Genomic DNA, 102446 nt, shown 5'->3' with positions numbered 1-102446 from the left:
CCTCGTTACTGAATGATATTTTTTGGACCTTTGGGATCAATGCCCCGCTGCATCAGAAAAAATATCATTCAGTAACGAGGCCTGTTAAGTACTTAAGTTTTATTGACACAGTTTATTTTACACACCCCTGTCTACTGTTTATGTAGCATGAACTTTATGCTATTATCTTTAAAGAAGGATAACATTGTTCAATGTTATCCTTCCTTTAGGGATCGCCAAACTACTTATATTAAATCCCATCTCGTGTCTCTTTTTTTTGTGCTACTGTCCTGTTGATCCCTTTTATTGAATAATGCAAATTTACGATGGCTCAGAGGCTTATTTATTACACATAACACAGTAATAGTTGTATAAATCAAACAATTTTGAATAAAAAGAGGCTGCACTAGCTAGCAGCCTCTGAGTTGTGATGGTTGGTTTTTGATTTTTCTTTCATGTCTTTGTGTACGTCCCTGACAAAGCCAAGTGGTACTTCCATAAGTTCTGCAATCATTTCATCACTGTGGTCTGTGGCAGCTAAGAGGTTCCGGACATGCACTATGTCCCTGGCCCTCCTACCTTCTTCTCTACCTTCTTCTCTACCTTCTACCCTACCTTCTTCTCTACCTTCTTCTCTACCTTCTACCCTACCTTCTACCCTACCTTCTACCCTACCTTCTTCTCTGCCTTCTTCTCTGCCTTCTACCCTACCTTCTTCTCTGCCTTCCTTTCGTCCTTCTGCTCTCGCCTCTTTTCTCATCTTTCTTTTTACTCTTATTGCCTCCAGCCTGAAGCTTTCTCTTATAAAGTCATCAACGCCCATAGTTTTACTTTTTTTTATTTCGTTATCAAAAATTTTATTGTTCTCCTCATTTTCAAAAGCAATATAATTTCTCAGGAATGCCATTAGTGCCTTGGTTTTATTTTCAGGAATTGCCCTTCGTCTCAATTCTGTCAGCAACTCCCGCTTAAATGCCAATAACGCTTTGTCTCTCTCTGTCTCATTACTGATATGCCTGCCAAAAAACTTAGATTTCGCTATCAGCACAACCAGTGCAAAAAGATTATCAGACGCCTGTAATTCCTTTTCATCCTGTTCAGCTATCTTATAAACTTTAAACTGATAACGGACGCTTGTGCCCATAAATTCCTGTTCATATGTATCAGGCCTGGCTTTTTGAATAGGTTCTGTAAGAATGGCACATGCGGAGATCCGCCGCTGGTACTTGTCGAGTATCCTGTAATAATAGGTGAACATCCGCAATGCAAAGTCTTTTTCGAATGCGCCCTGCACTTCCACATGGATCAGTACCCATTCTTCTTTACCATCACGTGTATAAATCTTCGCCAGCTTATCAACCAATCTGGATGAATATCTGTTCTTTTCATCAGGATATAGCTGTGATAGCTCCTTATCCAGAAAAGTAATACCTCGTGTAAAGTCAAATATATTATCTGCCTGCGGATGGAGAAAGCGTATAAAATCTTCAAATACTTCCTCCAGTACTCCCTTCCAGAGTGTATCTTCCTGTTGCGCCATAGTCAACAATTCAATGGATTAATAAACTTTGTTAAATAAAAAAGGGAGTTAAATGCCAGAACAAAAAAGGTAGGAATCCTATATAATTACAAGTTTACATCATAAAATAATAATAAACAAAACATCTCCGGATTTTTATTAAAATGATACATTGAATAAAAAGAGGTGCCTCAAAATAATGAGACACCTCTTTTAATTTCAGAAGCGTATACCGTTATACGTTACAATTCAGCTATACCTGTCATTCCTCCAGGGATACGCTGTGTTGGAATAACCGCGTTCCTCCCAGAAGCCTAATTTATTCTCTTTCAGAAATTCTATCCTTCTTATCCATTTAGATCCTTTCCAGGCATACAACTGCCGAGTGATCATTCTCACCGGCCCGCCATGCTCCCGCGGCAGCGGCGCTCCTTCTACGGTATGTACCAGCAATACGTCCGGTTTCAGGGCTTCTTCAAGAGAAACATTGGTGGTGTAATCATCATACCCGTAACAAAGAATATGCGTAGCCTGTTCTTCCGGTTGCACCAAGGCAGCAAGATCCAGCAGTCTCACTCCTTTCCAGTTCATATCCAGTTTGGACCAGGTCGTTACACAATGGAAGTCTGACGTATCTTCTGTTTGCGGTAATGCCATAAAATCTTCCCAGGTCAGTTCAACCGGATGTTCTACAGCACCATCTATTATAAGCCGCCATTCATCCAGGGGTATTTCCGGCTCAATACCGAGGTCCAGTACAGGCCATTTCCTTGTAATGATCTGTCCTGCAGGCAACACAGGCATACCATGCCGGTTAGGTTTGCCTGAGCCCATTGGCTTACTGTCTGCAACAGAAGGTGTGAGCCGCATCTTCTCTTCAAAGCGGGATTTCAGCTTCATACGGGCCTCTACAATTCTCCTGAGTTTTTCTGATTCTTCCATACATTGAAGGTATGAAAAATGCTTTCACCGGCGGTGAAAGCATTTTTCGAAAAGAAGACCAACTAAAAGTTAACCATGGTAATTAAGGTTGTTTGATGACCTTCCTTACTGTCAGCTGTGCCCCGTTACTGATCCTTACCACATACATACCGGGCGTCATCCTGTCCAGCGGTATTACGTACCTGCTGCCAGCTACTCTTGCAGTATGCACTACTTTCCCATTCAGATCGGTTAATGTGACCAGTGCCCCCTGTGAATATGTTTTCCCTAATCCTATCACCACCTGAGTAGTAGCAGGGTTCGGTGTAACTGTTACCACATCCGTACCATCTTCCTCTTCTTCCACAACCGCCATTCTTGCGGCCGACGGCGCACGGTAGGAAGGCACATAGGCCTGGTCCTCATTATATGCCATCGGAGAGACCTTATCACGATATACTTCACCGGCAGGCGTCAGCAATGTGGGCGCTTTATAGAACATATGACGTGTATCTTCCACCCATTCGTACAGAGAATATCTCTCCACAAAACTGGTAGTGTCCAGCATATGCAGGAAAGCGGCAATAGCTTCTGCCTGCTGCGGATAGGTTGGTTTACAACAGGTCCAGTTAGCGCCGTTATTCCACTCTGTGATCCAGATAGGCCTTTTTGTACGGTCATGTACTGCTTTCAGCCGGTTATAGAATTGTTGTGGCGACTGACCTCCCAGGTACCAGTGCATAGCTACAAAGTCAACTCTGTAATTCAGTGAATCACATTTATCAATAAACTGGTACAGCCATGACAGCCCGCCGTCAGAAGGTGCGGGAGAACCCAACCTCAACCCTGACTTCAGCAGCTCCGGCCATTGGGAGATGGCTACATCTACCGTCATATTAGCCTGGTCTGTACGCTCCGGTTCATTAAAGCCCAGCGCATGCGTACTTTTCCTCTTACTGTTGATATTCTCATAAGAGTTCCACCAGCGGTTATGACGCATAGGAATATATTCCACATTCCATCCGGAGGTAGCTACGTTATCCCAGTCATACTGCCAGGAACAATTCAGTGCCTCTGCCGACGGGCGGCCGCTGGTCCATCCCTTCTTGCTTACCCATCTCCATGGGATCACTCTTACAAAAGATACATTGCCGTGTAATCCTGCAGGCAGTGTATCTACTACCAGGTCTTCCCTGTCTGCTACATATACCCTGCTGAAACCTGTTCCCAGTTCATCCCGGGCAAATGTTGCCATATACCCTTTCTTCAGGCGGAATGACCTGATATTATCATTCAGCGTACCCAGTTCTGCAGAACGGTAGTAAGTGTAAAGAGAAGTTTTCAGGGAAAGACCTGTACACTGTTCTCCTGTAAATACTTCCAGCGGCTGGTAAGTGGAAGACTGACTGATCACCATTGTACCCTGAAGGTACTGCTCCACACGGATATTTTCATCTGCCACGGCGGCGTTGCCGTTCACCATGAGCTGTGATAAATAGCTTTCGTAGAAAACAGCCGGTTTTACAGCCGGGAAATACAACCAGACATCATCAGACACCAGGTTCAGCAAACTGCCTTTTAGCGGCTCCGTTGTCCCTGTTATGACGATCTGGCTGCTGCCTCCTACTGTCCATACCTGGTTGTATATTGCAGGCAAGGTGTCGGAATAGTTGTTTTTTGTCTGAACGGGGATGGGAAACGGCAATTTTTTCACTCTGTAAACGCCGGTATCGCCATTCTCTGCCGTCACCACTATCCGCATCTGGTTATTGATAGTATCCAGTGCTCCGGCCAGTGTACTGTCTTCTTTCAGTATCTTAAAAGACGCATGTTCAGAAACCTGCAGTGCTGAAGCCAGCTGCACCACTCTCCCGTTCCGCGGGTAGAGTACCCTTGCTTTCACAGGGTCTACTATCCCTCCTGTTACGGCCAATACTGTTGCCTGCGCACTTATTTCCCTTAATACTACGGGGTATATCGTGGTGCCATTCAATCCTTTTACTTTTACAGCCATAGTATCTGTCAGCAGGGTGGTATCCTGCATCGCAATACTCACACCACCTGTAATGCCTACAATATCCATAGTGGCAGTAGGCGCCACATGCAGTCCGCTGCGGAATGCCTCTACCGTCTGGCCGGGAGATACGTTTGTTACCCGGGTAGTGGCAGTATCTATCACCCCGTCTGTTGTTGATAACAGCACCCAGTCTTTCAGCATTACAGTACTGAGATCGTCTACCAGCACTTCCAGGGGAGCAGGCAGCGGAGACGCGGTAGAGCCGGTTTTAAAGGCAAAGTAGATGGTCACACTATCACCCGCTGTTCCCGGTATGGTATAGATCCGTTTCCCGGAGCAGGCATACTGGAGAAAGGTGCCATCTGTATCAGGGCCGCATCCCACCCAGGTAGAAAATCCCCTGATTACGTCTCCGTTGCCGTTAGGTGAATAATCCCTGCCAGCCACGGGGGCAATGGTACTGAGGTATAGCTCTCCCCAGAAATTAGCCACATTGCCGGTCCTGAAAGCGCCGTTCACGGTATAGGTCTTTCCCGCTATCAGACGCAAAGGCTGCCAGAAAAGGACATTTGTGCCCTGGAAAGCGGTAATACGCAAACAGCCCCCACTACCTGCCACCGGTGTCTGACCGGTATAATTGAACTGGTATGCCGCCTGGGAAGCACCTCCTAACTGGTAAACATTCCATAAGGAACTATCCTCCATATTTCCTCCGGAAACCTGGGCATAGGCTAACCCTTTCATTAACAATAACATTACAACTAAATAAATGTGCTTTTGACACGAAATTGACCGGGTTAAGAAGGGTCTAATTTTTTTCATAGTGGATTTCAATTTGGGTTCTGGAAATAAAATGATGCTCTCAATTGGCCCATCAGGGGTATAAAAGAGATGGGACAACAAATATAGTTATTTAGATATAATGAAATGACAGCGCACTGAATGAGGGTAAATTGATAGCTGGCAGACTGCCATAAATAATATAAATTTGATATTGTATATAACCTATTGCTGATGCTTTTAACGTCGTCCTATGAACTGAAGACAGCATTTGCCTATGCCAGGAATTTCAGCCTGGAGAGGAAACTTTTTTACATAGACAGTCAGATGATCCTTCTGGGTATACTGGACTCTTACGCTAACGACATTGCCATAGAACATACTGACAGGGAAAAACTGATCGCATGGCTTAATGTACTGGACTGGGAAAAGCATCCCGGCATTTCTGTGCCTTCTGGCTCACGGCCTAAAGTGAACATTATGCCTGAGGCAGAACGTATGCTGGAAAATGCAGCTTATTACCAGAAAAAGCTGGGCGATAAACAATTGCATCCACAGCACATCATTCTCTCCCTTCTCAGCATAGAAAACCGATGCCAGTATAAATTCCAGCAGCTCGGTATCGTTTTTGAGACCTATCTTGAACAGGTAAGACAACAAAGGGGTATTACTGCAGATATTCCTTTCCGTAGTCCCCGCATCAGGTCATCCCGTATTCCTTTTCTTCTGCCTCTGCTCAGATTATTCTACACAAAGGAGCAAAAGAAAAAATATGCAGACAGGTATTTCCGGGAGGCCCAGACCTTACTTCAATACAATGAGATAGAAAAATGCAGGGCACTTTGCGGGCAGGTACTGCAAATGCAGCCTGATCATGTGAGCGCACTCTGGCTCACAGGCATTACCTGGAGAGTGGAAAGGAAATTCAAGAAGGCGTTATTATATTATGAGAAAGTGCATAAATATCATCCCGCCCATACCGGGGTTATTGCAGAAATGGCCCATTGCTTCAGTGAGCTGGGCAATCATGCCTGGGCACAGCACCTGTATGCGCATGCCCTTTCCTTAAACCCGGGGTCGGCTGAATTGCTGAACAGTATTGGCTTTGAATGCATTAATATGCGGCAGTATATAGAGGCCATTTCCTATTTTGACCAGGCCATTGCATATGATGAAGAATGCGCTTATGCTTATAACAACAAGGGCTATGTGTTAATGCACCTGGGCTTTCTGCCTGCTGCAAAAGAACTGATCATAAAGTCTCTTGAATTCAACAAGGGGAACGCTTATGCCTACAGGAACCTGGCGCTGCTCAACCTGAAAGAGAAGAATGATGCCGGGGCCAGGGAAATGCTGCTACAGGCAAAACGTTATCGTTTTTCCCGCAATTACGGCGATGAAGTAGATCAGCTGCTGATGCGCCTCAATACCGCATCTTAAGCAATAGCTGCATAAAACCGCTCTATGAACCTTTTATACCAGCCGGTTTTCATCAATACCCTTTTATATAACAGATATCCTATCAGTGCGCAGAGAATACCTGCTGTTACGTCCAGTACATAATGGTGGCTGGTGTATACTGCTGCAAACCAGATACCTGCAGTAATAATACCGAACAGGGTAATGAAGACAGGATGTGTATGTTTCCTGGCATAAAAGAATACTATCAGCGGATAGGCTGAGTGAAGGGAAGGCATAGCTGCAAATACGTTGGAGCCTTTGGCATATAGTGACTGGAACACAGTGACGTTAAAGTAGTTGTCAAATCCTATCAATCCGGCTATATGGCCGGGTGTATTTGCCTGGAAATCAAAACCATGTAGCTGTACATACCATGGTGGTGCTGCAGGATACGTATAGTACCCTATCCATCCTATGAAATTCACGAACAGGAACGTACATATGAAATGGAGGAAACCCAGCCTGTCTTTAAAGAACATGTAACAAGCAAATGCCAGCGGCACAGGTACCCAGCAAAGGTAGAAAGCACCTGTCAGCACGTCCAGAAAGGCATTTTTATGATGCAGCCAGAACTCGTTAGGCGTCAGCTTAACGCCGTCTACCATTACACCAAACAATGACTTCTCGGCATCATAAAGATCTTTGATATGCACCGCGCTTACCATGTAGTTGGGTAGGGCCTTCTGATAGTCAAATAATATCCAGTAAATAACAAACACGGAAAAGCCCAGGATAAATTTCCTGGAAATACGGGAACCATAATAACATCCGTTGAAGATGGCAAGCAGCCATAACTGGTCGGTTTTAAAACCAACCAGTAATGCCGACAGCAGCAGATAGCCTACGCTTATTATTGTTGTAACCAGCAAATTCCGCCTATTAAAGAAAGCAGTTGTAGGCTTAGCCGGGATATGGACACTCATAAAACTCTACTTTGTAAAATCCGATCCAAACACCTTGTCCCACAGAGCAGAGCTGACGCCATAACCCTTAGTTGCATCAGAGTAATGATGCATCATGTGATGTTTTTTTAACTTCTTCCAGAACGCGTTTTTAAAGTTCAGGTGATGAAGTGCATAGTGCGAAATATCGTAAAACAGGTAGCCTGCCACAAAACCGGCAAAGAAACCATAGAGGTAAAATCCGGGTACCAGCGCTCTGAAAAGGAAATAGAACCCTATTGCCAGCGGGATGCTTACAGAAGGCGGCATAACAAGTCGCAATACATCATTGGGATAATCATGATGTACTCCATGGAAAATGAAGTGTATCTTCTTACCCCATTCTGAAGTAGGCTCAAAATGGAATACGAACCTGTGCAATACATACTCTACCAATGACCAGAACAGGATACCGCCTGCTATTGTGAGCAGCAGTGTCAACATGTTATTACCGATCTCAAACATGGCATAGTAACAGGAATAAAGTATAACAGGTATATAGATGATCAATGGTACGCTGAAATGTACCTTTGACAACGCTTCCATGAGCTTGTTATTAAACATAGGCACTGACTCCTTTGCGTTGGAAACATATTGCTTTTTCATTCTTCAGTGATTTGTGTCCTTTTCTTAGGGTTTGAACTGCTCCTTGATCTCTTTACCGGTGGCAGGGTCAATTCCCTTCATTTCAATATAAACTACGTTGGGGAACCAGAACGTTCCACCTTCTATCTGCAGATAAATACGGTTCAGGATGGCCATGGTCTGTCCTATCTGGGTGTAGATATGATAACCACCGCCTTCAGCTGCTTTCATCAGGTACATCTTTTTCTTGTCATAAGCTACCGATCGCAGTTCGTATTTATCTTTTTCCAGCTGTTTTATTTTTAACCCATAGGCGAATTTACGCTGGATGTAATTTAGCCCTTTCTTCTCGTTATTCTCCGTATACCTGATCCAGTAGATATTTACCGGTTCACTTTCATTCAGCGAGCCGTCTTTCTTCAGGTTCAGGTCATAGATAATAGTGTTGGCATTAGGCGTACGCTGCATATAGAACAGCATATTGGGAGTATGTGGCACGGGAAATACCGGTTCATTACTGTTGCCTGCCCATGCAAGGGAGGGTAATACTGCCAGCAGCAACGCAATAACCGGAGTGGTAGTAGCGCTGCGGATCACTCTTGTTACCTGGTCCTGTTTGTCCATAGCCTTCTTTGCATCCCTCAAACGGCCTACAGCCGTGATGTTTGTCATGATAGCCATGATAAACAGGGGAAAGGTGAAGATGGAGATGGTTTCGAATATATGGAACGGTATGCCGGGAACATACAGCTTATAATCACCTCCTATAAAATGGGCGGTGACGCCGCATGCAATGGCAGAAACGGAAATGATCACTATTCTTTCCGGGCGCTGCATGAGGCCTCCTTTACATTCAATGCCCAGACCCTCTGCCCTGGCCCTTGTATAACTTACCATCATAGAGCCTATCAGCGCTATAAAGGCAAATATGGAACTAAGGAAATAATGATGTCCTATCAGGTAATAACAGATACCGAAGAAGAGCACCATTTCGCTGTAACGGTCCAGTACCGAATCAAACAGGGCGCCAAAACGGGAGCCCATATTACCCAGGCGGGCTACTTGTCCGTCCAGCATATCAAATAGTCCGGCAAAGAGGATCAGCGCTCCTGCCCAGCCCACATAAGACAGATCTCCCCTGTTCCCTACTTCTACCCCTTTCACGAAAATTATCACAACGCCTATATTTAGCAGGAAGCCTATCAGGGTTACGGCGTTTGGGGTAAGACCCAGCTTTATCAACCCTTTCACCAATGGATTGATGACCAGGTAAATAGCTTGCTGCAGTTTATCTCTGAATCGCTTGTTCATGGTCAATAGAATTAAAAATCAAATTTGAAACGGGTCCTGATACCCCATTTTGCCACCAGGGGGTTATCAAGATACGTAAAACGCTTCACCATATCCACTCTGATGATCTTAAATATGTTCGCAATACCAATACTACCTTCTATGTAAGGTTCTTTGCTCAGAGTATATGAGAAGGAACGGCCGTCCGCATATTTTGAGAACTGTATGCTTTCCGGGTTCTGGTTCGGGTCATTCTCAGACCTGAGTCCGCCGTAGAGCATTTTCACAGCCACTACCTCTCTCAGTTTTAATTTCTTGAACAAAGGTATCTTATTAAAAATAAAACCGTTAAAGTTATGGTCAATGGCCAGGCTGGCGTAGTGATCGCTCACAAACTCCATGAAGTTCATCATGTTGAAGGAGTTTAACTGGTACGCATAGGTCTGGTTGGCCCTGTGTATTGTAAGCAGCGGATAGGGCGCTTTCCCGAAAATGTAACCGCCTTCCAACACTACCTCGCTATACCCCAGTGAGGAGAGGTATACCATCTTATAGATGTTGAGGGTAATGTTCTGGTAATTATAGCCGCTTTTGAATACATCCTTTACACCAGCAATAGCTCTCAGTGTAAAGACCGGGTATTTGTTCGGGATGGGTATCCTGAAGTTCTTACCCTGGTAGAACTGTTCATGAGGCGCCCATCTTAGCTCCAGTGAGAACTCTGCCGTAGTCAGTTTACGTACACTGTCTGTCAGGGTAGGGCCCTTGTAGTAGCTAAGGCTGCCTGCAGGTGTTTGCTGCCAGTGTTTGAAACCTACCTGGTAAGAGAAGTGGTTCTCAAACTCATGCAGGAAGTTCAGGTTATAGATGTCGTTATACAGCCATTTATCGTTGTTACCACGTTTGAAGGACAGGAGGAAGTTATCTTCCTGTACAAACTGCAGTTCCTGACCCGGTATTTTGGTATCATGCTGGTAATTGGCGCGGATAGCTTTTATTGGCCAGTCATAAATGGATACTTTATTGAACGCATATGCACCGCCAAAATAGTATTTCCATTTCTCATCCTTAAAACCGTATGCTGCATAGCTTTCCAGGTATATGCTCTTGTTGAACTTAGGTGTGGTACGTCCCCCTACCCTCAGACGGAACCCTTCAACATCATTGAAGCTGTAGAAAGTATTTACCGGGCCTACCTCTACCGGACCAAAGCTTTTAAAACCAGCCAGCAGCAAGGTGGCAATATCCATCGTTCTCCTGAAGGATTTCATGCGCTGCAGGCTGTCTATGTTCCCGTATACTTTTGTTTCTGCTGTAGTAAGCGTATCATGACGGTGCTGTACCCAGAAGCTATCTGGTTTAGCTGTTGTCTCTACGTTTTCTACCAGTCTCGGGCCATTATAGAATGCCTCCGGCATAGGCTGGTTGATCTTCATGTCTTTCAGAGACACGGTACGTTCACCGTAGATACCGCTGCTGCCTTTAAAGATCCCGAAGTCTGCCATAAGGGTACTTTTATTCATAAAGTAGCGCCCGTCAGCAGTCTTTTCGAAATCGAGGTACAGATGGAAGTCGCGCACCCAGTTCAGGTTAATTTCCTTATTGGCAGTAAGGTCTGCTTTCTGTACTGCATAGTTGCCATCCAGGGTGATATACAGTTTACCCTGTAACAGCAGATCTGTTTTATTACGGGGATAGAATTCCAGCTCAATCAGCTTCTCATTGGAAGCAGTGGTGATGGTATCCGCTATATAATACTTATAGAAAGTTGGTGCTGTACCGGCTATAGGACTGAGAAACTGGTTGGTGAACAACATCATGTTGTTGTCATAAATCTCCACATCCTGATAAATATGGTTCAGGTAAGCGCTCAGGCCACGGTTATCAATATAATTCTCAAAGCTTACTTTCTTATCTGCCGTGACGATAGTACGTTTCTTTTCAGGATCCCTGCGGTAATATACGTCAGACAGCTTTTCCTCCAGGTAGATAGGCAGCAGGGAGCGGCCTTCCATTTTGGTAGTATCCTGGTTATCGAAAATGAACTTATACTTACGCGTGAGGCGGCCATTACGTATCTTATCTGAGAGATTGCTGAGTGCAAACTCCAGTTTCTCATACTGGTTATAAGAAGAGTAATCGTAATGTTCCATCCTGTTCTTGGATTTATTATCTATCACCAGGCGGATCAGTTCAACTGCCGGATTATCTTTATTACGGTAACGTTCTCTTCTGCGTTTCACCACCACCTCGGAGAGATTTTTGGCAGTGCTCTCCAGGCTGACATTCTTTACTTGTTCTTTTCCCCGTTGTATACGGACATTAACATCTTTATAGCCGAGAAAAGCGAAACGGATACTATCTTTCGGGCTGTCAAACTTTAATTCGTACCTGCCGGCTGCATCAGTAGCAGTACCGGTCTGGGTACCTGGTAAAAATACGTTAACAAAAGGTAAGGGAGCACCGGTTTTACTATCTGTAACCAGCCCTTTCACTGTTGTACTTTGCGCAAGAGCTGAATGAAAGCCTATCGAGAGCAACAATAAAATACCAATACCTATTTTTTTACTACCGTTCATCTATCAAACTCATTTAAAAACAAACCGCTTTTGCATGGCATAGCTGTATGTGAAACCAATCAATAATGCTACTACTACTTTAGCCACTACATAGTGAAGATGAGTATAGTGTAGCACTGTCCATACTCCTGCCGCATTCAACAGCAGGTTCCCCACCCATGTTATACCATATCTGAATGCCTGTCCAACGATCTTTTCTTTTTCCTTTTTAAAAACCCACCATCTGTTGATTGCGAAATTTGTGATCCCACCTGCAAGTGTACCTGCCATATTCGCGCCAACATACCAGCCTCCGGCAGCTTCTGACAGCAGGATCGCTACCAGGAAGTCCATTCCTGTTCCTATCAGGGAGGATGCCTGCGCTTTCAGAAATTTAATCATCCGGGCAACAGGTTACAGTAAAACACAATCTGTAAGAGCAGGTTAGTGTATATTCCTGCCAGTACATCATCCATCATCACACCGGTTCCACCTGGTAATTGTTCAGTACGGCGTATGAACAATGGCTTTACAATATCAAAGAAACGGAACAGCACCAATCCCAGCAGTACATACAGAGGCTTTACAGGGAGGAATAAAAGGCTTACGCACATACCTGCTACTTCATCTATCACCACCTTTTTATCATCTTTACCCCAGTAAGGTTCTACAATGGTGCCGGACCAGCACCCCAGCAAGGTGACCGCTATTGTAAAGAACAGCGGCCATATTGCTGAAACATGGCTACCAGCCAGTACGAGGTACCAGCAGAGCGCTGCAACGGCCGCCGCGACCGTTCCTCCGCCCTTACCGATGTAGCCTATGCCCAGGCTGGTAGCTATTAACTTATGGACTCTTATCATTGTGCCTCCAGGATTCCTTCGTAATAATCCAGTCCCAGATGCGTGATCAGGTCCTCGCCCATCAGGTAACGGAGAGTGTTCTCCAGCTTGATGAGCTGTTTGAATATGTCGTGCTCAGGACGCAGGCCCGGAGCTGTCTGTGGCGATTTGAAGTAGAATGACAGCCATTCCTGGATACCACTCATACCTGCACGTTTCGCAAAGTCAATAAACAGGGCCAGGTCAAGTACGATAGGTGCGGCCAGGATAGAGTCACGGCACAGGAAGTTCACCTTGATCTGCATTTTATAGCCCATCCAGCCCAGGATATCGATGTTATCCCAGCTTTCTTTATTGTCCTTGCGTGGAGGATAGTAGTTGATCCTGATCTTGTGGTAGAGGTCGCCGTACAGTTCCGGATTCTCGTCCGGGTGCAGGATGTCTTCCAGTACGCCCAGTTTGGACACTTCTTTGGTTTTGAAGTTATCCGGATCGTCCAGTACCCATCCGTCGCGGTTACCCAGGATGTTGGTAGAGAACCAGCCTTCCATACCCAGGGCACGTGCATGCAAACCTGGGGCCAGGATGGTTTTCATCAACGTCTGACCGGTTTTAAAGTCCTTACCACCGATAGGGGTCTTGGTCTGTTTAGCCAGTTCTGTCAGGGCCGGGATGTCGCAGGTCAGGTTAGGCGCTCCGTTTGCATAAGGCACACCCAGCTTGATGGCTGCGTAAGCATAGATCATGCTGGGAGCGATGCGGGGATCGTTATCTTTCAGACCTTTTTCAAAAGCGGCCAGTGACATGTGCACCTCGGCTGGTTCATGGTAGATCTCGGTAGAACCGCACCATACCATTACTACACGGTCGCAACCGTTCTTTTCCTTAAAGTTCTTTATATCTTCCATTACGGCCTGTGCCTGCTCATAACGGTTGCCTTCTTTGATATGTGTACCATCCAGGTTCTTCACAAAGTTCTTATCGAACGCTGCTTTCATTGGTACGATAGCTTCCAATTCGGGTCTGATAGCTTCCAGCATGAACCTATCCAGTACTTCCGCCTTAACAGCAGCGGTATATACGTTGTCTTCGTAAACATCCCATCCGCCAAATACCAGGTCATCCAGGCTGGCCAGGGATACGAAGTCTTTTATCTTCGGATTTCTGTTTTCAGTTCTCTTTCCCAAACGAATACTACCCATCTGTGTCACCGAACCAATTGGTTTTGACAACCCCTTCCTGATAGATGCTACACCGGCAATGAACGTGGTGGCCACCGCTCCGAGGCCTGGCATCAGCACACCCAGCTTCCCTTTTGCTTCTTTAATTTGATGTTTCATAAAAATGTGAGACTTTATTTTCGTTTTTAACAAAATCCTATAACCATTTATTTACGGTATACCATTCCAGCGTTTCCTTCATCCCCTTTTCAAGGTCATAAGCGGGCTGGTATCCCAGATCAATTTTTAGTTGGTCAATGTTGCAATTCCAGTTCTCTGCCGTCAGCTCAAAGATCTTGTCTTTGTTCAGCAACGGCGCCCCTTTGCTCATTGCTTCCGAGATGGCAGCAACCAGCTTAATGACTGATAGGGGCATATAGAATCTGAAAGTGCGCAGTTGTAGGATCTGCTTTGTAATGTTAGCCAGGGCATAACGATCGTAAATGTTTCCGTCGGAAATGTTATACCCTGTGCCTTTAACTGGTTTCGTCAGCGCCAGTATGGCTGCTTTCGCCAGGTCCTTTACATATACGAAACTCAGCCACTGAGGGTTTCGTCCCATATATGGTTCAAGGCCCCGTTTGAGGGTCCGGAACAAAACGAAAAGGTCCCGTTCCCTCGGCCCATATACTGCTGTGGGCCTTAAAATTACCCAGGGTAGCCCGGGCAATGCCTGAAGATATTGTTCTGCCAGTAGTTTACTGCGTCCGTATTGGGTGACCGGGGCCGGATTTACACCATCGGGGCAGGCCCCTCCGGCATTATAGGCAATTGGTCCCATTGAGGCCAGACTACTGATAAATACGAATTTCTTCAGGGGGATTCCCGCTTCCAGGGCTGCTGCCGCCAGGTTCTGCGTATAAACTGCATTTACCCGGTTATATTCGTCAGCCGTCCTGGCTTTGGTAATCCCTGCTCCATGAAGGATATAATCATATTGGTGTTGAGCCAGAAGCTCACGCAACTTATCCTTATTTGAAAGATCCGGCGACACAAACTGCACATCAAGATGCTTCAGATGGTCGATGCTGCTGGATGCCCTTACGGCTGCATGTACTTCCATTCCTGCTTCCAGCGCTGCTTCTACAAGATGATACCCAACAAACCCACTTGCGCCTGTTATCAATATTCGGGGTTTCATAATGCTTTTTCGTAAATCCGGTACTTTCTGTACGGATCTGCGTTGATATTGATCAACGCGTTATTCATCATTTCGTTATGATCAAGAATCCAGGATGCCTCTGCGTATTTCAGACCTTTTTCGCGGCCTATACGGATCACTTCTCCATAAAAGCAGGCTTCAATACCCAGTTTACGATAAGGTTCCGTTACACCCAGTGTGAGTATACGGATCCCGTTTACTTTCTTTTTATTGAGCAGCAGCTTGAAAATGCCTGTTGGCAATAAGCGTCCTTTTTTGATCTTGATCAGTATCTGATTAAGGTCAGGAAGCGCCAGTGAAAATCCTACAAGCTTTCCATCCTGCTCTGCCACATGGCACAGATCGGGGTCCATTACCATTTTCAGGTCTTTGGCCAGGTGATTGAACTCGTTGGTGGTCATTGGCACAAATCCCAGGTTCTTGCTCCACGCGGCATTATAAACTTCTCTGATCTTCGCTACTTCCTCATCAAACTTCTTCACATTTATATTGCGGATCACGAAGTTCTTTTTAGCCAGCCTTTCCTTCAGCGCGGTCAGCATCCGGTAAGGCCTGTCTTCCAGGTTTTCCGGTGTGATCTTATAAGCCAGCAGGGTCACTTTCTCAGTCAGCCCGGCATCAGCTACAAGGAGGTTATAATCCGGCCTGTTGTACGGCATCATTATTACCGGCGGACCATCAAACCCCTGTACAAGCATACCGCAGGTTTCATTTGTAGAGAAGTTCACCGGACCGATGATGGTCTTCAGGTTACGTTCTCTCAGCCATTTCTCAGCTGTATCAAACAGCTGCCGGCTTACTACTTTATCATTGATACACTCATAGAACCCGAAAAATCCATCCTGGGTGTTATTGAATGCGTTATGGTTCCTGTTGTTGATAGCAGCTATCCTTCCTACAATCTTTCCATCCCTGAAAGCGAGGAACAATTGCACTTCTGAATGCTCATGGAAAGGGTGCTTTCCAGGCGTCAACATATCCCGCTGAGCTATAAACAGTTCTGGCACATAATTCTTGTCATTTCGGTACAGGTCATGGGGAAAATCAATAAACTGTGCCAGCTGCTTTTTATTTGTAACTGGTTGAATAGTTGCCGGCGCACCGGAAACTAATGGCGCTTGCGCTGATTGCTGGGATGTTTGCAATGTTTCCATTTATATTTTTTGCTTTAAAGGAACGCCTGCACGAGTGAAAGCCTCAGTCAACTTATCCACAGCAGTTTCAATCTGGCTGAAAGTGTGTGTGGCCATCAGGGAGAACCTGATCAACGTAGCATCCGGCTGTACAGCGGGAGGAACTACCGGGTTCACGAAGAGCCCTTCTTCCTGCAGCATGCGTGTAACACGGAACACGTTGTCTTCACTCCTGATATAGATAGGTATGATCGGAGTTTCAGATACAGATCCTGTATCGAAACCGGCTTCTTTTAACAGCGTACGTGCATAGTTGGTATTGTCCCAGAGACGCTGAATATGCTCCGGCTCGGTCTGCATAATGTCCAGAGTGGCAATTACGCTGGCTACGGCGGCAGGCGTCATACTGGCACTGAATACTAACGGGCGTGCATAGTGCTTCAGGTATTCGATGATCTCTTTGTCCCCTGCAATAAATCCTCCCAGAGAGGCGAAAGACTTACTGAAGGTACCCATGATCACATCTACCTTATCGGTCAGACCAAAGTGCGAGGCAGTACCGGCACCATTTACGCCAATTACCCCCAGTCCATGCGCATCGTCTACCATGATATTGGCTCCATAAGCATCTGCCAGTGCCACGATCTCAGGCAGGCGGGCAATATCGCCCTCCATACTGAACACACCGTCTATAGCTATCAGTCGTACAGACGATTGCGGCATAGCCTGCAGTTTTGCCTCCAGGTCTTCCATATTATTATGACGGTACTTTACTACCTTGGAGAAAGACAACCTGCTGCCATCTATGAGAGAAGCATGGTCAAGCTCGTCCAGGATAATATAGTCGTTACGGCCAGTCAGACTGGACAAAGCACCCAGGTTTGACTGGAAACCTGTACTGAATACAAGCGCAGCTTCCTTGCCCACAAATTCTGCAAGGCGCTGTTCCAGTTCAATATGAAGGTCCAATGTACCGTTCAGGAACCTGGAACCGGCACAACCGGTACCATATTTCTCAACGGCGCGTATGGCTGCTTCTTTTACCCGGGGATGATTTGTCAACCCGAGATAAGAGTTAGACCCAAACATTAACACTTTTTTACCGTCAATGTCTACTTCCGTGTCCTGGGAAGATGAAATAGGTCTGAAATAGGGATAGATTCCCTTTTCCTTGATGCTGTTAACTCTCGCTAATGCAGCCATCTTCGCACGTAACATTTTGCTCATCTGTGATATCTTCTTAAGCTGTTGTAATAAGCTGTGCCTACTCCTGGAAGGCATAGCGCTAACCCGATCAAAACATGTTCCATATTCTGATCTTAGTATTTATAGGTTATGAACTACTAAAATTGTTGCAGATAAAGTGTGAGAGGTATATTCAGCCCCTGTATCCCCTTTGAGGAATTTAACCTGCAGACAAGCCATGTTTAAATAATTCAATTGCAATATTAATTGTAATTCAAATAAATACAATGCACATAAAATATACGCGCGTCATTTATTAATAGATTCAATTACTTAAACAGTATGCTAGTTGCGGTTTAAACAGAAAAATCAGGGACATAATCAAACAATGTGACGATATGAAAGGTTGTGGTTTAAGGCGTTAACCAGCTTCAAACACACACAGAATCTAAAATAATGGCACCAAATTAGGAAAAAAATTCAATTAAAATCAAAAAACATTACCCACAGGCATTAAAATATTACATATATGCAACAATTCCATTGCCACACCAAACCAATTTTTCTACCTTATAAGAATATATTCAATTCATTTACAATCACATCAAATTACATTAAACGAATTTGTCAGGTATAATAAACATACCTTGCCTACCTATGTAATTAAACTTTCCGCATTTCCACTTGTCTATCACTCATGTACTCAAAAGAACTACTTAAAGGAACAATTGAGATCATCATCCTGAAGTTACTGCATGAAAATGGCAGCATGTATGGATATGAGATCAGCAGACAGGTAAAAGAACTGACAGATGGGAAAATAATCATCAGCGAAGGAGCTCTGTATCCCGCCCTTCATAAACTGGAAGCAATAGGCATACTGACTACCACCACTACGTTGATAGGAAAACGGCAACGTAAGTACTATAATATTACAGATGATGGCAAAAAAACATCAGTATCTAAAATATATGAACTTCACTCCTTCTTCCAGTCATTAAACCAGATCATGCACTTTAAACCGGCTACACCCGACGCCAGCTTTTTGTAACCACACCTTATCTAATTTTCTATAATAAAAAAGGCAGTCGTTCCTATCAGGATGACTGCCTTTTTATTATCCATAACCTTTAATTTACCCTACCTGTAAAATAAATCCTTTTGAAAATCATGCAGATGCCTTTTGTTCCTCTCATCTCCCAAAAAATGGCATCCTTTTAGCTTTTATGTTTATCAAATAGTATCCCTATTGCTTATTCTTTTACACATATAATTCAATAACTATTTGTACTTTCAGTACGTTATGCTATAACAAAACCAATTGTCATGAATATCCTACAATCCCTGCCTGCACTGTACTTAACTTTGCTATCTGCATTAACAGTCAATGCTCAATCTCAATATGGATCATCTTCCCAATGGCCAGCCGATAACCGCCTCAGCCAGGAATCTGATTCTACCGGTCTTCCGGGAGACAATTTCAGCCTCCAGGGTGCACTTACCTTATTCAAAAAGGCAAACAGTCCTGAAGAATTTGAGAGACTTTTAAATACAAGAGACAACAACGTCAATAACCTTGACCTTAACAATGATGGTAATATTGACTACATCCGTGTTATCAATAAGAAACAGCAACAGGTCCATCTCTTCATCCTGCAAGCCCTGGTATCCAACCAGGAAAGCCAGGACGTTGCCATTATTGAGCTGGAAAAGAATGGAGATAATAGTGCCGTTATCCAGATAGTAGGCAGCGAAGATATTTATGGAGAAGCTGTTATTGCAGAACCGGTAGAATCTGATAATAATTCCAACAATAGCAACTATAATAATAACTACAACGGTAATTATTTTAACAGCAATAACAACTATTATAACGGTAACAACAACACCAATTATAATAATAACTACAACAATAATTATAACAGCAACTATTATAACGGTAATAACAACAGTAACTATTATAATGGTAACTACTACAACAACGATTATTACTACAATCGCTCACACGGACCATCTGCAGGATCAGAAGACTTCTCCGGCAATGCCTTCCACCCATCCGGCGTCATTATCAATGTCTGGTTCTGGCCTTGTGTACGCAGAGTGTATGCACCTTCTTATGTAATATGGACATCCCCATGGACCTGGGTAAATCCTCCGGGCTGGTGGCGCCCATGGCGTCCTATGCCATGGCAGGCTTACCGCCCGGCCTGCTACCATTACCACCAGGGTTATATGTATACATACACCCGCAGAATACCTCCGGCCCCGGTCATGTACCGCTCCTACAGATGTTATTCTCCGATGGTGATGGAACGCAACCGCGTGGTCATGACCAGCTACCGCGGCGCCAGGGCCGATCGTGGCGGAAACTATCCTCCCAACCGTTTCAATAATGGTTATTATGGCGGCCGCAATTATAACGGCTACGATCGCTACAGAAATAACAACGGATATTATAATGGTGGCAGAAATAGTTATAACGGGTATAACAACAATGACAGACCAGGTAATTATAATCCCAGACCGGGTAACTATAATCCCGGTGGAAGATCAGGTAATGACCGCAACCAGGATTATACACCAGGTAACGGGAACAGTGGTAATACCAACCGTGGTAGTCGTGTAGTTCGTGGCTCCTGAGCATGTAAAATATTCTAAATGAACCGGATCTATTGGCTGCATAAACGCCTGTCAAATAGGTCCGGTTCATTTAAACTTCCCCAATAAATACACCCCGGATAAAATTCAGAACTTTTTTTTCTCCACGTTGTTTTTCCTGCTGACATAGGGTTGTCACTTGCCCCCTCTTACTTTGTATCCAGAAATTCACACATAAAACCTCATAGCAATGACAGACACATTAGTACACGCTCCGGTTATTACCCCTGAAGCGCTTCTGGACCACTGGCAAGGCCATCGCCGCTTAACCCGCCGCCTGATAGAAGCATTTCCGGAAGATAAACTCTTCAGTTATTCAGTGGGCGGTATGCGCCCCTTTGCCCACCTGGCAATGGAAATGATCAGGATGGCCGGCCCAGGCTTAAACGGTATTGTGTCAAGAAAATGGGAACACTTTGATGATAAAAAAGGAGCCCCAACCACCAAAGAAGGTCTGCTGAAACTCTGGGATGAAACTACAGAAGAGATCAATACACTCTGGCCACAAATAGAACCCGGCCGTTTCCAGGAAATTGACGTTGCCTTCGGACAATGGGAAGGCCCCATTTACTGGACATTATTCTACTTTATTGATAATGAGATCCATCACAGGGGTCAGGGATATGTATATCTCCGCACACTTGGTATTGAACCACCGCCATTCTGGGACAGGAACTAGGTAAAAGGAGAACGGCCCGCCTGAGGCGGGCCGTCTGTTTATTATGCTTTTTTTGCTTTTCCAAGACCTATCTTATAGTTGTCCGGCGTTCCTGTTACCTTGATGTTCATGAACCGCACTTTCTTATCCTTATCACGGTATTCTATAGCATCTACCTGGTCAGGGTCCACCTCTTCACGCTTTCTGCCAAAGAGAGACTGAAATCCTACCTGTGTTACCATCTTTAACGGTATGCGCATATAGTATTCCATTTTCATATCGAGATACTGCTTACCTGAAATCTCCATAAAACCGAGAGAAGAGTTGATATTCATAGCAGGAATGTCCAACACCCCATTCCTGAATGTCAGCTTGTTCCGTAAAGTATCAAAGCGTACCATGTTCAGGTTCTTATCTTTGAAGTAACTGGCCATAGCCTGCATAGGAGCAAAGTTCACCAGGCTGCCGTTACGGATATCCACTTCCAGCTGGGCTTCAGAGTCATCAATGATTGGCGTCAGATCCGGATGTATCTTCACACGGCTCCTGATCACACCGAACAACCTGCCTTTTATATTCTTATTGATCACATAGTCCTGTCCGAAATAGTCCAGCTTCAACATCATCTTTTCAATATTCACATCTTCTACGCGTATCCTGCTGCGGAAATAGATCTTTTTAGGATCAGTACCATTAAAATGTCCTCTCATTCCTATTTTTCCTTCCGCGACTCCCATACCCAGGGTATCCAGGTACAGATGCTGATCAGCCTGCATCCTGGCATTAGCCGTAATATTCTTCAGCCATAGACGGTGGTACTTCATTTTACCGATGTTGACAGTAGTCCTGAAATCAATGAATTTGATCCTGAAGATGTTAAAGGCGCTGGAATGTGTTGAGTCCTTTATGGTGGTTTTCACGGCAGCATTGGTAACAACCGGTTTAGGCGCTTCATCTTCTGCCGTAAGTTTATAGTTGGTCAGCTCATCCAGGTCCAGGAAACGGGAAGTAAACTGTAAGAAGTTCTCCTGCTTGCGTCTCAGGGTATCATCGCCGGTGTACAGTCTCATACTCAGATCAAAGTCCGTACGTCCAATTCTTCCTGTCAGCGTGTCTACCTTGATAAGCTTATTGGTAGCATAACGAATAGTGCCTTTAACACTATCCACTTTAAACTTATGTTCTGTCAATTCCCCTGATACATTAGCCAGTTTGATCTTGGCAAATCTGAAAACGGAATCATATTTCAGATCTGCTTTTGCTCTCAGCCATATTCCTTTTGCTACTTCATTATGGTAATCTTTCGGAACATATTGTTTGCTGTATTTGCCTAACAGGTCTCTCATAGCCAGGCGCTGCGACTTCAGGTCAAACGCTATCTGTGTCTTTCCCCTCATTACCTTGTCAAACCATAGCTGGTAGTTAATAACGCGGCCGCTGAATTTAAGGTCGCTGCTATCTATCAGGCCGCCAAAATTCCTCAGCAACAAAGCGGTATCATTAATGGTAAGCTCTGCTCCGAAGTCATGGAAGGCATGTGGATATTTCTTAAAGCTGGCATACAGCTTCTCCATTTTAAATTTGCCTTTAGGTAAAGGCTTCGGTTTCAATATCTCATTAACAGATGTTTCCAGTGACAGTCCTACGTTAAAACCGTAGATCTCCTCCTGTATTCTCCGGCTTTTGGCAGTATCAAATGCAAACAGCTCTTTCATGACCATCCTCTTACTATGCGCATTGAAAGTAACCAGTACCGGTTTCTGCTGATGGTGGAAGATGGCAGGCAGGTCGTTTAATGAGCCATTCATGTAAAAATCTGAGTTGCCGAAATTGAATGCCAGGGAATCCAGCTTCACAAAACCGTTCTTCATGTCTGCATGCAGGTCCAGGTTACGTACAATGTGCGGATAACCTGGCACACGGAAGGTCAGATTGCTCACTGTCAGCTCACTCTGCACCCCTTCTTTCAGTTTGGCCATAGATTCTTCCGGCAGGTGCAGGTCTACCAGTTCCTTGAAATCCATTTGCAGGCTGATATGCCCTGTTATACGCTGCAGGTCTTTTATGCCCAGGAAAGCACCGATAAATTCCAGTTCCAGCTCAGAGCTCACCTGCATGACCATTTTCGGATCAGTGAAATCGCGCATCACGAAGTTGCCCCTGAACATTCCTTTGTCCGGCCGGGCACTCATGTTGAGCAGGTGCAGCTCAGATGTTTTCAGAGAGTTTTCTGCTCCATTTGTATAATATCCTTTGAACCCGAGCGAGTCAATCTTTTTGTTAACATCCGGGTTAAGCAGCCAGGCCTTTTCACAGCCGAAGTTCATTTCTATATGCGGCAGGTTGCTCCCTTCAAGCGGGCCCTTAATAATACCATCAAAATAAACACGTCCATCGTACTTAAACTGTCCCAATTGTTTGGCCACATCTTCAGGTACAAAGGCAAATATCTGCTTCAGGTCAGGTTTATCACCTGCAATCTTAAAGTCCACATTGTTATGATGCAGCATATCCATTGTTCCGCTTACATTGAAACTGGCGTCCTCCAGTTTAAGCTTGCCTACCGGTAGTTTCAGGAATTTTGCTGCCTTATTGTATGACAGTTTAATATCTGCACCCAGGTGTTTACGACGGAACAGAACAGTATCTTTAGGAGTTGTGTAATCTGCTATCATGTTTCCTTGCAATTCCGCGCTGATCTCTTCATTGTCAGATTTAAAGGAAGTTTTGATCTTATCGATCTTTGCGCCTATATGCTGTCCGCTTTCCTTATCAAGGAAAGAGATCTCCATATTTTTCAACACTATTTTCCTGATATCCAGGTCAAGCGAAGCCGAAGATGCTTCTGCTGTAACTATGGTGTCAGATTTAATGGTGCTTGCCTCTACTATATTGATATTCCCATGAACATCCCTCACCAGGTCAAGGTGACCGTTCTTCATGAAGATGACCTTAACATTATATTTCTGTTTCAGGATGTCTGGCAGGCTGAAACCAACAAATAAGCGCTCTATCTCGGTCATGGGCTTTCCCGTTTTCTGCTTGGTAGCATAAAACCTGATATTCTCCAGTCCGATCGAAATGTATGGGAAATTCTCAAATGGGGAAATGGTACTGCCTCCAACCTCCAGTTCGCCCGGTAATTGCTTGTTCAGTTCTTTAATAACCAGGCTGATAAGCCGTTCCTGTTGTGAGTAAAGTATACCTATGGCAACGATCGCCAATACTATCAGGGAAATAATAGGAATGAGTAAAATCCGCCAGATCCTCCTTCTTGTCTTACCTGTCATGATGTTGAGACTTAATCTGAATATATAGTAACGGCAAAAATAGATTGCACCCCCATAAAATAAAAATATTTTATATAAGATACTACCTTAAATAGCTACCAGTAAAAAGTACCATACAACCAATGATTTGCACCATAGCAGGCATGTTTTTTCCGGTAATTTTGTACAGTCAATCGTTATTTATGGCACGGGCAACAATACCAGTTTACGATATATGTACCATTGACAAAAATGGGCATGCACAGGACTTAATGGTGGAGAAATTCGATGAATACCTGGAAAAACACTACCAGTCCCGCCATCTTCCCCACCGGCATTCTTTCTACCACCTTGTGATGTTTACCAGGGGGACCGGGTCTCATACGATAGACTTTGTCCGATTCAATGTGCAGCCCTACCAGATCTATTTTATGATTCCAGGGCAGGTACACAGCTGGGATTTTACCAGCGCTACCGATGGATATATTATTCATTTCGCGGCTGATTTTTTTCGTGCGTTCTTACTCAATCCGTCTTACCTGGAGCAATTCAGTTTTTTCAGCGGCAATAGTGCAGACGGGGTGTGTCAACTACCGGTCCCTGTCAGGGCGGAGGTAGAGCGTATTTTCAGAAGCCTGTTGTCTGAAGTGAATAATCTGCAACCGGTAAATATTGACATGGTACGGCTGGGCCTGCTGCAGCTCTTCATTACGATAGAGCGCAGTATGCATCCTGAAACACCTGGACAGCGTCCTGGCAGTCCTTCAACCCTGATGAGGAACTTTCAGCAGCTGATCAATCAGCATTTCCGCACCAGGCGGCTTCCAAAAGATTATGCAGAGATGCTCTATATCACTCCCAACCACCTCAATGCCATGTGCCGGGAAATCCTGGGAAAAACGGCGGGAGATGTGATCAGGGAAAGAGTGATACTGGAAGCTAAACGGCTGCTTACCAACGCCCGTATGAGCATCCTGGAAATAGCATACGATCTTAATTTCAAAGATAACTCCTACTTCACCCGGTTCTTCAGGAATGCAGAAGGCATTACCCCGGAAGAATTCAGGAAAAAATTCATAAATCAATAAATTATGTGTGCAGACAAACTCGGGAAAAGACCTAATTTTTTATGGAGCATACTTCAGAACAGGTGCCCCGCATGCCGCAAAGGAAAGATCTTCAAGGCAGACAGCGCTTATGATCTCAAGCATTTTACAGAAATGAACCATCACTGTCCTGTATGCGGAGAGGATTTTGAACGGGAAATAGGTTTCTACTACGGCACCGGCTATGTCAGCTACGCGCTTACTGTAGCTTTCAGCGTAGCAACATTCATTGCATGGTGGGTATTGATAGGCTTCTCTCTCTACGATAACCGCATCTTCTGGTGGCTGGGTGTGAACGGTGTGCTGCTGGTGCTCCTGCAACCGCCCATTATGCGCCTGTCCAGGACCATATGGTTAACCTTCTTCGTACGGTATAAGCCGGAAACAGTATTGAAATAAGGAGTTTTGATACAGGCAGCGGGTCTATCCCTACCCGCTGCCCTTCATCAGGATATAATAGGTTCTCAATAAAAATATAATCTGGAGTTTGACAACAACGGCATGATTTCCTTTGATACTATGTGTCGCTTAATTAAAATCTATTGCAAAATTAATTTACAGTATCCCGGAAAAAATACCGGAAAACAGGGGTTTTACAAGCATACCCGGAAAGGTACTTTTACTTATATGATCAATATATAAATAAATAATTATATATTTCCGGACTGATTGACAAAGAATGAAGCTAAGAGGTTTACTGATTTTACTATCCCTGACCCTGCAACTGACAGCGCAGACCCGATATACAGACAGTCTGAAAATGGCTCTGAGAAAGGCTCCTGACGATGCAACACGTGCTGAGCTGCTTATTCTGCTGGCTAAAAAGCTCCCCCCTGCCTATAGCGGCCAGGCCCTTGCCTACCTGCAGCAGGCATTACAGCTGGCTGAAAAAAAAGATGACAGGATAGGTATTGCCCGGGCCTATTATTCCATAGGCAACTGGTATGAAAATTCTTATGACCCGGTACAGGCAGAAAAACATCTCCTGCTGGCAAAAGAATATGTATTGAAAGACACCAGCCTCGAAGCCCGGAAAATACTGGCAATGACCAAGATAAGCCTGGCTACCGTGCTGGGAGACCGTGGTAATACCCAACAGCAGGTAGAAGAATACCTACAGGCCATCCCCCTGCTGGAAAAGATGAATGCCCCGGAAATACTGGGAACTACCTATGAGAACCTGGGCGATATCTTCTTCAACAAATCCCGTTACAAAACTGCGGTGGAGTATTACCGTAAGAGCATCAGTGTGTATGACGATGCGCCTGCCTACAGCAAGCTTATTGCCAGCCGGCATCTGAGCCTGGCCAGCTGTATGTATTATATGGATAGCCTGCCGCAAATGGAGAAATACCTGTCTGACGCCAAAAATAAACTGGATCAGACAAGACCTGATTCCATAGACCTCTGGGCTAACTATTACCATTACCGCGGCCAACTCGACGTTAAGCACCAGTTATATCTCCATGCCGCTATCATGTTCAACAGCGGTCTTTCCATTGCCAGGCAGTACCACTATAATCATGCTATCTGCAATAACCTTTATTCACTTGCCAGACTGTACGAACGTTTAGGCAAGTACGATGAAGCAATGAAACTGATGGAGGAGTATAAAGGATTGTCCAATACGCTGAAAGATTTCCCCTTCAGGCTCCATGCACTGGACCTGATGGCAGAACTATCATTCAAGCAGCATTACCCTGATGAAGCCTATAATTATCTCAGGAAATATATCATACTGGCAGACAGCCTGCAGGAACAACAGGTAACCGAGAAGCTGCATGAGCTTGAAGCTCAGTACCAGTCGTCCGCCAAAGAGAACCGCATCCTTCAGTTGCAGCATGAAAATGAGCGCCAGGAATTTGCATTGCAGAAGAACCGGCTGCTTATCTCTCTCATGGTAGTGATCATGCTATCCCTGCTGGTAGTGGCTACACTCAGTTATCTCTTTTACCGTAACGGGCGTAAACTCCTGGAGCAGCAGCAGAAACTGCACCAGTTTGAAGTGGAACGTATCAGGCAGGAACACCAGATCTCCCTGCTCTCCGCCATGCTGGAAGGACAGGAACAGGAGCGTACACGTCTTGCCAGGGACCTGCACGATGGTCTTGGCGGACTACTGTCCGGTATTAAACTGGAGCTTTCTACCATCCCTCCTGCACAGGATACTCACCGTAAACAAACATTGATAGAGAACAGTCTGCAGCGGCTGGATGGCGCTATGGATGAACTGCGCCGTATTGCCCGCAGCATGATGCCGGAAATACTTACCAAGTATGGCCTTGGCGATGCCATGCGTGAATATTGCCGCGGATTGAAAAAAACAGGCACCAACAATATTGTTTGCCAGGTATTCAACTTCCATGCAAAAATGGACCATACCAGGCAGGTAGTACTTTACCGTATTATGCAGGAGCTGGTAAACAATGCTATCAAACATGCAGAGGCATCACAGATACTCGTACTTTTACAGCAAACCGGAGATACCCTCTTCCTCACTGTAGAAGACGACGGTAAAGGATTTGATACCACTACCGGCAATAAGCTGAAAGGTGCAGGTCTTGCCAATATACAGGCAAGAGTAGATTTTCTTAAAGGAGAAATGGATATCCAGTCTGAACCCGGCACTGGCACTACCATTACAATTGAATGTGCAACCCATATTTAATAAGATATGATCAAGGTAATAGTTGTTGAAGACCACCCTATTATGGTGGAAGGATTGAAAAATATACTGCTGAACGATGCAGGTATTGAAATGAAAGGAGATTATGGGAATGGAAAAAGTGTACTCCAGGCGTTGGAAAAAGAACAACCCGATGTAATACTCATGGATGTGAACCTGCCGGATATCAGTGGAGTGACGTTATGTATGGAGATTAAAAAGAAATATGAAGATATCAGGATCATAGGGCTCAGTATACATGATGAACAACCTGTTATTCATAGTATGTTGCAGAACGGTGCAAGCGGCTATGTGCTGAAGAATGCGTTGGGAACAGAGATTATCCGGGCTATTTATGCCATCATGGATGGAGAGGAATACCTTTGCAGTAACACCAAGGAAGCACTTAAAAATGCTGATGCAGAGTTGTTAAAAGCTATTCCCCGTATTACCAGGAGGGAAAAAGAGATCCTTCAGCTGATAGGGAAAGGATTAACTACTATGCAGATAGCAGATCAGCTTTTTATCAGTACGCATACAGTTGAAAGCCATCGGAAAAATCTTATGGAGAAGTTTGGGGTCAATAATACTACTACGGTAGTGAAGCTGGCTACTGAATATAAATTACTTTAAGTTCTGCAGGAGTCGCGTTCTCCGCGAACGCGATTCCTGTAAACAATAAAAATTATCTACCCTACTTCCTGTACCAGCTGCTGTAATTTTTCTACATCTGTAACAGCAATATTCTTTCCGTTAATAGTGATGATCTTATCCTGTGTCAATTCACTCATTACCCTGAAAGCAGTCTCATAAGTAGTACCAGTATAGGAAGCCAGGTCCTGCCTGCTTAAAGTCATGTTGATAGAACCATCTTCATGTATCCCGAATTTTTTCTGCAATGTCAGTAAAGCATTAGCTATACGTCCCTTCACCGGCATATGCACCAGGTTGCGCATATTCTTCTCAGATTCCTGCAGCTCGCTGGCATAGAACATCATTAAGGCATGCAGAAAGTCGTTGTTCACTTTTAAGGTGGCCCGGAAAAAATCCAGGTCTATATAACATAGTTCTACAGCTTCCAGCGCTGTGGCAGATACCGGGTATACCATTTCACTGCCTACCCCTCTGTGCCCTACTATATCCCCCTCTCTGGCAAAGCGCACGATCAGCTCTTTTTCATCGCCCCAGTGCTTATGTACCTTTACTTTACCCGAATTGATAAAATAAATACCCTGTACCGGGTCTCCTTCCTGGAAAAGGAGTTGTCCTTTCTTTAAAGAGAAATTCTGTTTGTTTGCTGCTATCGCAGGTTTCCATGCCGGCAAACATAAATTGCACAGCATACAGGTATGCAGATCGCATCCTAACTTACCTTTCTTCATTCCGGTTAATTAATTGCCGCACCGTACCTGTCATCTCCCTCAATCTCACTACTTCTCCCACTACAATTACCGCCGGGTTAGACATACCGGCATATTGCGCTTTAAATACTATATCCCTTACCGTGCCTGTTACTACTTTCTCCTTTTCCGTCGTAGCATCCTGGATAATAGCTACAGGCGTTTCACTTTTGCCATGCCCCGCAAATATATCCATAATTGCTTCCAGGCGGCTCATGGCCATCAATATTACTATTGTGGCAGTAGAGCGGGCCGCCAGGTCAATATCCGCTGATACTTCCCCCGTAAGGGTAGTACCCGTGGTTACCCAGAAGCTCTCCGTGGTCCCCCTGGATGTCAGTGGTATCATCTGTCCGGCAGGCGCTGCAAGCGAGCTGGAGATACCGGGTATTACCTGTACAGGGATGCCTGCCTCCCTGGCAGCCATAATCTCCTCTGTAGCCCGGCCAAATACAAATGGGTCCCCTCCTTTTAATCGCACCACATGACCATGCGAAATAGCATACTCTGCTATTAGCAGATTGATCTCCTGCTGTGACAGGGAATGACAACCATAACGTTTACCCACAAACCGGATCACAGCCCCCGGTTTGGCATAGGCCAGCAATGACTCATTCACCAGGGCATCATATAATATAACGTCAGCCTCACGGATAACATTAATCGCTTTTAAAGTGATCAGTTCAGGATCACCAGGGCCTGCTCCCACCAAAGATAAAAAAGCCATAAATAAGTATTATAAATAAAATTATATGATATAAATCAGTATAAACATTATAAAATTAGCACACTATTTTATAATTTCATGATGTAGATCATAAAAATATGGGAAATAAATGCTCATATTGCCTTAAAAAGTAAATATTAAAGGAAGTATATATCATATAGATTATATTTTAATACGTCAGACTGTTTTTCAACCAAGTATCAACTCAAATTCTGCCAGATGAAAATTGTTATAATAGGTAATGGCATGGTTAGCTACAAGTTTTGTGAGAAGATCATCTCCCGGCTAACCACAAACAAAGCTGAAATTGTTGTTTTTGGAGAGGAGCCACGGCCCGCATATGACCGCGTTCACCTGAGTGAGTTTTTTGCTGGCAAAACCGCAGAAGATCTGCTGATGGCCCCTGCAAGCTGGTATGTGGAAAATAACATCCGCCTCCACCTGGGCGATCCGGTTCAACAGATAGACCGGACAGCCAAAACAGTACATTCATATAAAGGTATTACCGAATCCTACGATTATCTCGTAATGGCTACGGGCTCTGCCGCATTTGTACCACCCATCCCCGGCGTAGACAAAAAAGGCGTCTTTATATACCGTACCATAGAAGACCTGGAACTGATGCGTGATTACGCCCCCCGCGCTAAAAAAGGCGTGGTGATAGGCGGTGGCCTCCTGGGCCTGGAAGCAGCCAAAGCACTCCTGGACCTGGGTATTGCAAACACCCATGTAATAGAATTTGCCCCCAGGCTCATGCCCCGGCAAATAGATGACAGCGGCTCCCGCGTACTGGAGAATAAACTTAGCCAGCTGGGTCTTCAGATACATACAAATAAAAATACATCTGCCATTCTCGGGGAAGATACCATCACCGGGTTACAATTTGCAGACGACAGCCACCTGGATGCAGATATGCTGGTTATTTCCGCCGGTATCAAACCAAGGGATGAGCTGGCTAAGCTCTGCGGACTGGAAACTGGTCACCGGGGCGGCATCGTTGTCAACGAACAACTGCAAACCACTGATCCCTTTATATATGCTATCGGCGAATGCGCCTTATATAATGGAATGATATACGGCCTGGTAGCTCCTGGCTATGAAATGGCGGAAGTAGTGGCATCCCATATAACCGGCACTCAAAAATCCTTTACCGGCTTTGATATGAGCACCAAACTGAAGCTGATAGGTGTTGATGTGGCCAGCTTCGGCGATCCGTTCGTATCTGCAGAGCACAGCCGCAGCGTAGTATTTGAAGATACCATGAAAGGTGTCTACAAACGTATCAGCATCACACCGGATGGTAAGCATCTGCTGGGCGGTATCCTGATCGGTGATGCAGACGCCTATAATATGCTCCTGCAAACAGCCAGGAACAAAGTGGTACTTCCTCCCAACCCGGAAGACGTGCTTCTCGGCGCCCGTGGCGGTAGCAGCGCTGATGCTGGTCCCGGAGTACTGGGCCTGCCCGACGAAGCTGTTATCTGTAGCTGCGAAAGTATAAGCAAGGGCGCTATCTGCGCTGCCGTAGAAGCAGGTAATGAGACCCTGGACGCAGTAAAGAAATGCACCAAAGCCGGCACCTGCTGCGGTGGCTGTGTACCTATGGTGAAAGACCTGATCACCGGCACCATGAAGGCGCAGGGTAAATATATCCGCAATGTGATCTGTGAGCACTTCGCTTACTCCAGGCAGGAACTGCTGGACCTGATCCATCTCAAACAGATCTATTCTTTTGATGAAGCACTGGACCATTACGGCCACGGCGACGGCTGCGAGGTATGCAAACCTGTAGTAGCTTCTATCCTGGCCAGCCTCTGGAACGATCTTATCCTCGATAAAGGGAACGACACTGTACAGGATTCCAATGACCGCTTTCTGGCCAATATCCAGAAAGGCGGTACCTACTCTGTAGTTCCCCGTATCCCCGGCGGAGAGATCACTCCGGCCAGACTGCTTGTCATTGCACAGGTAGCAATGAAATATAATCTCTACACCAAAATAACCGGCGGTCAGCGTATAGACCTGTTCGGTGCACACCTGAGCGATCTCCCGGATATCTGGGAGGAACTGATCGCTGCAGGCTTTGAAAGCGGTCACGCATACGGTAAAGCCCTCCGCACCGTGAAAAGCTGCGTAGGCTCTACCTGGTGCCGCTTTGGCCTGCATGACAGTGTCAGCTTTGCTATACAGATAGAAGAAAGGTATCGTGGTCTCCGCGCTCCGCACAAACTCAAATCTGCCGTATCCGGTTGTATCCGTGAATGTGCAGAAGCACAGTCTAAAGACTTCGGCATCATCGCTACAGAAAAAGGCTGGAATCTTTATGTATGCGGCAACGGCGGCTCCAAACCACAGCATGCCATACTGCTGGCGTCAGACCTGGACAGCGAAACCTGTATCCGCTACATTGACCGCTTCCTCATGTTCTATATCAAAACTGCTGACCCGCTGACCCGTACAGCCACCTGGCTCAACAAACTGGACGGCGGCATTACCTACCTACGTAATGTGGTAGTAAATGACAGCCTGGGTATAGTAGAAGATCTGGAAAAAGAAATGCAGGCACTTGTCGATAAATATAAATGCGAATGGAAAGAAGTAGTGGAAAGCCCTGAACTGCGTAAACGTTTCAATCACTTCGTAAACGCACCAGGTCACAAAGATCCTTCCATACAGTTTGAAACAATGCGCGAACAGAAGAAAGCAACCGACTGGAAATAATAAATCATCGTTAAAAACATATCCTTATGTCCACTACCATCGCTACAGAAAATGCCATCACCTGGTTCTATGCCTGCAATGTCCAGGACGTACCGGCCAACGGAGGAGTATGTGTCAAATACGGAGAAGAGCAGATCGCGCTTTTCCGCTTTGCCAGGAGGAACGAATGGTACGCCTCCCAGAACGAATGTCCTCACCGCCGTCAGATGGCCCTCAGCAGAGGCATGACCGGCACACAGGAAGGAGAACCTAAAATAGCTTGTCCCTTCCACAAAAAAACCTTTTCACTGAAAGACGGAAGATGTATCTCCGACCCGGCAGAATGTGCCATCACCACCTATCCTGTCAGGATAGAGAACGATCGGGTCTACATCGGTGTTGACGGTGCTTCGGAATGCTGAGCTCACACGTATCTTAACGGGAAAGATACCTACAACAGTGAACAACTTCAGGGAATAGCGGGCATTTCGTATTCACTTTCTTCACAACAACCTGGATTCATGAAACAATTACTTTCCGGAACAGCGTGCGCTATCCTCTTCTGCTGCATTTTTATCGGATCAGCACACGCACAGCTGACCATTGGGGCACAATTAAGAACACGCACAGAACTGCGCGACGGGCAATCTGCCCCGTTGCCAAAGGGATCTTCTCCCGCGCTCTTTACATCCCAGCGTACCCGCCTCTTCGCTGGCTTCAGCGGATACCGCTTTAAACTGGGCTTCACTGTACAGGACGTTCGTGTATGGGGACAGGACGTATCTACGATCAACCGCACCACTACACAAGACAACAATGGATTATTGGTTCATGAAGCATGGGCAGAGATCATGCTGCTTGACACTACTGTAAAGAACAAAAACCTTTCACTTAAAATAGGCAGACAGGAATTACTGTATGATGACAGCCGCCTGCTGGGTAACCTTGACTGGCTTCAGCAAGGCCGCCGGCACGATGCGGCCGTACTGAAGTATGAAAGTGGCCCGTATATGCTGCATCTGGGGGCCGCCTTTAACCAGAATAAAGAAAACGCCGCCGGTACAACCTACAATCCTACTCCTCCCGGCAACTATACCAGCACCACCAACGGCGGCAGCATGTACAAAAGCCTGGAGTACCTTTATGCCGGAAAGAAATTAAACGGCAACAAAGGCAGTATCTCTTTCCTCTTCCTCAGCGATCAGTTCTCCCGCTTTCACCTGGACAGCGCCAGTGTTAAGATATGGGATCAGGGAGTTAACACCCGCATGACCACAGGGCTTTATTTCACAGAACAGTTTAACAGGCTCTCTGTAACAGCCTCCGGTTATTACCAGTTCGGTAAGAATGCAAGCGCACAGAAACTGAGCGCGGGTCTATTATCTGCCTCTTTTCAATACGCACTTACTCAGCAATTCAGCGCAGGACTTGGAGCGGACTTTACTTCCGGCAACTCTGTGAACAGCACAAAAAGCCACGCCTTTGATCCGCTCTACGGCACACCTCATAAATTCTGGGGATATATGGACTACTTCTATGTAGCCAGTGGTTTCGGCAATCGCGGCCTGCAGGACTACTACCTGAAAACAAAATATAAACCCAACCAGAAATTCCAGCTTACAGCAGATGTACATGAATTCTTCAGCGCCTCTACAGTGCCTGACAACAGCACCACACCAGCTGGCTCACTAAGCAAACGGTTTGGTACAGAAGCTGACCTGGTAGCCTCCTATTCCCTTACCAAAGTCATTTCCTTCGAAGCCGGCTACAGCCACTTCTGGAATACTTCATCTCTTACGTCCGCTGCCGTTAAGAACATAGCCAACGCTCAGAGTAATAGTAACTGGGCATATCTCATGATCAGCATAAGACCGGAAATGCTGTTGAAGTAAAAATTATCAATCCAAAATCAAAAAGAAATTTATGAATTCAACACAACCGCTCACTAAACTTCCCCTCTTCACCATCAACACGGTGCAGATGCGTACGTTTCACACCACCTGGCTGATGTTCTTTGTTTGTTTCTTCGGCTGGTTCGGCCTTGCTCCGCTGATGCCAACTATCCGTGAGGACCTGGGACTGACAAAGCCCCAGATCGGTAACATTATTATTGCATCCGTTTCCGGTACCATCATCGCACGTCTTATTATAGGCCGTCTCTGCGATACATGGGGGCCCCGTAAAACAGCCATAAGATTACTGATAGCAGGCTCCCTGCCCGTTTTCCTTGTAGGGCTGGCAAGCAACTATACAACGTTCCTGTTGTTCCGCCTTGCTATCAGCGTTATAGGCGCTTCTTTCGTAATTACACAGTTCCATACTTCCATGATGTTTGCTCCCAATATCAAAGGCACGGCAAATGCCGTTACCGGCGGATGGGGCAACCTGGGTGGAGGTGTTACCAACATGGTAATGCCGCTCATCTTTGCTGCCATTGTAGGCGCAGGCTTCACCAAACATGAAGCATGGCGCTATGCCATGATACTGCCTGGTGTTATGATGCTTATAGTAGCATGGCTGTATTACCGTTTTACAAAAGATACTCCTGCAGGTAACTATGATGAGATTGAACGCAGCAGCAGCAAGAGCAAAACAGACTGGTCTGTCCTGGCTGACTGGCGCATCTGGGCGCTTACCCTGGCTTATGGTATGTGCTTCGGTATGGAGATCACTTTCGACAACGTAGCTGCCCTTCACTTCGTTGATACTTTCCATCTATCCCAGAGCAACGCAGGTTTCTGGGCAGGTGTTTTCGGCTTCATGAACATCTTTGCCAGGGCCATGGGCGGTATCGTATCAGATAAGGTTGGCGGAAAATTCGGTATGAAAGGTAAAGGTATCTTACTGGCTATCGTATTGCTGCTGGAAGGCATAGGATTATTGCTCTTTGCGCAGGCTGGTTCTCTTGCACTGGCTATTGTAAGCATGCTCTCCTTCGCTTTATTCCTGAAAATGGCCAATGGCGCCACTTACGGCATTGTTCCTTTCGTAAATGAAAAGAATGTAGGACTGGTAAGTGGTATAGTTGGTGCAGGCGGTAACCTTGGCGGTATGATGTTCGGCTTCCTCTTCAAATCAGAATCTATTACCTACGTGCAGGCATTCAGCTACATAGGCTGTATCGTTATCGCGGTATCGTGTATAGTACTGATCACAAGATTCAATAAAAAACCGGCTGACGAGCAGGATGCTATATCCGGCGAAGTAGCCTTTGCAGAATAAAGACCATGTCAACTCATCAACATAGTAAACTCCCTGCCGGAAGTTATCGTTCCACCTGCTGTTATTGTGGTGTTGGCTGCGGCATAATAGTGAACAGGGACAGGCAGGGAAACATCAGTGTGGAAGGCGATAAAGACCATCCCGTAAACAGAGGCATGCTCTGCTCTAAAGGCATGAACCTGCACTATACGGTTATGGACACTTCAGACAGGTTGCTCTACCCTGAAATGCGCTATCACCGACATATGCCCAGGCAGCGTGTTTCATGGGACCAGGCGCTTGACCGCGCAGCAGCAGCCTTCCGCCAGATCATTGAAAAGTATGGGCCGGAATCAGTAGCCTTCTATGCTTCCGGTCAATGCCTGACAGAAGAATACTATGTGGTGAATAAACTCATCAAAGGGTTTATTGGCAGCAATAATATAGATACCAACTCCCGCCTCTGTATGAGCAGCGCCGTAGCTGCCTACAAGCTGGCCCTGGGAGAAGACAGCGTGCCCGGCAACTATGATGATATTGAACTGACAGATTGCATCTTCGTTGCCGGCGCCAACCCTGCCTGGTGCCATCCCATTCTCTGGCGCAGGGTGGAAGCTGCTAAAAAAGCAAACCCTTCCCTGAAGATCATTGTCAGCGATCCCCGTGTTACACAAAGCTGCGCGCTGGCAGACCTGCACCTGCAGGTGATGCCGGGAACAGATATTGTGCTGCATCATGCTATTGGCAGACTGCTGATAGAACAGGGACATACTGACCATACATTCATTCAGCAACATACAGAAGGGTTTGAGCGCTACAGGGAAACCGTAATGCAGCGCAGCATTGCCAGTGCCGCCGCTATCTGCGATATACCTGAATCTTCTATCCGTGAAGCTGCCGCTCTCATCGGAAAATCCAGGAGATTCATGACCCTGTGGACCATGGGACTGAACCAGAGTGTGGTAGGTGTTAATAAAAATCTCAGCCTTATTAACCTTCACCTTATCACTGGCCATATAGGTAAACCGGGCAGCGGGCCTTTCTCGCTCACCGGTCAGCCAAACGCAATGGGCGGAAGGGAAGTGGGCGGTTTGGCCAACCTCCTTCCAGCTCACCGCGTACTCGACAATCCTGCACACCGCAAAGAAGTACAGGAGTTCTGGGGCGGTGTTCCCCTCTCAGAAAAACCAGGGCTTACAGCCACAGAAATGTTTGAAGCCCTGGAAGACGGCAGACTGAAAGCCATCTGGATCATGTGCACCAATCCCCTTGTGAGCCTGCCCGATGCCCGCAAAGCTGAAGCTGCACTTGCAAAGGCCAAACTGGTAATAGTACAGGAAATCTCTTCCAAACCTGAAACACTGCGCTATGCAGATATTATCCTGCCTGCGGCCGCATGGACAGAGAAGGAAGGCACTATGACCAATGCAGAAAGACGTATCACTCATCTGCAAAAAGTTAACGACGCTCCCGGAGAAGCACTGCCTGATGCAGAGATCATCTGCCGCTTTGCAAAGAAGATGGGCTTTCACGGGTTTGACTATAACACACCGGCAGAGATCTATGAAGAGCATTGCCGCCTCACCACAGGTACGCGCATAGATATCAGCGGACTGGATTATAACATATTGCAGCAAAAACGTTCCGTGCAATGGCCCTTCCCTGAAGGCACTGAGAATGCCGGCACGCCACGGCTCTTTACAGATCACCGGTTCTATACACCTTCTGCCAAAGCCATCATACATTCATTTGAAGATGGTAATAAATCAGTTCCACCAGATCCTTTACACCCGCTTATTCTCACCACCGGCCGCATACGCGATCAGTGGCATACTATGAGCAAAACAGGTAAGGTCAGTAAACTGAAACAGCATATCCCCGCTCCCCTGCTGGAAATACATCCGCTGGACGCCGCCGCAAGAGGCATCCGCGCTGACGATATCGTAGAGATCTTCAATGGTAACGGACAGGTAAGGGTAAAGGCACAGCTCAGCACCAGCATTAAAAAAGGTGTGGTATTCCTGCCTATGCACTGGGGAAAAATACTCAACAACGATCTGAACAGGGCTAACAACCTGACACATACACTGGTAGATAAGATCTCCAAACAACCTGACCTGAAGTTTGCCGCCGTTGAGGTACAGCCTTACAGGAAACAGGTACAACGGATCATTATCATAGGCGCCGGCGCTGGCGCCTGCGGCTTTGTAAAGTCATACCGCTCACTGAATACAACAGACAGTATCACCGTATTCAGCAAAGAAGACCAGCCATTCTATAACCGTGTGATGCTGCCTGATTATATCAGCGGTGCACAGCAATGGCAACAGCTGGTCAAAATGTCTGATGAAGAAGAAAGATCACTGAACATCGACCTGCACAGGGGTGTCAGTATCGTGGATATAGATAAACAGAACAAAACCGTTACCGACAGTAAAGGACAGGTACACACCTACGATGTGCTCCTGCTGGCAATGGGTAGCCGCGCTGCCACACTGAAAGACACTCCCCCGCTGAAAGGGATCTTCACTATGCGCAGCCGCTTTGACGCAGACTCCTTTGCAAAACATATCCAACCCTCCGAAGGAAAAGTGATGATTGCCGGTGGTGGATTACTGGGTATTGAACTGGCTGCTTCACTAAGAGAAATAGGTATAGACGTTGCCGTTATACAGCGTACGTCAAGACTGATGGACCGGCAGCTGGATGCCCTGGGCAGCCAGCTGCTGTTTGAAGAGCTGACAGACAGGGGTATAGAGGTTATCTTCAACGATGAAATAGAACGCTTTACCGGCCTGAAGAAAGTAGACGGTATCCGCCTTAAGAGCGGCCGCCATGTAAGTTGTCAGGCAGTAGTGCTTTCCATAGGTACTGTTCCCAATATAGAACTTGCGAGGGCTATACAGCTGAACTGTCAGCGTGGCGTAGAGGTCAATGAATACCTGCAGACCAGCGATCCCGATATCTATGCCATTGGTGAAATAGCAGAGTTCAACGGCACGCTTTATGGCATTACCGCAGCCGCAGAACAACAGGCCTCTGTAGTGGCCCGCTACCTGGCAGGAGACCTTACAGGATATTACCAGGGTTCTCTCTTCATGAACATCCTGAAGATGCATGGTACAGATATCTGTTCACTGGGACTTACAGAAACCCCGGCAGATCCTGCTTATGAAGAAGTAGTATTCATTGATAAAGCTAAGCGTTACTATAAGAAATGTATTATTCATAATGACCGCCTCGTGGGAGCTATCCTTATCGGTGATAAATCAGAATTCCTTGAATTCAGGGACCTTATTGCCAACAGGATAGAACTTTCAGATAAGAGATTGCAGCTGCTGCGCTCCGGCAAAAAGGCCACACCTGTTATCGGGAAACTGGTATGCAGCTGTGGCAATGTAGGAGAAGGCAACATCTGCGGAAAGATAAATGAAGGCATTCAGCAATTGGATAGCCTTTGCCAGGCTACAGGCGCGGGATTGGGCTGCGGAAGCTGCAAATCCGAGATCAAAGCTATACTGGAAAGGGAAACAGAAAAAGAGAAAGAAGAAGCGGGGCTTGTATTGCAAGCGGTATAATCATGGTAAAACAAACACAGACAATCAATATCAACTTTACCGGCGGGATCATCTCTCCCGGTTACCTGCTATCCGTACTCGAGATAGCAGCAGCAGCCAGGGTTACCGAAGTACGGTTCAGCCTGCGTCAGCAGTTGCTGCTGGAAGTACCGGTAAAATATCTTGACGAGTTCGAAGAAAGCTGCGCACTGCGTAAGATAGTTTGCCATCCGTACGGAGCCGTGCCTAACATCACAAGCTCTTATCCGGGCGCCGGTATCTTCATTACAGACAGCTGGCTGAGTGAAGGTATTTACAAGGATGTGTTTGACATGTTTGACTACATGCCCGCCCTGAAGATCAATATCTGCGATAGCAGACAAACCTTCACGCCCTTCTTTTCAGGACACATTAACTGGATAGCAGCCGGTCCCGCGCATTACTGGCACCTTTTTATCCGCTTCCCGAAAAGCAGCCGCCTCTTTGCATGGCCATCGCTCGTATACACGAACAATATTGGTCAGCTGAGCTATTGTATTGAATCTATACTGGCGGCAAATGAAAACATCAGCAATGAAAACCTGTATGCACTGGTAAAGGAAAAACTGGACTATGCCGACAGTAACCTGTCGTCAGAACTGGAGCTCCCTCCTTTCCACCTGCCTTACTATGAAGGTTTCAATAAGGACAATAACTCATGGTGGTTGGGAATATACCGAAGGGATGAAGGATTTCCCGTTCCTTTCCTCATCAATCTCTGTACTATCTGCCTGGAAACAAAGACCGGGCAACTGTATGTCACCTCCTGGAAATCGCTGATCATAAGGCATATAGCGCCCGCTCACAGGAAACTGTGGGACTACCTGCTGGGCAAGTACGGTATCAATGTACGCCATGCCGCCAACGAGCTGAACTGGCTGGTGGAAGATAATAATGAAGACGGCCTTGTTATCAAGCGGCATATCATCCGCCACTTTGATAGCGCAGACGTACGTACCTACGGTTTATGCTTTGGGGTCAGGATGAACCCGGGCAGTAATCACTTCGGCTCTATCGTGATCAGCAAACAGGAGAGCAAGAATAAAAGCCGCCTGAAGGGCTTGCAACGGTATGATATACTTTATACGGCCGATTTTAATCCTAACTCAGGTAACCTGGTGCCATACCGTACAGGAGTGGCCAAAGAACACCTGGGGCCTTACATTACTTCCCTTTGCCGCCATTTCTATGAGAGCAATGCTACTACAGATCCGCTGCTGCACTATGTAGCAGGGAAACAGGCAGTTACAGGCGCAGCTCCTACGGGCAGGCAGATACACCAATGCCCGCATTGCTTTACTGTATATGATGAAGCCACCGGCGATCCTGAGCAGGATGTTTCTGCCGGAACACCGTTCTCAGAGCTGCCTTCCGGCTACTCCTGCTCCCTTTGCGGAGCCCCGGGCGCTGATTTCATTATCACCAATACAGCTTCCCTTGGCTGGCTCGCGGACGCACAGGATTAACAATACATTTGCATTTTTCGAATATGCCCTCTGGCGCTATCTTGCACCGGAAAATGCAATTATTTTATCATAAAAAGAGCTTAAACAACTACTAAAACGTTATACAGCTATCGTATTTAGTATTATTTTTGCGGTGCAAATCGCGTAAAAAGAAAAATATGTCTCCTAAATCGGCGCCTGACATCGTTCTTATCGGTGCGGGCATAATGAGTGCAACGCTAGGCGTACTGTTGAAAGAATTACAACCGGAACTGACCATTGAGATATTCGAAAGGCTGGATGTCATAGCAGGTGAAAGTTCGGATGCATGGAACAACGCAGGAACAGGACATTCCGCTTTCTGCGAACTGAACTACACTCCTGAGAAGAATGGAAAGATCGAGACTGGTAAAGCTATCAAGATCGCAGAGTCCTTTGAAGTTTCCAAACAATTCTGGTCTTATCTTGTACAGGAAGGTTGCATTAAATCGCCGGAAGAATTTGTACAAAGCGTTCCTCACATGAGCTTTGTATGGGGAGAAGAAAACGTAGAGTATCTTAAAAAACGTCAGCAGGCGCTGGAAGGTAATAACCTCTTCAAAGGAATGGAATATTCCGAAGATCCCGCAACCATCAGTGAATGGATTCCCCTGGTGATGGAAGGACGCGATCCATCAGAGAAAGTAGCTGCTACCCGTATGGAAGGCGGTACTGATATCAACTTCGGTGCACTCACCCGCTCACTCATCTCCTATCTGCAGGAACAAAACGGTGTTCATCTACATCTTAACCATGAAGTACGCGATATAGAAAAGGAAGAAGACGGCAGATGGTACCTTAAAGTGAAAGACCTCGCTACCGGTAAAAGGAGAAAATTACATACAAAATTTGTTTTCATAGGCGCCGGCGGTGGTTCTCTCCCCTTGCTGGCAAAGTCTGATATCGAAGAAGGTAAAGGTTTTGGCGGTTTCCCTGTAAGCGGGCAATGGCTGATCTGCAAAAATCCTGAGATCATTGAAAGACATGCCGCAAAAGTATATGGTAAAGCTTCAGTAGGCGCTCCGCCCATGTCTGTGCCTCACCTGGATACCCGTGTGATTGACGGTAAGAAGGCCCTTCTCTTTGGTCCATATGCAGGTTTCTCTACCAAGTTCCTGAAAAATGGCTCCTGGCTGGACCTTCCAAGATCTATCAAATTCGATAATATCAAGCCTATGATCAAAGCAGGCCTGGATAATCTTCCACTTACCAAATACCTGATAGACCAGGTAAGACAATCTCCTGAAGAAAGACTGGAAGCATTACAGGCCTTCCTGCCTACTGCAAAAATGGAAGACTGGGAACTGGAGATCGCCGGTCAGCGCGTACAGGTCATCAAGAAAGATCCGGAACATGGCGGTATCCTGGAATTTGGTACTGAAGTGGTAAGTTCTGCAGATGGTTCTATTGCTGCCCTCCTGGGCGCATCTCCCGGTGCTTCCACAGCGGTGTCTATTATGCTGGAATTACTGGAACGGTGTTTTAAATCCAGGTTGCAGACCCAGGAATGGAAAGATAAACTGGAACAGATGATCCCATCTTATGGACAAACGCTTGCTAATAATCCAACGTTGCTGGAACAGGTGAGAGAATGGTCTAATGTAGTGCTGGAGTTAAGGCATAACGAGAAAGTATAGGAACGTTTAAGATATTTTCTTTTAACGCTTTTGCCTTCGGCAAAAGCGTTTTCTTTTTAAATAGAATAGGGGATATGGATATATCCCCTTTTGTTTTAACCTTATCTTATTGTTTCTAAGAGACGAAATTCGTGGGTAAACCATCACAGTTTACCAGGTATCTTCACCATCACCACCACATTCTTCTCAGGCTCAGCCAACACCTCAAATGTGCCATCATGCAGAGAAGCCAGGTACGACATCAGGTAACATATGGGCTGGTGAAGAAGATCATGTTCCCCCTTATTGGAAGAAGGAAAAATATAGTTGGCATAAAACGTTCCCCTTACCAGGAAATGTCCATCTTCAAAACTAAATACTAATTTAGGCTTGGTATGGGTTGTCGAATGCCGGTTCATCCAAAAGTACAGGTTCAGAATCAGCTGCCGGAGCACAGGTTCATCTACATAAGCATCGGCTGCTACTTTGCCTGCCGGTAATTCTGATACAGGCATCAGCAGGCTGGTATAAGGTTCTTCACGTATAAGTTGTCCTAAGAAAAACTGAAGGTTTACTGCCTTCTTTTTTGGCTTGTAAGACTTACTTAATATCTGCTGTATGATCCGTATATTCTGAAGCTGAAAATCCAGCTCTATTACCTGCGATTTTATCGCCTCTGCCTGGCGTGTGATCTTCCCCCCCATTGCCTTTCCATCATATAACACTATAAGTTCTACGCTGGACAGGATACTTGCTATAATAGATTTCAACTCATGAAAAATGTCCTCTATCAGCCGGTTGTCGTCAAGGAAATTATGTGCAGACACAGAAGTTTTCATTAAACGATGTTTACAGGCTCCCCTGAAGTTGACTCCGGTTTCTCCTGACTACCGGAGTGTAAAAATAACACTTAAGCTGCTTTCTTTTCTATCAATATTCTTACTAATATCAGTAAAATATGCTATAAGGAATGTTAAAATGCATTCTTATCTCCCTTAATCGTGTTAAACACAGTAAGAAAAATAATGCGCAGATCAAGAGATACAGACCAGTTTTCCATATACCATATGTCATGCTCTATACGTTTGCGCAGATGCAGTTCGTCCGTGATCTCGCCACGATAGCCATTTACCTGCGCCCAGCCTGTAATGCCAGGTTTCAGGAAGTGACGTATCATATATTTCTGAATAATAGCAGAATATTCTTCCGTGTGTTTCAGCATGTGCGGACGCGGACCAACAATTGACATATCACCCAAAAGCACATTCAGAAACTGCGGCATTTCATCAAGATTCGTCTTACGCAAGATACGTCCTATACGTGTAAAGCGACGGTCATTTCTTGTTGCCTGCTTCGAGTTGGCATCATTGTTCACATACATACTTCTGAACTTAAGACACCTGAATGTTTTATTGTTACGGCCGGTACGGTGTTGCACAAAGAAAATCGGCCCCCTGGATTCCAGCCTTACCAGCAATGCCAGCAAAGGTATCAGCCAGCTCAGTATAAAGATCGTTACACCTGCGCTGAACAGCAGGTCAAACATGCGTTTCCTGATCCTGTTGGCAATATCGTCCAGTGGCTCCGAACGCAGCGAAATGATAGGAATATTATCCAGGTAATCTACATAGATCTGGCGGTTCACAAACATCCTGAAATCCGGTACAAAACGGAAACGGATAAAGTGCTTCTCGGCCTCATGCGCCAGCGTGTACAGGTAAGGAAACTGCTCAGGAGATAATGTTGAATAGATCTCCTTGATGTTGTTTGATTGTGCATAAGGAATACAATCCTGCAGACTACCTATCACAGGATAGTAAGAAAGCTCATGCACATTGCTGGATTCCTCAAAATAACCTTCAAAACGAAGATTGCTTTTACGGCTCTGCAGGTTGTCTACCAGCTGCTTGGAAAGGTCGTTATAGCCTACTATCACAACCTTGCGCTCTATTTCTTTTCTGTGCAGGATGTAATTGGTAAGCATATAGAAGAACAACCTGTCCATCAGCACCACTATCACAAACAATATGCAATAAGAAGCAATAAAAATACGGTTATATGCTTCCTTGGTAAGGAAAACGAAGATCAGCATCAGCAGTATGTAAAGCATAAGGCTCTGCATCAGCTTTTTCACAATCCTTTCTACAGACATCTGCTGGCTCATAAAATAGATACCGGTTGTGTACAGGGCAACTATCCATGACAGGTTGGAAGCCATCAGGAAGGTATCTTTGTTTACGTCAACAGGTATACCGTTCTGCTGTGTCCAGTAGTGAGTCAAAAAGAAAAATGCGTTCAGGCAGACAAAATCCAGTACCAGGATCTGGATGCTGCATATTTTAAGATATCTGTCCAACATAGTTGACAAGGTTGAAATACGTTAACTAACTACCACTGCTTCTTCAAAGCGTGACATGATCTTCCCTACAGCCAGGTGGGTTTCAGCATAAGAGCGGCCATTCATGGCAATATCTGATACATTGTCCTGTACTGCCCTGACAATTCCTTCTGTCAGTGCCTGCTGGTCTTCTGCATTAACCAGTATGCCCATGTTATACCTGCTTACCAGGTCATGCAGACTGGTGCCGTTGTTTGCAGTGATCAGCGCCAGACCGCCAACAGCCAGTATAGTTGTCAGCTTGGAAGGCATCACCAGGTCGCTTGCATTGGCTTTCTGTATCACCAGATGCACATCCGCCATATTCAGGAACTGGTTAAAACGTTCAAATGGCTGCAGAGGAAAGAAGATCACATTTTCCAGGTCCATAGATTCTGCCATTGCTTTCAGCTTTTCCTTATAAGGCCCTGAACCGCAGATCAGGAACTTCAGGTGCTTATCTGCACGCAATGTATCTGCTGTATGCAGGATAGCTTCCAGCCCCTGCTTTTCGCCGATAGCACCGGAATAAAGAATGATCTTATCTGTTGCGGCAAACCCATATCCTGTCTTCAATGCAGCCTTTCCTTCCAGTGGATGGAACAAAGTCACATCAACCCAGTTAGGGAAGAAAAAGATATCCTTTCCGGCTTTCTCTCCTATCTTACGCATCATACCATCAGAAATACTGCTCACTACATCCGCCTGTCTGAAGATGTAACGCTCCAGCTTAAACAGCATTTTTATCAGCCGCGGAGATTTGATCATATTCAGATCTCTTGCTGCTTCTATCTGCATGTCCTGGATATGGTAAAGGAATCTGGCTCCTTTGAATTTCTTGTACAGTACTGCCAGTAATCCCAGGTGGAAAGGCGGCACCACGGCAACTACCACATCAAATTTCTTACGGGGTAATAACTGTATAACTTTGAAGAAAGCAGACGTAAAAAATGAAAAGTCCAGTATGATACGTTTCATCCCCGAAGGCTTGCCTGGCACATACTGCGGGCAACGGTAAACTGTTATCTTCCCTCCCTGTGCATTGCTTTCCGTCACTTCTTTCTTATACCAGTTCTTATGCTTATCATATGGCGGCTGTACCTTCCATTCGGGGTAATAAGGATAGCTGGTAATAACTGTGCAATCATAACCTTGTGCTGCCAGCCATTTGATCATTTCACCGTTGTACTTGCCTATACCTGTTGGTTCCGGAGAAAAATTACCTCCTATCAGTAATACTCGCTTCGACATAAGGGTTGCTATATTTCTATTTCTATTTTTCTGTTAACGCCCACCTCGGCTTTATAAACACCAGCGGATTACCTTTAAACACTCCGTTTGATGTTACAGAAGCAGTTACTACAGAGCCTGCACTGATCACAGTATCTACTCCAACGGTCACTCCCGGCCCTACAAACGTGCAGGCGCCTATCCAACAGCCGTCCATCAGTACAATAGGTCCGTTCCTGTAAGGCATAGATGGCTCCCTGTAGTTATGGTTACCTCCGCAAATAAATGCACGCTGTGAAATACACACATTACTGCCTATCTGTAAAGGCTCGAAATTGAGCAGGAATGCCTCCTCCCCCAGCCACACATCATCACCTATCTCCAGTTTCCATGGAAAATGAATGTTAACCCTCGGCTTGATCACTACACCACGTCCTACCTTTGCACCAAACATGCGCAAAAGCCGGGCTTTAATGCCGGAAGGTACCGGAAAGGCAGTCATGAAGAAGAACATCTTCACCATGTACCAGGTAACTTCCTTTAATTTCCCTGCACCACGGTCAAGCCCCTCTGAAGCATCAAAATCCTTCAGACGTACCTGCGACTGTGATAAGTAAAAATTGTTCATTATTATCAGGAATTTTTATAAGTATCTATAATATTCTTTGCTACAAACCTGTGAAACAGGCAGAGTCCCAGGTAAGCGCCCAGCACGTTCAGCAGGACATCATCAGAATCGTAAACGCCTATCTTTAACGTAAGCTGTAACAGTTCAATACTCAGGCTCAGTAAAAAGGCAATAACAACTATTCTGAATTTATTGGCAGGAAAGCCAGACAAAGCCCCTCCCAAAAAACCAAGAGGCATAAACAGCAGGATATTTCCGAAAAGGTTCAACAGGAAAAGACTCCAGTAATAGCGGGAACTACCTGCCTCAATCATCATTTCATAGGTACCTTTCAGAGGTATCCATCTTGGCGCACTGTAGTGCTCTCCACCGGTCCTCGATGGCTCAAGGAACACGACATAGATCAATGCCAGTAAGTAAACGACCAATGCAAATATTACCTTACGCTTTTCTAATCTCATCCCTGCCTTAATCTGTTATTGCGTTTAAATTCATACATCTTGGCATCTACCAGGAACCTGTACCAGAACCCCTGTAAGAAGTGCCATACCAAACCGGCGCCACCATCCAGGAACCCGAACAGGAAGAAGTAACGATAGATGAAGTAAAAGAAAGGCCGCATGAACAATGGTATCTTGCTGTATACTTTCTCTTTGATCCATCTTTTCCTGGACGCCTGCTCGCCTGTCAGCGAAACGTCTACGTTATTGGAAGATACTGTACGCTGCTCAATGTCCAGCAGGTCCTTCACTTCCCTCGATGCATAGTTGTTCTGCTTATGCGTCCACCAGGTAAGATCATTCAGGTTATGATCTACCATATCATATTCCAGACTTTCCGTTTCTCCCTTTTCCAGTACCACGTGTTCATCCATTGCCCTCTCTTCCAGCTTTGCCGTACCTGTACGCCAGATACGCAGCAGGCGGTGAGGATAGAAGCCTCCGTAGCGCATCCATTTATCCATGAAGATCACCCTGCGTTTAATGATATAACCACCTGTTTCAGGTTTGGCCTTAGGGATCTTTTCATTGATCTCATTTATCAGCTCGTCCAGCAGGTATTCATCACAATCCATGCGCATAGTCCATGTGGTGGTGATGTTACAGTTATCCAACGCCCAGTTGAACTGGTCTGAATGATTGTTGGGCCAGGCCCTTTGAAAAACTTCCACACCCAGCAGCTTCGCAATTTCAACTGTACGGTCTGTCGAGAAACTATCTACAATGATGATCCTCTCTGCTACCTTTTTCAGATTCTGTATACACCGTGTAATGTGTTTTTCCTCATTGAATGTGAGGATAACGACTGTAATAGAGTTGGACACCTTTATTATTTTGACTTGTATAATTCGATATATTTATTCACCAGCACCTTGCTGTCGAAATCCCGCTTCATCAGCACCGGCGCCGCTGCAGACATAGCCGGCAGCCGGCCTCTTTCACTGTACACTTTATTCAGTGTGTCTTTGATGTTTTCCGGGTCAATAGTACATACCCAGCCCAGATCATTGTCTGATATATATCTGCTCAGTCCCACCATATTGCTGATCAGCACAGGTGTTCCCATACCGAGCGATTCTATTACGATGTTGGCGAAATTTTCATTGTAGGATGTCAGCGCCATCAGGTCATGTTCACGCAGCAGTTTGAATTTCGCATCACCGTAAACAGGGCCTGCCCACGTAATACGGCCAGCTATACCCAGTGTATGTGTAAGCTGTTCCAGCTGCTGTTTGTATTCATCCTTGTACGGCCCTGCTATGGTCAGCCTGTAAGGGAAAGCTACTTTGCTCAATCCTTCAAATAAAAGCTCCAGACCTTTCTTAGGGTCCACCCTGCTTAAAAAAAGCAACCTGAGCTCTTCCTGGGAACCTCCGTTCTTTCCTATGTCGGTCAGCTCAGGAACATTCACGAAGTTGAAGATCTCAGCCACCTGAGACGAGGGATAGAGTTTCTTTATCTCGTTCACTTCAGCAAATGACGTAGCATGAAATTTCACCTTCGACAGTAAGGGGTTACCTACCACCCCCTGTATCACCTTCTTCTGAAAATTATGGTTTGTCTGAATAACATAATCGCTCAGCATTCCTCTCGGAGAAACAACAGGTCTTACCCTTCTCACAAAACAAACCAGTAAAGTGAAGATGCTTACAAGGTTCCACCAGGAATGGATATGTACTGCATCGTATTTTTTAATGTTACGGAACAGGAACCATATCAGCCCTGGTGTAAAATGCGTATGGTCCTTTGTGTACCGTTTAAAATAAACTGTATCCACACCATCTACCTGCTGTACCACACCCGTTGGTACGTTCAGTTCATCTTTCCCGTTGGCAGTAGTGGTGATCACCGTTACTTTATGCCCATCTGCCACCAGCTGCTCACACAGGGCTGAACTGGAGTAAATAGGACCTCCGTACACATATGCAGGTTTGTAAGAGGGGATTATATGAAGGATATTCATCTAGTTATCTTTTTCCAGTATTTGCCGGTAAATATTTTCAATCCTGTTCAGTGCAAGCGCAGCATCAAACCTCTCTGCATTGGCAATACCGGCAGCCACTACTGTGGCTCTTTCTTCCGGTTGCATGGTGGTGATACGTTCTACCGTACTTGCCGCGTTCTGTGCCCATGCCGCTATATCGGCCATCTGGCGGGGCATTCTTGGTAACAGGAAAGCAGCGTTACCTGCTACTTCCGTCATTGGCGCTTCTTCCGTAGTGATAACCGGAGCGCCTGAAGCCATCGCTTCTGCAATAGGCCATCCAAATCCTTCAGCCAGGGAAGGGAAGATGAAGACCGTAGCACCGGAATAGACCTTCTTCACAAAAGCATCGTCCTTTCCTGTCAGTGTATGAATGTCCTGTTTATATATGGAAGAAGCTATCCTTTCTTCCAGCTGCCTGTTAGGCCTGGCGCCTATCAGCAGCAAGGGCAATTGCTGTTTTGTCTTTGAGCGCCATGCGTCATAGATCTCTACCACTCCTCTCCTGTTCTTATACCATTGATTACCGCCCACATGCAGCAGGTAGCCTTTTGCCAGGTCTATCCCCGTCTGTCCTGCCAGCTGCGCTCTCAGAACCTCTACATCCTGCTGGGGAGTAAATGATTGTGTAAGACCGTTATATACTACTTCAGACACCTCCGGTGTGAAACCCAGGAACTGGTGCAGGTCCTGCTTTGTATTGCCGGAAATGGAAATAAAGTTCTGTGCCTGCCTGTACCCATTGCGGATATATGCCTGGTAGCGCTGCCCTGTCCAGCTGGTCGGATTTTCTTCAATAGTCCCTGCTGCGCTGCGCTGGGCAAGGAAGTCATGGCAATGTACCACATGTGGCCTGTCTGCTACCAGTGGCACCCATGGCCCTAAAGCATGGTCTGTAAAAACGAAAAGAGTATCTGCCCCACAATCCCTGATACGCTTTTTTACTGCCGCAGGAAAGATGATGTACTGATCAGCATATCCCATCCACTTTTTCAATGGACCTGGTACCGGCATTTTGTATGATACCGGCTCCGGTGACCATAACTCTATTTTATGTCCGCGGCTCTCCATTCCTCCCGACAACCATTTTGCATACCGGGGCATGCTTTGTGAACCGAGAAAGGAAGGATGCGTAAAAAAAACTATGTTCATCTGATTATACCGTTGCTAATTTATTTCGCCCGAAGATCTTCCTAAAGTCTGCTATCGATCCTAAAAAGAGTGCACGGCCTATTTCCATATTGTTTAACAGGTAATAGCCTCCCATAGATACTGTTACTGCAACCAGGAAACGTAATACCGGACTGGTAATGGAAAGATGTTCAAGCATTATGAGCTGTACCGGCTGATGCAGGTACATCACTATCATCGATGCTTTTCCCAGCTCACTCAATGGTTTGCTGACAAAAACGGAATGCTCTGTCAGCTTTGCTATCTCTATCAAACCAAAAATGATCATAAGAGCTGAAAGAAGTGTGACGAATGGAATTCCATAACGGCCACTCTTCATTTCATATATATTTTCCGGATAGTACCAGGTAAGTACAAATGCACCTGCCATCATTAATATCCATACCCATTTAAATTTTGCCATCTCTGACTGGCAACTCTTATAAAGATAGCCGGTATAGAAGATGGGAATTGCTGCAAACACCACATCTGCATTCCATGGTAACCAGAAAGATGGCAACCATCTGTTCAGTGCATAGCTGATAAGCAGGCACACAAACATTAACCAGGCAATGAACGTTCTCTTTACATTATTCACCAGGTAGTTCATTAGCTGCTGCACCAGGAAAAAGCACGTTATATACCAGAACACAGCACACCATCCTACCAGGTAACGGCCTCCCAGCACGGGCCGGGCAAATGCTTCCTTCAGTGATTCCTTGTTATCCAGGTACTCGCTGACCTCGCATGGCACATATATAAGACAGAGAAAAACCACATATGGCACCAGCAGGTGAAATGCCTTTTTTGTGAAGAATTCCCTGCTGTTTTCAGAAGGTTTAAATAAAAAACCACCTATGAAAAAGAACAGTGGCATATGAAATATATAAAGGTATTTTGCAACCGGATGCGGGAATATATGCCCGGCCGCTACTGTTAAAATGCCAATGCCTTTCAGCGCATCGATCCATCCCACTCTGGCAGGTCCGCTTGTTGTATTGGTCATGGTTTTAGGATATGATATGAGATTAATCATTGTCACGTAATGCAGCAAGGATCAGCGCGCCGGTAAAAGCAGAAAAGCCCAGGGCAGTAGGCTGGCTCCAGCCACCCTGCGCTACCAGCAGGAATCCTGCACTTAGCAGCATCCATGGCAGCGCATCCCCTCCACGCAGCTTGCGCAGTGAACGGGTAAGCATGTTAAATGCCAGTCCCACACGTATAAAAATAACGCCCAGACCAAGTATGGGTCCAAGCTCACCTATAGTCCTGGCCCACTCTTCTTCTGCAATCAGAAAGGTCCTGTTCCCTGACAACAGCATCGCCCCCACGTTTGTACCCATCCCCAGGCCATATCCAAAGAAAGGCATTTCAGAAGACGACGTCAGGGCTGTGATCATTCCTCCCAGGAAACGGTCCAGGAAAACCCCTTCAAGACCACCTTCACTTTCATTAGCATCCGTGAAACGTGACATAAATACTTCCGTAGCAGCACTGAACATGCTTGTCTGGCTGAGTATTACCATCACCAGCACCAACCCTACTGCCGCCGCTATCAGCTTCCCTACATACTCCGGGTTACTGGAACCTGCAAATGCCAGGAAAAGCACGGTGATAATTACCTGGAAAAGTAAGGCCCTGCTGATAGCGACCGGTATAGCAAATATCAATGCACATGTAGCTGCTATCAATATCCAGCGTTTGATAATACCCTCGTTCTTCAGCCAGAAATAAAATATAAATGAAGCAGCAAAACTGAAGAACAATGTAGTACCATTAGTAAATGAAAATGTTCCAGGCGGACGGAAATAGCCCATTGCCCCACTGAAACCGGCGCCTTCCATATCGCCGCCTACACCCCTGTTCACCCAGGCAGACTGCGGACTGTTAAACTGCAACGTGATCAATATAGCCATGGGTATAGCTATGATAACCGTTGCCTTTCCTAATTGCAATATGTCTTCCTTTGTAAAAATGCTCGCTATTACAAACATCAGGGGGAAATGTATGAGCAGGATACGGGCGCCATACAGCGCAACAAACAGGTTACCATGTCCTACCGTCACAGCAGCTATCAGGCTTATCACGCCTGTAATAACCATTAATGTCATATAATTGGAAGGACGGATCATTCCCCGGTGCCAGGTTATTATTATCAGCCACAGGGCAACCGGCTCACGTGCCAACAGCAAAGGAGAAGCCAGAAAAGGGAGGAACCATTTTCTCAGGGCGCCTTCAAATACCAGCAACAGAAAATACAGCCATACACCCTGTTTCAGGCGTAACATCAGTTTCTCTGATGCCCTGTCATTCAGTCGCTGATATCGCATGGATGCCGCCGCACTCTTCCTCGCAGCCAGTGATGTATTATCCTGGTATCCCATCTTTACTGATACGTAATAATTAAGCTTTTAAAATTGCTGTTGCCAGTTCCTTCCCATAAACCTCCCATGGCCGGCTACGCGCCTTCTCCATGGCTGCCAGGCCTGCTTTTGCTATCTGGTCTGGGGCATGCACTAATCCTGTTATTGTATTGTATAATGATTCTGTAGATCCGGCTTCTATCAGCCAGCCATTCTCTCCGTTTGTAATGAGATCAGGACCGGCAGTACGGTCTGTCGTTATCACCGGCGTGCCTTGCGACATTGCCTCTGTTATAACCAGGCCAAATCCTTCAAATAATGAAGGGAAAAGCAGCACATCATGTGCTCTCATCGTCTTAAGTATCTCTGCATGCGGCAGGCTGGGTATCCACTTATGTTTTGCCAGTGCCGCATTCAGCGGTGCACAGTCTTCCGTTGCCTTTCTGCCTACCACTGTAAGACTTACAGCATCGCCCAGCTTATCTACCGCCGCAAACATGTCTGCAATACCTTTACGCTGTGATAAACCACCCACAAATAACAACCGCAAAGGCCTTCCGGATATCTTTTCATATTCCCTGCTGCCGTTCACAGCCGGGAATCCATATGGTATTACTTCTACCGGTCCCAGTCTGCCCGGGTAATCTTTCAGCGTTTTACCTGTAAAACTGCTGGCAACAAAGATCCTGTCAGCCAGTTTCAGTTCTTCCTCCTTACGTGACAGCTTGGTTTCAGAAGATGTCAGCCCCCTCATTGTATTGCCCCATTCCGGCCACCGCTCTCTTTCAAGCCCCAGCAGTCGTTGTGAAGTACGCCAGTAGCCAATAGGCAGATCGTATAAACACTTCAGTCCAAGTCTTTTTGCTTCGCGGAAAGTGTACATCGCTCCATCCTCATAAGCATATACTGCATTCACTTTCTCTGCCATCCCTGTCAGCTGCGAAGTAAGCCGCCTGTCTATACTGTGATACACAGCATCTACAGAAAAGATCCCGGTCTCATTCCTGGTAAGTCCGGCCAGGCCTGCTTTTGCAGACAATAACCTTCCCAGCTCCCACCAGGGCCAGGTCTTTACAAATGGCTGCAGCCTTGATTCAAACCGGCGGCGGCGTATTTCCGACAAAGATTTTATTCCACCCAGGCGGTCAAGAGTACTACCTGGAAATGAAGCAATAGCCGTATAAAATCCAGACAACAGATCAGCATCAGCCAATCCCGCTACCGCGGCCCTTACATTTGCATTTCCGGTTGGGTGAGAAATTATGACCATGTATTATTCTATGAATGGTTAACTATCCGTTTACTCTGTAAATCTTTATAAGACTGTAGGTAGTGTACATCGCCACCTGTATCACTTCTATCATGATATTCATTACCAGTACTCCTCCTACAGATGATACGTCAAGAAAAATAATACCCAGTATAGTAGAACCGATACTTACAGGTATTGAAATAAACGGGTTGATAGCCCAGCCCCTGCTGGTAAAAAGAGAAAACGTCGACGCCGCAATAATGGCCAGGCAGGCAATGATCATCTTCAGCACTACTTCCCTGTTCAGGCCCATATAGTTGGGACCAAGCACCATCAGTATCTGGGAAGAAAATATCCAGGACGCCAGTACAATGAAAATGCCCAGCACCACCAATCCCCCCTGTATCTGCAGGAAACGGCGCAATAACAGGCCCCTGTCATTCGCTAACCGGGAAAATCTTGGCAGGATAACAGTACCAAACATTATTGTGATGAAACTGATAACCATAGATAACCTGTCCAACGCACCCAGTTGAGCTATCCCTCTTGTAGTACCGAAAATGGAAATAAGCCATATAGTGATCTGACTGGAAAGACAGGTATAGATACCCATAGGCAGCAAACGCTTCACCAGTTTCAGGATATCCTTCCTGATCTGTGGGTCAGGAGGCTGGTGCCAGTCGGCATACGGAGAGGAAATTTTCCGGAGATTGATATTTCCCCATATCTGTGGCAGACCTCCTGCCAGGATGGCCACAAAAGCCCAGGGAAACACGAAAATGGTCAGCATCAGTAATGCCAGCCTCATGATATTCATGAGTACCTGGTTCTTCTGCAAAGGCGCAATATCCTGCCTTAATTTTGGCGCTATCTGCAGCAAGGTGCCGGACAAGGCCATGAAGAAGGTAGGTATCAGGGAGAGAATGATCAGCGTTGCCATCAGCCAGCTCGCATTATGATGCATGAGCAGGTATAATAAGATAGGCACTGAAACCAGCAGGCTGCCTACAGCAAATTTCCTGCGCAGGTCCATTCCTGTAGCCATTACTATTCCCAGCTCTTTACGGTCCTGCCACACTTTCCCGCCATGCGCCATTACACCGGTCGAGATCCCGCCATCTGCCAGTATAGACATTGTTCCCAGCAATGTATTGGCTAATGTATATAAAGCATATTCTTCCGGCTGCAGCATACGTATCACAAGGATACCGCTCACAAGACTTATCACCTGTATAAGGATCTGGGCAGATCCCGTCATAGTAACAAGCTTCACCCATTCAAATGCCTTGCTGTATTTCGGATTTTCCGATAGTTGATTAAATACTCTCCGCATATAATGCTATAACAGCAAGTCTTATCCTGCCAGTTGTTCCCACTGTGTTTTACTGTCCTTCCTGAATAATTCAACATCGCAGGCTACCATTTCACTCACCAGCTCCTGCAGGTCATACTTAGGTTCCCATCCCAGTTTAGTCTTGGACTTGGTAGGATCGCCTATCAGCAGTTCCACCTCTGTAGGACGGAAATAAGCAGGATCTACTGCTACTACTTCCTTACCTATAGGCAGGATAAATTCTTTATTGCGGCAGGCAGTTACCACAGCCACTTCATCAACGCCTTTGCCTTTGAACTCGAGCTCTATACCTACTTCATCAAATGCCATGCGTACAAAGTCACGTACCGGGGTGGTAATACCAGTAGCTATTACATAGTCGTCCGGTGTGTCCTGCTGCAGGATACGCCACATTGCGTCCACATAATCCTTTGCGTGTCCCCAGTCGCGGCGTGCATCCAGGTTACCCAGGAACAGCTTATCCTGCAATCCCAATGAAATTGCTGCTACCGCACGGGTGATCTTGCGTGTTACGAAAGTTTCTCCACGCAGCGGACTTTCGTGGTTGAACAGGATACCGTTGCACGCAAACATGCCATAAGCTTCCCTGTAGTTCACTGTGATCCAGTAAGCATACAGTTTTGCAACCGCATAAGGAGAACGGGGATAGAAAGGTGTGGTTTCCCTTTGTGGTACCTCCTGCACCAGTCCGTATAACTCAGATGTGCTGGCCTGGTAAACCTTCGTCTTCTTCTCCATTTTCAGGATGCGGATAGCCTCCAGTATACGCAGCGTACCAATACCATCAGCGTTGGCTGTATATTCAGGTGTGTCAAAGCTCACTTTCACATGGCTCATAGCAGCCAGGTTATAGATCTCATCAGGCTGTGTTTCCTGGATAATGCGGATCAGGTTAGTGCTGTCCGTCATATCACCGTAGTGCAGTTTGAAACGTACGTTCTCGCTGTGCGGGTCCTGGTAGAGATGGTCTATCCTGTCTGTGTTGAGCAGTGAAGCACGGCGTTTTACACCATGCACCATATACCCCTTTTCTAATAATAATTCTGACAGATATGCACCGTCCTGTCCATTTACACCGGTTATTAAAGCAACTTTCATACTGATAATTTTTTTATTTGAATGTGGGGAATATGATTAACTGTTAGAGAGAACGCCAACTGTTGATTGAGACAGGCCTATGCTGTAGCATGTAAATCCTTGTTTATGCAGATAGGCGTTATCATAGATGTTCCTTCCGTCAAAAACAACAGATGCTTTCAGCAGTTGTTTCACGCGCGGCCAGTCAGGCAGGCGGAATTCATTCCATTCTGTTACAAGCAATACAGCGTCTGCGCCAGCTGCCGCCTCATACATGTCTTTGCACCATTTAACACTGTCTTTCAGTGTTTTTCCTGCTTCATGCATTGCAACAGGATCGAATACCTGTACAGTTGCACCTGCTTCCAGCAGGGAGTTGATCAGCACAAGGCTGGATGCCTCACGCATGTCGTCAGTGCCTGGCTTGAAGGAAAGCCCCCACATTGCAAATGTCCTGCCCTGCAGCAGTCCGTCAAAATGTTTATAGATCTTGTTAAAGAGTACTTTCTTCTGATCATTGTTCACTGCCTCAACAGCTTCCAGGATACGCAGGCCGTGACCATATTCCTTACCGGTTTTCACCAGCGCCTTCACATCTTTCGGGAAGCAGGAACCGCCGTAGCCTATACCAGGATAAATAAAGCTGGTGCCTATCCTCGCATCACTGCCTATACCTTTACGTACCTGGTTAACGTCAGCTCCTACCAGTTCACACAGGTTGGCTATATCGTTAATGAAAGATATCTTGGTAGCCAGCATAGCGTTGGCGGCATATTTTGTCATTTCTGCGGAAGCTATGTCCATGAAGATGATAGGACGGCCATTCAGCAGGAAAGGATGATATAATTGTTCCAGTGTTTCTTTTGCACGGTCTGTGTTCACTCCCACCACGATACGGTCAGGCTTCAGGAAGTCCTGTACAGCAGCGCCTTCTTTCAGGAACTCAGGGTTGGAAGCTACATCATAATCGATCAGCGCACCTCTGTCCAGCATAGCCTGTTTGATCTCCCTGTTCACTTTCACCGCTGTACCAACAGGCACTGTGCTCTTGGTCACTACTACGAGATAGTCGCTCATATTTGTGCCTATTTCCTTTGCCACCTGCAGTACATATTGCAGGTCTGCACTGCCGTCTTCACCCGGAGGTGTACCTACCGCAATAAAGGCGATGGTTGCACCACCTATTACTGAAGCAAGATCAGTGCTGAAAGATAAGCGTCCGTTCTGGTAGTTACGACTTACTATTTCTTCCAGTCCCGGTTCATAAATGGGCAGGATACCTTTCTGAAGATTATTGATCTTTTCAGCATTCACGTCCACACAAACCACCTGGGTACCTACTTCTGCAAGGCAGGCACCGGTAACCAGACCAACATAACCTGTTCCTATAACAATTACTTTCATCCTAACAGTTTGAATAAATCAGTTAATTAAATTGTTTAAAGGGCAACCATGTGCCGTTTGTGAAGGAAGTCAGCATATGCCTGTACCAGTCCTTCTTTCAGTTCTACACTATGTTTCCAGCCAAGGGAATGCAGTTTGGACACATCCATCAGTTTGCGCGGTGTACCATCCGGCTTGCTCCTGTCAAACAGCAGATCGCCTTCATAGCATACTACTTCCTTTACAGTCTCTGCCAGTTCCCTGATGGTCAGGTCTTCACCCGTGCCGATGTTAACCAGTTCCTTTTCATCATAATGCTGCATAAGGTATACACAGGCGGATGCCAGGTCGTCTGCAAAGAGGAATTCTCTTTTAGGAGTACCACTCCCCCACACTGTAACACTGGGTTTGCCGGCCTCTTTCGCTTCATGGAAACGGCGGATCAATGCCGGCAGCACGTGAGAGTTTTCAGGATGGTAATTATCACCGATGCCGTATAGGTTGGTAGGCATAACACTGATAAAGTTGCATCCATACTGGTCCCGGTAAGCCTCACACATTTTGATACCAGCTATTTTGGCAATAGCGTAAGGTTCGTTTGTTTCTTCCAGCGGACCTGTAAGCAGGCTGCTCTCCGTCAATGGCTGTGGCGCCATTTTAGGATAGATGCAGGAACTCCCCAGGAACATCAGCTTTTTCACACCATGCTTCCAGGCAGCGTTTATAATGTTGGCTTCCATCATAAGGTTATCGTACAGGAACTCTGCACGGTAAGTATTGTTAGCATGGATACCACCTACTTTGGCTGCTGCCAGGAACACATAATCCGGTTGATGGGCAGCGAAGAAATTATTTACGTCTGCCTGAGAACGCAGGTCCAGTTCCCCGGAACTTCTCGTCAACAGGTTGTTATATCCAAGCGTCTTCAGTCGCCTGGTTATTGCGCCGCCTACCATTCCACGGTGGCCGGCTATATATATCTTGTCGTCTAGTTGCATAAGGGCTGATTTGGATTAGAGTAACTCCGGTCTGTTTTCTTTTACCCACTGATGCAGTTGCTTTATTTCCTGTCCCTTTCCTTTCTGCAGGATCAGCAATGCTTCAGGAGTATTTACTACTACTACGTTCTCTACACCTACCAGTGCTACCAGCTTATCTTTACCGATCACCATACTGTTTACAGGATCACTTTCTATAAATACTGCCTGGTTGTTACTATAGCGGTAATGATTTGCCAGGGCTTCTGCCAGGGCTTCATATCCGCCTACATCACTCCACTGCATGGCGCTGGGCACCACCTTTACAATGCTGCTCTTCTCCAGTACAGCATAATCTATACTGTCTGAAGGAATGGCTTCCATAGCAGGCAGGGGAATGCTTCCTGTTCTCTTCCATATCTCCGCAGCTTCTGCCGCTGCATAGTAGATCTCAGGTGCATACTGCTGCAATTGTTGTAACAATACGCCGGCCTTGCCGCAGAAGATACCGCTGTTCCACAGGTAATCGCCGCTTTTCAGCATAGCTTCTGCAGTTACAGCATTTGGTTTTTCTGTGAAACGTACTACATCATGACCGGCATACTGGATATAACCATATCCTGTTTCAGGATATGCAGGCTGCAGTCCTATCGTTACAAGATGCCCTTCAGCCGCCAGCTCTGCGGCTTTGCTGATGGTATCAGTATAGATGTCCGGAGTTCCTATCAGGTGATCTGCGGGAGTGATCAGGAGTATTGTTTCAGCATCTGCGGTAAAAGCAGAAAGTGCAATAGCAGCCGCTGTATTACGGCCTACCGGCTCTGCCATCAGCTGTACATTATCTGCACCTGCTTCCTGCAGCTGTTTGGTAACCATTTCCGCCTGCTGTTCATTTACTACTGCAACAACACCATCACAGAAAGTGCCGTTACGCTGCCATGTGAGCTGTAACAGACTTTGTCCGTCAAACAGGGGAAGTAGTTGTTTTGGTGTCTGCCGGTTGGATAGTGGCCACAGACGGGTTCCTGACCCTCCACATAATAAAACGTGTAGCATACTTAGGTGTTGGTATAAATTATGAGGTAACTTACAGCTGGGCGTTGACTGGCGCACCGATATATTCGTTGCTCCTGTTAAGCAGCATAACCTCGCTGGTTTTCACCGTAGCGATCAGTGAAAAGCCCATGCTGTACAGCACTGCTTTCACTGTATTCTTTCCGGTTTCTACCACTCTTCCACGCTGGTGCATCAGCGGTCCGGCTGTGATCTGAATAAGATCATTTTCATGAATGGGAAATCTTTCCACCTCTACATCCTGGTATTCCTGGAGGAAACGCTGGATCAGTTCAATTTCATGGTCAGGGATCCTGGCAGGCTTACCCAGCCAGTAAACGAAATTCACAACGCCACTTGTTTCACGTACCGCCGTTTTCATATCTTCCGGGATACGTACAAATACATAAGATTTGAAAAGAGGCTCTTCCACAACTTTTTTCCGGTCGCTCCATTGATGTGTTACCCTGTTCAGCGGGCAATAACTTTCAATTTGCTTGCGGGCCAGTGTGTCAGCCACTTTTTTCTCCCATCTTGGCTTGGTGTACAGCGCATACCATGTGTTCGTCTTCTGTTCCATGTGAGTGGGTTTTAAGGTTTTTTTAAAGCATGATCAGATAAGGTGGAAAATACAAAGGCAGGATGAAGTTGGCATTGATTTGAGCAGGCATAGCTTCGCCTCCTCAGTCACATGAGTGTACTTAATCGGTTATTATACTCTAAAGTGCAACAGGCATTTTACCGCCTGCTCCAACATTATTCCCTGTTGAAAATCTTAGTGAAACGCCCTTTCTTCGCCGAACCGTTCTTGTGCTCTTCGGTGTACCCGTAACCGTATCCCTGGCCGTTACCATAACCGTAACCATTGCCATAGGCATAACCGTAACCAGGCACTCCACGCATCTTCAGCCCGTTAAACACAATGTTCAGTTTACCCAGATCTCCCTGTTCATACAGCTCTTCGATCATCTTCAGGTGGAACTTGGGAGTTCTCTCATGACGCACTACGTAAATGGTTGCGTCAGCAAACGGGGCCAGCAGGCGCGCATCTGTTACAGGCGCAACCGGGGCTGTGTCAATAATGATATAGTCGAATGTAGCTCTCAGTGTTGCCAGCAGGTGCTCCAGCCTTCCATTCAGGATCAGCTCCGTAGGATTGGGAGGAATAATACCGGCAGACAGCAGGTAGAGATGCTCATTCCCTTCAATAGGTTTCTTCAGGATATCACCCAATACGGCCTGACCCACCAGGTAATTACTGATACCCGGGTGATGCGGTACGTTGAGTATTTTACTTACTTTAGGTTTTCTAAGGTCAAATTCAAGTATCACTACTTTCTTCTTTGTAAGAGAAAGACTGATAGCCAGGTTGATGGCAACAAAGCTCTTACCCTCACCGGATATGGAAGAAGTAACCATAATGGTTTTATGATCTCCATTGATACCGATGTAAGACAAGGTAGTACGTAAGGCTCTGAACTGTTCAGCCACCGGTGTACGTTTGCCATCTGTGATAGCAATGCCTCCGCCGTTAGGATCGAACATAATCTCTCCTATAATAGGCGCAGAAGTGCCTTTTTCAATATCTGCACGGAACATCACCTTATGGTTCATCATGTCTTTCAGCGCAATGAAACCCGCTACAGATGCTAGTCCGGCTATTACAGCCAGCGCCATCACCATAGATTTCTTCGGACTGAAAGGATAAGTATCTGCTTCAGCAACGTCAATGATACGGCTGTCTGATATAGCCGCCGCATATTGCAATGCAGTCTCTTCACGTTTTTCCAGCAGGAATGTGTAAATATTGTTTTTGATAACCTGCTGCCTGCTTACCTCCAGCAATGTTCTTTCCTTACCGGGCACCCCTTTCAGCATACCCATAAAGCGAGCATTCTGTGAGCTCAGTTTATCTTTGCCCGCCTGCAGGTTAGCCCTCAGGCTTCGTATATTCTGCAGGATAGCAGGTCTCAGTTTCTCTGCCTGGTCATTAAGACTTGTCAGTAAAGGACTGTTCTCTCCTGTTGTTTTCTTCAGCCTTTCCAGCTGCATTTCAGTGGTCTGCAGATCGCCCACCAGTTCCAGCAGTACCGGGTCTGAAATACCCAAAGTGGCCGGTACCAGTTTCTCATCTGCCTTCCTGCCGGTTACATACTTTTCTATTGCATCCAGCATTGAAAGTTGTAATTCAGCATCGCTCAGTTTACTGTCATTATCACGTACAGCCTCCAGGAACATTTTACTTTGCTCACTGATATCTACTATATTCTGATCAGTTTTATACTTTTCTATCTCTCCTTCTACCTGGTTCAATTCACCTGTGATGATCCTCAGCCTGTCTTCCACGAATGCCATTGTTTTGGAAGCGGTCTTGTTCTTATCATCAATAGAAGCGCCATCGTATGCCCTCATCAGTTCATTCAGCATATCCTGTCCGCGTTCAGGCACAGTATTAACGTACTCCAGGCGTAATACATTAGCCTGTTTATTGGCAGCCGCTACTTTCAGATTACCCAGGAATTGCAGCGCCAGTGCCTTCTCTCCTGTTACCCGCAGATAGAATAGTTTATTCTGCATACTGGCAGGATTAAAGCCTGCAACAGGAGTTATCACTATTCTTCCCCACCTGGTACTTACGGTATCATTTAAAGCATACACTTTGTCGGCAAGTGTAACTTTCTTTTGTTCTGCATCATATTTCAGATCAACTACACTGCTTTCCATCGCACCGATAGAATCCGGGTCCAGGAAGTTAACCCTCACAGGACCGTTATTATATACTGAAACATCACGGATAGCGCCACGCTCAAAGATCTCACCATAGAGGTTCAGGTTCCTTATCACGGCCTTAGCCATTGTACGGGACCTCAATATCTCTATTTCATTATCTACTTTCTTCCCCGATCCAAGAGGGTCCATCAATTCTATAATAGATTTTTCTACAGCCTTGGCATCTTCTTTAATCAGTAAAGTAGCTGAGATTTTATATATGGGAGTTGCATATCTCAGGTAGATATATGCGGCGATAACAGCAAATACAGAAGCAATCACAAATAACGGCCAGTACGGCTGATACTTATGCCTGATAGTCTCCAGCAGACCTGTATGGTCATCACGTTGCGTTCGCGTATTTGTCACTTTCTGTTGCATGAACCTAAATACAAGTTTTAGGATGAATGATTGGAAAATCAGCCTATTTGAATATTACCTGCGCCATAAGCACCACCAGTACAGACAAACCACTCAGAACAAGTGCTATCGTCTGACGATTTCCCTGGGCATTGATCACTTTGGCTTTAACCGGCTCTACGTATACTATATCATTAGATTTCAGATAATAGTACGGGGATGAAAAAATTTCATCACTGTTGAGATTAAGACGTTTCACTGTTCGTTGTCCATCCACATCACGAATTAATAGTACATTTTCTTTCTTACCATAAATTGTAATATCTCCAGCCATACCAAGCGCCTCCAGAATGGTTATTTTCTCATTTGTAACATTCACGACGGTTGGTTTGCCAACTTCTCCCAGAACAGTCACTCTGTAATTCAGGAGCCTGATACTGATTACCGGGTCCTTCATTAATTTCCGGTTATTGAGCTCATCTCTCAGATAATTAGTAAGTTGTTCTTTTGTAAGGCCGGCGGCTTTTACCTGGCCAAGAACAGGATATTGAATAAATCCCTGTTCACTTACAAGATAACCGGCGGCTGCGGGGCTATTACTGCTCGTAGCACTTAAAGCTACCGGGGCGTTAAACACTGTGGCATCTTCCGGATTCAAACTGCTCACTGTAATTTGTAAAATGTCATTCTTCTGTATTACCGGTTCAAAATTTCCTTGCAGTGGGGCAATAACAGTGTCAGGAAGATTATTAAAGTACACCGCTTTCTGAGTACTGACACAAGACATTAAGAAACAGCAGATAAGGACCGGAGCAACAATGAAACAACGTAAATAATTCTTCTTTAGAATCATCTTTCCACTTTATTATTTTATAAGTTTTTCTCCACGCTTTCCGTACCACAATATTAGTTGATCACCATAGTCATCACTATTACTAAATGCAGTATAAATAGCCTACATAACACAAACGTGCATACTAATTCTAGTAGCAGTTCATTATGCTCTGGAGATCATATCATTAAACGAAAGCATCTGAAAAAAAATCAAAGAATTTGTAATTAAAAAGAAACAATACAAACTATTTGACCAGATTTTAGAAATTAGTTCAGATTTTGTGGCCACATTCAGTTTTTGATACACCTTTTTCAGATGCTGGTTGACAGTAAAAACAGTCACGAATAATTTGTCGGCCATTTCCTTATATGAGTAACCTTCCTTGAGCAGGGTGAGTAACTCATACTCTCTTTTGGTCAGTTTGTGCCTGATGTCTTCCAGGGGATCTTTATTAATGTAATTGATCAGCAGATGGGCCGCCCTGGGCGATAAAGTACCGCCTTCGCTGACAGCGTCCATAATAGAATGGTAGATCTCCATCAGACGGCTGGTCTTGATGATATAACCATTTGCACCCTGGCGGATGGAATCAATTACATAATGTTTACCATCATGTCCCGAAAGCACAATGATCTTTGCCTCAGGATAGATCCTTTTCAGTTCCTGTATACCTTGTATACCTGATTCTCCGGGCAGCGAAATGTCCAGCAGTATCACATTTACCTCTCCATCCTTAAAGGGCAGTGCCCTGAACTCTTCCATCGATTTGCAAGCGAAAACAACCTTACATTCCTGAAAATCTTCTAGAAACTCCCGGTAGTTGTTCAACTGGAAATAGTTGTCCTCTATTATTCCAATATTAATCATAGGGGCAATAAGTTAGCAAGGTTGAAAACTATCATTTCAATAAAAAATATGGTTCAATAAAAAAATATGGTATATAAAGTTAATCAATACGCAAAAATGGTTCCAAAAACAATAAGCCTTTCAATAATAATCAAAACCTACCTGTATTAATTATACTTATACATTATAAAATAAAGTTCACTGATTATCAATCTCATATTGCATCTAAATCAATATGAACTTTTTGTTAAATTATCCCGCTTTTTCAAACAATACAGTGTCTTAATAGCATAAAATTACACTTTAAAATGAAATACTTACAAGATTAATTATAGACTTTAGTAAGTATCTTGCATCTTATACTCCTGACTCACAGAGTATGAATATCTTAGCTCTGTAATGTCAGTTATAACGTGTAACTTTTTACGATAGAAAGACACATTATTCCCCATGTAACCATTATCATAAATTGAGAACCAAAAGGATCTAAAATGGACACAGCTAATCCGGTGGATAACAACGCTTTATTGAACAAAGCAAGCAGTATTGTTGCCATCACCGCTCATGAATTCAAGACACCATTATCTACTATTACCGCAGTAGTGGACCTCATTGCTGCAAAATTGCAGGCAGATGGCCTGATGAATTCTTTTTATGAAAAGAACCTGTCCCGGATCACTTCCGAGATATTTTCATTGAACAATATGCTCGATGAAATGCTGACAATCAATAACATTCTTTCCGGCAGCATTGAAACAAAAAAAATGGTGGTGGCCGTAGAAAGCAAACTTCATACCATAAAAGAGCAATTCCAATCTTTTTCCAGAAATGATAAGATATTACAGATCAATATAACAGGCACCCCCGTCCCTATATTTGTAAGCCCGGTTCAGCTTACACATATACTCACAAATCTTATAAGCAATGCTTTTAAATATTCCAGGGAAAATGACCCGGTAATTCATCTGCATTATAAAGAGAAAGAACTGGAGATCTCTATTGCCGACGATGGAATAGGTATACCGGAGGAAGACCTGCCTCATTTATTTGAACCATATTACCGGGGCAGTAACACAGGAGGCATTTCCGGTAGCGGTCTCGGACTCGCCATAGTAAAAACATTTGTTACCGCTAATGACGGGAACATAACCGTACATAGTAAACCCGGAGAAGGTACTGTATTTACCCTTACCTTCAGATACCCGGACAGTAAAACCAATTCATGAGTGCAAAAATTTTATTAATAGAAGACAAAGCAGGCTTGCTGGATACATTGAAAAGTCTGCTGGAACTGCATCAGTACACCGTCATTACTGCCAGTAATGGTGAAGAAGGCCTGCGTATGGCTATAACACATACACCAGACCTCGTGATCAGCGATATATATATGCCTGTAATAAACGGCTATCAGCTACTGGAAAAATTCAGAGAAAACCCGGAGCTCTCTAAAATACCGGTGCTGATAGCCAGCGCTAAAACAGGAGAAGAAGAAATAAACAATGCTTTACAGAAAGGAGCGGCTGCATACATTACCAAACCTTTCCTTTTTGCTCATCTTCATGAAAACATCCGCAAACTTTTATCTTAACAATATTACCGAACCCCGGAACTCCTGCAATTCATCCTTCCGGTCCCTGAAGTTGCAGACATAAATGAATGTCTGCGACATTTGCGGCTGCCCGTTCGCAGAACCATCCCATCCCGCTTTCGGATCGCTGGTCTGATATACCAGCCCACCCCAGCGGTTATATACTTTTAGCTGATACTGCTTTATGTCATCATATACTTTAGGACGGAAGAGGTCATTATTTCCGTCTCCGTTAGGACTAAATGCCGAAGGCATTACTACCACACAATTCTTCCAGGGAGATTCTACAACGGTTGTACCATATTCTCTACATCCATGCGCATCTTCCACCTCATAATGATAAGTGCCGTGTTTCAGCCTGCTCACTGTGTTCTCCACCTGCCACATGTCATTATTGACCTGGTATTTATAAGGAGGTGTTCCTCCTTCCACTACCCAGCTGATACGGCCATCTTCTGCTTCACTGCAGCTGCAGGGTTCCGCTTTCACCTCTTTTATTACCACCGGGTCAGGTTCCTTTATCACTACGTTAAATGTATCAGCACATACCTGCTGGTCAGTCACAACAAATTCATAATTACCCGGCGTAAGATCATTGAACTTATGCCCATATTTTGCCTCTCCGTTTATAGAGAAAGAATATGGAGGTATCCCTCCCGTTATGTTTAATTCGATCGAATTTTTATTATCTCCGAAACAATCAGAAACAGTAACAGCAGTGGTGCTGGCAAGATCAGATTCTTCTACTGTTACCTTCCCCTTTGCCATCACTCCATCTGCCGAAGTTATCTGTACCTCATAGCTGCCTGCCCGTAGTTTGGATACCTGGGGAGTTCTGTAATAGCCAGGCGTCCATAAATAGCTGTATGGTCCTTTACCTCCCCCCACTTTTACAGCAACACTACCGGTAGGCGCACTCTTACAGGAAGGCAATGCCGTCAGTTCTGTCTTCAGTATCTGCCTGATCATAGAAAGATTGTCCAGGTACGTCACTATTCCATACTTCTGATTAGGACAGGGCTCCACTTCGTTGGAGTAAACAGATATATAAGTGTATGTTGCCGAAGGAGTAAATACAATACTGTGTGTATTCCATGCTGTATCAGTAAAAGCACCCGATGTCCATAAAAGCTCTGCCGTATCTCCCGGCGCATTTCCGCCAAAAATTATCAGGTTAGCATAGCAATGCTCATGACCATATATCCTGGAAAAACCCAGGTCAAAACTCATTGCATACGCACGGCCAGCCACAAGCGGAGCATCCAGACGCTGTTCTATCCCTTCCCTGAATTTAGGTCCTGCCTGCAGTGCTACAAATGTTTTACCGCTACTGGCTTTTCTGAACACATTATACGCCCCAGGCTGTATATCAGGGGTATTGGCGGCAATTGTCCACCCCTCAGGCGCAACGTTGGCACCACCAATTCCCTCCAGGGAGGCATTTCTCAATGTGATGTGCTGAGCATACGTACTAAATGGATGAATACTGAAAAACAGCATGGCCATCAACAACAAAATACATTTGAAAATAATGCAATATATTACATTATAGCAAGGTTTTCCCCTTTTCCTTATGGGCACAAATAGCTCCTGACGAGTCATAGGATCGAATTAGTTAGAACGACACAATAAATAAATTCAGCCTGGTGCTTGATCTTAGGCCATAAAAGGACATAGAAAGTCCTTCCGGAATGAAATCCGGTATTTACACAGGATAGCTTAGAGGCATTTTAGGTCAACCCCTCTTTACTAATTAAATTGGCTTTGCTTTGAGTTACATTCCCAGGTTCAATAAAGATACAATATCTTTTATATATAATATAAAATTTATTTCGTATTTATTTAATTCTTAAACTTTCTGCGCTCATTCTTTATAACAATCGAAGCTGAATATGGTTTCCCTGATAACTACTTATTTGAAGAATAAAGTTTATTTGGACAATTATTCGCGCCAAAACCATGCCAGCAGAAGCAAACACGACCTTAGCATTATTCTTTACAATCTGTTAAAAATGTGTACAACAACCCGTCTCACGTATTTTCCGGGATATTATCGCTAAATTGTGAATAAGGAAGGATCATAATGTTTACACCTGTGCCCACACCTCCCTGCCATTTTTAAATATGACAAAGTATGACGAATAGGCTGCCCTATATTACTTCAGTATATTTCACCTCCCTTATCAGATCATATCTGAAAGGTCATAAAACCCGCCGGGAAGTGCTGGCAGAGATAGGCGATCTTATTCCTCCTTCAGAAGGGACTGATATCACCCAACTCATCATTGCTGCTGCTACAAGTCTGAATAAAAACTTTTATACAGAGATAGTGAACAACATCCAGCCCAATACCGCCTTTCCTACGCGGGACGGAATAATACACCATCTTGAAGCATTGATAAAAGAAGAAATTTCTGCGGATGATCTCCTCGAATGGGCTACCTGGTACCGCGTGGAAGATGATGAACTGAGCGCCGGCATCTTTGATGACCTGGCCGTGGAATATTTCTGCCTGGATTTTCTGCCTGCATGGCATGAGGAACTCTCGGCCGATCAATACCTGCAGGCATTACAGCTTTTCCGGATGCAGCTGAATGATCCGCTGAAAGAGAAAATAGCGTTATTGTTAATTATAGATAAAGAAAAACAGAACTTCCTTTTCTTCCTGCGCAGCTACCTGCAGCAACCTCAATCTGCGGATATGCTTGACAGTTATCTCATGAAAAAATTCGGAATGGACCGCAACAGCTTTCCCTACATGGCAGAACTGAAAGCTATTGCCGGACAACCAGGCAGCCTGGAAGCCCTGCTGACTAAAGCAGCTATTGTATAGAAGGTTAACTCACCATCAGGCTGCATCCCCGCAATGCTGAATTATCCAATCTTCCCAATACCTCGAATTTTCCATCTGCATGCAGTTTCCCGATGTCTTCCGTTGCAATGAACGCACAGGAATATATATTGGCAAGATCTATCACATTGATCACTCCTGCCGCATTACCGGCAGATAACTGGAAAGGATCGCTTTCATCCCTTACCAGGACTTTCATCCACGGCGGACAACTGAATATACCCTGTCCGGCAGAATAGGCCTGCGATAAAAGCTCCGTCATACCATATTCCGCATGAATGTTACCTGCTCCCAACCGCTCCTGCAGGTAAGCATGTACCTCCTGCCTGGTCCATTCCTCTCTCCTGCCCTTCATCCCGCCCGTTTCCATAACAATTGTATGTTCCAGCTGCAGGGAATATCTCTCTGCAAAATCCAGCAATCCGAAAGTAACGCCAATGAGCAGTGTTTTTTGTTTGCGGGCCTCCAGCTCCTGCAGCCGGCTGTACAGCTTATCATGCTCATACAGGTAAAACCCACTGTCGGCATGCCCGCTACGCTTCACCATGTCCTGCACCATATATACAAGTGAGGAATGCTGCCGCTCCAGGTAAGAAGGTAATAGTCCTACCACTACATAATCTTCCACAGGTCCGTAAAACTGCTCAAATGCCGTAAGGAAACTCTGCTCATAGATACCAGCCTCTTTTACCAGGTGACGGCTGTTGATGGTTTGCGTGGTACCACTGCTTTCAAAGACCAGCTCCGGGGTAAAGGAGCCACAGGTAACCGTATGGGTCTTGAAGAACTGTATCGGTAAGAACGGTATCTTTAAAAGAGAGCGTATTGACGCCGGATCAATACGCAACGCATCAACATATGCCCTGTAAAGGGTATTTTCCCGGTACTGGAACCTGAATAGCTCCAACGCTGTTCTTTCCAGTTCCTGTTCTTTTAATGAGAATATTGCTGCCGTACTGATGCCGCTCATAGATCGCTACTTTAAAACCGCACAAATTTAGGGTATACGTAACAATCATTCCTTATTTTACGTTATAAACTGGACCAGGCCGGCGGTGATCAGCCCGGATTTTTTCGCCGGGAACAGTTTCGCCGCCGTTATCAGCTAAGTAAAAAAATTAATGTAGGTTTGTTATATGAAGAAAATACTTTTTTTATCCCTGATTGCGCTTACTGCAGTTACTGCCTGCAAGAAAGACTCTATTGGCACCAAACCGCAGGTCAGCTTCGTCTCCTATTCCACTTCCCGGGTAATTGCCAGCAATGGTATGGACATTACCTTTGAAGTAAGAGATGGCGACGGGGATATAGAGAACGCTTTAAACTTCGTAGCCATATACGACGTAGATCCTACCATGGATACCGTTTTTGAGCCCCGCCCAATGCCAGACCTCGGCGCCCATGCAGGTGGTAACCTGAAAGCAGAAGTAGTACTGCATCTTGTAGGTACAGACTTCCCCCAGATAGCTCCCAATCCTATCACAAAAGACAGCGTTCATTATCTTGTATTTGTACAGGACAATGCCGGCAACAGCAGCGATACCATTGTAACACCTAAAATAGAGGTCCTTTACCAATAACAGGGACTAATCCCGGAATTTCCTATATTCGGTACTTACTTGTACCGTCTGTAGGTCAGCGATCTATGGACCGTACCTCAAATACATTCCATGGATAAAACAGAAGAACTGCAACAACGGATAGCTGCCGCAATGTTAGGCGGCGGTGAGACCAGAATCTCCTCCCAGCATAAGAAAGGTAAACTTACAGCCCGTGAACGTCTGCAACTCCTGATGGACGAAGGCTCCTTCGAAGAGCTCGACATGTTTGTACATAACCGTAACCGTGGCCTGACCACCGACCAGGAACAATTTCCCGGCGATGGCGTCGTGACCGGCTTCGGCACCATCAACGGCCGGCTTACGTATGTCTTCTCACAGGACTTCACCGTATATGGCGGCAGTCTTTCAGAACCTCATGCCCGCAAGATCTGCAAGATCATGGACCTTGCCATGCAGAACGGCGCCCCGGTAATAGGACTGAACGACAGTGGCGGCGCCCGTATACAGGAAGGTGTTGTCAGTCTTGGCGGCTACGCAGACATCTTTTACCGTAACACCCGCGCTTCAGGCGTTATTCCGCAGATATCCGCCATTATGGGCCCCTGTGCCGGCGGAGCGGTCTACTCCCCCGCCATCACAGACTTTATCCTGATGGTAGAACAGACCTCATATATGTTTGTGACAGGCCCCAACGTTGTTAAGACTGTTACACATGAAGAAGTAACGTCTGAAGAACTGGGCGGCGCACAGACCCATGCCTCGAAAAGCGGCGTTACACACTTTGCCTGCGCCAATGAAGTGGAATGTATCCGTTATATCCGCCAGCTGCTCACCTATGTACCGCAAAACTGTGAAGAAGATGCCCCCGTTTACCCTTATCAGCCGGCAGATGAAAGTCGCCCGGCACTGAATACACTCATCCCCCCCAGCTCCAGTCAGCCGTACGACATGAAAGACGTGATTGCCCAGCTGACAGACACTGACAGCTTCTTTGAAGTACACCGGGATTTTGCCGAGAACATCATCGTAGGCTTTGCACGCATTGCCGGCCGCAGCATAGGCATTGTTGCCAACCAGCCGGCTCACCTGGCCGGAGTGCTGGATATTCACGCCTCCGTAAAAGGAGCGCGTTTCACCCGCTTCTGCGATGCTTTCAATATTCCTCTGCTGGTATTGGTGGATGTACCCGGTTTCCTGCCCGGTACCGACCAGGAATGGAACGGCATCATTACCAACGGCGCCAAACTGCTCTTTGCCCTCAGCGAAGCCACTGTACCAAAGATCACCGTCACCACCCGCAAAGCCTATGGCGGCGCTTACTGCGTGATGAACTCCAAACATATAGGCGCAGATCTCAACTTTGCCTTTCCACAGGCGGAAATTGCCGTTATGGGGCCTAAAGGAGCCGTAGAGATCATCTATAAAAAAGAGATAGATGCCGCCCCCGACCGGGAAGCCCGCATGAACGAACTGGTGGCAGAATACACGGAACGCTTTGCCAATCCTTACCTCGCCGCAGAAAAAGGGTATATCGATGAAGTGATAGTGCCGGACCAGACACGCATCAAGCTGATCAAAGGTTTTGCCATGCTGGAGAACAAGGTGGTGTCAATGCCCCGTAAGAAACATGGGAATATCCCCCTGTAAATTGCGATATTCGCACCCTGGCAATCATAAAAGTCCATGCTGCGCGCGTTATTCACTTTTTTTATTTTCTCTTCCCTCTATGTGGGTTGCTGTGCCCTGCTCATGATCTGGCAGACAAACGCACTGCTGCAGGTACATGCGGTTGATAATGTATATTATTTCTTCGTGTTCTTTGCCACCATCTGCAGTTACAACTTTCACTGGTACCTCACCCCGGCAGACTATTCCGTTTCTGACAGGATACAATGGGGCGCCAGGCACAAAACCCTGCAACTGGGCCTTACCATAGCAGGAGGCATAGGCGCTGTTGCCTGCTTCTGGATGTTACGGCAACATTGGCTGCCTTTAAGCGGCGCAGCAGTGCTCACCTTCCTGTATTCCGCCCCCAAGCTTCCGCAACGGGTGTTCATCTGGCTGCGCAGGATAGCCATCGGCAAAACAGTGTTCCTGACATTTGTGTGGACTTACGTTACCACACTGCTGCCCCTTTTCATAGAGAAAGAGCCGCTTACATTGCAGGTCATATGGTTTACCATACACCGCTTTTTCCTGGTCTATGCTATCTGTATATTATTTGACTACAGAGACCTGGAATCTGACAGGAAAGAAGGCATACGGTCACTCATCACCTGGCTCAGCAGCACCAATCTGAAAAGACTATACATACTTTCCCTTACATTTTCAGCCGTTTTTGCACTGGGCCTGTATACAACAGACCAAAACCCGTTTGCCCTGCTCCTGCTGGCGCCGGTACTGTTAACAGCACTGCTTACACGGTATGCCCTGCACAACCGTTCTGATCATTTTTATTACTTTGTACTGGATGGGATGGTCATGCTATCCGGCCTTCTCCACCTGGTCATTGCAGCGGGCGCTGGCTTGCTGTAAACCGTCAAACACTTACTTTTGCAGATAATAATTAAACCACAATGTCTAAAAAGCAGAAATCCATATTGAGTAAAGACGCACTTACCTTTTTGCGTAATTACCTGAACAACCCCTCTCCTACAGGCTTTGAGAAGGAAGGACAAAAATTGTGGCTGGAATACCTGCAGCCTTATATTGATGAGTATTATGTAGATGCTTACGGATCGGCAGTTGGTATCATCAACCCCAAGGCTCCTTTTAAAGTAGTGATAGAGGCCCATGCAGATGAGATCTCCTGGTTTGTGAATTATATCTCTCCTGAGGGACTAATATACGTTATCCGCAATGGCGGCTCCGATCAGCAGATAGCTCCTTCCAAACGCGTACACATCCATACAGAAAAAGGTATTGTCAAAGCCGTTTTCGGATGGCCTGCCATTCATACGCGCATGCGCAGTACAGAAGGTAAAGAACCACAACCCAAAGTGGATAATATCTTCCTGGATTGTGGCGCCCGCAACAGGAAAGAAGTAGAGGAGCTCGGTATTCATGTAGGTTGTGTAGTTACTTTTGAAGATGGCTTTGAGGAACTGAACTACGACTACTACATCTGCCGCGCTATAGACAATCGCATAGGAGGCTTTATGATAGCCGAAGTAGCACGCATGCTGAAAGAGAAAAAACAGACATTGCCTTTTGGCCTTTACATCGTCAATGCTGTACAGGAAGAAGTAGGACTTCGTGGCGCCGAGATGATAGCTAAGCGTATCAAACCGGATGTAGCCATCATTACAGACGTTACCCACGATACTACCACGCCTATGATCAATAAGAATATTGAAGGTGAGATCCGCTGTGGTAATGGTCCCAGCATTACCTATGGCCCTGCAGTGCATAATATTCTTCGCGATCTGATCATCAAAACAGCAAAGAAGAATGATATTCCTCACCAGCTGCATGCTGTAAGCCGCAGTACAGGTACAGATACTGACGCCTTTGCATACTCAAATGACGGCACACCTTCAGCATTGATCAGCCTTCCGCTGCGCTACATGCATACTACAGTGGAAATGGTGAAGAAAGATGATATTGAAAATACCATTCAGCTGATATACCAGACACTTTTAACTATTACTCCTAAAACCAATTTCAAATACCTGTAAGAAAAGCTATAACTGGCTGAAAATTTAAACCGGCATACCAACTGGCTCTCCCACTTATGTGTTAGCAGTTCAGTATGAAGGATTTAGCAAAGGATTTTTTTTAATGCTTTTTTTGTAGGTTTGCTCTCAAATTAGATTATTATGCAAGATGTGCAGATCCGTCACGACTGGACCATTGAAGAAATAAAAGAGATCTATAATACGCCCTTGCTGGAGTTAATGTACCGTGCAGCTACGGTACACAGACAAACACAGGATACTGCGGAAGTACAGGTTTGTACACTGCTTTCTATCAAAACCGGCGGTTGCTCCGAAGATTGTGCTTACTGTCCGCAGGCAGCCCGATATAATACAGACATCAATGTTCACGGCCTTCTGAAAAAAGAAGAAGTGCTGGCATATGCTGAAAAAGCACGCGATGCAGGTTCTACCCGTTTCTGTATGGGCGCTGCATGGAGGGAAGTACGTGACAACCGTGACTTTGACCGTGTGCTGGATATGGTAAAGGGTGTGAATGAGCTGGGTATGGAAGTTTGCTGCACATTGGGCATGCTTACTGAAGAACAGGCGCAGAAACTGGCTGATGCAGGCCTGCATGCCTACAACCACAACCTGGATACTTCCAGTGAATATTATGAATCTATCATCACTACCCGTACATATGACGATCGTCTCCGCACGCTGGATAATGTCCGCAAGGCAGGCGTAAGCGTTTGTTGCGGTGGTATCATTGGTCTGGGTGAATCTCACGAAGACCGTATCGGTATGCTGCATACACTGAGCAATATGCCTAAACATCCGGATTCAGTGCCTATTAACGCATTGACCCGCGTAAAAGGTACTCCGATGGAGAATATGCCGAAAGTAGCATTCTGGGATATGGTACGTATGATCGCTACCACCCGTATCGTTATTCCCCGTGCTATGGTTCGTCTGAGCGCTGGCCGTGCTGAAATGAGCCTTTCTGAGCAGGCTATGTGTTTCATGGCAGGAGCAAACTCGATATTTACAGGTGAGAAACTGCTGACTACAGACAACCCTTCCTTCGAAGAAGATCACATGATGTTTGAGCTGCTGGGATTGAAGCCCAGGGAAGCTTTCAAAGATCAGGAAGCTGGAGTGCATGTTCACTAAGAAAATAAAAAAAGAGCGGTTAAGTTAACCGCTCTTTTTGTTTTATATATTGACTCTATATTATTCCACAGTCCATAGATCTTCAGTATCCCAATCAGCAGGAAATCCCATACGTCTTAAAGAAACGGACGGGTATTTTTTTATCAGGTCCTTCAGTTTAGATGTTAAAGCATTTCCAGGGTCAATAGAGTGCAAAACATATCTTATTGCACATAACTGGTAATATAAATGTTCCCTCAGCCGGCCACCAGCAGCAGGAAGCCTTTTAAGCCATGGTAAATTTGTTGTATGAAGGTCTTTAGGAGGAAATGTAAATGTTCTGAAACAGACCCTGCTGTGATGTGCACAATAATTTCTAAGCACAGTAAAAACAACGAACCAGCTTTCTAACCATAAATGATTAGGTAAACCAACAGCTCTCGCAATGGCTTTTTTTTCTGGTAGATTATTTTTTATGTTGCTGTAAAGCTTAGAAAGAGTACCAAAAGAAAGAATCTGAATAATTTTCCAGGCTGGTGGGTGCGGCTCCTTTCCATACTTGCCATCGTGGGCTCAATAAATTCTTCCATTGAACGGTCCAGTTCAGCATTTATAACAGACAGGTTCTCATTATACCAATCTTCTCTTTCCACAAGAGATGGATTAGTAAACCATAAAGGGCCATGAGAAGCACACATAGTATTAACAATGATTGATCTGAGAGCTATTTCAATTCTTTCTATCGCATCACATAGTAAAATTCTAAGCTCTCTATCAAAATTATAAAGCTCTGTAATGTGCCGGAAAGTAACACCCTCGTGAAAAATGTGATTTACTTTATCACTTTGATAGATCTGCCAATAGCCTGCTAATCTGTAGTATCCTACAAATGTCAAGTATTTCTCTGCAATCTTTTCATCTGGAATAACAAGTCCTCTCTTACGAAGAAGAGTTATTTGTTGTGATATAGTCGTGGTTGGTTTTTGATATGGGGATAACATATATATAAAAAAAGCCTCGCCCTGGGACGCTGATCTTACGGGTAGCGTGGCGAGTTCTGTTACTGTGAAGGTATGCAAAAAGTTTCAAAGAGGAATGGAATAATTACCAATTAATTATTCATTGAGATATTTATTTCACAAAATACGCAACCCCCAACGCATATCCTTTCATTCCCAATCCGCAGATACTACCCACACATACAGGCGCTATCATGCTCTTATGCCTGAATTCCTCCCGTGCATGAATATTGCTGATATGTATTTCCAGTACAGGCGTTTTGATAGCTGATATGGCATCCCGCAGGGCAACGGAAGTATGGGTGTATGCACCGGCGTTAAGCAGGATGCCATCGTAAGAAAATCCTATTTCATGCAGGTGATTGATCAGCTCTCCTTCTACGTTATTCTGATAATAGGTCAGCTGCACGCCTGGATATAATTCCTTCAGTTTTTCAAAATAAGATTCAAAAGACTCATTTCCGTAAATACCTGGTTCACGTTTACCGAGAAGGTTTAAATTAGGCCCGTTGATAATAGCTATCTGCATACAATCTTAGTAATTTATTTATCTCTCAAAAATTGAAACGATCTGTTACAGTTCTCCTCCCCACCGGAACGTGTCCTGTTCAATTCCAGCCAGGTCAAGCACCCTGTCCACTACTGTCGCTGCCACTTCTTCTATCGTTTGTGGACGGCTGTAAAAAGAAGGTGTAGCCGGACAGATAATCCCTCCTGCTTCTGTCACAGCCAGCATATTCTTTACATGCATCAGGTTATAGGGCGTTTCCCTCACTACACATATCAGTCTGCGCCGCTCCTTCAGCACTACATCTGCCGCCCTGGTGATCAGGTCATTGGAGATACCTGTAGCAATACGCCCTAATGTCCCCATAGAACAGGGACATATGATCATAGTATCGAACCTTCCTGACCCCGAAGCAAAAGGAGCATGAAAATCCTGCTGTGTATATGTTTTAAAAGGCAATTGTTCGTAGTCCTTCGTACCCAGCTCTGTTTCCCATACTGTTCTGGCATTTCCCGTCATCACCAGTGCTATCTCCTCCGTCTGGGCAGCCGCTGCCTGCAGTTTGCTGAGCAACTGCCTTGCGTAAATAGAGCCGCTGGCTCCTGTCACTGCCACTACTATACGATGTTTCATTGATCTTCTGATTGCTGCAAAGCTAGGTCAAAAAAAATACCGGCCATAGGCCGGTACTAAATTCTTTGGATAAATAGTCACTATTTGCCGTAAATCATCCGTTAATTGGCATTCTCCAGGATCTCTTCCATACGAATACCGCTGTGGCTTTCGTCATATACACATTCCCCGTTACGGATCAGCAGCACCTGTGGCGATTCATGCGGCACATTGTAAGCTGCTTCGATTTTGTTTGATAAGTCCCTGAAACGCAGCAGGTCCAGGTAGTAGAAGGAAATATTTTCCGGCGTGCCCGCCCTTTCCAGCCTGGCCTTAGCCATTGCGCTGATAGAACAACGCGTGCTATGCTTAAATATGATCACCGGACTATCTGCCGATGTTTCTTTAATTTGCGATAACTGTGCTTCGGTTGTAAGTGGTATCCAATTCATTAACAATCTTTCGTGTTTGCCCCGTGCGTCACCTTGCCAATCTTCATCGGACAGCCGAGCTTGTTCTGTGATGCACAGGATGTTAGCAAAGCTGCAAAGATAAAAAATACACAGGCGCCGCCCAAAACTTTAAGATAAGATGCTTGCATAAAGGGATGTTTAAGTGTTAAATGAAATTTCATAGGGAAGTGGTGATATCACTTTTTTGTTCGTCATTTGTGACGTTACTTTGCAAATATAAAATTTATATTAAAGTTTTTATCTATAATATCATTCCTTTTTCCCGTATAACATAAATATAACGATAAAACGCAGTCATCTGTTTTAATATTATGGCTAAAGTACATTTTATTGCTATCGGCGGCAGTGTAATGCACCAGCTCGCAATAGCACTGAAAATTAAGGGTTACCAGGTGACCGGCAGTGACGATGAGATCTTTGAACCGGCTCTCACTAACTTAAAACAAGCCGGTATTCTTCCGGACACCCTGGGCTGGGACGATCACCGTATCAACGCAGACCTGGACGCTGTCATACTGGGTATGCACGCCCGGGCAGACAACCCCGAGCTGATCAAAGCAAAAGACCTGGGCCTGAAGATCTACTCCTTCCCTGAATATATTTACCAGGAAAGCCTGCAGAAAAAACGTGTTGTGATAGGCGGTAGTCACGGAAAAACCACTACCACCGCTATGATCATGCATGTACTGCAACAGGCGGGAACTGCGTTTGACTACCTCGTAGGCGCCAGGCTGGCAGGATTTTCCCAGTCTGTCAACATTACCGACGCCCCCCTCATTGTCTGTGAAGGCGATGAATACCCGGCGTCCGTAATAGAAAAACGCCCTAAATTCCACTTCCTGCACCCGGATATTGCCGTGCTTACAGGAATAGCCTGGGACCATATCAACGTTTTCCCCACATACGACAACTATCTTGAGCAGTTTGCCATCTTCATCCGCACAATGAAAGCCGGCCATACGCTCATTTACAATACAACAGATCCGGAACTGGAAAAACTGGTAAAAGCGGAAGGCCTGCACCTCAGACTGCTGCCTTATAACGTGCCCCCTCACCAGATCATCAACGGTACCACCACTGTTACCTTCGGCAACCACCAGGCAGCCCTGGAAGTTTTCGGGGAACATAACCTGCTGAACATGCACGCTGCCCGCCTGGTATGTAACGAACTGGGAATCAGTGATGAAGCCTTTCTGGCAGCCATCTCCACCTTCAAAGGCGCCGCCAAAAGGCTGGAACTGGTAGGAAAAAATGACCATTGCGCCATTTACCGGGACTTTGCTCATGCCCCTTCCAAGGTAAAAGCTACCATAGACGCCCTGCGGGAACAATATCCCACACGTAAACTGGTAGCAGTACTGGAATTGCACACCTATAGCAGCCTCAATGCCAGCTTCATGGTGCAGTACCAGGGAGCGATGGACCAGGCAGACATTCCCGTGGTTTTCTACAGCAAACATGCCCTGGAAATCAAGAGAATGCCCGAACTGGCCCCTGAACTGGTGGCCCAGGGATTTGGACGTACAGACCTGCACATTCTCAATAAAAAAGAACAGCTGCAGGACTTCCTGGACAAACAAAACTATGATAATACCAACCTGTTGCTCATGAGTTCGGGCGATTATGAAGGATTGGATGTAAATTCGCTGAAAAAGTATCTATAAAATTTCGACATGCCCTCTTTGCAACTGAAAAGGCCCCTGGCCGTTATTGATCTGGAGACGACCGGTACCAACGTGGCTACGGACCGTATTATTGAAATTGCTATCATTAAAGTCATGCCGGATAAAAGCGTCATTTCAAAAGTAAAACGCATTCATCCCGGCATTCCTATTCCGCCTTCCAGCACAGCAATTCATGGGATCAGCGATGAAGACATAAAAGACTGCCCTACATTCAAACAGGCCGCCAACGAACTGCGCCAGTTCATGGAAAATTGTGACGTTGCCGGTTATAATTCCAACCGCTTCGACATCCCCCTGCTGGTAGAAGAATTTCTCCGCGCAGGACTGGAGTTTGACGTAAAAGGCCGGCAGTTCATAGATGTACAGAAGATCTTCCACCTGATGGAAAAACGTACCCTAAGCGCCGCTTACAAGTTCTATTGCGATAAAAACCTGGAGAATGCACACAGCGCAGAAGCAGACGCACTGGCTACCTACGAGATCCTGGAAGCACAGCTGAGCCGCTATGAACAACTGCAGGCTGAGGTAGCACCACTGGCAGAATTCACCAAAGAAGATGAATATGTGGACTTTGCACGTCGTATGGTCATGCAGAATGGTACAGAAGTATTCAATTTTGGGAAATATAAAGGCAGGGCTGTAAGGGAAGTACTTAAGATCGAGCCTCAATATTATGATTGGATGATGAAAGCTGATTTTCCGCTTAATACCAAGCAGAAACTAACAGAAATATACCACAGTATGATGTTAAAAAAGATTTAATATTTATAAAAACCATACTTTATTTAGCGATTACACTAATTTCGCACTCCTAAAACAATATTTGCTAGATTGGAAAAGCTGGTAATAATTCCCACGTACAATGAGAAGGATAACATCCGGAACATCATTGACGCGGTGTTTGCGCTGCAACAAGACTTTCATATCCTGATCGTGGACGATGGTTCGCCCGACGGTACAGGTAATATAGTAAAACAGCTGCAACAGGCGCATCCCCAGGAATTATTCCTGGCCGAAAGAAGCGGCAAACAGGGGTTAGGCACCGCCTATATCCATGGTTTTAAATGGGCACTGGCAAAAGGATACAGCTACATTTTCGAGATGGACGCTGACTTTTCTCACAACCCGGCAGACCTGGTAAGGCTGTACAACGCCTGTGCCAGAGAAGGCGGAGATGTATCTGTAGGCTCCCGCTATGTAAAAGGCGGCAGGACAGAAAACTGGCCTTGGGACAGAGCAGTACTCTCCTACGGAGCCTCCGTATACGTACGTTTTGTCACCTGGATGCGCGTAAAAGACGCCACCGCCGGGTTCGTATGCTATAAAAGACAGGTACTGGAAGCCATCAACCTGGACGCCATCCGCTTTGTAGGCTATGCTTTCCAGATAGAAATGAAGTTTACAGCCTGGAAACTGGGCTTTACCATAAAAGAAGTGCCGATCACTTTTAAAGATCGTAAAGAAGGCTATTCCAAAATGAACAAAGGGATCATTAAAGAAGGTATCCTCGGTGTACTGAAGATCCAGTGGGAAAGCCTGTTCCGCAAATATGAAAGACGCGTGAGAAACAACGAATAGCGTCGAAATGAAAAAAGCACTGATACAATTACACCTGGCAGTCTTCCTGGCAGGCTTTACCGGTATATTTGGTAAGCTCATTACCCTTAACGAAGGTATGCTTGTGTGGTACAGGCTTCTCTTCACCGTTATCATCCTGTATTTTCTCTTCCGGTTTAAAGGCATACTGAAAAAGCTGCCTTTCAAAGACATAGTGCCGATAGGACTTACCGGTATTGTAATAGTACTCCACTGGCTGTTCTTTTATGCCAGCATCAAATATTCCAATGTTTCCATAGGAGTGGTTTGCTTCGCCCTTACCGGTCTTTTCACCGCCGGCCTGGACCCGCTCATTAACCGCTACCGGCTGGACAAAATAGAGCTGTTGCTCAGCGGACTCACCCTCTTTGGCATCTTCCTCATCTTTCATTTTGATACCCAATACAGAACAGGCATTATCCTTGGTGTAATATCCTCCCTCTTTGCCGCCCTGTTCACCATCTTTAATAAAAGGCTTATCAGCAGGTTCGATACCCCTACCATCACGTTCTACGAACTGACAGTTGGTTTTTTCTTCCTGACCCTGATGCTGCCCCTGTACCTGCACTTCTTCCCCCAACCACTGCGCTTGCCCGCCACTTCAGACCTGATCTGCCTCATTATCCTGGCATGGGCCTGCACCGTATGGTTGTATATGCTGCAGATGAATGCACTGACAAAGGTTTCCGCCTTCACCGTAAACCTTACATTCAACCTGGAACCCGTTTACAGCATAATACTGGCCTTCATTCTCTTCCATGAGAACCGTGAGCTGACAGCCGCCTTCTATATAGGCCTGGCCTGCATCCTCCTGTCTGTAGTACTGCAGATGGTACGTGTAACACGGAATATGCGGACCACAAAGGCATAAAGGCTTGCCATTCATACATATTTTCATATGAGCCTGCGCCGGGAATTATTATTTTGGCGCTTATGAAACGTATCATGTGTATGACGGCCGTTCTATCCGGCCTATCCCTTCTGACTTATGCTCAGCTGCCCTCCAAAAAGCCACTGGACCATTCAGTATACGACAGCTGGCAAAGCATCGGCAGCAAATCGATCAGCAACAACGGACAATGGATCGCCTATACCATCACTCCACAGGAAGGCGATGCTTCACTGGTTATTTACAATAGCAGAACACAGCAACAACTGACAGTGCCCCGCGGCTACAACGCCGTGATCACTGAAGACAACCACTATGTTGTGTTCCTCATTAAAGCTCCATTCGCTGATATCAGACAGGCAAAGATCAGGAAGAAAAAGGTGGCAGACATGCCGAAAGACTCCCTCGGCATCATTACCCTGGGCAACAACAAAATCGAGAAAATACCTTCCGTACGCTCTTTCAGCACACCGGAGAAAGCAGGTGGCCTGGTAGCCTACCTGGCAGAAAAGCCCAAAGCAGATACTGCCAGCGGACATCTCATTATCCGCCAGCTGGACAAAAAACTACAGGACACCATCCGTAATGTACAGAACTACCTCTTCAGCAAACCAGGCAACCGCCTGCTGGCAGAAGTGATCGCAGATAAAAAAGATTCCCTCTCTACCGGCGCCATGCTCCTATGGGATGTAACAACCCGTAAAACAGATACCCTCAGCCTGGGTACTGCCGACCGTAAACAACTGGCCTTCGACGAAAAAGGCGAACAGGCGGCCTGGTACAGCTCCCGCGACAGCGCCAAAGCCCTCCAGCAGTTCTATCAGCTCTGCTATTACCGCATGGGCCAGGATACCGCTACCATCGCAGCAGCCAGGAATACCAGCGGCATCCCCTCCGGCTGGTCTGTCAATCCAAACGGAAAAGTATGGTTCAGCCGTAATGGTGAACGCCTCTTCTTCGGAACAGCTCCCATACAACCACCGAAAGATACCAGCATAATAGATTTTGAAGTGGCAAAAGTGGATATCTGGAACTACAAGGACGATTACCTGCAACCTATGCAGCTTAAAAACCTGGATAAAGAACTGAAAAGAAGTTACCAGGCACTCTATTATCCGGCTTCCGGAAGGGTTCTCCAGCTGGCAGATAAAGACATGGAGAATATTTCCATCGCAGATGAAGGGAACTGCCCCTATGCCATGGGATACACTGATAAAGGACAACGCCTGCCCATGCAGTGGACAGGTCATTCACTGAAAACGATCTATACAGTGAACCTGGAGAATGGTAACCGGAGGATGGTGCAGCCCGACCTGGACAGCCTCAGTCACATATCTCCTTCCGGCCGCTTCATTGCCTGGTATAACCTGAAAGAGAAACAATGGTATACTTACGAGAACGAAACCAATACAACCCGCAATATTACTGCCTCCATCCCCGCTTCCATGGCTGAAGAAGACGATGATCATCCTGATATGCCCGGTCCTTACGGCACTGGCGGCTGGATGATCAACGATGAGTTCATCTTCATTTATGACCGGTATGATATCTGGAAAGTAGATCCCACCGGTAAGATCGCTCCCCAGATGCTGACTGGCGGAACAGGCCGGCAACAGCAACTGCGCTTCCGCACTCTTAAGCTGACAAGGGAAGAACGCTTCTTCAAAACCAATCAGCCTATGCTGCTGGAAACGTATAGCGAGATCACAAAAGAGAATGGTTTCTATACAGTGAACAGTACTAAAAAGTCTCTGCCACAGAAAGTAGTGTTCGGACCATACACATATGGAGACCCGGTAAAAGCCGACGAAGCAGATAATCTGATATTTACCAAAGCCAGTTATGTATTGTCGCCCGACCTTTATACCGGCACCTCGCCAGATAAAGCTGTACAGGTAAGTCATATCAATCCGCAGCAAAAGGAATACAACTGGGGCACTGTAGAGCTTTTCAAGTGGACCGCCTATAACGGTAAGCCCGCCGAAGGTATCCTCTATAAGCCGGAAGATTTTGACAGCACCAAAAAATATCCTGTGCTGCTTTACTTCTACGAAAAGCTGACTGATGGCCTGTATAGCTATCAGCCACCATCCCCCACTCCTTCCCGTCTCAATATTCCCTTCTTTGTAAGTCGCGGGTATCTCGTGCTGGTGCCTGACGTAACCTACGAACCCGGTCATCCCGGCAAAGGAGCATATGACTATATTGTAAGCGGCGCACGTGCATTAGCCCGCCATCCCTGGGCAGACAGTACCAATATGGGTATCCAGGGACAGAGCTGGGGCGGCTACCAGGTAGCATACCTGGTTACAAAGACAAAATTGTTCAAGGCTGCCTGGGCCGGCGCTCCTGTAGCTAATATGACCAGCGCCTATGGCGGCATACGCTGGGAAAGCGGGATGAACAGGCAGTTCCAGTATGAACGTTCCCAAAGCCGTATTGGCGCTACCCTATGGGAAAAACCAGAGCTGTATATAGAGAACTCTCCCCTGTTCTACCTGCCTGATGTTACTACTCCGCTGGCTATTATGAGTAATGATGCAGATGGGGCAGTTCCCTGGTACCAGGGCATAGAATTGTTCACCGGTCTGCGCCGTCTGGGTAAACCTGTATGGCTGCTGAATTACAATAATGAGGCGCACAACCTTATACAGCGGCAGAACCGTAAGGATATTTCCCGCCGGGAACAGCAGTTCTTTGACTATTTCCTGAAAGGGGCGCCCGCACCGGAATGGATAGAGAGTGGTGTGCCGGCTACGGAAAAAGGAAGGAACTGGGGTTGGTAAAATCGATTCCGATTATTTCTTGCAAACCAAAAGTCTGCCCCTACCGCTCAAAAGATCGGTTTCGCTGAAGGCGAAACCGATCTTTTGAGCATGTTTAGTATACACTTCCTTCCCTTCAACTCTACCTTTCAAGCATGTTTGAAGCATGTTTAAAGCATGTCTTAAGCATGTTTAGTGTATGTGTTGCGGTACCTGTTCTGCACCACCATCTCCATTAAATTATATTTTTTTATATACAATCAAATTATTAAGTTTGTATTGAATTGAAGACCTGAATTGCAGCTTTGTGAATGTGAGGATATCTGGTAACCTTATACTCTGATCCTATGAATTTCCGTATCTATCACCCAGCCGCTACGCTGGCTCCCTATGTTAAGCAATACTATCATTTACAGACAACTACTGCCGGACTGATCAACCTGCCTCAGAACCTGTTCTCCCTGGGAGACCTTTACATGGTATTCCTCCAGGAAGGAGAAGTGTTATTTCAGCCTGCACAGCATGCTTCCTTTACCTTGCCTGCTGCCGCTGTAGTTGGACATTTTACCTGCCATCATCAGATCAGGGTAAAAGGTCCGGTAAAAATGACTGTTATACAGCTGAATGCGTATGGTTGTTACAGGCTGGCGGGACTGGATATGTCTGCTTTCAATAATTATTTCAGGGACCTGCTGAAGCAAAATTGCGAAAATTGTGAAAACTGGCAGCAACTGGCTGCTCAGCTGGCAGGCAATGAAGAAAGCGCCAATATACCAGCTATACTGGATAAGGCATTCAATACCATACTGGAAGAACACAATTACAATCTGAAACAGGTGGATGTGATAGCCGATTATATTGGCCGTCACCAGGGTAATACCAGCATTGAAAGACTATCTAAAAAGTTCAAGACTTCCCGTCATACCCTGGAAAGGAGGTTTATGGAAGTGGTTGGTATTCCGCCACAGCTGTACGCCCGCATGCTCCGTTTCAGGGAAGCCATGCGTCATATGCAGAAGATGAATGTGGAAGAATGGCAGTCCTTTATCACCACGAACGATTACTATAGCCAGGCCCTGTTCATACAGGACTTCCTGTTCTTTAAAGGCGAGGCGCCTGTATTGAACCAGGAAACAGCCATTGCACAGATGCCGGCTCCAGAGGTACGGCCTGTGGCAGTAGCATAAAGAACGAACGATTAGAAAAATGAAAAATAAGACGGCCGTTCCGCTTCGCGCAGAACGGCTTTTTCATTTCCCACGATTTTTATTTCTTTGCGATATGCACAACCCTACTCATACCGCCTCTTATTGGCGGGAACATCTTCAGTTACAGTCACATGTGGAAGGCGGCGCCTTTCGTGAAACCTACCGCTCAGACTGGCTTTTCCCCAAATCACAGCTGCCTTCCGGAATGCAGGGCAGCAGGAATGCCTCTACCGGCATTTATTTTCTGCTGGAACAGGGAGAGTTTTCAGCCTTTCACCGCATAGCTGCAGATGAAATGTGGCATTTCTATGATGGACATACACTGTGTATTTACGACATTGCTCCCGATGGCAACCTTACTGTACATAAACTGGGACTAAATATTCACCTGGGAGAGCAGCCGCAGATAGTGATAAAGGCCGGCAACTGGTTTGCGTCCAGGGTTGAAACATCCGGCGGATTTGCACTGGTTGGCTGTACCGTAGCTCCCGGCTTTGATTTCGCCGATTTTGAACTGGCCGGTAAAGACGCACTGCAGGCGTTGTACCCGCAGCACAGAGCATTGATAGGCGAACTGACACATTAAAATACTGAACCATTCACAACTTTATCCGCTATGAAAAGATTCCTTCTTGTCATTTTCTTTCTTTCCTTTGTCTTACTGGTTTTCTGGCTTGGAAAACAATTCGGTAGCAAAAACGTAAACCAGAGCATTCTTTCCAACAACCAGATAGTCAAAGAGATAGCGGAGCTGGCCAGCCTTGAGGTAGAAGGCGTAGCTAACATCAAACGCAGTAATATTACAGATGATGGTGCATGGGCAAGTAACCTGAAAAAAGCATTTCTTGAGAATACGATATGGGTCTCTATCCCCTACCTGGCCAAATATGGGGTAAATGTAGATGAGAAGAATTTCCATATCAGTGTTTCAGACAAAAAGATATCTGTGAACCTGCCAGAGCCTAAGCTGCTCAGTTATGAGCTGAAAGTAGATAAAATGGAAACCTCCAACCGGAAAGGATGGCTCCTTTTCCAGGATGATGAAACCTATACTGATGTGCAGAAGAAACTATACCAGACCTCCCGTGAGCAGCTGGAGAACAATAAACTTTACATCAACCAGTCCAAAGAAAAGCTGAAGAAGATCATACAGGAGTATTACAAGCCTTTTTTACATGATCATGAGCTGGAAATAACTTTCGGCCACAGCGTGTTCCCTTCATTAAACTGATGGATCAGGCCGCATTATTGGCTATATATTTTACCAGACACCGTTTGGCAATGGGCAGTAATGTTTCATTGACAGGAAATACCAGGTTGGTCTCTACCCTGTAAACGGCAGGATTGGGCAGTTTCTTACGCTGTCTGATGAGACTTATCTTGATATTCTCACAGGAATCTACCAGGTTTTTGGCGTATGTATCAATGTACTGGGTGTGGATTCCCCGGTATTTTTCGTCATGCCGTTCAAAGATACTGAGCCTGTATTCATATACCATCGTATCCTGGTAACGGCCATCGCAGAGAAAGAAATAACCTTCCCGGGTATCCAGTGGTATCAGGCCTACAGGGCTGATATTCAGGTTGTATTCCACAAATTCATATATCTCAGTACCTTCCCGGATAGTGCCGTTCATTTTGTGAATGGCATAGTGGATAATACTTTCCAGTTCCTGCATCAGCTCATCATCTGCGATCATCTGTTCATAAAGCAGCTGCAGGCGTTCCATGTTGATGGCGGTCAGCCGTTTTGGGAATTGCTGCTGCAGGAATTGTTTGTTCTCTTTGAAAGCTACGAGATTATTATAGTGAAAGATAACGTCTCCCAGCTGCGGGTACAGCTTATTTTCATTGAAATAACGGGTTATCTGCTGCAGATAGGCGAGTAAGGCATATTTTTTCTGCTCAAAGTCGATATAACCATCGGCAAACCACGTTTCGCTCAAGTTACTCATACCAAATAAATTTAATAGAACCTACTCTTAATTTACGAAAAATAAGGCTAAGATCAATAAAACATAGGTGTTAAATCCCTCCTATATTACCCCTGTGTTTAGTTTCTGAAATTATTTCCGCATGCGATGGATTTATTGAACTTATTTGTTTATCTTCAATATTATTTTTCATTTTTTTAATTTTTTAGTCATGAACATTTACGTAGCCAACCTGCACTACAGGTTGAACGATGAAGACCTTCACCAGATATTTAGCGAATTTGGAGAAGTTACTTCCGCTAAAATTATCAAGGATCATGAGACTGGTCGTTCACGCGGCTTTGGTTTCGTGGAAATGCCCAACCAGGAAGAAGGTAGCAAGGCTATGGATAGTTTGAATGGTACTGAAATCGAAGGCAAACAATTAATGGTTAACGAAGCAAGACCTAAACAACCGAATAATAACTCAAGAGGTGGTGGATTTAATCGCGGCGGCGGTGGATACGGCGGCGGCGGAGGCCGTGGCCGTTATTAATTCTGTTGGCCCAATCTTATTTCGGTCAAGACATTTAAAAAAGGGTGTATCAGTAATGGTACGCCTTTTTTTATAGGCTTAAATGGAGCCGCTGATTAAGAGTCAGCTGCTCATTCTTAAAAGCAAAGCGCTCAGTACCCAAAAGTACTGAGCGCTTTACTTTATCTTATAACTGATCTTTTCAGTATTCCCTGTCACCATTAAAGTTCTCCAGTTCCTGTGCTACAGCACTAAGGAAGGTAGAACCCAGCGCCCCGTCTACAATACGATGATCGTAGGAAAGCGACAGGTACATCATATGACGGATGGCAATAGTGTCTCCATGCGGGGTCTCTATTACTACGGGGCGTTTCTTAATGGCGCCCACCGCCAGGATAGCTACCTGCGGCTGGTTAATAATAGGTGTTCCGGCAAGGCTGCCAAATGTACCTACGTTGGTCAGGGTGATGGTACCGTTCTGGGTATCATCAGGTTTCAGCCTGTTTTCACGGGCAGCGTTGGCCAGATAGTTCACCTGACGGGTAAGGCCTACCAGGTTCAGCATATCTGCATTGCGGATCACCGGAACAATCAGGTTACCGCTGGGCAATGCAGTGGCCATACCAACATTGATATCTTTTTTCAGGATGATCTTATCTCCGTCCAGGGAACAGTTCACCAGCGGGAATTTCTTGATACATCTTACCAACGCTTCAATAAAGAGCGGAGTGAAAGTGATCTTCTCCCCTTCCCTTTTCTCAAAGTCTTTTTTAATCTGGTCACGCCATTTCACCATGTTGGTAACATCAGCTTCAGCAAAGCTGGTCACATGCGGACTGGTATGTTTGCTGCGTACCATATGTTCAGCTATCAGCTTACGCATACGGTCCATTTCGATGATCTCTACATTCCCGCCATAGCTGTTAACACTGGTAACCGGCTGTGTGTTAACTGCTTTGGCGACCGGTGCGGCAGTAGCAGTAGCTGCCGGCTGTGTTACTACAGGGCGGGCAGCAGGTTGTTCTTCCTGTATGGGTATCGTTGCGGCTTCAGCAGGTGCAGGAGCTGCTCCTTTACCTCTGTTAGCCACAAAGTTCAATATATCTTTCTTGGTAACCCTGCCTTCATTGCCGGTACCAGGTATTTTTTCCAGTTCTGCAAAGCTGATCCCTTCCTGTTGTGCAATAGTGAGCACAAGCGGGGAGTAAAACCTTGCACCGCCGGTCACAAACTGTGCCTCATACGGTGCTCCGGCAGCTTCATGCCGGTATGCGGATGTCTCTTCTTCTACGGCAACAGGCGCCTGCTCTTCCGAAGATACAACCGGCGATTCAGTAACACCGGCATCCACATTAGTGTTGATTCGTGCTATGACGGTACCTACAGGTACCACATCGTTCTCTGCGTAGAGTACCTCGGTAATTATCCCATCTGCAATAGAAGGTACTTCGCTATCCACCTTGTCTGTAGCAATTTCCAGCACGGTTTCATCAGCTTTTACCTGATCTCCTGCCTTTTTGTGCCAGCGTAATATGGTGGCTTCCATAATACTTTCCCCCATTTTGGGCATTACCAGTTCTACAATGGCCATAAAATTGTGTTTAGCTTTTTGGTACGGAAACAAAAGTAAGGTTTATACTATCAACTTCCTCAATTCATTCATTGCATAAGTTGCTGTCATTTGTATATTATTCATCCGGCCGAAACGTAACTGAAATTTCACTGTCACCAGTTTTTCAGCGCTTCCGGCTGCAATCCAGACGGTGCCTACGGGCTTCTCCGGAGTACCTCCATCGGGTCCCATAATACCGGATACGGCAATAATATAATCGGTTTTCAGCTGTTGCAGGGCGCCCATCGCCATTTCTCTTACCACTGCTTCGCTGACTGCCCCATTTGCCTGTAAGGTGGTCTGCTTCACCCCTAACAGATTGGTTTTAATTTCATTCGCATAACTGACCACACTGCCCTTATACCAGGCAGAGCTTCCCGGTATCTGGGTAATGCTATGTGCTATATATCCCCCCGTGCAGCTTTCCGCCGTGCCCATTGTCTTATGTTTTGCTGTCAGCAATCGCCCCAGTACTTCCGCTAAAGAAACATCTTCGTCATATACGCTGATGTCTGGCAGCAGATCTTTCAACTGCTGAAAATAAACGGATAAAGCAGCGGCTGTAGATTGCCCGTCCTGCCCGAAGGCTGTCAGCCGGAGCTTCAGCAAACCGTAAGACGGCAGGTAAGCCAGTTTGATACCTGACGGCAGATTGGCTTCAAAGTCTGTCAGCCGCTCTGCAATGAAAGATTCCCCCATTCCTGAGGTCAGCAGGGTTTGATGCACAACTGCAGGAGTATCGAAAAACGTCTGCAGCCGGGGCATTACATGGTCCTGCATGATACCTTTCATTTCATGAGGTACTCCGGGCATAGATACATATATCTTACCATCTTTCTCAAACCACATGCCCGGTGCTGTTCCCCTGATGTTATGCAGTACAGTGGCTACATCGGGAACCAGTGACTGGTCAACGTTCCTTTGAAGCCGGGGCAGGTTCCTGCTTTCAAAGAATTCCATGACCATGTTGTAAGTGACTTCGTCCCTTACCAGTGTTCCTCCGAAATATTCGCATAGTACCGGCTTGGTAATGTCATCTGCCGTGGGCCCTAATCCCCCCGTTATCAGGATGATATCCGATACTGCCCCTTCTTTTTCCAGGGCATCGATAATGGCTTCCCTTACGTCTCCGATGGCTATACGACGATGCACCCATATTCCCATTGCATTCAGCTGCTGCGCCATCCAGGCTGAGTTTGTATCTATCGTCTGACCGATCAGCAGCTCATCCCCGATAGTGACGATGCTGACCAATACCTTTTTCGGCTGTGTTGTCATGTTATTGCGGACTTTTCTCAAAGAAAGGCGCCAGTCTCTCCATCAGAACAGGTGGCATACCATAGCGGAGTCTGGTATCTGCATGCAGGAATACCAGTGTGGTTACTCCTATATTCAGTAACTCTCCTTTTTCATTATATAGTTCGGAATGGAACCTGATCTTATGATCTACCGGCAATTCCTTCAATATAGTCTTTACTGTTATGAGGTCATCGTAATATGCCGGGCGTAAATATTTTGAATTTAGTTCTGCCACCGGCATGATGATGCCTTGCTTTTCCAGCTCCGCATAGGTGAAGCCCAGTGTCCGGATAGCTTCTGCACGGCCTACTTCATAATAGAGTGCATAGTTGCCGTAGTAGAGATATCCCATCTGATCCGTTTCTCCGTAACGCACCCGGATCTGCGTTGTTTGTGTAAACATATTGTCCTCTTAAGGCCGGATGCCTGACAACAGGCATCCGGTAATTTTTATTTTCCAATCACTTTGTCAAGGCTGAACTTACCAGGACCTGTAAATAATATTGCGATGAAAGCTGCTATGTAAAGAATAGCCAGTTCTTTCTTTTCTACCGGGTCATGGCCATGTATAATGAATATAGCTACGCCCATGCAAATGATCAGCGGAATGGTGGCCAGCCTGGTAAGCAGGCCAAGTATCAGTAAAACAGAGCAAAAAGCTTCTGCAAATATGGTAAGAGATAGGGATGCCAGGCTGCCTATATGCAGAGGGTCAGGGAAACCGCCTTTCATTTCTGAAAATTTGTTCAGCTTACCCCAGCCATGCAGGAACATAAGGGCTCCTGTGGCCACACGTAAGATCAGCAGGGAGAAGTTAAGCGCCCCATTGTTTACGCGGGAAGAAAATAGTTTGCTCATAGAATTTTAAAAGTTTGACGGCAAAAATAATCCGGCAAAACATCCTGTAAAGATCGTTTAGCCGGTTTGTTCGGGTCAAAAGTAAACTTATTTTTTTATAAGAATTATGACGGTAAAACTGACAGTGGTGAAGATGAACATACGGATAGCAGATGAACAGAATGGTATGATTGGTTTCTGTTTTGTTCTGTTATGTTTGCGGGCATGCAAAACCAGGAATATCTGAAACTTATTGCAGCATTAAAAGACAATATACTGAGAAGCCGGTACAATGCTGCCCGGCTGGCTAACAGGGAGCAATTATTGCTCTATTATTCTGTTGGGAAGATGCTGCTGGAGAGAATAACAGCGGCGGGATGGGGTGCTAAGATCCTCAAGGCTATATCTGCAGACCTGCAGAAAGAATGGCCGGGGTTAAGAGGGTTTTCTGCCGAAAATCTTAAAAAAATGAGGCAATTCTATGAAACCTATGCAGATTTCCAGAGTGTTTTAATTGGTTCGGCACCGCCGAACCAATTAGGGGCATCTGACTTAAAAAGCAACTTTCCTGTTTTGGCAGAACTGAGTATCCATTCCTTCCTGGAGGTATTTACCAGCCTGGGATTTACACATCATTTTACACTATTGAAGGTAAAAGACCTCTCTGCCCGCTGGTTCTATATGCAGCAGGCAGCTCAGCATCAATGGTCGTACAGAACACTGGAATACCATATGGAAGCAGACCTGTACAGCCACAAAGGTAAACTGCCCAATAATTTCAACGACGCCTTACCCTTCTCCCTTCATAAACAGGCCACTGATGCCTTTAAAGATGAATATCTGCTGGATTTTATCAATTCAGATCCCACTTACGAAGCAGACCTTGAAAATGAAATAGTGACGAATATCAAACAGTTCATTATGAGGCTTGGCAAGGGTTTTGCTTTTATCGGGAATCAATATCGTTTAACAGTGGGGGGAGAAGAGTTCTTTATTGATCTTCTTTTCTATAACAGGATACTCAGATGCCTGGTGGTCTTTGAATTAAAGAAAGAGAAATTCAGACCGGAACATGCCGGCCACCTTAATTTTTACCTGAATGTACTGGATGACCAGGAACGACAGCCGGGAGAAAATCCTGCAATCGGGATCATTTTATGCAGGGAGAAAGATAACACACAGGTAGAATATGCGTTTAAGTCTATGGATAAAGCTATGGGTGTGGCAACATATAAATTAACCACAAAGGTGCCACAGTCCATGAAGGACGTTTTACCTTCTCCGGACGATCTCGTAAAATTATTATAGACCTGACCGGCATACAAGAAAACTTCCACGTCTGGTACAGATCAGCAGTTCCTGCCGGGTTAATGTCAGTGCCGCTGAATTAAAAGCAATAATTATATTTGTCCCTGTTTTTGTTTCCCTCAAAGCAATATTTTATTGATTCTGAATGGAAAATATTTCCATCCCGGATCCGTTTTAAACGCATATTCAAGTAATAACAGGTTAAAAGCATGCAATTCATAAGAAAGATTCTTGTTTCCGGACATTTTTACTTCTTCCTGGCTACGTACTGTATACTGGCAGCACCGGCAGCTGAAGCACAGCAAACCCGTATCTATACGGAGCCGGATAAAGTTTTCAAAGATGCCCAGCAACTTTTCCAGCAGGAGAAATATGCTGTAGCCATGCAGCTGTTCCGGCAAACACTGGATAATATCAGCTATTTCCAGGAAACCAGCCGCAGCCTTGTCAGGACCGATGCACAATATTATTATACAGTATGTGCGCTGAAACTGGGGCAGGCTAACGCTGAAAGACTGGCAACGGAGTTCCTGGCAGGCTATAACAACAATGCAAGGGAGCAATTGGTAAGCTACCAGCTGGCCAAATACTATTTTCACCAGAATAAGCTGAAAGAGGCCATTCCCCTGTATGAAAAAGCTAATATAGAGAACCTTTCGAACAGCGAAATTGCAGAAGCAAAGTTTGAACTGGCCTATTGCTACTTTAATGTAAAAGACTTCAGTAAAGCACAGCCGCTCTTTGGCTCCATCAGGGAAATTAACGGCAAATACTACATGCCGGCCAATTATTACTACGGCTTCATTGCTTATTACAACCGCCAGTACAATGATGCCCTCGTCAGCTTCCAGCGTGTTGTGAACGAACCTAAATACAGCAACATCGTTCCTTATTATATCGCTGAGATATACTACTTCCAGGGTAAACGCGATCAGCTGATCAATTACGCAGAGCCACTGGTAAAAAAAGGCGGTATGTACTACGAAGCTGAAATGAAACAGCTTCTCGGTCAGGCCTATTTTGAAAGAAAAGAATATCAGAAAGCACTCCCCTATCTCCAGGAATTCAATGATAATGCAGACGAAGTAAGGAAAGAAGATATTTACCAGCTTTCCTACAGCTACTATCAGACAGGTAATTTCGCTAAAGCCATCAACGGCTTTAAACAACTGAGCAGCGAGAAAGATTCCCTCGGACAGAATTCCATGTACCTGCTGGGCGACTGCTACCTCCGCACCAATCAGAAAGCCAACGCCCGCAACGCCTTTGCCTTCTGTGCCCGTAACAGTACTAATGCACAGCAACAGGAGATATCCCGCTTTAACTACGGTAAACTGTCATATGAACTGGGCTACCAGGATGCCGCCATCACAGAGCTGACCAGCTTTGTAAGCGCCTATCCCCAGTCAGCTTATACCAAAGAAGCCCGCGAGATCCTGGTAAACCTGCTCATGAACACCAACAACTACAGGGACGCTCTCAGCATCATAGAAATGATCCCTGAGAAAAATCCTACAGTACTGAAGGCCTACCAGAAAGTGTCTTACGGCAGAGCCACAGAACTGGTGAACGACCAGCAACTGGCTGAAGCAGACCGCCTGCTGGACGTCTCCCTGAAAAATCCTTACGATAAAAATATTTCCCAGCTGGCACACTTCTGGAAAGCAGAAATAGCCATGCGCCAGAACAGAACCGACGATGCCATCTCCCACCTGAATGCTTACCTGACAGGTGGTGTACCTTCCTCCGGAGAGGCCAATGCCCAGACCGCCAGCTACAACATGGGATACAGCCTGTTAAAAAAAGAGGATTATACCCGCGCCCTGCAGCACTTTGAAGCAGCACAACGTACCAATGGTCCCAACGCCGGCCGTATTATCAATGATGCCACCCTGCGCAGCGCCGACTGTTACTATATGCTGAAAGACTACACAAAGGCACTGGTCCTCTATGATAAGATCATCAGCAACAATGAGCCCGGTGCCGACTATGCCACTTACCAGAAAAGTATCATCCTGGGCATACAGGGTAAAACGAACGAAAAAGTAAATCTGCTAAAACAACTGGGCAACAAATACCCGTCTTCCGGCTTTGGTAACGATGCTGACCTGGAAATTGCCAATACCTACCTGGCAGATGAAAAATATAATGAAGCCATTCCTTACCTGGAAAGCGTGCTGAAAAAACAGCCCAACGGTCCAAGCGCCCCCAGAGCATTACTTAAGCTGGGCCTTTGCTATTTCAATAAGGATGACGAAGAAAGGGCCATCTCCTATTACCGCCAGGTTGTAGAGAAGTTCCCTAACTCACCCGAAGCCGACGAAGCACTGGCAGCTGTAAAAGATATCTATGTAAGCCAGGGCAAAACTGACGCTTATGTAGCCCTGCTGAAATCTACCGGCCAGACAGTAAGCGTTTCTGCAGAGGATTCCCTGAGCTATGCCGCTGCTGAAAATAAATTCAGCAATGGCGACTGTGCCGGCGCCACTACAGCCTTCAACAGTTACCTGCAGAAATTCCCGAACGGGCAATTCGTATTACCAGCACAATTCTACAGATCAGAATGTGCCTATAACAATAAAGACTATACCGGGGCATTACCCGGATATGAGTTCGTGTTGTCAAAGAACAACAGCCTGTACGCTGAACGTGCCGCACAACAGGCAGCCAATATCAACTACTACCAGGTAAAGAACTACGAGAAGGCCCGCACCTACTATCTGCAGCTGCAGGACCTCTCTACTACAAAAGAGAATACATTTACCGCCACACGCGGATTGCTGCGCAGCAACTACCAGCTGAAACGCTGGGATGAAGTGGCCAACTACGCTGAAATACTGTTGTCCAGCGCCAATATCAGTACAGACGACCAGATCATAGGCCATGCTTACCTGGGCCGCGCAGAGCAGGAACAGGGGCAGTATGATGAAGCTATCAAAGAACATAAGATCGCTGCAGGGCTTACCAAATCCGAAATAGGCGCCGAAGCACGGTATAACATCGCTTATTGCCTGTTCCAGAAGAATGACCTGGCAGAAGCTGAGAAAGCCGGTTTCGATGTGATCAAGAACACACCAGGATATGAATTATGGGTAGCCAAGGCTTATATCCTGCTGGGTGATATCTACGCGCGCCAGAAGGACTATTTCAATGCAAAAGCCACCTTCCAGAGCATTGCAGAGAATTGCCAGATAGCCGAGCTGAAACAGGAAGCCAGAGAAAAACTGGCAAAAGCCGAAGCAGAGGAAAAGGCAGCCTCCAAGATCAAATCCAAGTAAATAATTTCCGAATTACGACAGCATGAACGCGTATATCAAACATATTCACCGGTTTATGGCAGTAGCAGGCTGCAGCGCAGCAGGAGTACTTTTGCAGCAGCAGGCGCAGGCCCAGGACCTGAAACAGGAAACCATAGACATCATTTCCAATTACCGCCCTAAACTGCGTGATGCGGCAAAACTGAACCTGACAGCATCCCTGCCAGGTTTTGACACCACCCGCCCCAGGCTGCAGTACCAGGTGCCGGCGCTGAACCTGTACTTCATGTACCAGCCCGTTCCCCTGAAACCACTGGCATTAGGAAAAGATTCCCTGGCTGCCCTTCAGAACAACTTCATCAAAGCCGGCTATGGTAACTATAACACTCCGCTTATCCAGGCGGGATTTGGTACCGGCAGGCATGAAAAATATAATTTCGGCCTGTACGCCAATTACACCTCCTCCAAAGGAGATATCAAGAACCAGGACTACAGCGCACTGAATGTTCTGGCCTCCGGCACTTACTTTACTCCCATACTGGAAGTGAACGGCAGCATAGGCTATGACCGTAACCAGGTACACTATTACGGCTATGACCATGTAGTATATGAATACGACAAAAGCCAGGTAAAACAGGCCTTCAGCCAGTTCACCGCACAGGTAGGTGTGAAGAACAGGCCCCTGAATGACTGGGCATTCAAATTTGAACCTTCTGCCAAATTCATTTATTTCAGCGACTCCTATAAGAGAAAAGAACCTACGGCTATCTTCAAGGTACCGGTTTCCAAACAGCTGTTTGAAGATGTTTACCTGAGAGCAGAAGGTATCTTTGACCTGTCTTCCTTTAAAGAGGATGATAATGAACAGATCAACAACAACGTAGTAGCTATCCACCCTGCCCTGGAGATCATCAAACCCCGGTTTGTACTGCATGCAGGCGTAAATCCTACCTGGACCAACAGTAAGTTCTACCTGCTGCCGGACATCGTGAACGAGTCTCACATCATCTATAAAAAAGTAATATTAAGCAGCGGCTGGATCTCTTACATCAATAAGAACAGCTACCGCAACCTGGCTAACCAGAATCCTTTCATAGGCAGCTATGGCAGCGGGATCCTGAATACCAGGGTAGAAGAAAAGTATACCGGTATTAAAGGTACGCTGGGCAGCCACTTTAACTACAATACCAAGTTTGCCGCCGTTACCTGGTACAATCTGCCGCTGTTCGTCAATGACAGCCTCGATGGCAAAACCTTCTATACAAAGAACGAAGCAGAGTTAAAGGCATTTAACCTGCATGCGGAAGTAGGATATATCCAGGAAGAGAAGTTCCAGATGCGCGTTTCCCTGGATTGGTTCAATTATACCAAACAGAAAACGGAGGCTCAGCCATGGGGGCTGATACCCTTCCAGGCAGATGCCTTTGCACAATATACCATTGCCAAAAAGCTGCATCTGAATGCCAACCTGTACTTCCTGGGCAGGAGCTATTACCAGGTAGCCAACGATTTCGGGAAAACTAAAAGCGCCTGGGACATGAATGCAGGCGCCAGCTACGATATTGGCAAGAATTTTGGATTGTGGGTGAATGCTAATAATCTGTTCAATTCAAAATATCAACGCTGGTACGGATACCCCACTTACGGATTCAATATCCTCGGGGGAGTGATGATTAAATTTTAAAATCGTACCATTGCACATTCAATCAGGGACCCTATATTAAACATTATATGTTTAGTACAGGGTCCCTGGTTTGTTGAACAGCTTCATTATATAATAGGAACATTTAATATACTTGGTACTACAGCAATTTATACAGGACACTTTATTCAGACAGCAAACATGCTGTCTGCCCCAAATTGGTGTTTTCAGGCTTAATTACACCCCGGCCCGTTACGATGTGACCAATAAGACCATTGAACCACCCGGAGAGACTGTTACTTTTGATGAAACACTGACTGATGATGGTAACCTGACGGAATGGATAGCTCAGAAAGAGCACCTGGTTTCTTCCATTGCCCAGATGAAAAGAGATAAGTACCTGGAAGATCTGAGGGCTTTACTGAAGAAAGGCCAGCCATTCGAGATACCGGGTGTAGGTAAGCTGAAGGCAGATGCGGTGGGCAGGCTGTCTTTTGAACAGGAGCCTCCGGTACTGACAAGGGATATATTGCATGTAACGCCGGTGATCCGTCCGGACGCCTCACATAAAGTAACTGTAGGTACCAGGGAAATGGTGAACAAGCAGGTGGTAGATCATACTGCTGCGTCTTCCGCTATTCAGCCACCATCCCCTGTAAATGCAGGTCCGGATACTGACTATCCTGAGTACCCTGAGGAAATGCCTTCCCCACTCCGCTGGCTGTGGGTGGCAGTGCCGGTTCTTTCTGTACTGACAGCCGTAGCAGTATGGTATACTGTAAGTAAAAGAGAAAAAGCAACGGCTATTCCCGCTGACAGTACCAGGACAGCCGCTGTAACAGATACTCCGGCCGCCAGGCAGGCTCCCGCAACTGCAGATACCATTGCAGCAGCTGATACTACGCCGGACAGCCTGCGTGTATTAAATTATGATGTGATCATTCAGACATACGAGAACCGTAAGAAAGGTGAAGACATGTATAAGAAAAGACTCTCATGGAAACAGAATGAGATCGTGATCAGATACAGCGCAGACTCCAGTACAGTAAAACTGGGCGTACCTTTCCAGACACCGGCAAAGGACACCGCAGCTACCAAAGAAGCTGTTATAAAAACATATAAAATACCGAGAGTTTTTCTGGAGCTCAGGAACAACTAGATCTCTTTCGCAACGATCTCTAATCCTTCCGCAAAATTATGGGGCTTGTAACCCAGCTCCTGCACAGCCTTATCAATGATAAAACCTGTCCTGGCCGGACGTTTTGCAGGCTGAGTAAAGCTTTTTGCATCTACCTTTTCCAATAACTGTGTGTTCAGTTTGAAGTATCCGGCGGTTTGAACGGCCATTTGATATGGGGTAAGCGTTTCATTGCCTGAGATGTGGAATGTCCCGGACGCCTTCTTATCTGCCACCAGCTTACAGCCAGCTGCGAGGTCCTGTACCAGTGTTGGGGTACGCCACTGATCATCTACTACCTTGAGCTTCTTACCCTGTTCCAGGTTACTTTTTACCCAGGTAATGATGTTGCTGCGCTTGGGGTCTGCTGCTACTCCATAAACAAGTACAGTACGTACAATGGCCCAGGGCAGTTTGCTGTTCCTGACCATATGTTCTGCTGCTACTTTGCTGGAGCCATAATAGCTGATGGGATTGACTGTGGCTTCTTCTGAATAGGGGCCTTCAAGTCCGTCAAATACAAAGTCTGTGGAAAGGAAGATAAAGAATGTGCCATGTTTTTCCGCTGCATGTACCAGGTAACGTGTAGCGCTTACATTGGTGTCCCAGCAGGCATCTTTGTTCCTTTCGCAATCATCTACCTGTGTCATGGCCGCTGCATGTATCAGCACATCCGGTTTATGTTTATCCAGGAGGTGCTGTACGCTGGTGGCATCACGCAGGTTAGTGGCTTCGTAAGTATAGCCAGTCTGGACCGGCAAACGGTTTGGTCCCCTTCCGGTAGCTATCACCTCATAACGGCTGTCTTCCAGAAAAACCGGAATAAGGTGCTGGCCAAGTAATCCATTACTTCCTGTTATTAATACCTTCATAACATTAAATTACTGATTTTATATGAATAGACCATAGCACATAGCTGATGTAATATCGTTCACGGATACCAGTATGAGTGCTGGTACTTATCAGATATATATAATGCGTAATAAAAGAAGAGCTTCTGCCCTGGCAGAAGCTCTTCTTTTATTATAACCGGTAAGGTATTTATTTAAATGTCATGCCCAGGTTGTACATGGTAAATGCCCAGCTGTCTGCCGCTTCCTCGATAAGTTTCGAAGTAGGTTTACCTGCGCCATGGCCTGCCTGCGTCTCAATACGTATAAGCGTAGGGTTAGGACCGGCATTGGCCGCCTGAAGAGCGGCTGCAAACTTAAAGGAGTGCGCCGGCACTACACGGTCATCGTGATCTGCGGTAGTGATCATTGTTGCCGGGTAGGAAGTGCCTGCTTTCAGGTTATGCAGCGGGGAATATTTTACCAGGTAGCTGAACTGATCTGCCTTGTCGCTGCTGCCATATTCTGTGGCCCATGCCCATCCTATGGTGAACAGCTGGAAGCGCAGCATGTCCATCACACCAACTGCCGGCAGTGCCACCCTGAACAGGTCAGGGCGCTGTGTCATACAGGCTCCTACCAGCAGCCCTCCGTTGGAGCCACCTTTGATGGCTATACGGGAAGGCTGTGTATATTTTGATTTCACCAGGAACTCGGCAGCCCCGATGAAGTCGTCAAATACGTTCTGCTTACGTTCCATCATACCGGCTTTATGCCAGCCCTCGCCATACTCACTGCCTCCGCGTAATGATACAACGGCATAAATGCCCCCCTGTTCCATAAAGAAGAGGTTGGATACGCTGAACGCCGGTGTAATGGCGATATTGAAACCGCCGTAACCGTAGAGCAGCACAGGGTTATTGCCATCCAGCCTGATGCCCTTTTTATAGGAAAGGAAAACGGGCACCTTTGTACCGTCCTTACTGGTAAAGAACACCTGTTTGGTTTCATAATCTTCCTGTCTGAACTTTACCTCTGTTTTGGCAAACAGGGTGGATTTCCCGCTGGCAATATCATACTTATAAATAGTGGCAGGGCTCACAAAGGAATTGAACGTATAGAAAAACTCTTTATCCTCTGTTTCAGCATTAAAGCCGCTGGCAGAGCCAATACCCGGCAGGACAATCTCCCTGTCCAGCTTACCGGCATAGGTGTATTGCATTACTTTGGAAGAAGCGTCTTTCAGGTAGTGGGCAAAAAGTCTGTGACCGGCTGTACCTACAGACTGCAATACTTCCTTCTGTTCAGGGATGATCACTTTATAGTTGGCAGGGTCCGGGTTCTTAGGGTCTACCAGCACTACTTTATAGTTGGGTGCGTCCTGGTTGGTAAGCAGCAGTATTTTGTCGCCATCATTATCCACTACGGAAGGTTCGTATTCAAAACCTTTTACCAGGAGGCGGAACTCCTTCTGAGACGGGTCTTTCAGATCACGGTACCAGAGTTCATTGCCTGAAGTACCTTCTGAAGTAGAGAGGAAAAGGAAACGTTCATCGTCAGATACCTGTGCCCCTGCATTGCGCAGCGGGTGCTCTTTGTCCCAGTGGATCAGCTCATCCTGGTCCTGAGTGGTACCCAGGCGGTGATAATACACTTTAT

84 protein-coding genes and 1 pseudogene (1 of these 85 only partly in view) are annotated in these 102446 nt (G+C 45.9%); 36 read left to right on the top strand and 49 right to left on the bottom strand.

Annotated elements, in window-relative coordinates; translation table 11 throughout:
* Positions 1-385 precede the first annotated feature (385 nt).
* From GO493_RS26095 to GO493_RS26085, 3 genes are all read right to left on the bottom strand, one after another.
* Complete coding sequence (locus GO493_RS26095; RefSeq protein ID WP_198315833.1) at positions 386-1519, bottom strand: RpnC/YadD family protein; 1134 nt, start codon at positions 1517-1519, stop codon at positions 386-388.
* Positions 1520-1747: 228 nt separating this feature from the next.
* Positions 1748-2440 carry a sulfite oxidase-like oxidoreductase gene (locus tag GO493_RS26090; protein ID WP_157309178.1) on the bottom strand — a complete coding sequence of 231 codons (693 nt, stop codon included), beginning with the start codon at positions 2438-2440 and terminating at the stop codon, positions 1748-1750.
* A gap of 82 nt (positions 2441-2522) precedes the next feature.
* A complete protein-coding gene (locus GO493_RS26085) occupies positions 2523-5180 on the bottom strand; it encodes a glycosyl hydrolase (RefSeq protein ID WP_198315832.1) in 2658 nt (885 codons plus the stop codon).
* Between the two features lie 270 nt (positions 5181-5450).
* Here GO493_RS26085 and GO493_RS26080 point away from each other — a divergent pair, with 270 nt between their 5' ends.
* Positions 5451-6656: a tetratricopeptide repeat protein gene (locus GO493_RS26080; protein ID WP_157309176.1), complete on the top strand. Its 1206-nt coding sequence runs from the start codon at positions 5451-5453 to the stop codon at positions 6654-6656.
* On the opposite strand, the gene GO493_RS26075 is transcribed toward GO493_RS26080, so the two are convergent.
* From GO493_RS26075 to spt, 10 genes are read right to left on the bottom strand one after another with little or no spacing between them, the layout of a single operon-like run.
* The gene (locus GO493_RS26075; RefSeq protein WP_157309175.1) at positions 6653-7600 is read right to left on the bottom strand and encodes a phosphatase PAP2 family protein; all 948 of its coding nucleotides are present in this window, start codon (positions 7598-7600) and stop codon (positions 6653-6655) included. The genes GO493_RS26080 and GO493_RS26075 overlap by 4 nt on opposite strands.
* Positions 7601-7606: 6 nt before the next feature.
* Positions 7607-8224 carry a sterol desaturase family protein gene (locus GO493_RS26070; RefSeq protein ID WP_157309174.1) on the bottom strand — a complete coding sequence of 206 codons (618 nt, stop codon included), beginning with the start codon at positions 8222-8224 and terminating at the stop codon, positions 7607-7609.
* 24 nt (positions 8225-8248) lie between these two features.
* Positions 8249-9514, bottom strand: a complete 1266-nt coding sequence (locus GO493_RS26065; protein WP_157309173.1) for a DUF4833 domain-containing protein — start codon at positions 9512-9514, stop codon at positions 8249-8251.
* 11 nt (positions 9515-9525) lie between these two features.
* On the bottom strand, positions 9526-12072 hold the full coding sequence (locus tag GO493_RS26060) for a DUF5686 and carboxypeptidase-like regulatory domain-containing protein (protein WP_157309172.1): 2547 nt from the start codon (positions 12070-12072) through the stop codon (positions 9526-9528).
* A 9-nt stretch (positions 12073-12081) separates the two neighbouring features.
* A complete protein-coding gene (locus GO493_RS26055; protein WP_157309171.1) occupies positions 12082-12453 on the bottom strand; it encodes a GtrA family protein in 372 nt (123 codons plus the stop codon).
* The gene (locus GO493_RS26050; RefSeq protein ID WP_157309170.1) at positions 12450-12914 is read right to left on the bottom strand and encodes a phosphatidylglycerophosphatase A family protein; all 465 of its coding nucleotides are present in this window, start codon (positions 12912-12914) and stop codon (positions 12450-12452) included. The genes GO493_RS26055 and GO493_RS26050 overlap by 4 nt, the downstream gene beginning before the upstream one ends.
* The gene (locus GO493_RS26045; RefSeq protein WP_157309169.1) at positions 12911-14233 is read right to left on the bottom strand and encodes an inositol-3-phosphate synthase; all 1323 of its coding nucleotides are present in this window, start codon (positions 14231-14233) and stop codon (positions 12911-12913) included. The genes GO493_RS26050 and GO493_RS26045 overlap by 4 nt, the downstream gene beginning before the upstream one ends.
* 37 nt (positions 14234-14270) lie before the next feature.
* A complete protein-coding gene (locus GO493_RS26040; RefSeq protein ID WP_157309168.1) occupies positions 14271-15254 on the bottom strand; it encodes an NAD-dependent epimerase/dehydratase family protein in 984 nt (327 codons plus the stop codon).
* Positions 15251-16429, bottom strand: coding sequence for a hypothetical protein (locus tag GO493_RS26035; protein WP_198315831.1), 1179 nt, complete (start codon positions 16427-16429; stop codon positions 15251-15253). Before GO493_RS26035 ends, GO493_RS26040 begins: the two co-directional genes overlap by 4 nt.
* Entirely contained in the window at positions 16430-17635 is a 1206-nt protein-coding gene (gene spt, locus GO493_RS26030; RefSeq protein ID WP_157309167.1) for a serine palmitoyltransferase, read from the bottom strand.
* Between the two features lie 655 nt (positions 17636-18290).
* On the opposite strand from spt, the gene GO493_RS26025 reads away from it, so the two are divergent.
* The 3 genes from GO493_RS26025 to GO493_RS26015 all read left to right on the top strand — a co-directional run bounded on the left by GO493_RS26025 (position 18291) and on the right by GO493_RS26015 (position 20930).
* Positions 18291-18644: a PadR family transcriptional regulator gene (locus tag GO493_RS26025; protein WP_157309166.1), complete on the top strand. Its 354-nt coding sequence runs from the start codon at positions 18291-18293 to the stop codon at positions 18642-18644.
* Positions 18645-18919: 275 nt separating this feature from the next.
* Entirely contained in the window at positions 18920-20233 is a 1314-nt protein-coding gene (locus GO493_RS26020; protein WP_157309165.1) for a hypothetical protein, read from the top strand.
* A gap of 208 nt (positions 20234-20441) precedes the next feature.
* Positions 20442-20930: a DinB family protein gene (locus GO493_RS26015; RefSeq protein WP_157309164.1), complete on the top strand. Its 489-nt coding sequence runs from the start codon at positions 20442-20444 to the stop codon at positions 20928-20930.
* 41 nt (positions 20931-20971) lie between these two features.
* Here the strand turns inward: GO493_RS26015 and GO493_RS26010 are convergent, their stop codons facing one another.
* Complete coding sequence (locus GO493_RS26010; protein ID WP_157309163.1) at positions 20972-24199, bottom strand: AsmA family protein; 3228 nt, start codon at positions 24197-24199, stop codon at positions 20972-20974.
* A gap of 182 nt (positions 24200-24381) precedes the next feature.
* On the opposite strand from GO493_RS26010, the gene GO493_RS26005 reads away from it, so the two are divergent.
* From GO493_RS26005 to GO493_RS25990, 4 genes are all read left to right on the top strand, one after another.
* On the top strand, positions 24382-25266 hold the full coding sequence (locus GO493_RS26005) for an AraC family transcriptional regulator (protein WP_157309162.1): 885 nt from the start codon (positions 24382-24384) through the stop codon (positions 25264-25266).
* Positions 25267-25269: 3 nt separating this feature from the next.
* The gene (locus GO493_RS26000; protein WP_157309161.1) at positions 25270-25683 is read left to right on the top strand and encodes a DUF983 domain-containing protein; all 414 of its coding nucleotides are present in this window, start codon (positions 25270-25272) and stop codon (positions 25681-25683) included.
* A 280-nt stretch (positions 25684-25963) separates the two neighbouring features.
* Positions 25964-27952, top strand: a complete 1989-nt coding sequence (locus GO493_RS25995) for an ATP-binding protein (RefSeq protein WP_157309160.1) — start codon at positions 25964-25966, stop codon at positions 27950-27952.
* Positions 27953-27958: 6 nt separating this feature from the next.
* Positions 27959-28582, top strand: a complete 624-nt coding sequence (locus tag GO493_RS25990; protein WP_157309159.1) for a response regulator transcription factor — start codon at positions 27959-27961, stop codon at positions 28580-28582.
* Between the two features lie 56 nt (positions 28583-28638).
* Here GO493_RS25990 and GO493_RS25985 read toward each other — a convergent pair whose 3' ends face one another.
* Positions 28639-29331, bottom strand: coding sequence for a Crp/Fnr family transcriptional regulator (locus GO493_RS25985; protein WP_157309158.1), 693 nt, complete (start codon positions 29329-29331; stop codon positions 28639-28641).
* Entirely contained in the window at positions 29318-30076 is a 759-nt protein-coding gene (gene cobA, locus GO493_RS25980) for a uroporphyrinogen-III C-methyltransferase (RefSeq protein ID WP_157309157.1), read from the bottom strand. Before cobA ends, GO493_RS25985 begins: the two co-directional genes overlap by 14 nt.
* A gap of 219 nt (positions 30077-30295) precedes the next feature.
* Here cobA and nirB point away from each other — a divergent pair, with 219 nt between their 5' ends.
* The 7 genes from nirB to GO493_RS25945 all read left to right on the top strand — a co-directional run bounded on the left by nirB (position 30296) and on the right by GO493_RS25945 (position 42694).
* Positions 30296-32797: a nitrite reductase large subunit NirB gene (nirB, locus tag GO493_RS25975; protein WP_157309156.1), complete on the top strand. Its 2502-nt coding sequence runs from the start codon at positions 30296-30298 to the stop codon at positions 32795-32797.
* A 26-nt stretch (positions 32798-32823) separates the two neighbouring features.
* A complete protein-coding gene (gene nirD, locus GO493_RS25970; RefSeq protein ID WP_157309155.1) occupies positions 32824-33198 on the top strand; it encodes a nitrite reductase small subunit NirD in 375 nt (124 codons plus the stop codon).
* Between the two features lie 99 nt (positions 33199-33297).
* On the top strand, positions 33298-34668 hold the full coding sequence (locus GO493_RS25965; protein ID WP_157309154.1) for an alginate export family protein: 1371 nt from the start codon (positions 33298-33300) through the stop codon (positions 34666-34668).
* Between the two features lie 31 nt (positions 34669-34699).
* Complete coding sequence (locus GO493_RS25960) at positions 34700-35998, top strand: NarK family nitrate/nitrite MFS transporter (RefSeq protein ID WP_157309153.1); 1299 nt, start codon at positions 34700-34702, stop codon at positions 35996-35998.
* A 5-nt stretch (positions 35999-36003) separates the two neighbouring features.
* Positions 36004-39555 carry a nitrate reductase gene (locus GO493_RS25955; protein WP_157309152.1) on the top strand — a complete coding sequence of 1184 codons (3552 nt, stop codon included), beginning with the start codon at positions 36004-36006 and terminating at the stop codon, positions 39553-39555.
* A gap of 2 nt (positions 39556-39557) precedes the next feature.
* Positions 39558-41039 (top strand): rubredoxin, encoded by a 1482-nt coding sequence (locus GO493_RS25950; protein ID WP_157309151.1) that lies wholly within the window; start codon positions 39558-39560, stop codon positions 41037-41039.
* Between the two features lie 128 nt (positions 41040-41167).
* Positions 41168-42694, top strand: coding sequence for a malate:quinone oxidoreductase (locus GO493_RS25945; RefSeq protein ID WP_262885986.1), 1527 nt, complete (start codon positions 41168-41170; stop codon positions 42692-42694).
* A 143-nt stretch (positions 42695-42837) separates the two neighbouring features.
* Here the strand turns inward: GO493_RS25945 and GO493_RS25940 are convergent, their stop codons facing one another.
* The 20 genes from GO493_RS25940 to GO493_RS25845 form a co-directional block, all read right to left on the bottom strand.
* Entirely contained in the window at positions 42838-43512 is a 675-nt protein-coding gene (locus GO493_RS25940; protein ID WP_157309149.1) for a histidine kinase, read from the bottom strand.
* 134 nt (positions 43513-43646) lie between these two features.
* The gene (locus tag GO493_RS25935) at positions 43647-45032 is read right to left on the bottom strand and encodes an undecaprenyl-phosphate glucose phosphotransferase (protein WP_157309148.1); all 1386 of its coding nucleotides are present in this window, start codon (positions 45030-45032) and stop codon (positions 43647-43649) included.
* Positions 45033-45053: 21 nt separating this feature from the next.
* Positions 45054-46301 (bottom strand): WcaI family glycosyltransferase, encoded by a 1248-nt coding sequence (locus GO493_RS25930; RefSeq protein WP_157309147.1) that lies wholly within the window; start codon positions 46299-46301, stop codon positions 45054-45056.
* Positions 46302-46323: 22 nt separating this feature from the next.
* The gene (locus GO493_RS25925; RefSeq protein ID WP_157309146.1) at positions 46324-46908 is read right to left on the bottom strand and encodes a WcaF family extracellular polysaccharide biosynthesis acetyltransferase; all 585 of its coding nucleotides are present in this window, start codon (positions 46906-46908) and stop codon (positions 46324-46326) included.
* A gap of 5 nt (positions 46909-46913) precedes the next feature.
* Positions 46914-47369: a VanZ family protein gene (locus GO493_RS25920; protein WP_157309145.1), complete on the bottom strand. Its 456-nt coding sequence runs from the start codon at positions 47367-47369 to the stop codon at positions 46914-46916.
* Positions 47366-48232 carry a glycosyltransferase family 2 protein gene (locus GO493_RS25915; RefSeq protein WP_198315830.1) on the bottom strand — a complete coding sequence of 289 codons (867 nt, stop codon included), beginning with the start codon at positions 48230-48232 and terminating at the stop codon, positions 47366-47368. Before GO493_RS25915 ends, GO493_RS25920 begins: the two co-directional genes overlap by 4 nt.
* A 5-nt stretch (positions 48233-48237) precedes the next feature.
* Positions 48238-49371, bottom strand: a complete 1134-nt coding sequence (locus GO493_RS25910; RefSeq protein ID WP_157309144.1) for an XrtY-associated glycosyltransferase XYAG1 — start codon at positions 49369-49371, stop codon at positions 48238-48240.
* Positions 49372-50544 (bottom strand): glycosyltransferase, encoded by a 1173-nt coding sequence (locus GO493_RS25905; protein ID WP_157309143.1) that lies wholly within the window; start codon positions 50542-50544, stop codon positions 49372-49374. It lies immediately after the preceding gene.
* A 4-nt stretch (positions 50545-50548) separates the two neighbouring features.
* Positions 50549-51568: an acyltransferase family protein gene (locus GO493_RS25900; protein ID WP_157309142.1), complete on the bottom strand. Its 1020-nt coding sequence runs from the start codon at positions 51566-51568 to the stop codon at positions 50549-50551.
* Between the two features lie 22 nt (positions 51569-51590).
* The gene (locus GO493_RS25895; protein ID WP_198315829.1) at positions 51591-52946 is read right to left on the bottom strand and encodes a hypothetical protein; all 1356 of its coding nucleotides are present in this window, start codon (positions 52944-52946) and stop codon (positions 51591-51593) included.
* 19 nt (positions 52947-52965) lie between these two features.
* Entirely contained in the window at positions 52966-54195 is a 1230-nt protein-coding gene (locus GO493_RS25890; RefSeq protein WP_157309141.1) for a glycosyltransferase family 4 protein, read from the bottom strand.
* 22 nt (positions 54196-54217) lie between these two features.
* Positions 54218-55510: an MATE family efflux transporter gene (locus GO493_RS25885; protein WP_157309140.1), complete on the bottom strand. Its 1293-nt coding sequence runs from the start codon at positions 55508-55510 to the stop codon at positions 54218-54220.
* 21 nt (positions 55511-55531) lie between these two features.
* Positions 55532-56629, bottom strand: coding sequence for a GDP-mannose 4,6-dehydratase (gmd, locus tag GO493_RS25880; RefSeq protein WP_157309139.1), 1098 nt, complete (start codon positions 56627-56629; stop codon positions 55532-55534).
* A 36-nt stretch (positions 56630-56665) separates the two neighbouring features.
* Positions 56666-58012, bottom strand: coding sequence for a UDP-glucose dehydrogenase family protein (locus GO493_RS25875; RefSeq protein ID WP_157309138.1), 1347 nt, complete (start codon positions 58010-58012; stop codon positions 56666-56668).
* Between the two features lie 35 nt (positions 58013-58047).
* Positions 58048-58989: a GDP-L-fucose synthase gene (fcl, locus tag GO493_RS25870; protein ID WP_157309137.1), complete on the bottom strand. Its 942-nt coding sequence runs from the start codon at positions 58987-58989 to the stop codon at positions 58048-58050.
* A 15-nt stretch (positions 58990-59004) separates the two neighbouring features.
* The gene (locus tag GO493_RS25865) at positions 59005-60024 is read right to left on the bottom strand and encodes a mannose-1-phosphate guanylyltransferase (protein ID WP_157309136.1); all 1020 of its coding nucleotides are present in this window, start codon (positions 60022-60024) and stop codon (positions 59005-59007) included.
* 31 nt (positions 60025-60055) lie between these two features.
* Positions 60056-60601, bottom strand: a complete 546-nt coding sequence (locus tag GO493_RS25860; protein WP_157309135.1) for a UpxY family transcription antiterminator — start codon at positions 60599-60601, stop codon at positions 60056-60058.
* Positions 60602-60777: 176 nt separating this feature from the next.
* Complete coding sequence (locus tag GO493_RS25855) at positions 60778-63171, bottom strand: GumC family protein (RefSeq protein ID WP_157309134.1); 2394 nt, start codon at positions 63169-63171, stop codon at positions 60778-60780.
* Positions 63172-63214: 43 nt separating this feature from the next.
* Entirely contained in the window at positions 63215-63937 is a 723-nt protein-coding gene (locus GO493_RS25850) for a polysaccharide biosynthesis/export family protein (RefSeq protein WP_262885985.1), read from the bottom strand.
* Positions 63938-64147: 210 nt separating this feature from the next.
* Positions 64148-64852, bottom strand: a complete 705-nt coding sequence (locus GO493_RS25845; RefSeq protein WP_157309132.1) for a response regulator — start codon at positions 64850-64852, stop codon at positions 64148-64150.
* Positions 64853-65322: 470 nt separating this feature from the next.
* On the opposite strand from GO493_RS25845, the gene GO493_RS25840 reads away from it, so the two are divergent.
* A complete protein-coding gene (locus GO493_RS25840) occupies positions 65323-66057 on the top strand; it encodes a sensor histidine kinase (RefSeq protein ID WP_157309131.1) in 735 nt (244 codons plus the stop codon).
* Positions 66054-66419 carry a response regulator gene (locus GO493_RS25835; RefSeq protein WP_157309130.1) on the top strand — a complete coding sequence of 122 codons (366 nt, stop codon included), beginning with the start codon at positions 66054-66056 and terminating at the stop codon, positions 66417-66419. Before GO493_RS25840 ends, GO493_RS25835 begins: the two co-directional genes overlap by 4 nt.
* Here the strand turns inward: GO493_RS25835 and GO493_RS25830 are convergent.
* Complete coding sequence (locus GO493_RS25830; RefSeq protein WP_198315828.1) at positions 66411-67925, bottom strand: T9SS type B sorting domain-containing protein; 1515 nt, start codon at positions 67923-67925, stop codon at positions 66411-66413. The genes GO493_RS25835 and GO493_RS25830 overlap by 9 nt on opposite strands.
* A gap of 628 nt (positions 67926-68553) precedes the next feature.
* Here GO493_RS25830 and GO493_RS25825 point away from each other — a divergent pair.
* The gene (locus GO493_RS25825; protein ID WP_157309128.1) at positions 68554-69252 is read left to right on the top strand and encodes a hypothetical protein; all 699 of its coding nucleotides are present in this window, start codon (positions 68554-68556) and stop codon (positions 69250-69252) included.
* Positions 69253-69256: 4 nt separating this feature from the next.
* On the opposite strand, the gene GO493_RS25820 is transcribed toward GO493_RS25825, so the two are convergent.
* Entirely contained in the window at positions 69257-70240 is a 984-nt protein-coding gene (locus GO493_RS25820) for an acyl transferase (RefSeq protein ID WP_157309127.1), read from the bottom strand.
* Between the two features lie 166 nt (positions 70241-70406).
* On the opposite strand from GO493_RS25820, the gene GO493_RS25815 reads away from it, so the two are divergent.
* From GO493_RS25815 to bioB, 5 genes are all read left to right on the top strand, one after another.
* Positions 70407-70850, top strand: coding sequence for a hypothetical protein (locus GO493_RS25815; protein WP_157309126.1), 444 nt, complete (start codon positions 70407-70409; stop codon positions 70848-70850).
* Positions 70851-70940: 90 nt separating this feature from the next.
* Complete coding sequence (locus GO493_RS25810) at positions 70941-72479, top strand: acyl-CoA carboxylase subunit beta (RefSeq protein WP_157309125.1); 1539 nt, start codon at positions 70941-70943, stop codon at positions 72477-72479.
* A 36-nt stretch (positions 72480-72515) separates the two neighbouring features.
* Entirely contained in the window at positions 72516-73367 is an 852-nt protein-coding gene (locus GO493_RS25805; RefSeq protein ID WP_157309124.1) for a UbiA family prenyltransferase, read from the top strand.
* Between the two features lie 41 nt (positions 73368-73408).
* Complete coding sequence (locus tag GO493_RS25800) at positions 73409-74509, top strand: M42 family metallopeptidase (RefSeq protein WP_157309123.1); 1101 nt, start codon at positions 73409-73411, stop codon at positions 74507-74509.
* Positions 74510-74650: 141 nt separating this feature from the next.
* Entirely contained in the window at positions 74651-75643 is a 993-nt protein-coding gene (gene bioB / locus GO493_RS25795; RefSeq protein ID WP_157309122.1) for a biotin synthase BioB, read from the top strand.
* 60 nt (positions 75644-75703) lie between these two features.
* On the opposite strand, the pseudogene GO493_RS31455 reads toward bioB, so the two are convergent.
* From GO493_RS31455 to ytxJ, 4 genes and pseudogenes are all read right to left on the bottom strand, one after another.
* Positions 75704-76623 (bottom strand): annotated as a pseudogene (locus tag GO493_RS31455) (Abi family protein).
* Positions 76624-76753: 130 nt separating this feature from the next.
* Positions 76754-77170: a type II 3-dehydroquinate dehydratase gene (gene aroQ / locus GO493_RS25780; protein WP_157309120.1), complete on the bottom strand. Its 417-nt coding sequence runs from the start codon at positions 77168-77170 to the stop codon at positions 76754-76756.
* Between the two features lie 45 nt (positions 77171-77215).
* Complete coding sequence (locus GO493_RS25775; RefSeq protein WP_157309119.1) at positions 77216-77782, bottom strand: UbiX family flavin prenyltransferase; 567 nt, start codon at positions 77780-77782, stop codon at positions 77216-77218.
* Positions 77783-77883: 101 nt separating this feature from the next.
* Positions 77884-78213: a bacillithiol system redox-active protein YtxJ gene (gene ytxJ / locus GO493_RS25770; protein ID WP_157309118.1), complete on the bottom strand. Its 330-nt coding sequence runs from the start codon at positions 78211-78213 to the stop codon at positions 77884-77886.
* 332 nt (positions 78214-78545) lie between these two features.
* Here ytxJ and GO493_RS25765 point away from each other — a divergent pair, with 332 nt between their 5' ends.
* The 8 genes from GO493_RS25765 (at position 78546) to GO493_RS25730 (ending at position 87608) form a co-directional block, all read left to right on the top strand.
* Positions 78546-79898 carry a UDP-N-acetylmuramate--L-alanine ligase gene (locus tag GO493_RS25765; protein ID WP_157309117.1) on the top strand — a complete coding sequence of 451 codons (1353 nt, stop codon included), beginning with the start codon at positions 78546-78548 and terminating at the stop codon, positions 79896-79898.
* Positions 79899-79907: 9 nt separating this feature from the next.
* Positions 79908-80681 (top strand): 3'-5' exonuclease, encoded by a 774-nt coding sequence (locus GO493_RS25760; protein ID WP_157309116.1) that lies wholly within the window; start codon positions 79908-79910, stop codon positions 80679-80681.
* 69 nt (positions 80682-80750) lie between these two features.
* Positions 80751-81497, top strand: coding sequence for a polyprenol monophosphomannose synthase (locus GO493_RS25755; RefSeq protein ID WP_157309115.1), 747 nt, complete (start codon positions 80751-80753; stop codon positions 81495-81497).
* A gap of 7 nt (positions 81498-81504) precedes the next feature.
* Positions 81505-82386, top strand: coding sequence for a DMT family transporter (locus GO493_RS25750; RefSeq protein ID WP_157309114.1), 882 nt, complete (start codon positions 81505-81507; stop codon positions 82384-82386).
* A 62-nt stretch (positions 82387-82448) separates the two neighbouring features.
* On the top strand, positions 82449-85190 hold the full coding sequence (locus GO493_RS25745; RefSeq protein ID WP_232539082.1) for an alpha/beta hydrolase family protein: 2742 nt from the start codon (positions 82449-82451) through the stop codon (positions 85188-85190).
* A gap of 326 nt (positions 85191-85516) precedes the next feature.
* A complete protein-coding gene (locus GO493_RS25740; RefSeq protein ID WP_157309113.1) occupies positions 85517-86356 on the top strand; it encodes a DUF6597 domain-containing transcriptional factor in 840 nt (279 codons plus the stop codon).
* 94 nt (positions 86357-86450) lie between these two features.
* Positions 86451-86963 (top strand): cupin domain-containing protein, encoded by a 513-nt coding sequence (locus tag GO493_RS25735; protein WP_232539076.1) that lies wholly within the window; start codon positions 86451-86453, stop codon positions 86961-86963.
* A 30-nt stretch (positions 86964-86993) separates the two neighbouring features.
* Positions 86994-87608: a DUF4230 domain-containing protein gene (locus GO493_RS25730; protein WP_157309111.1), complete on the top strand. Its 615-nt coding sequence runs from the start codon at positions 86994-86996 to the stop codon at positions 87606-87608.
* 4 nt (positions 87609-87612) lie between these two features.
* Here the strand turns inward: GO493_RS25730 and GO493_RS25725 are convergent, their stop codons facing one another.
* Positions 87613-88332 (bottom strand): HAD family hydrolase, encoded by a 720-nt coding sequence (locus tag GO493_RS25725; RefSeq protein ID WP_157309110.1) that lies wholly within the window; start codon positions 88330-88332, stop codon positions 87613-87615.
* A gap of 190 nt (positions 88333-88522) precedes the next feature.
* Between GO493_RS25725 and GO493_RS25720 the strand changes: the two genes are divergently transcribed.
* Complete coding sequence (locus tag GO493_RS25720) at positions 88523-88846, top strand: RNA recognition motif domain-containing protein (RefSeq protein WP_157309109.1); 324 nt, start codon at positions 88523-88525, stop codon at positions 88844-88846.
* Positions 88847-89027: 181 nt separating this feature from the next.
* Here the strand turns inward: GO493_RS25720 and GO493_RS25715 are convergent, their stop codons facing one another.
* Genes GO493_RS25715 through GO493_RS25700 form a run of 4 tightly spaced genes read right to left on the bottom strand, consistent with a single transcriptional unit; the run spans position 89028 to position 92594 of the window.
* On the bottom strand, positions 89028-90416 hold the full coding sequence (locus tag GO493_RS25715; RefSeq protein ID WP_157309108.1) for a dihydrolipoamide acetyltransferase family protein: 1389 nt from the start codon (positions 90414-90416) through the stop codon (positions 89028-89030).
* Positions 90417-90458: 42 nt separating this feature from the next.
* The gene (locus GO493_RS25710) at positions 90459-91715 is read right to left on the bottom strand and encodes a CinA family nicotinamide mononucleotide deamidase-related protein (RefSeq protein ID WP_157309107.1); all 1257 of its coding nucleotides are present in this window, start codon (positions 91713-91715) and stop codon (positions 90459-90461) included.
* 1 nt (position 91716) lies between these two features.
* Entirely contained in the window at positions 91717-92139 is a 423-nt protein-coding gene (locus GO493_RS25705) for an acyl-CoA thioesterase (RefSeq protein ID WP_157309106.1), read from the bottom strand.
* Positions 92140-92186: 47 nt separating this feature from the next.
* Positions 92187-92594 (bottom strand): DoxX family protein, encoded by a 408-nt coding sequence (locus GO493_RS25700; protein ID WP_157309105.1) that lies wholly within the window; start codon positions 92592-92594, stop codon positions 92187-92189.
* A gap of 204 nt (positions 92595-92798) precedes the next feature.
* Between GO493_RS25700 and GO493_RS25695 the strand changes: the two genes are divergently transcribed.
* The 4 genes from GO493_RS25695 to GO493_RS25680 all read left to right on the top strand — a co-directional run bounded on the left by GO493_RS25695 (position 92799) and on the right by GO493_RS25680 (position 99939).
* The gene (locus GO493_RS25695; protein ID WP_157309104.1) at positions 92799-93881 is read left to right on the top strand and encodes a PDDEXK nuclease domain-containing protein; all 1083 of its coding nucleotides are present in this window, start codon (positions 92799-92801) and stop codon (positions 93879-93881) included.
* Positions 93882-94090: 209 nt separating this feature from the next.
* On the top strand, positions 94091-97159 hold the full coding sequence (locus tag GO493_RS25690; RefSeq protein WP_157309103.1) for a tetratricopeptide repeat protein: 3069 nt from the start codon (positions 94091-94093) through the stop codon (positions 97157-97159).
* Positions 97160-97181: 22 nt separating this feature from the next.
* A complete protein-coding gene (locus tag GO493_RS25685; protein WP_157309102.1) occupies positions 97182-98822 on the top strand; it encodes a TonB-dependent receptor in 1641 nt (546 codons plus the stop codon).
* A gap of 112 nt (positions 98823-98934) precedes the next feature.
* A complete protein-coding gene (locus tag GO493_RS25680; RefSeq protein ID WP_157309101.1) occupies positions 98935-99939 on the top strand; it encodes an HU domain-containing protein in 1005 nt (334 codons plus the stop codon).
* Here the strand turns inward: GO493_RS25680 and GO493_RS25675 are convergent.
* Together GO493_RS25675 and GO493_RS25670 are read right to left on the bottom strand one after the other, a co-directional pair.
* Positions 99936-100829 carry an SDR family oxidoreductase gene (locus GO493_RS25675; protein WP_157309100.1) on the bottom strand — a complete coding sequence of 298 codons (894 nt, stop codon included), beginning with the start codon at positions 100827-100829 and terminating at the stop codon, positions 99936-99938. The two genes, GO493_RS25680 and GO493_RS25675, sit on opposite strands and share 4 nt — an antisense overlap.
* A 169-nt stretch (positions 100830-100998) precedes the next feature.
* On the bottom strand, positions 100999-102446 hold the 3' portion of the coding sequence (locus tag GO493_RS25670; RefSeq protein ID WP_232539073.1) for a prolyl oligopeptidase family serine peptidase. Its footprint extends 634 nt past the window's final position; 1448 of the gene's 2082 nt are visible here — the last part of the coding sequence; its start codon lies off the right edge, out of view — the gene reads right to left on this strand; it ends in the stop codon at positions 100999-101001.

It is taken from the genome of Chitinophaga tropicalis, assembly GCF_009758205.1.
Lineage (GTDB): Bacteria > Bacteroidota > Bacteroidia > Chitinophagales > Chitinophagaceae > Chitinophaga > Chitinophaga tropicalis.
Note: the sequence above shows the minus strand (reverse complement) of the source record. Positions and strands in the feature narration are given on the sequence as shown.

Coding starts and splice junctions, on each gene's coding strand:
- GO493_RS26095 (WP_198315833.1), bottom strand. CDS start 1,519: ATGGCGCAACAGGAAGATACACTCTGGAAGGGAGTACTGGAGGAAGTA.
- GO493_RS26090 (WP_157309178.1), bottom strand. CDS start 2,440: ATGGAAGAATCAGAAAAACTCAGGAGAATTGTAGAGGCCCGTATGAAG.
- GO493_RS26085 (WP_198315832.1), bottom strand. CDS start 5,180: ATGAAAGGGTTAGCCTATGCCCAGGTTTCCGGAGGAAATATGGAGGAT.
- GO493_RS26080 (WP_157309176.1), top strand. CDS start 5,451: ATGCTTTTAACGTCGTCCTATGAACTGAAGACAGCATTTGCCTATGCC.
- GO493_RS26075 (WP_157309175.1), bottom strand. CDS start 7,600: ATGAGTGTCCATATCCCGGCTAAGCCTACAACTGCTTTCTTTAATAGG.
- GO493_RS26070 (WP_157309174.1), bottom strand. CDS start 8,224: ATGAAAAAGCAATATGTTTCCAACGCAAAGGAGTCAGTGCCTATGTTT.
- GO493_RS26065 (WP_157309173.1), bottom strand. CDS start 9,514: ATGAACAAGCGATTCAGAGATAAACTGCAGCAAGCTATTTACCTGGTC.
- GO493_RS26060 (WP_157309172.1), bottom strand. CDS start 12,072: ATGAACGGTAGTAAAAAAATAGGTATTGGTATTTTATTGTTGCTCTCG.
- GO493_RS26055 (WP_157309171.1), bottom strand. CDS start 12,453: ATGATTAAATTTCTGAAAGCGCAGGCATCCTCCCTGATAGGAACAGGA.
- GO493_RS26050 (WP_157309170.1), bottom strand. CDS start 12,914: ATGATAAGAGTCCATAAGTTAATAGCTACCAGCCTGGGCATAGGCTAC.
- GO493_RS26045 (WP_157309169.1), bottom strand. CDS start 14,233: ATGAAACATCAAATTAAAGAAGCAAAAGGGAAGCTGGGTGTGCTGATG.
- GO493_RS26040 (WP_157309168.1), bottom strand. CDS start 15,254: ATGAAACCCCGAATATTGATAACAGGCGCAAGTGGGTTTGTTGGGTAT.
- GO493_RS26035 (WP_198315831.1), bottom strand. CDS start 16,429: ATGGAAACATTGCAAACATCCCAGCAATCAGCGCAAGCGCCATTAGTT.
- spt (WP_157309167.1), bottom strand. CDS start 17,635: ATGAGCAAAATGTTACGTGCGAAGATGGCTGCATTAGCGAGAGTTAAC.
- GO493_RS26025 (WP_157309166.1), top strand. CDS start 18,291: ATGTACTCAAAAGAACTACTTAAAGGAACAATTGAGATCATCATCCTG.
- GO493_RS26020 (WP_157309165.1), top strand. CDS start 18,920: ATGAATATCCTACAATCCCTGCCTGCACTGTACTTAACTTTGCTATCT.
- GO493_RS26015 (WP_157309164.1), top strand. CDS start 20,442: ATGACAGACACATTAGTACACGCTCCGGTTATTACCCCTGAAGCGCTT.
- GO493_RS26010 (WP_157309163.1), bottom strand. CDS start 24,199: ATGACAGGTAAGACAAGAAGGAGGATCTGGCGGATTTTACTCATTCCT.
- GO493_RS26005 (WP_157309162.1), top strand. CDS start 24,382: ATGGCACGGGCAACAATACCAGTTTACGATATATGTACCATTGACAAA.
- GO493_RS26000 (WP_157309161.1), top strand. CDS start 25,270: ATGTGTGCAGACAAACTCGGGAAAAGACCTAATTTTTTATGGAGCATA.
- GO493_RS25995 (WP_157309160.1), top strand. CDS start 25,964: ATGAAGCTAAGAGGTTTACTGATTTTACTATCCCTGACCCTGCAACTG.
- GO493_RS25990 (WP_157309159.1), top strand. CDS start 27,959: ATGATCAAGGTAATAGTTGTTGAAGACCACCCTATTATGGTGGAAGGA.
- GO493_RS25985 (WP_157309158.1), bottom strand. CDS start 29,331: ATGAAGAAAGGTAAGTTAGGATGCGATCTGCATACCTGTATGCTGTGC.
- cobA (WP_157309157.1), bottom strand. CDS start 30,076: ATGGCTTTTTTATCTTTGGTGGGAGCAGGCCCTGGTGATCCTGAACTG.
- nirB (WP_157309156.1), top strand. CDS start 30,296: ATGAAAATTGTTATAATAGGTAATGGCATGGTTAGCTACAAGTTTTGT.
- nirD (WP_157309155.1), top strand. CDS start 32,824: ATGTCCACTACCATCGCTACAGAAAATGCCATCACCTGGTTCTATGCC.
- GO493_RS25965 (WP_157309154.1), top strand. CDS start 33,298: ATGAAACAATTACTTTCCGGAACAGCGTGCGCTATCCTCTTCTGCTGC.
- GO493_RS25960 (WP_157309153.1), top strand. CDS start 34,700: ATGAATTCAACACAACCGCTCACTAAACTTCCCCTCTTCACCATCAAC.
- GO493_RS25955 (WP_157309152.1), top strand. CDS start 36,004: ATGTCAACTCATCAACATAGTAAACTCCCTGCCGGAAGTTATCGTTCC.
- GO493_RS25950 (WP_157309151.1), top strand. CDS start 39,558: ATGGTAAAACAAACACAGACAATCAATATCAACTTTACCGGCGGGATC.
- GO493_RS25940 (WP_157309149.1), bottom strand. CDS start 43,512: ATGAAAACTTCTGTGTCTGCACATAATTTCCTTGACGACAACCGGCTG.
- GO493_RS25935 (WP_157309148.1), bottom strand. CDS start 45,032: ATGTTGGACAGATATCTTAAAATATGCAGCATCCAGATCCTGGTACTG.
- GO493_RS25930 (WP_157309147.1), bottom strand. CDS start 46,301: ATGTCGAAGCGAGTATTACTGATAGGAGGTAATTTTTCTCCGGAACCA.
- GO493_RS25925 (WP_157309146.1), bottom strand. CDS start 46,908: ATGAACAATTTTTACTTATCACAGTCGCAGGTACGTCTGAAGGATTTT.
- GO493_RS25920 (WP_157309145.1), bottom strand. CDS start 47,369: ATGAGATTAGAAAAGCGTAAGGTAATATTTGCATTGGTCGTTTACTTA.
- GO493_RS25910 (WP_157309144.1), bottom strand. CDS start 49,371: ATGAATATCCTTCATATAATCCCCTCTTACAAACCTGCATATGTGTAC.
- GO493_RS25905 (WP_157309143.1), bottom strand. CDS start 50,544: ATGAACATAGTTTTTTTTACGCATCCTTCCTTTCTCGGTTCACAAAGC.
- GO493_RS25900 (WP_157309142.1), bottom strand. CDS start 51,568: ATGACCAATACAACAAGCGGACCTGCCAGAGTGGGATGGATCGATGCG.
- GO493_RS25895 (WP_198315829.1), bottom strand. CDS start 52,946: ATGGGATACCAGGATAATACATCACTGGCTGCGAGGAAGAGTGCGGCG.
- GO493_RS25890 (WP_157309141.1), bottom strand. CDS start 54,195: ATGGTCATAATTTCTCACCCAACCGGAAATGCAAATGTAAGGGCCGCG.
- GO493_RS25885 (WP_157309140.1), bottom strand. CDS start 55,510: ATGCGGAGAGTATTTAATCAACTATCGGAAAATCCGAAATACAGCAAG.
- gmd (WP_157309139.1), bottom strand. CDS start 56,629: ATGAAAGTTGCTTTAATAACCGGTGTAAATGGACAGGACGGTGCATAT.
- GO493_RS25875 (WP_157309138.1), bottom strand. CDS start 58,012: ATGAAAGTAATTGTTATAGGAACAGGTTATGTTGGTCTGGTTACCGGT.
- fcl (WP_157309137.1), bottom strand. CDS start 58,989: ATGCAACTAGACGACAAGATATATATAGCCGGCCACCGTGGAATGGTA.
- GO493_RS25865 (WP_157309136.1), bottom strand. CDS start 60,024: ATGCTACACGTTTTATTATGTGGAGGGTCAGGAACCCGTCTGTGGCCA.
- GO493_RS25860 (WP_157309135.1), bottom strand. CDS start 60,601: ATGGAACAGAAGACGAACACATGGTATGCGCTGTACACCAAGCCAAGA.
- GO493_RS25855 (WP_157309134.1), bottom strand. CDS start 63,171: ATGCAACAGAAAGTGACAAATACGCGAACGCAACGTGATGACCATACA.
- GO493_RS25850 (WP_262885985.1), bottom strand. CDS start 63,937: ATGTCTTGTGTCAGTACTCAGAAAGCGGTGTACTTTAATAATCTTCCT.
- GO493_RS25845 (WP_157309132.1), bottom strand. CDS start 64,852: ATGATTAATATTGGAATAATAGAGGACAACTATTTCCAGTTGAACAAC.
- GO493_RS25840 (WP_157309131.1), top strand. CDS start 65,323: ATGGACACAGCTAATCCGGTGGATAACAACGCTTTATTGAACAAAGCA.
- GO493_RS25835 (WP_157309130.1), top strand. CDS start 66,054: ATGAGTGCAAAAATTTTATTAATAGAAGACAAAGCAGGCTTGCTGGAT.
- GO493_RS25830 (WP_198315828.1), bottom strand. CDS start 67,925: ATGGCCATGCTGTTTTTCAGTATTCATCCATTTAGTACGTATGCTCAG.
- GO493_RS25825 (WP_157309128.1), top strand. CDS start 68,554: ATGACGAATAGGCTGCCCTATATTACTTCAGTATATTTCACCTCCCTT.
- GO493_RS25820 (WP_157309127.1), bottom strand. CDS start 70,240: ATGAGCGGCATCAGTACGGCAGCAATATTCTCATTAAAAGAACAGGAA.
- GO493_RS25815 (WP_157309126.1), top strand. CDS start 70,407: ATGAAGAAAATACTTTTTTTATCCCTGATTGCGCTTACTGCAGTTACT.
- GO493_RS25810 (WP_157309125.1), top strand. CDS start 70,941: ATGGATAAAACAGAAGAACTGCAACAACGGATAGCTGCCGCAATGTTA.
- GO493_RS25805 (WP_157309124.1), top strand. CDS start 72,516: ATGCTGCGCGCGTTATTCACTTTTTTTATTTTCTCTTCCCTCTATGTG.
- GO493_RS25800 (WP_157309123.1), top strand. CDS start 73,409: ATGTCTAAAAAGCAGAAATCCATATTGAGTAAAGACGCACTTACCTTT.
- bioB (WP_157309122.1), top strand. CDS start 74,651: ATGCAAGATGTGCAGATCCGTCACGACTGGACCATTGAAGAAATAAAA.
- aroQ (WP_157309120.1), bottom strand. CDS start 77,170: ATGCAGATAGCTATTATCAACGGGCCTAATTTAAACCTTCTCGGTAAA.
- GO493_RS25775 (WP_157309119.1), bottom strand. CDS start 77,782: ATGAAACATCGTATAGTAGTGGCAGTGACAGGAGCCAGCGGCTCTATT.
- ytxJ (WP_157309118.1), bottom strand. CDS start 78,213: ATGAATTGGATACCACTTACAACCGAAGCACAGTTATCGCAAATTAAA.
- GO493_RS25765 (WP_157309117.1), top strand. CDS start 78,546: ATGGCTAAAGTACATTTTATTGCTATCGGCGGCAGTGTAATGCACCAG.
- GO493_RS25760 (WP_157309116.1), top strand. CDS start 79,908: ATGCCCTCTTTGCAACTGAAAAGGCCCCTGGCCGTTATTGATCTGGAG.
- GO493_RS25750 (WP_157309114.1), top strand. CDS start 81,505: ATGAAAAAAGCACTGATACAATTACACCTGGCAGTCTTCCTGGCAGGC.
- GO493_RS25745 (WP_232539082.1), top strand. CDS start 82,449: ATGAAACGTATCATGTGTATGACGGCCGTTCTATCCGGCCTATCCCTT.
- GO493_RS25740 (WP_157309113.1), top strand. CDS start 85,517: ATGAATTTCCGTATCTATCACCCAGCCGCTACGCTGGCTCCCTATGTT.
- GO493_RS25735 (WP_232539076.1), top strand. CDS start 86,451: ATGCACAACCCTACTCATACCGCCTCTTATTGGCGGGAACATCTTCAG.
- GO493_RS25730 (WP_157309111.1), top strand. CDS start 86,994: ATGAAAAGATTCCTTCTTGTCATTTTCTTTCTTTCCTTTGTCTTACTG.
- GO493_RS25725 (WP_157309110.1), bottom strand. CDS start 88,332: ATGAGTAACTTGAGCGAAACGTGGTTTGCCGATGGTTATATCGACTTT.
- GO493_RS25720 (WP_157309109.1), top strand. CDS start 88,523: ATGAACATTTACGTAGCCAACCTGCACTACAGGTTGAACGATGAAGAC.
- GO493_RS25715 (WP_157309108.1), bottom strand. CDS start 90,416: ATGGCCATTGTAGAACTGGTAATGCCCAAAATGGGGGAAAGTATTATG.
- GO493_RS25710 (WP_157309107.1), bottom strand. CDS start 91,715: ATGACAACACAGCCGAAAAAGGTATTGGTCAGCATCGTCACTATCGGG.
- GO493_RS25705 (WP_157309106.1), bottom strand. CDS start 92,139: ATGTTTACACAAACAACGCAGATCCGGGTGCGTTACGGAGAAACGGAT.
- GO493_RS25700 (WP_157309105.1), bottom strand. CDS start 92,594: ATGAGCAAACTATTTTCTTCCCGCGTAAACAATGGGGCGCTTAACTTC.
- GO493_RS25695 (WP_157309104.1), top strand. CDS start 92,799: ATGCAAAACCAGGAATATCTGAAACTTATTGCAGCATTAAAAGACAAT.
- GO493_RS25690 (WP_157309103.1), top strand. CDS start 94,091: ATGCAATTCATAAGAAAGATTCTTGTTTCCGGACATTTTTACTTCTTC.
- GO493_RS25685 (WP_157309102.1), top strand. CDS start 97,182: ATGAACGCGTATATCAAACATATTCACCGGTTTATGGCAGTAGCAGGC.
- GO493_RS25675 (WP_157309100.1), bottom strand. CDS start 100,829: ATGAAGGTATTAATAACAGGAAGTAATGGATTACTTGGCCAGCACCTT.